At 66.5% G+C, this 114,675-nt stretch carries 109 protein-coding genes, 4 tRNA genes, 1 other RNA gene and 1 pseudogene (2 of these 115 running past the window's edge); 65 read left to right on the top strand and 50 right to left on the bottom strand.

All coding sequences use genetic code 11. The features are described 5' to 3' along the window. On the bottom strand, positions 1–1,113 hold the start of the coding sequence (locus J6U32_RS01385; protein ID WP_244332473.1) for a DUF3376 domain-containing protein. Its footprint begins 2,334 nt before the window's first position; the window shows 1,113 of its 3,447 coding nt (coding positions 1–1,113); its start codon is at positions 1,111–1,113; its stop codon lies beyond the left edge, outside the window. Positions 1,114–1,343: 230 nt separating this feature from the next. After that, positions 1,344–1,913 carry a type 1 glutamine amidotransferase domain-containing protein gene (locus tag J6U32_RS01380; RefSeq protein WP_208793220.1) on the bottom strand — a complete coding sequence of 190 codons (570 nt, stop codon included), beginning with the start codon at positions 1,911–1,913 and terminating at the stop codon, positions 1,344–1,346. Between the two features lie 111 nt (positions 1,914–2,024). On the opposite strand from J6U32_RS01380, the gene J6U32_RS01375 reads away from it, so the two are divergent. After that, positions 2,025–3,134, top strand: coding sequence for an NAD(P)/FAD-dependent oxidoreductase (locus tag J6U32_RS01375; RefSeq protein ID WP_208793219.1), 1,110 nt, complete (start codon positions 2,025–2,027; stop codon positions 3,132–3,134). A gap of 20 nt (positions 3,135–3,154) precedes the next feature. Here J6U32_RS01375 and J6U32_RS01370 read toward each other — a convergent pair whose 3' ends face one another. Together J6U32_RS01370 and J6U32_RS01365 are read right to left on the bottom strand one after the other, a co-directional pair. Further along, positions 3,155–4,003 (bottom strand): ribokinase, encoded by an 849-nt coding sequence (locus J6U32_RS01370; protein ID WP_208793218.1) that lies wholly within the window; start codon positions 4,001–4,003, stop codon positions 3,155–3,157. 247 nt (positions 4,004–4,250) lie between these two features. Beyond that, positions 4,251–4,646, bottom strand: coding sequence for a hypothetical protein (locus tag J6U32_RS01365; RefSeq protein ID WP_244332471.1), 396 nt, complete (start codon positions 4,644–4,646; stop codon positions 4,251–4,253). Positions 4,647–4,769: 123 nt separating this feature from the next. On the opposite strand from J6U32_RS01365, the gene J6U32_RS01360 reads away from it, so the two are divergent. The 12 genes from J6U32_RS01360 (at position 4,770) to J6U32_RS01305 (ending at position 17,068) form a co-directional block, all read left to right on the top strand. Then, positions 4,770–5,579: an MlaE family ABC transporter permease gene (locus J6U32_RS01360; protein WP_006371735.1), complete on the top strand. Its 810-nt coding sequence runs from the start codon at positions 4,770–4,772 to the stop codon at positions 5,577–5,579. Next, complete coding sequence (locus tag J6U32_RS01355; RefSeq protein WP_208793216.1) at positions 5,580–6,440, top strand: MlaE family ABC transporter permease; 861 nt, start codon at positions 5,580–5,582, stop codon at positions 6,438–6,440. A gap of 1 nt (position 6,441) precedes the next feature. Further along, a complete protein-coding gene (locus J6U32_RS01350) occupies positions 6,442–7,773 on the top strand; it encodes an MCE family protein (protein WP_208793215.1) in 1,332 nt (443 codons plus the stop codon). Continuing rightward, positions 7,770–8,789 carry an MlaD family protein gene (locus J6U32_RS01345; protein ID WP_208793214.1) on the top strand — a complete coding sequence of 340 codons (1,020 nt, stop codon included), beginning with the start codon at positions 7,770–7,772 and terminating at the stop codon, positions 8,787–8,789. Before J6U32_RS01350 ends, J6U32_RS01345 begins: the two co-directional genes overlap by 4 nt. 6 nt (positions 8,790–8,795) lie before the next feature. Beyond that, positions 8,796–9,839, top strand: coding sequence for an MlaD family protein (locus J6U32_RS01340; protein WP_208793213.1), 1,044 nt, complete (start codon positions 8,796–8,798; stop codon positions 9,837–9,839). After that, positions 9,839–10,987, top strand: coding sequence for an MCE family protein (locus J6U32_RS01335; protein ID WP_208793212.1), 1,149 nt, complete (start codon positions 9,839–9,841; stop codon positions 10,985–10,987). The genes J6U32_RS01340 and J6U32_RS01335 overlap by 1 nt, the downstream gene beginning before the upstream one ends. Further along, positions 10,987–12,099, top strand: a complete 1,113-nt coding sequence (locus tag J6U32_RS01330) for an MCE family protein (protein ID WP_208793211.1) — start codon at positions 10,987–10,989, stop codon at positions 12,097–12,099. The genes J6U32_RS01335 and J6U32_RS01330 overlap by 1 nt, the downstream gene beginning before the upstream one ends. Before the next feature lies 1 nt (position 12,100). Beyond that, positions 12,101–13,351, top strand: coding sequence for an MlaD family protein (locus J6U32_RS01325; protein WP_208793210.1), 1,251 nt, complete (start codon positions 12,101–12,103; stop codon positions 13,349–13,351). Next, on the top strand, positions 13,341–14,111 hold the full coding sequence (locus J6U32_RS01320; protein ID WP_208793209.1) for a hypothetical protein: 771 nt from the start codon (positions 13,341–13,343) through the stop codon (positions 14,109–14,111). Before J6U32_RS01325 ends, J6U32_RS01320 begins: the two co-directional genes overlap by 11 nt. A gap of 47 nt (positions 14,112–14,158) precedes the next feature. Next, positions 14,159–15,073 carry an oxygenase MpaB family protein gene (locus J6U32_RS01315; protein ID WP_208793208.1) on the top strand — a complete coding sequence of 305 codons (915 nt, stop codon included), beginning with the start codon at positions 14,159–14,161 and terminating at the stop codon, positions 15,071–15,073. 190 nt (positions 15,074–15,263) lie between these two features. Beyond that, on the top strand, positions 15,264–15,974 hold the full coding sequence (locus J6U32_RS01310) for a GntR family transcriptional regulator (RefSeq protein WP_208793207.1): 711 nt from the start codon (positions 15,264–15,266) through the stop codon (positions 15,972–15,974). A 35-nt stretch (positions 15,975–16,009) separates the two neighbouring features. Further along, positions 16,010–17,068, top strand: coding sequence for an alpha/beta hydrolase (locus J6U32_RS01305; protein ID WP_208793206.1), 1,059 nt, complete (start codon positions 16,010–16,012; stop codon positions 17,066–17,068). A gap of 7 nt (positions 17,069–17,075) precedes the next feature. Here J6U32_RS01305 and J6U32_RS01300 read toward each other — a convergent pair whose 3' ends face one another. Next, a complete protein-coding gene (locus J6U32_RS01300) occupies positions 17,076–18,800 on the bottom strand; it encodes an FAD-dependent oxidoreductase (RefSeq protein WP_208795906.1) in 1,725 nt (574 codons plus the stop codon). A 497-nt stretch (positions 18,801–19,297) separates the two neighbouring features. Between J6U32_RS01300 and J6U32_RS01295 the strand changes: the two genes are divergently transcribed. Beyond that, positions 19,298–19,708 carry an ester cyclase gene (locus J6U32_RS01295; protein ID WP_208793205.1) on the top strand — a complete coding sequence of 137 codons (411 nt, stop codon included), beginning with the start codon at positions 19,298–19,300 and terminating at the stop codon, positions 19,706–19,708. Positions 19,709–19,815: 107 nt separating this feature from the next. Further along, a complete protein-coding gene (locus J6U32_RS01290) occupies positions 19,816–20,700 on the top strand; it encodes an alpha/beta hydrolase (RefSeq protein ID WP_244332469.1) in 885 nt (294 codons plus the stop codon). Between the two features lie 577 nt (positions 20,701–21,277). Here the strand turns inward: J6U32_RS01290 and J6U32_RS01285 are convergent. Next, positions 21,278–22,561, bottom strand: coding sequence for a glycosyltransferase (locus J6U32_RS01285; protein WP_208793203.1), 1,284 nt, complete (start codon positions 22,559–22,561; stop codon positions 21,278–21,280). Between the two features lie 182 nt (positions 22,562–22,743). Between J6U32_RS01285 and J6U32_RS01280 the strand changes: the two genes are divergently transcribed. The 5 genes from J6U32_RS01280 to J6U32_RS01260 all read left to right on the top strand — a co-directional run bounded on the left by J6U32_RS01280 (position 22,744) and on the right by J6U32_RS01260 (position 28,043). Further along, entirely contained in the window at positions 22,744–23,370 is a 627-nt protein-coding gene (locus tag J6U32_RS01280) for a TetR/AcrR family transcriptional regulator (protein WP_208793202.1), read from the top strand. Between the two features lie 468 nt (positions 23,371–23,838). Then, entirely contained in the window at positions 23,839–24,147 is a 309-nt protein-coding gene (locus J6U32_RS01275; RefSeq protein WP_208793201.1) for a hypothetical protein, read from the top strand. Positions 24,148–24,188: 41 nt separating this feature from the next. Next, positions 24,189–25,511 (top strand): NAD(P)/FAD-dependent oxidoreductase, encoded by a 1,323-nt coding sequence (locus J6U32_RS01270; RefSeq protein ID WP_208793200.1) that lies wholly within the window; start codon positions 24,189–24,191, stop codon positions 25,509–25,511. A gap of 63 nt (positions 25,512–25,574) precedes the next feature. Then, positions 25,575–26,801, top strand: a complete 1,227-nt coding sequence (locus J6U32_RS01265) for a DUF1214 domain-containing protein (protein ID WP_208793199.1) — start codon at positions 25,575–25,577, stop codon at positions 26,799–26,801. Positions 26,802–26,816: 15 nt separating this feature from the next. Then, complete coding sequence (locus J6U32_RS01260) at positions 26,817–28,043, top strand: sulfotransferase family protein (RefSeq protein ID WP_208793198.1); 1,227 nt, start codon at positions 26,817–26,819, stop codon at positions 28,041–28,043. 203 nt (positions 28,044–28,246) lie between these two features. Here the strand turns inward: J6U32_RS01260 and J6U32_RS27155 are convergent. The 3 genes and pseudogenes from J6U32_RS27155 to J6U32_RS01250 form a co-directional block, all read right to left on the bottom strand. Further along, a pseudogene (locus tag J6U32_RS27155) lies at positions 28,247–28,444 on the bottom strand (HNH endonuclease); the annotation flags it as partial. A gap of 500 nt (positions 28,445–28,944) precedes the next feature. Then, complete coding sequence (locus J6U32_RS01255) at positions 28,945–30,216, bottom strand: reverse transcriptase family protein (protein WP_208793197.1); 1,272 nt, start codon at positions 30,214–30,216, stop codon at positions 28,945–28,947. 246 nt (positions 30,217–30,462) lie between these two features. Beyond that, a complete protein-coding gene (locus tag J6U32_RS01250) occupies positions 30,463–31,554 on the bottom strand; it encodes a magnesium transporter CorA family protein (RefSeq protein WP_208793196.1) in 1,092 nt (363 codons plus the stop codon). 58 nt (positions 31,555–31,612) lie between these two features. On the opposite strand from J6U32_RS01250, the gene J6U32_RS01245 reads away from it, so the two are divergent. Then, on the top strand, positions 31,613–32,758 hold the full coding sequence (locus J6U32_RS01245; RefSeq protein ID WP_208793195.1) for an acyltransferase family protein: 1,146 nt from the start codon (positions 31,613–31,615) through the stop codon (positions 32,756–32,758). A 62-nt stretch (positions 32,759–32,820) separates the two neighbouring features. Continuing rightward, the gene (locus tag J6U32_RS01240) at positions 32,821–34,062 is read left to right on the top strand and encodes a hypothetical protein (protein ID WP_208793194.1); all 1,242 of its coding nucleotides are present in this window, start codon (positions 32,821–32,823) and stop codon (positions 34,060–34,062) included. Between the two features lie 23 nt (positions 34,063–34,085). Here J6U32_RS01240 and J6U32_RS01235 read toward each other — a convergent pair whose 3' ends face one another. Further along, positions 34,086–34,565, bottom strand: coding sequence for an acyl-CoA thioesterase (locus tag J6U32_RS01235; protein ID WP_244332467.1), 480 nt, complete (start codon positions 34,563–34,565; stop codon positions 34,086–34,088). 205 nt (positions 34,566–34,770) lie between these two features. Here J6U32_RS01235 and J6U32_RS01230 point away from each other — a divergent pair, with 205 nt between their 5' ends. Then, positions 34,771–35,745: an alpha/beta hydrolase gene (locus tag J6U32_RS01230; protein WP_244332465.1), complete on the top strand. Its 975-nt coding sequence runs from the start codon at positions 34,771–34,773 to the stop codon at positions 35,743–35,745. Positions 35,746–35,765: 20 nt separating this feature from the next. Here J6U32_RS01230 and hisC read toward each other — a convergent pair whose 3' ends face one another. Beyond that, positions 35,766–36,830 carry a histidinol-phosphate transaminase gene (hisC, locus tag J6U32_RS01225; RefSeq protein WP_208793193.1) on the bottom strand — a complete coding sequence of 355 codons (1,065 nt, stop codon included), beginning with the start codon at positions 36,828–36,830 and terminating at the stop codon, positions 35,766–35,768. A 131-nt stretch (positions 36,831–36,961) separates the two neighbouring features. On the opposite strand from hisC, the gene J6U32_RS01220 reads away from it, so the two are divergent. The 6 genes from J6U32_RS01220 (at position 36,962) to J6U32_RS01195 (ending at position 41,461) form a co-directional block, all read left to right on the top strand. Further along, a tRNA-Ser gene (locus tag J6U32_RS01220) sits at positions 36,962–37,050 on the top strand. A gap of 75 nt (positions 37,051–37,125) precedes the next feature. Next, a tRNA-Arg gene (locus J6U32_RS01215) sits at positions 37,126–37,198 on the top strand. A gap of 184 nt (positions 37,199–37,382) precedes the next feature. Continuing rightward, positions 37,383–38,159 carry an aquaporin Z gene (gene aqpZ, locus J6U32_RS01210; protein WP_208793192.1) on the top strand — a complete coding sequence of 259 codons (777 nt, stop codon included), beginning with the start codon at positions 37,383–37,385 and terminating at the stop codon, positions 38,157–38,159. A gap of 83 nt (positions 38,160–38,242) precedes the next feature. Continuing rightward, the gene (locus J6U32_RS01205; protein WP_208793191.1) at positions 38,243–39,940 is read left to right on the top strand and encodes a cation:proton antiporter; all 1,698 of its coding nucleotides are present in this window, start codon (positions 38,243–38,245) and stop codon (positions 39,938–39,940) included. A gap of 82 nt (positions 39,941–40,022) precedes the next feature. After that, positions 40,023–40,784 carry a hypothetical protein gene (locus J6U32_RS01200; RefSeq protein ID WP_244332463.1) on the top strand — a complete coding sequence of 254 codons (762 nt, stop codon included), beginning with the start codon at positions 40,023–40,025 and terminating at the stop codon, positions 40,782–40,784. A gap of 56 nt (positions 40,785–40,840) precedes the next feature. Continuing rightward, complete coding sequence (locus J6U32_RS01195) at positions 40,841–41,461, top strand: putative glycolipid-binding domain-containing protein (RefSeq protein ID WP_208793190.1); 621 nt, start codon at positions 40,841–40,843, stop codon at positions 41,459–41,461. Between the two features lie 9 nt (positions 41,462–41,470). Here J6U32_RS01195 and J6U32_RS01190 read toward each other — a convergent pair whose 3' ends face one another. Beyond that, positions 41,471–42,427, bottom strand: a complete 957-nt coding sequence (locus J6U32_RS01190; protein ID WP_208793189.1) for a prephenate dehydrogenase — start codon at positions 42,425–42,427, stop codon at positions 41,471–41,473. A 72-nt stretch (positions 42,428–42,499) separates the two neighbouring features. Here J6U32_RS01190 and J6U32_RS01185 point away from each other — a divergent pair, with 72 nt between their 5' ends. From J6U32_RS01185 to J6U32_RS01160, 6 genes are all read left to right on the top strand, one after another. Further along, a complete protein-coding gene (locus J6U32_RS01185) occupies positions 42,500–43,042 on the top strand; it encodes a tRNA adenosine deaminase-associated protein (protein ID WP_208793188.1) in 543 nt (180 codons plus the stop codon). 29 nt (positions 43,043–43,071) lie between these two features. Next, positions 43,072–43,530, top strand: a complete 459-nt coding sequence (locus J6U32_RS01180; protein ID WP_208795903.1) for a nucleoside deaminase — start codon at positions 43,072–43,074, stop codon at positions 43,528–43,530. A gap of 71 nt (positions 43,531–43,601) precedes the next feature. Beyond that, entirely contained in the window at positions 43,602–43,868 is a 267-nt protein-coding gene (locus J6U32_RS01175) for a hypothetical protein (protein ID WP_006371701.1), read from the top strand. A 137-nt stretch (positions 43,869–44,005) separates the two neighbouring features. Further along, positions 44,006–44,215 (top strand): CsbD family protein, encoded by a 210-nt coding sequence (locus J6U32_RS01170; RefSeq protein ID WP_006371700.1) that lies wholly within the window; start codon positions 44,006–44,008, stop codon positions 44,213–44,215. Positions 44,216–44,283: 68 nt separating this feature from the next. Beyond that, positions 44,284–44,371, top strand: a tRNA-Ser gene (locus J6U32_RS01165). Positions 44,372–44,556: 185 nt separating this feature from the next. Next, entirely contained in the window at positions 44,557–45,375 is an 819-nt protein-coding gene (locus tag J6U32_RS01160) for a DUF4234 domain-containing protein (protein ID WP_244332461.1), read from the top strand. Position 45,376: 1 nt separating this feature from the next. Here the strand turns inward: J6U32_RS01160 and nuoN are convergent, their stop codons facing one another. The 15 genes from nuoN to J6U32_RS01085 all read right to left on the bottom strand — a co-directional run bounded on the left by nuoN (position 45,377) and on the right by J6U32_RS01085 (position 63,017). Beyond that, positions 45,377–47,140: an NADH-quinone oxidoreductase subunit NuoN gene (gene nuoN / locus J6U32_RS01155; protein WP_208793186.1), complete on the bottom strand. Its 1,764-nt coding sequence runs from the start codon at positions 47,138–47,140 to the stop codon at positions 45,377–45,379. Next, the gene (locus tag J6U32_RS01150) at positions 47,137–48,747 is read right to left on the bottom strand and encodes an NADH-quinone oxidoreductase subunit M (RefSeq protein ID WP_208793185.1); all 1,611 of its coding nucleotides are present in this window, start codon (positions 48,745–48,747) and stop codon (positions 47,137–47,139) included. Before J6U32_RS01150 ends, nuoN begins: the two co-directional genes overlap by 4 nt. 3 nt (positions 48,748–48,750) lie before the next feature. Further along, positions 48,751–50,670 carry an NADH-quinone oxidoreductase subunit L gene (gene nuoL / locus J6U32_RS01145; RefSeq protein WP_208793184.1) on the bottom strand — a complete coding sequence of 640 codons (1,920 nt, stop codon included), beginning with the start codon at positions 50,668–50,670 and terminating at the stop codon, positions 48,751–48,753. Between the two features lie 27 nt (positions 50,671–50,697). Then, positions 50,698–50,997, bottom strand: coding sequence for an NADH-quinone oxidoreductase subunit NuoK (gene nuoK / locus J6U32_RS01140; protein WP_006371695.1), 300 nt, complete (start codon positions 50,995–50,997; stop codon positions 50,698–50,700). Further along, positions 50,994–51,773 (bottom strand): NADH-quinone oxidoreductase subunit J, encoded by a 780-nt coding sequence (locus J6U32_RS01135; RefSeq protein ID WP_208795902.1) that lies wholly within the window; start codon positions 51,771–51,773, stop codon positions 50,994–50,996. The genes nuoK and J6U32_RS01135 overlap by 4 nt, the downstream gene beginning before the upstream one ends. A gap of 14 nt (positions 51,774–51,787) precedes the next feature. After that, on the bottom strand, positions 51,788–52,426 hold the full coding sequence (gene nuoI / locus J6U32_RS01130; protein WP_208793183.1) for an NADH-quinone oxidoreductase subunit NuoI: 639 nt from the start codon (positions 52,424–52,426) through the stop codon (positions 51,788–51,790). Further along, positions 52,419–53,705 carry an NADH-quinone oxidoreductase subunit NuoH gene (nuoH, locus tag J6U32_RS01125; RefSeq protein WP_208793182.1) on the bottom strand — a complete coding sequence of 429 codons (1,287 nt, stop codon included), beginning with the start codon at positions 53,703–53,705 and terminating at the stop codon, positions 52,419–52,421. The genes nuoI and nuoH overlap by 8 nt, the downstream gene beginning before the upstream one ends. Further along, a complete protein-coding gene (locus J6U32_RS01120) occupies positions 53,702–56,104 on the bottom strand; it encodes an NADH-quinone oxidoreductase subunit G (RefSeq protein ID WP_208793181.1) in 2,403 nt (800 codons plus the stop codon). Before J6U32_RS01120 ends, nuoH begins: the two co-directional genes overlap by 4 nt. Then, positions 56,101–58,245 (bottom strand): NADH-quinone oxidoreductase subunit NuoF, encoded by a 2,145-nt coding sequence (gene nuoF, locus J6U32_RS01115; protein ID WP_208793180.1) that lies wholly within the window; start codon positions 58,243–58,245, stop codon positions 56,101–56,103. The genes J6U32_RS01120 and nuoF overlap by 4 nt, the downstream gene beginning before the upstream one ends. Continuing rightward, a complete protein-coding gene (locus J6U32_RS01110) occupies positions 58,242–59,582 on the bottom strand; it encodes an NADH-quinone oxidoreductase subunit D (RefSeq protein WP_208793179.1) in 1,341 nt (446 codons plus the stop codon). Before J6U32_RS01110 ends, nuoF begins: the two co-directional genes overlap by 4 nt. Further along, positions 59,579–60,265: an NADH-quinone oxidoreductase subunit C gene (locus J6U32_RS01105; RefSeq protein WP_208793178.1), complete on the bottom strand. Its 687-nt coding sequence runs from the start codon at positions 60,263–60,265 to the stop codon at positions 59,579–59,581. Before J6U32_RS01105 ends, J6U32_RS01110 begins: the two co-directional genes overlap by 4 nt. Then, on the bottom strand, positions 60,262–60,816 hold the full coding sequence (locus J6U32_RS01100; protein WP_006371687.1) for a NuoB/complex I 20 kDa subunit family protein: 555 nt from the start codon (positions 60,814–60,816) through the stop codon (positions 60,262–60,264). Before J6U32_RS01100 ends, J6U32_RS01105 begins: the two co-directional genes overlap by 4 nt. Before the next feature lie 100 nt (positions 60,817–60,916). Next, complete coding sequence (locus tag J6U32_RS01095; protein WP_208793177.1) at positions 60,917–61,309, bottom strand: NADH-quinone oxidoreductase subunit A; 393 nt, start codon at positions 61,307–61,309, stop codon at positions 60,917–60,919. A gap of 163 nt (positions 61,310–61,472) precedes the next feature. After that, the gene (locus tag J6U32_RS01090; protein ID WP_208793176.1) at positions 61,473–61,925 is read right to left on the bottom strand and encodes a hypothetical protein; all 453 of its coding nucleotides are present in this window, start codon (positions 61,923–61,925) and stop codon (positions 61,473–61,475) included. Between the two features lie 15 nt (positions 61,926–61,940). Then, entirely contained in the window at positions 61,941–63,017 is a 1,077-nt protein-coding gene (locus tag J6U32_RS01085; RefSeq protein ID WP_208793175.1) for a D-alanine--D-alanine ligase family protein, read from the bottom strand. A gap of 22 nt (positions 63,018–63,039) precedes the next feature. Here J6U32_RS01085 and J6U32_RS01080 point away from each other — a divergent pair, with 22 nt between their 5' ends. After that, entirely contained in the window at positions 63,040–64,359 is a 1,320-nt protein-coding gene (locus J6U32_RS01080) for a UDP-N-acetylmuramoyl-tripeptide--D-alanyl-D-alanine ligase (RefSeq protein ID WP_208793174.1), read from the top strand. Between the two features lie 18 nt (positions 64,360–64,377). On the opposite strand, the gene J6U32_RS01075 is transcribed toward J6U32_RS01080, so the two are convergent. Next, positions 64,378–65,160: a MerR family transcriptional regulator gene (locus tag J6U32_RS01075; protein WP_208793173.1), complete on the bottom strand. Its 783-nt coding sequence runs from the start codon at positions 65,158–65,160 to the stop codon at positions 64,378–64,380. Between the two features lie 68 nt (positions 65,161–65,228). After that, entirely contained in the window at positions 65,229–65,645 is a 417-nt protein-coding gene (locus tag J6U32_RS01070; RefSeq protein ID WP_208795901.1) for a hypothetical protein, read from the bottom strand. 123 nt (positions 65,646–65,768) lie between these two features. Between J6U32_RS01070 and tgt the strand changes: the two genes are divergently transcribed. From tgt to J6U32_RS01055, 3 genes are all read left to right on the top strand, one after another. Further along, positions 65,769–67,037, top strand: coding sequence for a tRNA guanosine(34) transglycosylase Tgt (tgt, locus tag J6U32_RS01065; RefSeq protein WP_208793172.1), 1,269 nt, complete (start codon positions 65,769–65,771; stop codon positions 67,035–67,037). Positions 67,038–67,273: 236 nt separating this feature from the next. Next, the gene (locus tag J6U32_RS01060; RefSeq protein ID WP_208793171.1) at positions 67,274–68,671 is read left to right on the top strand and encodes a hemolysin family protein; all 1,398 of its coding nucleotides are present in this window, start codon (positions 67,274–67,276) and stop codon (positions 68,669–68,671) included. Then, positions 68,668–69,669 carry a hemolysin family protein gene (locus J6U32_RS01055; RefSeq protein ID WP_208793170.1) on the top strand — a complete coding sequence of 334 codons (1,002 nt, stop codon included), beginning with the start codon at positions 68,668–68,670 and terminating at the stop codon, positions 69,667–69,669. The genes J6U32_RS01060 and J6U32_RS01055 overlap by 4 nt, the downstream gene beginning before the upstream one ends. A 31-nt stretch (positions 69,670–69,700) precedes the next feature. Here J6U32_RS01055 and gluQRS read toward each other — a convergent pair whose 3' ends face one another. Next, positions 69,701–70,558 carry a tRNA glutamyl-Q(34) synthetase GluQRS gene (gluQRS, locus tag J6U32_RS01050; protein ID WP_348273373.1) on the bottom strand — a complete coding sequence of 286 codons (858 nt, stop codon included), beginning with the start codon at positions 70,556–70,558 and terminating at the stop codon, positions 69,701–69,703. Between the two features lie 110 nt (positions 70,559–70,668). Here gluQRS and J6U32_RS01045 point away from each other — a divergent pair, with 110 nt between their 5' ends. Next, the gene (locus J6U32_RS01045; protein WP_208793168.1) at positions 70,669–71,721 is read left to right on the top strand and encodes an ATP-dependent DNA ligase; all 1,053 of its coding nucleotides are present in this window, start codon (positions 70,669–70,671) and stop codon (positions 71,719–71,721) included. A 1-nt stretch (position 71,722) separates the two neighbouring features. Further along, positions 71,723–72,799, top strand: coding sequence for a DNA polymerase domain-containing protein (locus J6U32_RS01040; RefSeq protein ID WP_208793167.1), 1,077 nt, complete (start codon positions 71,723–71,725; stop codon positions 72,797–72,799). 10 nt (positions 72,800–72,809) lie between these two features. On the opposite strand, the gene J6U32_RS01035 is transcribed toward J6U32_RS01040, so the two are convergent. Next, positions 72,810–73,685, bottom strand: a complete 876-nt coding sequence (locus J6U32_RS01035; protein WP_208793166.1) for an NmrA family NAD(P)-binding protein — start codon at positions 73,683–73,685, stop codon at positions 72,810–72,812. Positions 73,686–73,825: 140 nt separating this feature from the next. On the opposite strand from J6U32_RS01035, the gene J6U32_RS01030 reads away from it, so the two are divergent. The 9 genes from J6U32_RS01030 to J6U32_RS00995 all read left to right on the top strand — a co-directional run bounded on the left by J6U32_RS01030 (position 73,826) and on the right by J6U32_RS00995 (position 82,146). Further along, entirely contained in the window at positions 73,826–74,470 is a 645-nt protein-coding gene (locus tag J6U32_RS01030; protein ID WP_208793165.1) for a trypsin-like serine protease, read from the top strand. Between the two features lie 88 nt (positions 74,471–74,558). Further along, a tRNA-Ser gene (locus J6U32_RS01025) sits at positions 74,559–74,647 on the top strand. A gap of 941 nt (positions 74,648–75,588) precedes the next feature. Further along, a complete protein-coding gene (locus J6U32_RS27150) occupies positions 75,589–75,738 on the top strand; it encodes a hypothetical protein (RefSeq protein WP_244332457.1) in 150 nt (49 codons plus the stop codon). A 499-nt stretch (positions 75,739–76,237) separates the two neighbouring features. Next, entirely contained in the window at positions 76,238–76,744 is a 507-nt protein-coding gene (locus J6U32_RS01015; RefSeq protein ID WP_208793164.1) for a hypothetical protein, read from the top strand. 129 nt (positions 76,745–76,873) lie between these two features. After that, complete coding sequence (locus tag J6U32_RS01010; protein ID WP_208793163.1) at positions 76,874–78,010, top strand: hypothetical protein; 1,137 nt, start codon at positions 76,874–76,876, stop codon at positions 78,008–78,010. Between the two features lie 165 nt (positions 78,011–78,175). Then, entirely contained in the window at positions 78,176–78,298 is a 123-nt protein-coding gene (locus J6U32_RS27615) for a hypothetical protein (RefSeq protein WP_280118967.1), read from the top strand. A 133-nt stretch (positions 78,299–78,431) separates the two neighbouring features. Further along, positions 78,432–79,784 (top strand): Mu transposase domain-containing protein, encoded by a 1,353-nt coding sequence (locus J6U32_RS01005; protein ID WP_208793162.1) that lies wholly within the window; start codon positions 78,432–78,434, stop codon positions 79,782–79,784. Next, on the top strand, positions 79,781–80,623 hold the full coding sequence (gene istB, locus J6U32_RS01000) for an IS21-like element helper ATPase IstB (RefSeq protein WP_208793161.1): 843 nt from the start codon (positions 79,781–79,783) through the stop codon (positions 80,621–80,623). Before J6U32_RS01005 ends, istB begins: the two co-directional genes overlap by 4 nt. A 653-nt stretch (positions 80,624–81,276) precedes the next feature. Then, positions 81,277–82,146 carry an SGNH/GDSL hydrolase family protein gene (locus J6U32_RS00995; protein ID WP_244332455.1) on the top strand — a complete coding sequence of 290 codons (870 nt, stop codon included), beginning with the start codon at positions 81,277–81,279 and terminating at the stop codon, positions 82,144–82,146. 26 nt (positions 82,147–82,172) lie between these two features. On the opposite strand, the gene J6U32_RS00990 is transcribed toward J6U32_RS00995, so the two are convergent. Both J6U32_RS00990 and J6U32_RS00985 read right to left on the bottom strand, forming a co-directional pair. Next, the gene (locus J6U32_RS00990) at positions 82,173–82,601 is read right to left on the bottom strand and encodes a hypothetical protein (RefSeq protein WP_208793160.1); all 429 of its coding nucleotides are present in this window, start codon (positions 82,599–82,601) and stop codon (positions 82,173–82,175) included. Between the two features lie 64 nt (positions 82,602–82,665). Further along, on the bottom strand, positions 82,666–84,075 hold the full coding sequence (locus tag J6U32_RS00985) for an amino acid permease (RefSeq protein ID WP_208793159.1): 1,410 nt from the start codon (positions 84,073–84,075) through the stop codon (positions 82,666–82,668). A gap of 217 nt (positions 84,076–84,292) precedes the next feature. On the opposite strand from J6U32_RS00985, the gene ffs reads away from it, so the two are divergent. The 5 genes from ffs to J6U32_RS00960 all read left to right on the top strand — a co-directional run bounded on the left by ffs (position 84,293) and on the right by J6U32_RS00960 (position 91,151). Continuing rightward, positions 84,293–84,387: signal recognition particle sRNA small type (gene ffs / locus J6U32_RS00980), an RNA gene on the top strand. A gap of 45 nt (positions 84,388–84,432) precedes the next feature. After that, positions 84,433–85,710 (top strand): aminotransferase class I/II-fold pyridoxal phosphate-dependent enzyme, encoded by a 1,278-nt coding sequence (locus tag J6U32_RS00975; RefSeq protein ID WP_208793158.1) that lies wholly within the window; start codon positions 84,433–84,435, stop codon positions 85,708–85,710. Between the two features lie 69 nt (positions 85,711–85,779). Continuing rightward, entirely contained in the window at positions 85,780–87,060 is a 1,281-nt protein-coding gene (locus J6U32_RS00970; RefSeq protein ID WP_208795898.1) for a glycosyltransferase 87 family protein, read from the top strand. Positions 87,061–87,197: 137 nt separating this feature from the next. Beyond that, on the top strand, positions 87,198–88,751 hold the full coding sequence (locus tag J6U32_RS00965) for an acyl-CoA synthetase (RefSeq protein ID WP_208793157.1): 1,554 nt from the start codon (positions 87,198–87,200) through the stop codon (positions 88,749–88,751). Positions 88,752–88,814: 63 nt separating this feature from the next. Further along, positions 88,815–91,151, top strand: a complete 2,337-nt coding sequence (locus J6U32_RS00960; RefSeq protein WP_208793156.1) for a DNA polymerase III subunit gamma and tau — start codon at positions 88,815–88,817, stop codon at positions 91,149–91,151. 186 nt (positions 91,152–91,337) lie between these two features. Here the strand turns inward: J6U32_RS00960 and J6U32_RS00955 are convergent, their stop codons facing one another. Then, the gene (locus J6U32_RS00955; RefSeq protein ID WP_208793155.1) at positions 91,338–92,660 is read right to left on the bottom strand and encodes a class I SAM-dependent methyltransferase; all 1,323 of its coding nucleotides are present in this window, start codon (positions 92,658–92,660) and stop codon (positions 91,338–91,340) included. Further along, positions 92,657–94,063, bottom strand: coding sequence for an FAD-binding oxidoreductase (locus tag J6U32_RS00950; RefSeq protein WP_208795897.1), 1,407 nt, complete (start codon positions 94,061–94,063; stop codon positions 92,657–92,659). Before J6U32_RS00950 ends, J6U32_RS00955 begins: the two co-directional genes overlap by 4 nt. 84 nt (positions 94,064–94,147) lie before the next feature. Here J6U32_RS00950 and J6U32_RS00945 point away from each other — a divergent pair, with 84 nt between their 5' ends. The 7 genes from J6U32_RS00945 to J6U32_RS00915 are packed head-to-tail and all read left to right on the top strand — an operon-like array spanning position 94,148 to position 98,327. Continuing rightward, the gene (locus J6U32_RS00945) at positions 94,148–94,624 is read left to right on the top strand and encodes an SRPBCC family protein (protein ID WP_208793154.1); all 477 of its coding nucleotides are present in this window, start codon (positions 94,148–94,150) and stop codon (positions 94,622–94,624) included. 9 nt (positions 94,625–94,633) lie between these two features. Further along, positions 94,634–95,587, top strand: a complete 954-nt coding sequence (locus J6U32_RS00940; protein ID WP_208793153.1) for a pseudouridine synthase — start codon at positions 94,634–94,636, stop codon at positions 95,585–95,587. Between the two features lie 29 nt (positions 95,588–95,616). Then, a complete protein-coding gene (locus tag J6U32_RS00935) occupies positions 95,617–95,952 on the top strand; it encodes a hypothetical protein (protein WP_208793152.1) in 336 nt (111 codons plus the stop codon). A 55-nt stretch (positions 95,953–96,007) separates the two neighbouring features. Continuing rightward, positions 96,008–96,376, top strand: a complete 369-nt coding sequence (locus tag J6U32_RS00930; protein WP_006371650.1) for a YbaB/EbfC family nucleoid-associated protein — start codon at positions 96,008–96,010, stop codon at positions 96,374–96,376. A 14-nt stretch (positions 96,377–96,390) separates the two neighbouring features. Next, positions 96,391–97,002, top strand: a complete 612-nt coding sequence (gene recR, locus J6U32_RS00925; RefSeq protein WP_079928609.1) for a recombination mediator RecR — start codon at positions 96,391–96,393, stop codon at positions 97,000–97,002. Between the two features lie 2 nt (positions 97,003–97,004). Further along, positions 97,005–97,562: a uridine kinase family protein gene (locus J6U32_RS00920; protein ID WP_208795896.1), complete on the top strand. Its 558-nt coding sequence runs from the start codon at positions 97,005–97,007 to the stop codon at positions 97,560–97,562. Positions 97,563–97,583: 21 nt separating this feature from the next. Further along, complete coding sequence (locus tag J6U32_RS00915; RefSeq protein WP_208793151.1) at positions 97,584–98,327, top strand: uracil-DNA glycosylase; 744 nt, start codon at positions 97,584–97,586, stop codon at positions 98,325–98,327. 40 nt (positions 98,328–98,367) lie between these two features. On the opposite strand, the gene J6U32_RS00910 is transcribed toward J6U32_RS00915, so the two are convergent. The 3 genes from J6U32_RS00910 to J6U32_RS00900 all read right to left on the bottom strand — a co-directional run bounded on the left by J6U32_RS00910 (position 98,368) and on the right by J6U32_RS00900 (position 101,055). Then, a complete protein-coding gene (locus tag J6U32_RS00910; protein ID WP_244332453.1) occupies positions 98,368–98,817 on the bottom strand; it encodes a GNAT family N-acetyltransferase in 450 nt (149 codons plus the stop codon). Positions 98,818–99,046: 229 nt separating this feature from the next. Further along, positions 99,047–99,766 (bottom strand): type 1 glutamine amidotransferase, encoded by a 720-nt coding sequence (locus J6U32_RS00905; protein WP_208793149.1) that lies wholly within the window; start codon positions 99,764–99,766, stop codon positions 99,047–99,049. After that, positions 99,763–101,055, bottom strand: coding sequence for a Mur ligase family protein (locus J6U32_RS00900; protein ID WP_208793148.1), 1,293 nt, complete (start codon positions 101,053–101,055; stop codon positions 99,763–99,765). Before J6U32_RS00900 ends, J6U32_RS00905 begins: the two co-directional genes overlap by 4 nt. A gap of 65 nt (positions 101,056–101,120) precedes the next feature. Between J6U32_RS00900 and J6U32_RS00895 the strand changes: the two genes are divergently transcribed. After that, the gene (locus J6U32_RS00895) at positions 101,121–102,176 is read left to right on the top strand and encodes an alpha/beta hydrolase (RefSeq protein WP_208793147.1); all 1,056 of its coding nucleotides are present in this window, start codon (positions 101,121–101,123) and stop codon (positions 102,174–102,176) included. On the opposite strand, the gene J6U32_RS00890 is transcribed toward J6U32_RS00895, so the two are convergent. The 3 genes from J6U32_RS00890 to J6U32_RS00880 form a co-directional block, all read right to left on the bottom strand. Next, positions 102,115–103,092: an EamA family transporter gene (locus J6U32_RS00890; protein ID WP_208793146.1), complete on the bottom strand. Its 978-nt coding sequence runs from the start codon at positions 103,090–103,092 to the stop codon at positions 102,115–102,117. The genes J6U32_RS00895 and J6U32_RS00890 overlap by 62 nt on opposite strands. An 89-nt stretch (positions 103,093–103,181) precedes the next feature. Further along, entirely contained in the window at positions 103,182–104,204 is a 1,023-nt protein-coding gene (locus J6U32_RS00885; RefSeq protein ID WP_208793145.1) for an LLM class flavin-dependent oxidoreductase, read from the bottom strand. Positions 104,205–104,212: 8 nt separating this feature from the next. Further along, positions 104,213–104,620, bottom strand: a complete 408-nt coding sequence (locus J6U32_RS00880) for an SRPBCC family protein (protein WP_208793144.1) — start codon at positions 104,618–104,620, stop codon at positions 104,213–104,215. A 60-nt stretch (positions 104,621–104,680) separates the two neighbouring features. Here J6U32_RS00880 and J6U32_RS00875 point away from each other — a divergent pair, with 60 nt between their 5' ends. Further along, on the top strand, positions 104,681–105,565 hold the full coding sequence (locus J6U32_RS00875; RefSeq protein WP_208793143.1) for a LysR family transcriptional regulator: 885 nt from the start codon (positions 104,681–104,683) through the stop codon (positions 105,563–105,565). A 14-nt stretch (positions 105,566–105,579) separates the two neighbouring features. Here J6U32_RS00875 and J6U32_RS00870 read toward each other — a convergent pair whose 3' ends face one another. From J6U32_RS00870 to J6U32_RS00830, 9 genes are all read right to left on the bottom strand, one after another. After that, positions 105,580–106,311, bottom strand: coding sequence for a glycoside hydrolase family 25 protein (locus J6U32_RS00870; protein WP_208795895.1), 732 nt, complete (start codon positions 106,309–106,311; stop codon positions 105,580–105,582). Between the two features lie 314 nt (positions 106,312–106,625). Beyond that, positions 106,626–107,720 (bottom strand): MSMEG_0565 family glycosyltransferase, encoded by a 1,095-nt coding sequence (locus J6U32_RS00865; protein ID WP_208793142.1) that lies wholly within the window; start codon positions 107,718–107,720, stop codon positions 106,626–106,628. Between the two features lie 8 nt (positions 107,721–107,728). Beyond that, a complete protein-coding gene (locus tag J6U32_RS00860) occupies positions 107,729–108,580 on the bottom strand; it encodes a carbon-nitrogen hydrolase family protein (protein WP_208793141.1) in 852 nt (283 codons plus the stop codon). A 43-nt stretch (positions 108,581–108,623) separates the two neighbouring features. After that, on the bottom strand, positions 108,624–110,081 hold the full coding sequence (locus J6U32_RS00855) for an MSMEG_0567/sll0787 family protein (RefSeq protein ID WP_208795894.1): 1,458 nt from the start codon (positions 110,079–110,081) through the stop codon (positions 108,624–108,626). A 4-nt stretch (positions 110,082–110,085) separates the two neighbouring features. Then, positions 110,086–111,141 carry an MSMEG_0568 family radical SAM protein gene (locus J6U32_RS00850; protein ID WP_208793140.1) on the bottom strand — a complete coding sequence of 352 codons (1,056 nt, stop codon included), beginning with the start codon at positions 111,139–111,141 and terminating at the stop codon, positions 110,086–110,088. 35 nt (positions 111,142–111,176) lie between these two features. Next, positions 111,177–112,463, bottom strand: coding sequence for an MSMEG_0569 family flavin-dependent oxidoreductase (locus tag J6U32_RS00845; RefSeq protein WP_208793139.1), 1,287 nt, complete (start codon positions 112,461–112,463; stop codon positions 111,177–111,179). Between the two features lie 24 nt (positions 112,464–112,487). Beyond that, on the bottom strand, positions 112,488–112,784 hold the full coding sequence (locus J6U32_RS00840) for an MSMEG_0570 family nitrogen starvation response protein (RefSeq protein ID WP_208793138.1): 297 nt from the start codon (positions 112,782–112,784) through the stop codon (positions 112,488–112,490). Continuing rightward, positions 112,777–113,667, bottom strand: a complete 891-nt coding sequence (locus J6U32_RS00835) for a carbon-nitrogen hydrolase family protein (RefSeq protein WP_094601318.1) — start codon at positions 113,665–113,667, stop codon at positions 112,777–112,779. The genes J6U32_RS00840 and J6U32_RS00835 overlap by 8 nt, the downstream gene beginning before the upstream one ends. A 34-nt stretch (positions 113,668–113,701) precedes the next feature. Continuing rightward, positions 113,702–114,226 (bottom strand): MSMEG_0572/Sll0783 family nitrogen starvation response protein, encoded by a 525-nt coding sequence (locus tag J6U32_RS00830; RefSeq protein ID WP_006371625.1) that lies wholly within the window; start codon positions 114,224–114,226, stop codon positions 113,702–113,704. 339 nt (positions 114,227–114,565) lie between these two features. Here J6U32_RS00830 and J6U32_RS00825 point away from each other — a divergent pair, with 339 nt between their 5' ends. Further along, positions 114,566–114,675 carry the start of an enoyl-CoA hydratase/isomerase family protein gene (locus tag J6U32_RS00825; RefSeq protein WP_208793137.1) on the top strand. Its footprint extends 997 nt past the window's final position, so only the first 110 of its 1,107 coding nucleotides appear in the window; the start codon lies at positions 114,566–114,568; the stop codon falls past the right edge of the window.

Genomic DNA, 114,675 nt, shown 5'->3' with positions numbered 1-114,675 from the left:
CCCGCGCAGTGCGAGGACGCTGTCGTTGTGCTCGCGGATGTAGGTGATCTCGTCCTCGGCCGACTCCTGTCGACTCTTCATCGACATGCCGGAGCGAATGACGTTGAGCCAGCGCGACAACTGGGCGGTTTGCTTGGCGAGCACTCGTCGCTGCGCATTGTCCGTCGCCGGTATCGGGATGGGCTCGGGCTGCGCGGGCGGTTGTGGGTCGAGGTACATCAGCACGCGCTCGGTGGGCGCGGACGCAGGGGCGCGTTGGATGGCGCGGATCGCCCGGTCGATCGGGATGTTGTCGAAGACCCCACCGTCGATGACGAGAAAAGGTGCCTCACCGGGCGCGGTGGTGCTGCCTGCTGTGTCGTCACCCGTGGCAGCGCGAGCGAACGGAAACACTCTGTCCATGTTGGGTTTTCCGCCGGTGTTCGGCGCGATCTCCTCGGGTGAGTCGATCGAATACACCGTGGCTGGTTCGAAGGCACCCGGGAACGAGGACGTCGATCGGATGGCCAGTGCCATGGCCTGCCGAGCGATCTCGGCGGCGGCCTCGTCGTCGCCCAATCCGGGAATCGTTGAGTACTGCGAGCCGAGGCCACCGGGCCGGCGGGTGAAGGAGAACCCGCCGCGGGCGGTGGTCACCTGCTTGTCCGGGTCGGGGAGCAGGGTGGCGGCGAGTTCGACGCTCAGTGCTTGCGGTGGAGGTCGCTTCGACAGTCTCGGCGCGGCGGCGATCTTGTTCACCGCGCCGACGGCAAGCGTCAGGAATCGGCCGTCGCCGGACAACACGGAGTCGACGGCGCGAAAGCCGGACCATCGATCCGCAGCGGCATTGTCGGCGGGGCTGCGCAGCAGATCCCAGAGACCGCCGTCGTTCTCCCACGTCTTGCGGACGATGGAATCGGTGACCACCCCATAGCTTTGCGCCAGTGCGAACAGCACCGCATTGAGCCCACCCGCGCTGGCTCCGGCGAGGATGTCGAACTCCACACCCTTGTAGTGGGCTTCGCCGAGCAACTCACGATAGATCTTCGCGCGGCCCGACGTATCAGAGGTGTCATCGGTGGCCCGCCGCAACAGATCGAGCTCCGCGATCACCCCGCCGATCCATACCGCCATGCTCACTCCGCCACGCATGGCGAGCGCCACGCGCAGGGTGCGGGTAGGAGTCTGACTCGTGCTGGTGTCCGGTGACATCGTCGCGGTCTTCCGCCGGGGTCATCGCCCGACGCGACAACACTGATGCCTATTCAATCGCAGTCCGGACCGAATCGGACAGCATGGTGTTCCCCGGCGTCTGCGAATCGATATACGCGACGCCGCGGGCGCTACTCAGGCGTCGGCGGTGTTCAGGCGTCGGTGGTGCTGCGACCGAACTCCACGACGAGTGCGGAGTTGAAGGCGGCCAGATCGTCCGGTTTGCGGCTGGAGATGAGGGTGTTGGGCCCGTTGCGATCCACCACCACCTCCTGGTCCACCCAGTTACCGCCGGCATTGACGATGTCGGTCTTCACACTCGGCCACGAGGTGATCGAGCGACCCTGCACCACATCGGCTTCGACGAGAGTCCACGGTGCGTGGCAGATCGCGGCGACCGGCTTGCCCGCGTCGAAGAAGCCCTTGATGAAGTCGACCGCGGAGTCGACGGTGCGCAGGTAGTCCGGGTTGGCCACCCCACCCGGCAACACGAGCGCGTCGAAGTCGTCCGGGGTGACGGTGTCGGTGGTGGCGTCGACGCCGAAGGTGTCGGCCTTGTCGAGATGCTCGAATGCCTGCACCGTGCCGCTGTCGGTGGACACCAATTTCGGCGTGCCGCCGACCTCTTCGACCGCCCGCCACGGTTCGGTGAGCTCGACCTGCTCGATGCCCTCGGGTGCGACGAGAAATGCGACGGTGATTCCCTTGAGTTCGTCAGCCATGGTGCTGCTCCTTTCGTGTCTGTTCTCTCTCCCCGGATGTCTCGGTTACCCCAGAGCAGTCGCGTCCAAACCCTGTCGTGTCAGAAGCCGTGCGCTTGTACTGTCGGGCACATGACCACCACCTCGGACGTCGCCGTCATCGGCGCGGGCATCGTCGGACTGTCGGCGGCACACGCGTTACGTTCCCGTGGGTACTCGGTGACGGTCTTCGAGTCCGCAACGCCCGGTTCGGGACAGTCGGCGGGAGTGTCGCGAATCTTCCGGCACGCCCACGACGATCCGCGAATGGTGGCACTCGCGGTCCGCGCGCGACGACAGTGGCGCGACTGGGAGGACACCTTCGGTGTACGACTCGTCAGCGACGACGGCGCGCTCGCACTCGGACCGACCGCCGTGCGGCGGCTGGCCGTCCTCGAAGATCATCCCGACATCGGGGCGCGGCTCGTCGATCGTGACGAACTGGGCTCGCTGCTACCGATTCTCGGCCACTACGACGGCGGCGCGGTATTCGACCCGAAGGGCGGGTCGATCGATACCCGGACCGCGATTGCGCGCCTGGCGGACGAGGCCCGAGCGGAGTCGTCGGGTTCGGGGCTGGTCGCCGAGCAGGTGATCACTGTGCGCGACCGCCCGGACGGAGTCGAGATACGCACCCCGACAACGGTATCCACGCACGGTGCGGTGGTGGTGGCAGCCGGACGCGGTAGCGCGGCTCTGGCCCGCGCGCTCTCGGTGGCGATACCGGTCGAACTCGGTGCGCACGTCCGGGTGTCGTTCGCCCTGCGCGAGGTTGTCGACCGGCTGCCGACACTGCAGGACGGCAGCGGAGTATTTGGGGTGTCGGGCGTGTATGCCGCTGCCTATCCCGACCGCTCCGCTTTCGGGCTCGGTCTCTCCGATTCGGTTGTCGCGCATGATGACGGAGCCATCGACGACGTCGACGCCCTGGCCCACTCGGCCGACAACGCGATCGCCTACGCCTCGCGAGCGCTTCCCGGGCTCGTCCACGAACCGATCGGCATCGTGCACTGCTGGGTCACGCGTCTGCCCTGGGGCGACGACGGGGTGGCGATCTGGAAGTCGGTTAATGCGTACGTGATTGCCGGACACAATCTCTTCAAACACGCACCGGTCCTCGGCGAGTCGCTCGCCGAGTCGGTGGTCGCCGGGACGGTTGCCGAGCCGTTTCGGCCCGAGGATCGGCTGGGTGCCGCGGACTGAGGGGATCGATTGCGGGGTCGTCAGGTGCGTGGCCGGGACACGAAATCGGTTGCGGTGTCCGCGGCGAGCGCCGCCGCCTCCGGAAGCTCGACGCCGACGGCGAGGTGTGCGACCAGGGTTCCGGCAAAGACGTCACCGGCCCCGGTGGTGTCGACGGCGGTGACTCCGCGCACGTTGATGCGGGTGACCCGGCCGTCGTCGACGACGAGCACCCCCTCGGCGCCCAGGGTGATCACCGCCGACGTGCAGCATGAGCGAAGCCGTTGCGCCGCCAACTCGAGATCATCGGCTGTGCCGTAGTAGGCGGCCTCGATCGCGTTGACGACCAGCGGGTCGGCTAGTTCCAGGATCGAATCATCCAGTGCCGCCACGGGACTGGGATTGAGGACGAAGCGCCTCAGATGGGCTTGGCACCACCGCGCCGCGGCGTCGGTGACCTCGCGGGGTGACTCCAGCTGTGTGAGAACCACTTCTGGGTCAAGAGCGTCCAAGGACGCCGTGACGTGGTCGGCGGTCAGCTCGGCATTCGCACCGGAAAGCACGATGATCCGGTTGGTGCCGTCGGCGTCGACCTCGATGACCGCCCGCCCGCTGAGGCCGGTGACGCGACGAACGTGCTCGACGTCGACCCCCTGGGCGCGTTGATGTTCGAGCATCGTGGTGCCCGCGACGTCGTCACCGATCGCGGCGATCACCGACGTCGAGGTGATCGCCGCCGCTGCCGCGGCTTGATTGGCGCCCTTGCCGCCCGGTCGCTCCGTCTGGGACAGCCCGAGGACCGTCTCACCGTCGGCGGGTAGACGCTCGACGTGCACCACCTGGTCGAGATTGAGGGTGCCGACCACGGCGACACGCGACGAGGAGTTCATCGTGCCGATTATGCTGGTGAGGTGGTGGTGAAACCAGCGCCGTGGCAGGGGGTCTCGAGGCTCGGCGCACGCGCCTCGCACCTCGACCATCGATCAGAAGAGTTGCCGCCGGTGCCGTATCGGTCACCTCGACCACCGATGAAAGGCCCCACCCGATGGTCGAGGTGGGAGGCGCCCCTGGCGCCGACCCTCGAGACCGCCGTCAGCCGAGGCTGGTTCGACACGACCATCGGCCCACGGGAGACGTTCAGATCCCGAGCACCCCGGCGGTGGTGTTGGAGGCCCAGGTGCCGATGTCGTTGATCTGGCCGCGGGGCGCATAGATCCACAGTGTCGGGCTGGTGGCGGCGCCGCATCGCACGCGGACCGGATGCCGGCCGGGGCGGACTGCGGAGCCCGGCAGGGTCAGCGTGCGTTCGGTGCCGTCTCGCACGAGGGTGCGCGAATCGACGACGACGGTGCATCGGCCATCGGTGTGCGGGCCGGTTCCGGTGTCATAGGTGATCGTCCAATCGGCGGTGCCCGCGGCGGTGACCGCGAGGGTGGGGACCGCCGCGGCGGACGCCGGTCCGACACCCATAACACCGGCCATGGCAGCGGTGATGGCAACAAACGCCGTGGTCACGGCGATTCGGACAGACATCGGTCTCATGTCGGTGAGCTCCATTCGACGCAGAATCTTCGTGTTTCACATTTCATATATTAAGTATGTTAGCGTGTCGATCGACAGTTGAGATCTCGATCACATGCCACACCTGGGGGTCGTATGGCGTTCGAGCTGCCCGCATCCAAGGGGCCGCTACGTGATCTGGCCAATGAGGCCGGACACACATTGGGCTTTGCGCTACAAGCGATCGGTTCGCTCGTGGTCGCCATCTTCCGGTTCCGTCTCTCGATCACCGAAACGGTGAATCAGACGGTCTTCATCGGCCGGGTCAGTACCGGGCCGTCGTTGCTGCTGATGATCCCGGTCGGCGTGTTCATCGCGGTGTCGGTCGGCGAACTCGCCGGCCGCATCGGCGCCGGCGGCTATTCGGGCGCCGTCGTCGCCTTCATCATCGTCGGACAGGCCTCGGCCCTCGTCAGTGCGCTGATGATGGCCGGTGTCGCGGGCTCCGCGATCTGCACCGACCTGGGTTCCCGCAAGATCCGCGAAGAGGTCGATGCGATGGAGGTGATGGGCCTCAACGTGATCGAGCGGCTCGTGGCCCCGCGCATCGCCGCCGGGATCATCGTGTCGCTGGTGCTGTGCTCGCTGATCACCGTGACCGGTGTCGGTGCCTGCTACCTCTATCACGTCTACGTGCAACATCTTCCGGCCGGCGCGTTCATGGCGACGTTCAGCCAGTACGGCCGCACCTCGGACTTCGTGATGGCCTTGGTCAAGGCGGCGGTGTTCGCGTTGTTGTCGACGATCGTGGCCTGCTTCAAGGGGTTACATGCTCGCGGCGGTCCACGGGGAGTCGCCGATGCCGTCAACGAGGCGGTGGTGATCGCCTTCGCTCTGGTGTTCATCTTCAACACCGTTTTGTCACAGCTTTATTCGGTGATGGTGCCGGCAGTGGGGTCGTATTAGATGGTCAGCGCAGACATCGGTTATCGCATCCGGGTGCGCTCGACGCGCCGGCTCTCCGCATTCGTCGACGGCTTCGTCCGGCTCGGTGAGTACGTCACCTTCATCCTGCGCGCGATCGCCGCGGTGCCCTACACACTCGTGCACTACCGCAAGCACGTGCTGAACCAGATCGCCGAGGTGACCTTCGGTGGCAAGTCGCTGCTGTCCGGCGGTGGGACGATGGGCATCGTCCTGGCGATGTCGCTGGCCGCGGCCATGATGCTGGGCGTCGAAACCTATCGCGGACTGCAACTCGTCGGTATGACCACCTTGTCGGGCATGCTCTCGGCGATCGCCAACACCCGTGAACTCGCACCGGTCGTCGTCGCCATCGCGCTCGCGGCCAAGGTCGGCACCGGCTTCACCGCGCAGGTCGGTGCCATGCGGATCTCCGACGAGATCGCCGCGCTCGACGTGATGGCGATCCGCTCGATCCCGTTCCTCGCGACCACCCGCATGATCGCGGCGATGGTCTGCATCCTGCCGATCTACATGATCGGTCTGCTCGCCAGCTACATCGCGACCCGACTGGTGGTGGTCTGGTGCAACGGCGAATCGTCGGGCACCTACGAATACTTCTTCCACCTGGCACTGACGCCCGCCGACCTGCTCTACTCGGCGATCAAGGCGGTGGTCTTCGCCGCGATCGTCACGTTGGTGCACTGTTCCTACGGATATTTCGCCAGCGGCGGTCCCGAAGGCGTCGGGCAGGCGGCCGGACGCGCTCTGCGAACCTCGATCCTGGCCATCGGTATCTTCGACGTCATCTTCACATTCGGGCTGTGGGGGCTGGTGCCCCAGATCCCGGGAATGGGGATCTGACGTGACGGTCATGCTGCCGGGCAATCCGGTGTCACGCGGCGGATACATCGTGCGTGCGGTCATCGCGATGATCCTGGTCGGCGCCTTCGCATTCTGGATGGTCGCCCGCAGTACGCATCTGACCAACTCGGACCCCGTCATCCACGCCCAGGTACCGGTGCAGGCCGGGTTGATCACCACCGGTGCGCCGGTGCGCTATCACGGCGTCAAGGTCGGCGAGATCTCCTCGATCGACGCCGGCACCCAGTCCTCCGAGGTGAACCTGACGATCGAGGACTCGGTGATCGGGTCGATCCCGTCGAACGTGATGATGCGCGTGCTGCCGCGAACGTTCTTCGGCGACATCTACGTTCAGCTTGTCCCCGCCCCGCAACTCGAGCACAGCGCGCACTCGCTGTCCGACGGCGATGAGATCACCGTCGATTCGGGTCCCGACGCGATCAACCTCTACGACATCTTTACCAAGATGAGCGACCTCATCGCCGAGGTGCAACCGGAGAAGATGACCGTGGCCCTGGCGGCGGTGAACAAGGCCATCGGGGGTCGCGGCGCCGATCTGGGTTTGATGATCGACCAGTGGGCCAGCGCGTCGCAGCAACTCGAATCGGCGGTCGATGAGTTCATCGACGCCACACCGCAATTCCGGCGCGTCGTCGAATCCCTCAAGCGCGCCACCCCGGCGATCACCGAAACCCTCGCCTCGGTCACCCACATCTCCGAGGGCATCCTCGAGCACTCACAGAGCCTGGCGTCGTTCTTCGCCTCGGCCGCAGGCTATCTGGGAACGGCGGGTCCGTTCGTCGCCGCACAACGCCAGAACCTGATCACCGTGCTGACCTCGACGTCGACGATCCTGTCCACCGTCGCCGACAACCCGAACGGACTCTCTCGCACCCTGTCGGAGGCCGACAAGTTCGCCATCGCCGGAGCGCAGGTGTTCTCCACCGGAAAGTTCAACATCACCGCCGTGCCCACCTTCTCTCAACCGATGCCCTACACCGCGGCGGACTGCCCGACCTACGGCACCGTGCGCGGATCACAGTGCACCGGAACAGGGGCCGAGATCGGCGTCGGCCCGGTGCGCGCGCCCGGCCAGCCGAACGGCACCGTGCTCAACCCGCCGGTACGCACCCCGACCGCCCCGACCGCCACACCGTCGGCGTTCTCCGGAGACGTGACCATCGACGGCACCGGCGAACGCCCCGCCCTGCGCCGGCTCGAAGGCATGGTGGGCGTCGGGTCGTCGGCCGATGAGGCCGGGGGACAGCCGAATCCGGCCACCGTGGTCATGCTCGGGCCGATGGTCCGCGGAGCGCAGGTGAGCCCGTCATGACCACCCTGTCCCCGTGGACCCTGATCAAGGCGGTCTCGTTCGTGATCATCGGGATCGTGGCCGCCGTACTCGTCGTCAACACATTGCGGGTACCGGTGGGTGGGCCGACCGACGACTACGTCATCCACTTCGCCGACGCGGAAGGGCTCGTCACCGGCAACCCGGTCAAGATGGCCGGCGTGCGAATCGGTCGGGTCGATTCGATCGCGCTGGTGCCCGGTGCGAACGGGACCGCGCAGGCGTCGGTGACCGTGCAGGTCGAAAAGGACAAGGTCATCCCCGAACGCGTCCACGCCGCAGTGCGTTACGGCGACATGCTCGGCGCCCGCTACATCGCGCTGACCGCGGCCGGCGACGATCAGCCGGTCCGCACCGGCAACGAGATCCCGCTCGCCGCAACGACTCCGCCGATCAACCTGACCGCACTGATGAACGGGTTCCAGCCGCTGTTCAGTGCGCTGCAACCGCAGCAGGTCAACGAACTCGCCCGCGGCTTCGTCGACACCTTCGAGGGTCGGGCCGGTTCGGTGGAACTGCTGTTGCGGCAGATCGCGAGCATGGGGCAGAACCTGTCGGAGAACGGTGTCATCTTCACCCGGCTGGTCACCAACATGAACGTGCTGATGACGACGGTCGAGAAACGCAGCCCGCAGATGACCGAGCTGTTCACCGGCCTGAATCAGTTGACGTCGACGATCATCGGCGACAACGGGCAACTCGGCGCGCTGCTCGACAGCGGCGATCGCGCATTGTCGTCCCTGGCGCAGATGATGACCGCCGCCGACGGACAATTCGCGTCGACACTGACCGGGCTGCGCGACGTGACCTCGTCGTGGATTCCGCAGACCGAGCAGTTCACACGGTTCCTCGAGCAGTTCCCGGTGATGGCCGCGAAGATCAACGCCAGCGGACGCTACGGCGGATTCATGATGCTCTACCTGTGCAACTTCACGTTGAAGGCTTTCGATCTGGAGGCCAACATCTTCGGGCCCCAACATTCCTCGGTGTGTAGGTGATCACGAATGTTCCTGGTCAGATTGATCGATGTCTTCGTCGGCATCCTCGAGTTCGTCTTCAAGTCCGACAAGCGTTCTCAAGGAGCCTCGCCTGCGGTTCTCGGTACCGCGGGCATCATCACCCTGCTCGTCCTCGTCCTCGTGGCGATCGGTGTCCCGCAGCTGCGCTATGAGCTGCGGACCTCGCCATACGCCGCCGACCTCGCCAATGCCTCCGGTCTGACGACCGCCGACCCCGTTCTCGTCTCCGGGGTACCGGCCGGGCGGATCGAGAGCATCGACCTCGCCGGTGACCATGTGCGCGTGGGCTTTCGGCTCGACAACGGTCAGCCGCTGGGTGATCAGACCCGCGCCGGTGTCCGGTTGCGCACCGTACTCGGCAAGCGCTATCTGGAGATCGTCCCCGGTGGGCACGGACAGGTGGGCCCCGACAACACGATCCCGTTGTCCCGCACCGACAGTCCGTACAGTCTCGACGACATCTCGGCCGCCTCGGTGAACGCGTCCGCACAGATCGACCCCGACGTGCTGCGGGCGATGATGTCGACGATGAAGTCGATCATCCCGGATTCGACGACGCTCGACGCCTCACTGCGCGGGGCGGCCGGCGCCGCATCGGTCATCACCGGGACCGGCTCCCAACTCGACCAGCTGCTGTCGCTGTCCAAACGACTGGCCACCGTCACCGCGGCACAGACCGATTCGATCTCCGACGCGCTGTCGAGCGCGCAGGCGATCGTGCAGGCCCTCGTGGTCCGGCGTGTGGTGCTGACCCGGCTCGTCGACAACCTGCGCATCGTGCTCGGGCAGATGGCGGCCACCTTCCCGCAGGTACCGATGGGGCAATTGACCACCAACATCGAATCGGTGACGACGACCCTGAAAGACAATGTGGACCACATCAACGCGATCCTGCAACAACTGCCGCCGGCCATGCGCACCGTCACCGACGCCACCGGCAACGGCAACTGGGCCGACGTCGTCTCGCCGTCGGCGGTGATCCCCGACAACATGCTGTGTGTGCTCGGTGTGATGCAGGGGTGCCGCTGATGACTTTTCGTCAGGTTCGCGAGGTCCGGCACCGGAAACGTTACGGCGGGAAGATCTTCGCCGCACTGCTGGTGATCGCCGCGTTGGTCGCCGGGACGTGGTACGTCTTCGGCCGTACTCCCGACACCACCACCGTCAACGCCGATTTCGCTTTCGTCAACGGCCTGTACACCGGTTCCAAGGTGACGGTCCTCGGGGTGCCGGTCGGTCAGATCACGGCCGTCGATCCGCGCGGCGATCACGTCCGCGTGGAGATGACCATCGCCGGGGACGTCCGGCTGCCCGCCGACGTGCAGGCCTATGTGCTCAACCCGTCGGTGATCAGTGACCGTCACCTCGAACTCGGACCGGCCTACACCAAGGGACCCGAATTCGCCGACGGCGACACGATTCCCCAACAGCGGACGCACTCGCCGATCAGTTTCGACCAGTTGATGGGCAGCCTCGGCACGCTGACCAAGATCCTCGGCCCGTCGGCCGATCCGCAGTCGGCGGATGTGGGAACCCTGCTGGCCCGCACCGCGCAGTCCTGGGATGGCGGTGGGCCCGAATTCAACACGGCGATGAGCCAATTGGCATCGGCGAGCGGGATCGTCGGCGCCCACGCCGACGACATTCAGGATCTCATCGACTCACTCAACCAACTCATGCAGACCTTCCAGGCCAAACAGGTCTCCCTCGACGGGCTCATCGACTCGATGGGAGCGCTGAGCAACCAGTGGGCCTCGGCCAACCAGGACATCACCACCCCGATCAACGATCTCAAGGTGATCTTCGATCAGGTCAACGCCTTTGCCATGGCCCACGGCAACGATGTCGGCGTGGTCGCCGAAAACCTCAAGGCGCTCGGCGACACCCTGGCCGCCAACAAGTCGGGACTGGCCGAATTCATGGATCTCGCACCACTGATGATGCAGAACCTGTCGAGCACGATCGGCCCCGACCATCGCGGGCGAATCCGGCTGAACATCTCGACGACACTGGCACAGTTCAAGACCCTCAAACCGCTGTGCGACCGATTCCCGATGCCGCTGTGTGTCGGTGCGGGACTGACCAATCCGATCTCGTTCCCGATCAGCTCGTCGGACCCGCTGGGCATCGTCTCGGCGATCTCCGGTGGAGCCCTGCCCCCACAGGGAGGCCGCTGATGGCAGCCATGCGAGGTGTCCGTGGATGGCGGCGGCCGGCGCTCGGTGCCGCGGCCGCGCTGACAGTGGCCTGCGGTGTGAGCGGGTGCGCGACGGGACTGCAGGATCTGCCGTTGGCCGGTGCCCGCGGCACCTTCGACGTGACCGCCGAACTGAGCACCGCCGATGGTGTCGTCGACGGCTCCGACGTGCGCAGCGGTCAGCAGATCGTCGGCCGGGTCACCGACATCGCCCTCGGCGGTGGGCACGCACAACTGACGCTGTCCCTCGACGATCACACCGATCTCCCGGCCAATGTTCGTGCCTCGGTGGAACTCCCGTCGGCGCTGGGCACCCCGTTCATCCGGCTGACCCCACCGCAGAACCCGCAGGGCCATCTCGGCGGGGGTGCCCGCATCGGTCTCGACGCCACCAGCGTCGGTCCGCAGGTGGAAGGGACCCTCGCGGCCCTGGGCAACGTCCTCTCCGGCAGCGGTGTGAGCCAATTGCAGTCGGTGATGGCGAGCCTGAACGAGGCATTCGACCAACGCTCGGACAAGGTGGGAATGCTGATCGACACCCTGAACCGCCTGCTCGCCCGATCATCGCGCTACACCGACGATTTCAACGCGGCGATGTCGGCGGCCGCCGACGTCACCGACACGCTCGCCGGACAGCAGAATCTCGTCGAGGACTTCTTGTCGCAGACCCCTGCTGCGGTCAATGTGCTGGCCGCGCAACGTGATCAGCTGGCCACCCTGATGTCACAGACCACCTCGCTGGCCCGTAGCGCCGACGCGATCACCCGGGGCCGGCAACCACAATTGAATTCGCTGGTGACCGACGCGAACGCACTGGTGAGTTCGCTGGGCACCTTCAACGACAACGTGGGGCAGACGCTGACGCACATGAATCAGTTCATGGCCAACTTCACCCGGTCGATCCGCGGCGACTACCTGGTGTTCGACGGCGCCCTCGACATCCCCGGCGGCATCGACAAGATCCTCACCGGCGGGATGCTGCTGTCGGGACAGCCTCTGCCGACACCCGGCGATCTCACCGACGCCCTCACCGGCGGACTCCCCGGCGCCCACCGGTCGGGCCGCCCGACGCGACCGAACGGAGGTCGCTGACATGGCACTCACCCTGCGCGGCAAGCGATATGAGCTGCCGACCGGATCGATCCAGTTCGCGATCTTCCTGATCATCGCGGCGATCGTCATCCCCTACGGCATCAACTTCGTCGCCGGCCCGGAAGGCTTCGGCGACAAGCTCACCCTGCACGCCCGGATGGACAATGCCTTCGGCCTCACCGCGGGGACCGGTGTCACCCTGCGCGGGGTCGACATCGGCACCGTGCACGCGGTCACGCTCGACGGCTCCGGAGACGCCGCGAATGTCGAACTCGTCGTCCGCGGCAACACCCGCATCCCGAAGAACGCGTACATGCAGGTGACCATGGCGACGATGGCCGGCATCCAGAGCGTCGACATCATCCCGAGCTCCGACGACGGTCCCTATCTGCACAGCGGTGACACCATCGCCGCGCCCGCCGACAAGCAGCCGATGCAGATGGATGCCATCATCGCGCAGGCCGCCAAGGTGCTCGAGAGCATCGGCCCGGGCAACCTCGCGACCGTCGGCAACGAGATGTACCAGGCCTTCGGCGAGAACCCCGACTCGTTGAACACCCTGGTGTCCAACGGACTCCAACTGTCGGATCTCGTCAGCCGCAACGCACCGATCCTGCAGGGGCTCTTCGGTGACTGGCTCAACGTCCTGCACGCGATGAGTGACAACACCGCATCGTTCGAGACCGGGATGCGCTCGGTGGCCTCCTTCACCGACCAACTCGACTCCGAACAACCGGTGTTCGTCTACCTGCTCGATCACTCCCCGGCAGCGCTGAACCACGCACAACAACTGTTCGACAAGTACCGCGGGACCTTCGGTGGGGTACTGGCCAACCTGGCAACCGTGGAGCCGGTCATCAGCAACCGTTCGGCGGCCCTGCAGACCGGCCTGCAAACGATCCCGCAGGGTCTGATCGACCTGCGATCCATCGTCAAGAACGGCCGCGGCGACTTCGCGCTCATCGGGACCCAGGGGCCGGTGTGCATGTTCTACGACGAACCGCGGCGCACCGTCGGCGATCTCACGCCCTCGGACCCGAACCTCACCCGGTACTGCCCGCCCGGCAACGGACTCGAACAGCGGGGCGCGGTGAATGCGCCGCGTCCCGACGATCTCGGAACGTCCTCGTGGACGAGTCCCGGTGGGGTGTCGGGTCCACCGGCGGTCACCGACCCCCTCCTGATCCCCAACGGCGCCGAACTCCTGCAATGGTGGCGCGAACTCCTCGAAAGGGCACAACATGGCAACTGACATCACCGCGAGTGAGAAGACGGCACAACAGGATTCGTCACAACCGGATTCGGTCACCGAGACCGAGCCGACAGCGAAGGCGGCGGTGTCGGTGCCCAAGAACAGTCCGCTCGGCAAGAAGCGCACCAAGGCAGCGGCGGTCACGACGGTGGCCCAGTCGGCCGCCCAACCCGCGGACACAGAAACCAAGGACACCGAACCCGATGATCCACAACAGGACTCGGCGAGCGCACCTGCGGCGGGGCGCACACCGGCCTCGGAGCGGCGTCGGGTGCTGCCGTGGATCACCGGCGTGCTTGCGGTACTACTCGTCGCGGCGATCGCCCTCGCCGGATACTTCGGGTACGAGGCGTTCTCGGGCAACGACTCCGACGGTGCGGTGACCGCGCAGATGCGCACACAGGCCACCGACACCGCACGTGATTACGCGATCAAACTCTCCAGCTTCGACTATCGGGACCTCAACAAGAACCGTGATGCGATCGCGTCGATGTCGACGGAGAACTTCGCGGCCAAGTACAGCGAGATGGTGTCGGCATTGACCCAGATCGTCACCGACGGCAAGGGGGAGGCGACCGCCGAGGTCCCCCACGCCGCGGTGGAGAACATCGATGCCGGCACGGCGACGGTCCTGCTCTTCGTGAACCAGAAGGCCACCAACGTCGTCGCCCCCGACGGAAAGAACCAGCCGTACCGAATGCTGGTCACCCTCAAACGATCCGGCGACCACTGGCTCGTCGACAACGTCGAGACCATCTGAGGTCACGCCACCCACCCGAGTACCTCCCACCGACGAAAGGGGCCGTCATGGCGGCCAGCTATCTCCCTGATCTCGACCACACGGCGCCTGAACTCACCACCGCCAGAACACGTATCAAGATCACCACCCGCAAACGTCGCGCCACGAGCCTGCGTAAACCCGCCCGCATCCAGGAGGCCATCGACTTCTGGTCCTTCGCCGGCGGCGCGGCCAACGTCGTCATGCAGCTCGGCTGGCCCGAGGTCGCCTACGGCGTCATGGAGAGCAAGGTCGAATCGGGCTCACTGATGCACCACCCGTGGAAACGGGCCCGCACCACCGGCCAGTATCTCGCCGTCGCGATCCTCGGCACCGAGGAGGAGAAGGCGGCTTTCCGGGAGGCCGTCAACTCCGCGCATCGTCACGTCCGCTCCGACGACCAGAGCCCGGTGAAATACAACGCCTTCAACCGGGAACTGCAGATGTGGGTGGCGGCCTGTCTGTTCGTCGGCATCGAGGACATGCACATCCTGCTGCACGGGGTGATGAGCGAGGACGAAGCCGACGAGTTCTACCAATCGGGCAAGACACTCGGCACCACCCTGCAGGTGCCGGAGGACATGTGGCCGGCCACCCGCACAGAGTTCGACCACTACTGGAACGTGGCGTGCCAACGCATCGTGATCGACGACACGACATGCGAGTTCCTCAACGACCTCGTCGATCTGCGGATGATCAACCCGCTGATCCGGCTGCCGTTCGTGAATCTGCTGCGCTTTCTGACGATCGGCTCGCTGCCGCCGATCTACCGCGATCAGCTCGGCCTGGAATGGACCGACGACGACCGCAGACGCTTCGAGCACCTGTTCACGTTCGTCTCCGTGGTCAACAAGTTCCTGCCGAAGTCGATCAGATTCGGTGGCAGCCGCATGCTGATGCGGGATCTGCGCAGCCGGATGAAGCACGACAGGCCGATGGTGTGAGTGTGTCCGGTCACCGTCCACGTCTACGTGACAATCGCCCGATCCATCCGCTGGCGGGCGTGCGCGCCGTACGGTTGACTGATCGAATACCCCCCGCGGCCCTGCGACGGCCGAACGAGCGCCGCCACCGCGCCCGTCCGGCCTCGGTCATCGAGTCGTCGGGACGGGGATGAGGACAGGAGGACAGGCGATGGCTGCTGTGCGGCTGGGTCGTCGACAGCTCACCGACGAGGTGGCCGACCATCTGCGGACCCGGATCATGACCGGGGAGATCCGGCCGGGGGAGTTCATCCGGCTCGATGAGACCGCATCCGCGCTCGGTTGCAGCGTCACGCCGGTACGTGAGGCGCTGGTGACGCTGCGCGGGGAGGGACTGGTCCGCTCGTCACCGCATCGCGGCTTCATCGTGGAGAGTCTGGGACGCGGCGACATCGTCGACATCTTCTGGATGCAGGCCGAGTTGTCGGCGCGGCTGGCGACCCACGCCATCGCCGACCCGGACCTCACGAGAAGTCTCACCGAACTCGCCGAGGTCGTCGATGAGCTGGAGAGGGCGGTCAACGCGGGCAACGCCGACCGGGTCCTGGATCGCGAGTTCGCCTTTCACCGTCGGGTGAACCTGATGGCGCACAGCAAGAAGTTGGCGTGGTTCCTGTTCTCCGCCAACAAGTATTCGCCCGATGAGCTGTACGCCCAGGACTCCGAGTGGGGCAAGCAGGCGGTGGCCAGTCATCGTCGTCTCATCGGGTATCTGCGCGACGGTGACGAGCAGGCGATCCGCGAGGAGATCCATGCGCGATTCGCCGATGCCCGCGACCGACTGATCCGCAGCCTCGAGGCCGTCGGCTTCTGGGACGAGGACGCCGATTCCGCGGCCGACTCCCGCGAGCATGCCTCGTAGAGATCGCCGGCCGCCGGTCGCGTAGATTGCGGCGCATGTCGACACTCGATGGCGCTTTGCTGGTGCTGCGTCTGGCCGGTGGACATCAGATGGCCCCGGACATCGAAACCCCGCACACCGTCCTGTCTCCGGACACACACCGTGAGCTGCGACGATACGGTACCGACGAGCAGGTCGCCGCGGCCCGCGCCACCGGGCGCCCGCCGGTGTTGCTCGTACCGCCGCTCGCGGTGTCGGCGCGATGCTACGACCTCGGGCCCGGGCAGTCGGTGGTCGAACAGTTCCTCGAGATCGGTCGGGTGCCGTATGTGGTGGACTTCGGTGAGGTCGGTCGCGCCGAGCGGGACATGGGGTTCGAGGACTACTTCGACGACATCGTGCCGCAGGCCATCGGCCGGGTGCTCGACGACCACCCGGGCGCCGAGCAGGTGGATCTGGTGGCGTGGAGTATCGGCGGCACGATCAGCTTGTTGATGGCCGCCGCGCATCCGGACCTGCCGATCCGCTCGATCGCCGCCATCGGCACACCCCTGGATTACGACGCGGTGCCTCCGTATCCGCTGGTCAAGAAGGTGATGAAGCCGACCGGCGGCAAGGCCGTCACCGCGGCACTGCGGGCATTCGGTGGTATCCCCGCCCCGCTGGTGCGCATCGCCTACCGCGGGACCGCGTGGCAGCGGGAACTGAAGAAACCCGGCTACATCATGCGCAACGCCCACGACACCGAGGCGCTGGCACGCATGCAGGTCATTGATCGCTTCCAGAATTCGATGCCCGGATATGCGGGCAAGGTGTCGGAACAGATGTGGGAGAACTTCGTCTACCGCGGCGAACTCGCGTCGGGTGTGGTCGATTTCGGCGGCCGCCGCGTGGATCTCACCTCGATCGGATTGCCGATCGCGCTGTTCGGCAGTCACCGCGACGCCATCGCCAGCTGGCAGGCCGCACATCACGGGGTGGAGTTGTTCACCGACTCCCCGCAGGTGCAGTTCACGACCGTCGAGACCAGCCATCTCGGCCTGATCGCCGGTGAGGCGGCCACGAGCCAGACGTGGCCGCGGGTCGCGGAGTTCCATGCCGCGCTCGATGACTGAGCCGCTGTCAGCCGAGCGCTCTGGCCTCCACCCACTGGTGCACCAGCGGGACCACACCGGCACCCTCCCCGGACGCCGATGCGACCCGCTTCATCGACCCCGAACGGATGTCGCCGGCCGCGAACACGCCCGGTGCGCTGGTCGCCAGGTTCGCCGGCGGTAGCCCGTCACCCCAGCGATCCTTGGGAACATCACGCCCGGTGAGAACGAAACCGCGTGCGTCACGGGCGATGTCGTCGGGGATCCATTCGCAGTGCGGCTCCGCGCCGATGAGCAGGAACAGACCGCCGACGGCCCGCTCCTCGAGCGTGCCGGTGCTGCGGTGGCGCAGCGTGATCCGATCCAGCGTCGGCGATCCACCGCCGTCGACGACCTCGCACCCGCCGCAGACGCTGATCCGCGGGTGATAGGCGATCTCGCCGATCAGGTACTGCGACATCGTCGAGGTGAGGTCGGCGCGCCGGACGACAATCGTCACCGATCGCGCAAATCGGGCGAGGTGGATCGCGGCCTGCCCGGCGGAGTTGCCGCCGCCGACGACGATGACGTCGCGGCCCTCCATCTCGCGTGCCGCTGACATCGCCGCCCCGTAGAACACCCCGAGCCCGACGAGTGCCTCGAGGGAGTCGACGCCGAGCCGGCGGTAGGCGACCCCGCTGGCGATGAGTACCGCGTGTGCGCGCACGTCGCCACCGTCGGTGATCAGGCAATGCGGCCGGTTCTCGACGCCGACTTCGAGTCGTTCGACGGCCCAACCCGAATAGAACCGCGCGCCGAAGCGCACCGCCTGGGTGCGGGCGCGCTGGGCCAGCCGCATGCCGGAGATGCCGCGCGGGAAGCCGAGGTAGTTGCGGATCATCGAACTCGTGCCGGCCTGGCCGCCGATCGCCGAGGACTCGATGACCACCGTCGACAACCCCTCGCTGGCGGCGTAGACCGCGGCGGCCAGGCCGGCCGGGCCGGCTCCGGCGATCGCGAGATCCACCACGGAGTCCTCGGCCACATCCGACGGGCGCCCGTACATCATCACCGACACGTCGCGCGCCGAGCGCGGCGCGATCACCGTGCGGTGGGACTTGCTGACCATCGACTGGACCAGGGGGAACCTCGGGCCGTCGGTGCCGTCGATTGCGCTGTGGTCGAAGGCCGCCTGCGCCTCGCGTCCGGCGGGGCTGTCGGGCGTGTGGGTGCGGTGCGGCATGCCCATGCGGTCGAGGAGGTCGCGGATCTCCAGTGTCAGTGGGCTTTCCGTGTCGGCGATGATGCGAATCGATTCGACGACGGGCGCGGCGATCGTGGCGCCCCAATCCGAGAGCATCTCGGTGATCGCGTAGTGGAACTCCTCGTCCCGGGCTCCGCGCGGCATGAGTAGGAATGTGTCGAACTTGCCCTTGCGCAGCGGAATCCGCAGTGTCTCCGACGTCGCGGCGAAGCGGTCCCAGTGGATGACGACGACCCGTCGGGCGGTGGGGACGATGCTGCGGAAGGTGCCGAGTGCCTCGAGGATTGGCATGTCCGGTAGTTCGGATTCGGCGACGATGAGCGCGATGGGCTCACCCTGCGAGGACAGTTGCCCGAGGGTGGTGATGGCCTCGATCGACGAGGACACGCAGCGTACGTGGTAATCGCGTCGGTACCGGCCGAACTCGTCGGACAGGGCATCGGCGTGGTTGCCGGACACCAGAAGGATGGTCGGCGTGGGTGTTTCGGGGCCGGCAGCCGTGCCGGGCATCGGTTCGGTCACGGGGTGGGGTTCGCAGACAGGGGGGCCATGCAGTCCAGTGTGACAGCAGGCCTCGACGAGGGGCGTCGATACGTTTTCGCCGAAACGTCCCACCGGGGATCCTGATGGGGGTCCACATCGCTTGCCGAAAGAGTCAAGCCGGTACTCGCCGGAACCTCGATCGCGAACCTGTTCATCGGCGATGACCACGTCAGCACCGACATCGATCTGGCAACCATGTGGAGGTGCCAACGAGTTCAGGCGTCGGTGACCAGTGCGCTCCTCGACGCCGCAGACAGGTCGGCGGTGTAGTGCGGCCCGATAAGCACTACCTCCACCACTGGCCGATGCTTGCCGCATGGACGAGCGTATTTTCGCGCCATTCGACGGCAGCAACGGTTCGATCCCGACTCACTGCTCGTCGGTGAATACCTGATACCTCGGGGGTGTCCCGCCTATTCCATTTCGGTGTAGTCTGACCGTATTCAAAGTAGAGGAGGACGGCGATGACCGAGACCCGAGCAGTGATCGACCGGCACATTGAGTCGTTCAACGCCCGCACTCCGGACGATGAGCCGTGGTCTGAAAATGCCGAGTTGATCGGTCCGGGAGGAACATTCAACGGGCGCGATGGCGTGCTGGAGTTCCTGTCCGTATTTCAAGCGGCCTTCTCCGACGGTCGGCTGACCGTCCACTCGGCGATCGTCGATGGCGCTGATGCCTCTGTCGAGGGCGTGTTCGACGGTGTGCACGACGGGATTCTGAACAGTCCATCGGGTCCGGTACCGGCGACCGGGAAGTCCGTGTCGTTTCGCTGGAGTGCCACGTACCGCGTCCACGATGCCGAGCTGATCTCGGAACACCTCTACTTCGACCAGCTCGATCTTCTCGACCAACTCGGTCTTCTCGCCGGATGAACTGTCGTGTCAGTGCGTCGGCTTCGGGCCTGTGCCTATGGGTGTGCGTATTCGTGGCCGTGGGCATCGGTGTGGCCTCGACACCGGGTGCGGTTTCGGCTGCACCGATGGTCGCTACGGTGGTGGAACACCGCGCGATCGGGCTGCAGCGTGATGACTTGCTGATCTCCTCGCCGGCGATGGGTCGTACGGTGCCGATCAGCGTCTTGCACCCGCAGGGCAGTCGGTCGCGTGGCACCGTGTACCTCCTCGACGGGGGAGGCCGTAAGGGTGAGGTCAGCGACTGGATCAACGAGGCCGGCGCCGACCGATTCTTCGCCGACAAGTTTGTCAATGTGGTGCTGCCCGCCGGGCAGGGTGCGTTCTACACCGATTGGCAGCGATCGGATCCGGTGTTCGGCCGTCCGCGGTGGGAGAGGTTTCTGGCTGTCGAGTTGCCTCCACTCATCGACCGCCTCTATCGAGGCAACGGCCGTAACGCGATTGCCGGCGTGTCCATGGGTGGTCAGGCCGCGTTCACACTGGCGACTCGACGCCCGAGGACGTACACGGGTGTGGGGTCGATCAGCGGTTGTCCGCCTACCACAGGTATCGACAACGAGAGCCAGATTCGCGCTGTCCTCGCCCGCGACGGTGGCAACGCCACGAATATGTGGGGTGACTGGGGCGCACCGGGGTGGTCTGATCATGATCCCGGCCGACGCCTTGACTCGCTGCGCGGCAAGCAGGTCGTCATCACTGCGGGATCCGGTGTCCCGAGTCCCCTGGACAGGAAGACGCGACTCGACCCGGGCCGCAATCGACTCGAGAAGGTCGCGACCGGAGCCGTGCTCGAAGCAGGCGTGAACGCGTGCAGCCGAGACTTTGCGGCGCGAATGCGGGCTGTGGGACTCACCCCCACCGAGCACTTCCGGGACGTCGGAACCCATGCCTGGCCCTACTGGTCCGCTGATCTGGCACTCGTGTACCGAGAGCTTGCGCGTGGACTCTGACGACGATCGAGCAGAAGTGTTTGTCGAATCCTGGCCGGATTCACTGATCCAACGAATCTCGATGGAACGGGTGTTGACGCCGCACCACGACCAGAACGCGTCTGCGCAGGGATCGGTGCGGCGATGGCGACCGACTCGCCGCCGAGTCGTTGGCTCAGTACCGAGAACAGAAACCAGGGTGCCAGACCGAGGACAAAACCCAGGGGCATGTGATCTCCGATTGTACTGTGGTGCAGTGACAGTCGTGGTTGCGAATCATCGCAGAACGTGGGATGCCTTGGAGTTCGGCCCGTAACGGTCGATGCGAGCAGTGTTGATCTGCCGGTTGGATGCTCCCGTGTTGTTGATCTGCCGGTTGGATGCTCCCGTGTTGCCGAGTGTGGTGAAACCCAGGGCTCACGGAGTCAACCAGTCGATGCCGTCGCTACTGATGGTAACCGGCATACGCCATCAGTGCGATCAGGGTCAAGAGTTCAGGAACGGTTATTGGGCAACATCTTTCAAGTCAGGGCGAGGGCCACACTGTGAGTGGTCTGTTGTTCGCGGTTCCCGCTGGATGTGCTCGTCGGGCTGCGCGTCATCTGGCCAGGTCGAGTTCATCGTGCAGAGCGTTCGCAATCGTGCTGAGGGGGGCATACGTGGCGATTGCCTCTGCCATGGCAAGACACGACCGTTTGACGCTGTCATTGGCCAGGACCCGGATCGTCGCGTCGGCAATCGACGACGCCTGCGGTCGGCGCGTCCTGAGATCGATTCCGACGCCGAAGTGCTGTACCCGGACGGCCACCTCGGGTTTGTCCTCTGCACCGGGTGCCACGATCACCGGTACCGCATGGCGCAACGCGAGCAGCACTCCGCCGTAGCCGCCGTTCGTGACCATCACCGCGGTGCGGGGGAGCAGTGCGTCGTAGTCGAGGAATCGCGCGATCCGAGTGTTGGATGCCAGGCGGATGCCGTCGGGATCGGCGCCGCCGGTGGTGACGACCACCTGAACATCGGCGTCTCCGAGTCCCTCGATGGCGGGTTCGATCAGCTGGGAGAAATCATGGTTGTCCAGAGTGCCCTGGGTGACGTGGACGATCGGGCGTTGGTCGGCGAGAAGCTCCGGCCACCATTGAGGTTGTGTCACTTGTCGGTCCGCGCCTCCGACTGGTCCGACAAACACCGTGTTCTCTGCGAGATCAGAACGTGTGTACTCGAATTCGGCCGGTCCGAGTTGGAAGAACCGATCGAATGCACTCGACAGATCCAGGATGAAGTGATCGAGCCGGCCGCCGGCAGCGCCGACGAGGCCGGCCGCGTAGCGTTGGGTCGAGGCGAACATTCCACGACGTACGACCTGATGGGCGATCCGGTTGCGAGTGGTGCCCACCAGGCCCGGCATCGGCCGAAGTCCGCTGTTGAACGGGGCAACGTCACGGCTGGTCTGTGCCAACGGCATTGTGCCGAGACCCATCACGGGCGGCCGTTGATCGCGGGACCGAGATAATAGCGGGACGATTCCGGCGAAGGTTCCGTCGCACAACACCGCGCCGATGTCGCCGGTGTCGATGACTTCGTTGACGGCGGCTGCTTGATCGAGCAGCGGACGGACAAAGGTGTTCTCGACCTGATAACGCGACAACGCGAGCCCTCGGTGATGGTCCCGGTCCGGGAGGAAGCTGTCCGGATCGCGTTCGTCGAAGTCGGCGATTCCGGCCAGCGGGTGCATCGTGAGGCCGGCGTCGGTGACGTGATTTGCGAATCGCGAGCCGGTCACCATGATCACCTCGTGGCCGCGTTCGACCATGCCGTGCCCGACGGCGGTCATCGGGCCGACATGGCCGGCCAATGGGGTGCTGCACAGCAGTATGCGCGCCACCGCGCTACCTCCTCACTTTTCAATAAGTTCAGACTCTACCGAAAATAGAACGCGTATGCGGCCGAATGATCAACTTCGTTGTCGTGCTTGTTCGACGGAGTGGTCCCCGTTCGTGAATCGTGGCGATGTCAGGTCCGGTCGGTATGATTGGTGTGGTTCCAACCTCAATGAAGGGATCGACGATGACAAAGCGGCAGTACACCGCGCGTAAGCGGGCGGTCACTGCTGCACAGACACGTGCACGCATTCTCGATGCCGCTCAGGTGTTGTTCGTGACGCACGGGTATTCGCGCACCACGCTGCAGCAGATCTCTGAGCACGCCGGGGTGTCGGTGGGCTCGGTGTATCAGGCGGGCTCCAAGGCTGAGCTGATGATGGCGGTACTCGAGCGCAGCTTCACTGGCGATGAGAAGTTCGTGTCACTGCTCGAGCGGCCAGAGTTCGTGGCGATCATGTCCGACGACGACGCCGATCGCGCTATTCGCCGCTACGTCGATTACGTGACCGAGGCCAACAGTCGGATCGCCGATCTGTGGCATGCCGCCACACTTGCGGCCGACACCGATCCCGCCATCGGCGAGCAACTCGAACGGTCTGAACTGCGCCGACTTGACGACATCCACACCGGCTGTCACTGGTTTGTTCATCGAGAGCTGATCTCCGACAATCAGGTCGACGAGTTCGCTGACATCCTCAGCTACGTCACCAGCCCGACGACCTATCGGTACTTCACTGTCGAACGTAACTGGACCGCGACACGTTTGAAGGGGTGGATTCGTGCAAGTATCTCTGTGGCACTGACGAATTGACCGTCATCGACGGAGCCGAACCGGTAACGAGAGGAACTTGAGGTCGGACGAACAGCTGTGGATTTGTCGGAGGTTCTTGTTCTCTAACGGTGTTGCGAGCCTCAATACCAGAATCGGTTATCGGAGGGAAGCTCCAGTGAGAGGTGGCAGGTAGTTCCGACCAGTGGTTCGTTTCTGAAACTGGTTGACTATTGGTCCCTTTGAGGTCGGTGACGCCGGTGAAGATTTCTCGGCGTATTGCTTGTCGGTCGATGATTGCACACCACACCCCGACGAGGTTGAGTCGGGAGCCTGAGGTTGGCGTGAAGTGGTGATGAGTCTCTGGCCAGCCCCTCGATATCGACTGGCCCGACCATCCGGTGGAGTGGGTATCGCAGGCGACCGAGGTGGGGGCGACGTCTCACAGCTCTTCGTCGCGGATGCAGCGCAAGTACCTGCTGGGTGAGTGACGTGCGTAGGCTGACGCGCATGGCATTCGATCCCACTGTTGCTGGTGTCGCCGTCGGCCTGGTCGGCGGCTTCGGCGCTTTTCGTGCGACGGGCCGTCGCGAACTCGGCGGTGTCGTCGTCACCTCGGCCGGCGCCTACTGCACTCGCGAATGGCTGCGGCGCGGACCCGCGGTCGCGGGCGGGCTGCTCGGCAGCTACGTTGCCGCCTTCGCCATCTCGCATCCACTGGCGAAGAAGGTCGGTGCCTGGCCGTCGGTCTTCGCGGCGACCGCTGCAGCGGCGGCGGTGACCGTCGCGGTGACCTCGGCGGTACCGGCGAAGAGCTGAGGGGCGCTCGCGGCGCCGAACTTTCTGCCACAATCGGCGAGGTGAATGCGTCCCAACCCCGCCGGGACACCCGGCCGCACGTGGTCATCATCGGTGCCGGTTTCGCCGGTATGCACGCGGCGCGCAGCCTCCGGCGCGCGAACGCGAAGGTGACCGTCATCGATCGCGGTACGAGTCACCTGTTCCAGCCGTTGCTCTATCAGTGCGCGACGGGCCTGCTGTCGGAGGGCTCGATCAGCAGCCCCATCCGGCACCTGCTGCGCAGACAACGCAACGCCGACGTCTACTGCGCCGAGGCAACCGACATCGATCCCGCGGCACGCACGGTCACCGTCACCCGGCTCGACTCGTCGGTCGAGCAAGTCGGGTACGACTACCTCGTCGTCGCGGTCGGCATGCGCACCGCCTACCACGGCAACGATCACCTGATGGAGCACACCATCGGGATGAAGACCCTCGACGACGCACTTGCCATCCGCCGCAAGGTGATGGGCGCATTCGAGGTCGCCGAGACCCTGCCCGATCCCGAACAGCGCAAGCCGTGGCTGACCTTCGCGATCGCCGGCGGCGGGCCCACGGGTGTCGAACTGGCAGGCCAGATCCGGGAATTGGCGCACAACGCGTTGGAGCGGGAGTTCCGCAGCATCGACCCGGACGAGGCGCGGGTGATCCTGTTCCAGGGGGCCGACCGACTGTTGCCGTCGTTCAGTCCGTCGCTGTCGACGAGTGCGTTGCGCACCCTCGAACGCCTGGGCGTGGAAACACATTTCGGGGTGCACGTCACCGACGTTGGTGCCGATACCGTCGAGATCACCGAGAAGAAGTCCGGGGAGGTGCACACCTTTGGTGCTCGTACCACGCTGTGGACGACCGGCGTCGAGGCGGTGCCGTTCGTGAAGGCGCTCGCCAACGCAGTCGGGGTGAAACAGGATCACAGCGGCACCATTCCGGTCGGGGACGACCTGTCGGTTCCGGGCCATCCGGACATCTTCGTCGTCGGCGACATCAGCTCGTACAAAGAGTTGCCCGGAGTCGCGGAGGTGGCGATGCAGGGCGGCAGGCACGCCGGAGAGGTGATCGCCGGGCTCCTCGCCGGAGGCTCCGAGCGACCCGCTTTTCGGTACCGGGACTTCGGTAGCGCCGCCTATATCTCCCGGAAGAACGCGATCCTGGAGACCGGTCCGCTGCGCCTGTCGGGTCGGGTGGGCTGGCTGGCCTGGGGTGCGATCCACATCGCCTTCCTCGCCGGCGTCCGCAATCGTACCGGGACCCTGGTGACCTGGGCGGCGACACTGCTCACCGACACCCGGCGCGAACGTGCCATCACCTACGGCGATCCGAAGACTGCGCGCAAGTCGTTTTGAGCGGGCCCGTCGAATCGTAATGTGAACACCGAATGATTCACGCGGCATGAACGGAGATCGGGCATGAACGGCCGAACGCTGGCGACCTCGGCACTCGACGGATTCCGGCGGGCCCGCGTGGCCTGGCTGAAGGTTCGCGGCAAGACCCCCGACGACGTCGCCGAGGCCCGGGTGGCCACCGGCAAGGCGTGGGAAGAGTTCTGCGACACTCTGAAATCGGCAGGCGCATCGATCATGTACCCGGGGACGCCGACCGATCCGCTGACCCAGGCCGAGGGTTACCGATATCTGTCGCGGCTCACCCGCGCCGGACTCGAAGCGTTCGTCGAATACGCAGACCCGCGAGCTCCCGTGCTGCGCAGGATGATTCATGAGACCGCCAAGATGGGCTCGGACAATCCCGACAATTACTACCAAAACGCGACGATAGACGGGACGCTCACCTACCGCATCAGCGGAACGCGCGGCACCGTCGACTATCTCGGTTTCGGGACGCAGGAGGGCAATTACGGTCAGGGCGGTCAGATGCCGACGACCGGATACGTCGAGGCCTCAGACCTGCAGATCGCCGACGATGGCACCTTCGAGTTGATCGTCAGTGCGAGCCGCCCCTGGCCTGAGGGGCAGGACGGCAACTGGTTGCCGATGACCGCTGATACCGGGCTGCTGATCGTGCGCCAGACCTTCGCCGACCGCAGCACCGAGGTGCCCGCCGATCTGCACATCGCGCTCTACGATCCGGCTGTCGTAGCCGGCAACGATCAGGCGCCACCGCCACCCGAGCCGCTCACCGCCGCACAGCTCGATGCCGGGCTCCGAAAGGCGAGTCTGCTTGTGGCCGGGGCGTCGATGCTGTTCGCCAAGTGGGCGCACGACTTCGCCGAGCACACCAACGAACTCCCCATGTTCGATCCGGAGAAGTCGACGAAGGCCGGTGGAGACCCGAATATCATCTACTACCACAGCTATTGGCGTCTGCGTTCCGACGAGGCGATGGTGATCGACGCGGAGATCCCCGAGTGTGAGGCCTGGAACTTCCAACTCGACAACCACTGGCTCGAGTCGCTGGATTACCGGTATTCGACGATCCACGTCAACAAGCACACCGCCAAGTATCGGCCCGACGGGAGCGTGCGAATCGTCGTCGCGCACACCGATCCCGGCGTGCCGAATTGGCTACACACCACCGGACATGACTGTGGCGGAATGACTTTCCGTTGGATTCGGGCACAAGACCATCCGCAACCACGGACTCGGGTGGTGCCGGTCGCTCGGGTTCGCGAACTCTGACGCCCGGGTCTCCCGATGTCTGACGGATTCGAGCCGTTTCGGCGACGCGGTATCCGAGTGCTCAATCATGTTGGTGCCGAGCTGGTTCGACGCGGTCTCGGGCCGGATCTGTCCGCCGACGCGTTGCGGCGGCGTGCTGAGAAGTCGGCGAGGCGGGCATGGGAAGCCGACGCGCTGACCGACGAAGCTCTCGATGTGTTGACCCGTTCGATTGTCGACGAGGCGAACCTCAACTATTTCGGGGCGCTGGTGATTCGCGCACGCCTGCACGGTCTGCTCACGACGCGTCTGCGGGTGGCCGCACTGCTGGAGGCCGAGCCCGAAATACTCGACGAGCCGATCACCCCACCGATCGTGATCGCCGGCCTTCAGCGCAGTGGAACCACCATGTTGCACAGGCTGATCGGCGCCGATCCGAGGATGCGCGCGGTGCAATCGTGGGAAGTGGTACACCTGCTGCCAAGCCGATGGGAGCGGGCAGATGCACGGCCACGGGTGCGGATCGCACAAACCAAGCTCGCCGAACTCGCCCTGCGATACCTGAACCCGCAGTTCTTCGCTATCCACGCCGTCGAGGCCGACGGTCCGGAGGAAGATGTTCTGCTGCAGGAGTATTCACTGTTATCCCAGGTGCCGGAGGCGATGCTGAACGTACCTGCGTATGCCGAGTGGTTGGCGCGCCAGGACGCCCGACCGTCGTACGAGTATCTGAAGGTGCTGTTGCAGGTACTCGCGCAGCAGGACCGACGACTGCACTGGGTGCTCAAGACGCCCGCACATCTGGAGCATCTCGACACGCTGCTCGACGTGTTTCCCGACGCGGTCATCGTCAACACTCACCGCGACCCGGTGCGCACCACAGCCTCGTTCTCGAGCATGCTCGCTCACGGCCATTCGATGTTCTCCGACTCCGTCGATGCCGCTGCCGTCGCGCGACATTGGTTGCGCCGCAACGTCGACATGACCGAACGGGCGCTCGTTGTACGCCAACACCATCCGGATCGATTCGTCGACGTGCGGTACGACGACCTCATTGCCGACCCGATGGCGCAGATCGACCGGATCTACTGCGCCGCCGGCCTGGAACTCGACGGCCCGACCCGTGCCGCCATGCATCGGCACCGACAATCCCATCAACAGAATGCCCATGGCGTGCACCGCTATTCCCTCGAAGAGTTCGGTCTCACCGAAGACGAGGTGGCCGGTGCATACGCCCACTATCGCGAAGTGATGGGGATCTGACGCCTCGGTGGTCGAGGACCCTCCCCCTCCAGATGGTCGAGAACCCTTCCCCCATGGTCAAGGACTTTCCCCCCGATGGTCGAGGTGCCGTTTCCTGGTGGTCGAGGTGCATTTTCATGGTGGTCGAGGTGCGACGAGCGCTAGCGAGGAGCCTCGAGACCTGGTGAGCCACATCTGGTTCCACCCCACGAACATAGAGACCGTCACCGCGGATACGTAACAATCACCTGCCCCGTCCGCCGGCTCCGCCACTGCACCCGCCGATCCAGAAGGAGCGTCGGCACCCATTCGGCAAGATGCTTGCGTTGGTGATCAGCCCGACACAGCGGGATCAGATCACCGAGCACCGTCCACCCACCGGCCTCGGGGTCGGCGTGGTTGAACGGTCGCCAATGGTCACGGCTCGAGAAATCTGTGGACAACTCGTCGAGTGGGTAGTGGATGTGGTTGCGATGCTTGTCATCTCACCAGGGTCTCGAGGCTCGCCGCACGCGGCTCGCACCTCGACCATCGGGGGAAATGTTCGAATGATGCTCCGGGCCTTCCCATCCGATGGTCGAGGTGCACGGCGCCCCAGGCGCCGGGCCTCGAGACCCCGCTCGCCGACAGGCATCCGCTCCACCCGTCGATCTGGAACCAGCGTCGCTGCAGGCGGTCTCGAGGCTCGCCGCACGCGGCTCGCACCTCGACCATCGGGGGAAGGAGCCGTTCTACTCCGATGGTCGAGGTGCCGAGGAGCGCCAGCGACGAAGCCTCGAGACCCCTCTCGCCGAGAGGCATCCGCACCACCCGGTGATCCCGAACCAGCGTCACTGCAAGCGGTCTCGAGGCTCGCCGCACGCGACTCGCACCTCGACCATCGGGGGGAAGGGGCAAGCATCGGGGGAGGTGGCGAGCGGCGTCAGGAGTCCCAGTCGACGGCGTCGGCCATCTGTAGGAGACGTTGGCGGCGCGTGGGATTGGTGGCACCGATCCAAGAGATCAGTCCGAGCACGTGTGCGCGGAAGTCGGGATGGTTGGTGTGATTCTGCGACTGCGCGCCGTGCACCGCGGCGTTGTGCAGCAGTGCGCGCAGGTTGTCGTAGGAGGCGCGTGAGACCTGGGGTCGGTCGTTGACCACCAACCCCGCAAGGCGTTGCTGTTGGTGCTGGTACATGACGCGGACCTTGTCGGGGTGTGCTGTGAAACCCTCGGCCTCAATGATCTTCAGGACCACCCACAACGTGCGATCGGCGTCCATGGAGTCTCCCGAGAGGGCGAGATCGTCGCCGTATCGGGTATAGCGCAGCCCATTGGCACGGGCGTACCCGTCCAGCCGGCGATCGAGCCCGCGCATCACGAGGTTCGCCAGATGCGGTGACGTCGGAGCGCCCTGCGGGAGGTGGCGATCGCGCAGCAGCGCACGATGAGCCAGATCGATGCCACCGAGTTCATCGATGGGTGTTGCAGTGGTACAGAGTTCGGCAAGGATTCGGGCGATGTGTGCCGGGTAGCCGACATCATGGAACACCCTGCACACCCGGGCAGTGGTGATGGTTTCGAAGCAATGTCGGAGGTCGGCGCGCAGTACGACGGGTCGATCGGAGTGGGGCCACGCGAAAGCGGTGGTCGACGATCCGGCCACGAAACCGCGCGCGCAGGGATGCGCCGGGATGTGTTCCACGAGGCGCCGCAGCAGGCGGCGCTGGGTTTCGCGCATCCGCGGCTTTGGCGCTTCGATCACCCGAAAGCCGTCCCGCTTGCTCCGACGCCAGATTCGATAGTGGCGTAAAGGCGGTCGCGAAGTCCGTAGCCAACCGCCGCGATCGGCAAACCACTCGAGTTCTGGCACGGTGAAATCCAGCCAGTGCGCCAACTGTGTCACGTCGTAGAGATCGGGAAGTCCTTCCCGCACAGTCCCACTCGATCGGGGCTCCTGTGGCCGGAGGATGAGGGGCGGCTCCGGCGGCGGCAACGTCCACGGTGCGAGGGCCTCGACGAGCACAGCTTCGGGATGGCGAGGTTCGGTCGGGGAGAGCTCGAACAGGCGGGGTGCCACCGCATCCGCCAGATCCCGGGCGAGTACTGCTCGCAAGGCGCGGAGCACCTCCGGCCAGGTCCATCCGGTGTAGATCCGCGAGAACTCGGCGGCGAGCTCGCGGACTTGATCGAAAGCCAGAGTGGCGTCGGTCATCGAGTGATCCGGCAGCATCGAACACAGCGAGCACGGGCGTCCAGAAGATGCACGACGGGCGTGGTGACCATAACCATGGTGCGGCGCCGTGGTGCACGCGCAGCGTGCCGGCCGGCGTCGGACGCAGGGCCCAACTGTGAACTGCACCCAGGGGTTACCCCTGAGACGGATCGAACCGATCCTCTCTCACCACACCCGTCGCCCATCACAAGCCATCGTGCCACGGGCGGCGTGCATAGTGGCGGACTACAACCAGTCTCGCCGCTTGAACGTGGTGTACAGGGCGATCACGGTGACCACGATCAACACCGAGCTGACCACGAAACCGGTGGTGGTCTGGAAGAACGGGAACGAGACGTTCTGGCCGTAGAAACCGGTGATGGCGGTGGGTACGGCGATGATCGCGGCCCACCCCGTCAGCTTCTTCATCACGGTGTTCAGGCGCGCGTCGGCCAACGACAGGTTGGTCTCGAACACCGTGGTGACCATGTCGCGCAACGATTCTGTCCACTCCGCCGCCCGCAGCGCGTGATCGTAGAGGTCGGAGAAGTGGGGGTCGAGTTCCGGTGGCGCCTCGTTCTCGTAGCGGTGACGCTGGATCGCCGCGATGACCTCGCGCATGGGCACCACGACTCGACGCAGAAGCACGAGATCCTTACGGAGATCGTAGGTTCGGCGCTGCAATGTTCGGGCGGCGACGGACTCGTCGAAGAGCAGGGCCTCGAGATCCTCGATGTCGTTGTCGAGGCGTTGGACCGCGTCGAAATGTCCGTCGACGACCACGTCGAGCAGACCGTGAAGCAACGCGCCGATGCCGTACTGTTCGCCGCCGATCTCCTCCCACCGCTGGGTCACGACGGAGATGTCGAATCCCGGTGTCATCCGCACCGTGATTAACGCGTTCTGCTTGACGAAGATCGAAACACGATGCAGAACAAACGACTTGGCGCGTTGCGCATACGGGGAGTGCTGATCCGGACGCGCTGCGTAGCCGGTCGTCGGGTTCTCGTCGCCCGCAGACGGGTTCGCGTCGTCACCGGTCGGGGCGGCGGTGATCGCATAGACGGTCATGAATGTGTAGTCGCGGTAGTTCACGGTCTTGACGCGTTCGGCGGCGGCGATCGTGTCCTCGATCGCGAAGCTGTTGAGGTCGAGTTCTTGTGCCAGCGCTGTCAGATCGTCGTGAGATGGGCAGTCGAGATCGGCCCAGATGAGCGTGTCGGCGCAGTCGAGATGATCGGAGATGCCGTCGATCGAGAAGCCGTCGACCTTCTGGCCCTTCTTCCAGATCTGGCCGCGAATGCGTGTTCCGCGATCCGGATCCGATGTGCCCACCATGGCATCATCGTGCCACCACCTGCGCGGTGGGCGGCGGTGCGGCTGGCAGGATCGGCGCATGGCCTCGCGCGTTCCCTCACTCACCGGCGTGCGCACGATCGCCGCGCTGTCGGTGTGCCTGACCCACGCCGCGTTCTGGACCGGGCACTACACAGACGACTACGTCGGCCGACTGTTCGCGCGCTTCGAGATCGGGGTCGCGATCTTCTTCGTGCTCTCGGGGTACCTGTTGTTCACGCCATGGGTGCGGGCGGCGCGCGAGACCACCCGCGACACGCAACTGCCAGGCGTCGGACGCTACTTCTGGCACCGGGCACGACGCATCCTGCCCGCGTACTGGATCACCGTGGTCGGCGTCTATCTGCTGTACGCGATCGCCCCGCCCGGCGGCGAGGCGTCACCGACCGGCACCGGCTGGTCGGGCTTCCTGCGCAACATGACGCTGACGCAGGTGTACGGGTTCGGGCACCTGCACTCCGGGCTGACACAGATGTGGAGCCTAGCCGCCGAAGTCGTGTTCTACCTCGTCCTGCCGCTGATCGGCTGGGTCGTCGTGGTCGGTGTGATGCGTGTGTCGGGCAGGCGCGGCGGGTGGCGACCGGATCTTCTCATCGCGGCGCTGGTGCCGTTGTTGCTGGTCAGCCCGGTGTGGTCGGTCATCGTCGCAGGCAGTGCGGGGGTGAATCCGACAGCACGACTGTGGGCGCCGGCATTCTTCGGCTGGTTCGTCGGCGGCATGTTGCTCGCGGCCTGCGCACCGCTGATCCGCCGGTGGAACACCACCGCGTGGGTGGGCATCGCGATCGCCGCGTTTCTGGTGTCCGGGGGCTCGATCGCGGGCGAACCGACGATCACCCCGACGACGGGGTCGGCGACGATCGTCAAGCACGTGCTGTATCTGGTGATCGCCGTCGGTCTCGTCGGCCCGCTCACCGGCGCCGATCAGCGGTCCTGGTGGGCGCGGGTGTGTGCCAGCCGACCGATGGTGTTCCTCGGTGAGATCTCCTACGAGCTGTTCTGTGTGCACGTCATCGTCCTCGAGGTGGTCATGGCCGCGCTCGGCTACCACGTGTTCAGCGGAAACGTGCTGATCGCGTTCGGTCTCACCGCGGTCATCAGCGTCGTGCTTGCGTGGGCGCTGCACCGTGTGACGTCGCCGCTGTGGCGTGCGCGGACACCCGGGACCGTCGGTTCCCGCAGGTAGCATGGGTGAGCAAGACGGCGCAGAGGCAGCATGGCCGACAAGCAGGGTCACGAGGCGGGAACATGATCGACGACGGCGGAATGCGGGGAGCGGCACGGATCAGCGGTCCGAGCAGCGGCGAGATCCGGCAGTGGTGTGACCGGTCGGCGATGCCCGGTGAACGGCCGGAACTGTCCGATGTGGCCGCGATCCTGGTCGCCTCGGGTTATCTCACGCCGACGGGCCGGGCGATCGTGATCCGCCGCGTGTCCACAGGTCTGCCGTTGCCAATCGTGCCGGGTGGCTTCGGCGAGATGCGACGTCTGCAGCGAGCGATCATCCAGCTCGAGGCGCAGCAGTCGGGGCCGATGGTGCCCGGTGTGATCGCCGCGGTGATGCGTAACCGGCTCAACGGTCTGGTCCGACGACGCGAGGACGCACACAAGGCGTTCGTCACCGGCAAGGGCGTCTTCGCCGGCAGCACGCGCGCCGTCCGCCGCGAACGCCGCGAGAACGTGTATCTCGAACTCGACGAGCGCGAACGGCTCTTCGCCGGCCTGCTGTGCACGCCGACCCCCAACGTGGGCACGATGCGCGCCGTGCGCCGAGCCGGCACTGTTGCGGTTGAGCGCATCGCCGGTGTCGTCGGGCAGGTTGCGGCGCGGTCCGGGAATCGTCAGGTCGAGCAGTGGGCCGAACAGGTCACCGCGGCCACCGACCGCGACACCCAGGCGCCCGCGGTGCCCGGGTCGGCGAACTTCGTCGACGGATACGAGACGTTGCTGTTCATCGCCGGCCACTACTACGACCGGATCATGACCAATCCCGCTTGGCGCTCAGACCATTTCGCGGTGCAGCGCACGCAGGTGAACCTGCACTCCGAACTCGCCGAGATCGCCGCCGACGTCATCGCCTTGCGTGCGGTGCGCGTCGACCTGGACCGGGCCAAACGCAATGGTGGCTTCGACCGGGCCTTCGCCGAACAGATCGACCGCCGCGAAACCACGCTAAGGCCGGTGTGGTCCGAGCTGATCGATCGGGTGCAGGCGTTGTCCGACGTGGCCCACGTCGTCGAGTCCGCGGCAACGGAATTGCGGATTCTGGCCGAATACAACAAAGCCGCGACCATCGACGATCGGATCGACGCTCTGGTCGCCCGGTCCGGTGATCGCGAGATCTCCATGGACAACGCCAAACGACTGTCCGAACAGGTCCGCAGTGGTGAGGAGCAGCTACGGATCTATCGGGATGTCTTGCAGGGAAACATCTCTCGTCTCTCACCAGCGGTTCCCAGGGAACTCCCCGCACGGTACGAACCGTCCTGACCCCCGCGGTCGCTCAACCGCGGTCACCGTGACCAGGTGCGTAAGTAACCCTTCTCGGTATCGGTGAGTCGACGCAAACTGTGCGCCTCGACGTCGACGACGGCCATCTGAGTGCTCGCAACACACGCCGGTTTGCTCATCGGATCGGCATGCGCACCCCGGATCTCATAGCCGATGGTGAAGTCGACGGACCGAAAACCCTTGATCCACATGCCGATGCGCAACGGCGAGTCGTCGTGGCGGAGCTGGCTCTGATATCGGATCTCGACGTGCACGATCATCGCGCTCTTGATCAGCGGGGTGTACTCCTCGCCCGCGGAGAGCAGCCACGCGATCCGGGCTTCCTCCATGAGCGTGACCATCCGGGCGTGGTTGATGTGACCAAAAGCATCCATGTCCGACCAGCGCACGCCGACCTCCGCGGTGAACGCGAATTCGTGTGCGCCCAAACCGCTCTCACCTGCGGTGTTTACTGAGTTGCGGCCGGTGTTTGCGGTACTCACTGACCCACGCTCCTGAATGCCGGCTGTGAAAACACGTTCGGGTCTTCACGCTTTTGTTACCCGCTAGTAGTCTTCCATCCGCGCGGCGTCCCCGATAATGGGGGCGGTGTACCTGCGAAGTGCGGTACCGCAATGCGTTCGTGGGCTACCGCCGTCGGCGGGTGGGATGAGGTTATTGATGATGGGCACAAGGCGAGTGGCCGCAATGGTGGCGACCATACTCGGCGTCGGCGTCCTGGGTGCGGGTTTGTTCGGTCCAGCAGTGGCGGAAGCGGCGCCACGCGTCGAGGCACGCATCGTCACCACCAAGCCGATGAGCGATTTGCGCACCGACGTCTGGGTGGATTCCCCGTCGATGAAACAGCGCATCAAGGTCAGCGTGCTGACCCCGGCGTACTCCAGTGGCCCGCGCCCGACGGTCTACATGCTCGATGGCGCCGGTGCCGACGGCGACGTCAGCGACTGGATCACCAAGGGCCACGCCGGCGCGTTCTTCGCGAACAAGAATGTCAACGTCGTCCTACCGGTCGGTGGAGCGGGCACGTTCTACACCGACTGGCAGCATGCCGACCCCAAGCTGGGTAAGCCGATGTGGGAGACCTTCCTCACCAAAGAACTTCCCCCGCTGATCAATTCGCGGTTCAACGGCAACGGCCGCAATGCGGTGATCGGGTTGTCGATGGGCGGACAGGCGTCGTTCGCGCTGGCCATCCGTCATCCCGAGCTGTATTCGGGTCTCGCGTCGCTCAGTGGGTGCCCGCCGGTGTCCGGAGCGGCCAACGAGGCCTACGTGCGCACCACCGTCGGTCGCGACGGCGGCGACGCCACCAACATGTGGGGCCCGTTCGGGTCCGTCGGCTGGCAGGCGCATGACCCGAGCCTGCATCTGAACGCGTTGCGCGGTAAGGACATCTTCATCTCCGCCGGCTCCGGTGCCATCGGCCCACTGGACATCACGCGTCGCATCGAGCCCGACGAAGGTCCGCCAGTAGCGGTCACCGCGTCGTCCTCGGCGCTGGAGGCCGGTGCCTACCGATGCTCATTGGAGTTCGCGTGGGATCTGCGCACCCACAACGTGCCCTACACCGACGGCTTCCGCCTGATCGGGACGCACACCTGGGCCTACTGGGAGCAGGATCTGCCCGCCGCCTGGGGAACGGTCTCGCGGCACCTGTACTGAGCCGCCTGCCGCAACAGACCTCAGTCGGCGCGGATCCACCGCTCGGCGAAGGCCAGGAAGCTGTCGTTCTCGTCGAGATGGGTGACGGTGACCCGCACGCCGTCGTCGGCGAATGGCCGCACCACGACCCCGGCGTCGATCGCCGCGCGCGCGAACTCTGACGACCTCTCGGCCAGGTCGAGCCACACGAAATTCGCCTGCGAGTCGGGTACCCGGTAACCGGCGGCGCGGAGCCGCTCGGTGACCCGCCGACGTTCGGCGACCACCGCATCGGTGCGCTCGAGTAGTTCGTCGCCGGCCTCCAGGCAGGCCAGAGCTGCGGCCTGCGCGACGCTGTTGACCGAGAACGGCACATGCGCCTTACCCAGGCTGGTGATGATCTCCGGATCGCCGATCGCGTACCCGACGCGCAGGCCGGCGAGCCCGTACGCCTTGGAGAACGTGCGTAACGCGACCAGGTTCGGGAACTCGCGGCGCAACTCGAGGGCGTCGTAGGCGTGGTCGTCGTCGAGGCGGGTGTACTCGAGGTACGCCTCGTCGAGGGCGACGACGATGTCCGACGGCACCGACTGCAGGAAGGCGCGCAGATCGTCGGCGGTGACCACGGTCCCGGTCGGGTTGTTGGGGTTGCAGACGAAGATCAGGCGGGTGCGATCGGTGATCGCGTCGGCCATGGCCGCAAGATCATGCACGTCGTCGCCGGTGAGAGGCACCTGAACCGGCATCGCCCCGACGAGCCGCGTCGCGAGGGGATAGGTCTCGAAGGAGCGCCAGCCGAAGACGACCTCGTCGCCGGGGCGGCAGGTGATCAGGATCAGGTTCTGGCAGAGGATCACCGATCCGCACCCGACCTGGATTTCCTCAGGACTGACGCCGAGGTTCTTGGCCAACGCGTCGGTCAACTCGACCATCCCGTTGTCGGGGTATCGGTTCACGCCGGCCGCGGCATGTGAGATCGCTTGCAGAACCGAGGGGAGCGGACCGAAGGTGACCTCGTTGCTGGCAAGCTTCACCGCGTCCGGGAACGTCTTGCCGGGGACGTAGACGGGCAGGTCGGCGAGGTCGGGACGGATGCGAAAGGTCACCGTCCAACTGTAGGTCCACGGTCGTGGCGGACGGTGCCCGGACCCGGCGATCCGGCTCTGACCGCGCGGTTTGCTTCTGCCGCCGGGCGGTGTGTAATCTTTCGCTTCGGCAGTTCGAAAGGACTCCGCTAGGAGGCGTGCCAGAGCGGCCGAATGGGACTCACTGCTAATGAGTTGTCTCGCTAAAACGGGACCGGAGGTTCAAATCCTCTCGCCTCCGCCGACCGCAGTCGCGCCGACCGCGGTGACAACTGAACAGCACGACAGCTGAACAGCATGACAACTTAATATTCACGCGCCCGTAGCTCAACGGATAGAGCATCTGACTACGGATCAGAAGGTTTGGGGTTCGAATCCCTACGGGCGCACTCTCAAGACCCCGCCACCAGCGACAACGGTGGCGGGGTTTTTGTCTCCCACATCACCGTCGGATGTCAGCCTGGTCACCGTTTCGCCGCCTTTGGGTGGAAAAGGTCGTAAATGGTGTGCACTGAAGTTGCTCAAGTTCTGCCAGTGACGTGTGTGCTCACCCAACCACCTCGAGAGGCTGTCATGATTTCTGCTCCGTTCACCAAATACGCGGCCGAATTGTTCGGTACATTCTGGCTTGTCCTCGGAGGTTGCGGAACCGCGGTCTTCGCTGCCAAGCAAGTCGCCGAGGGGGACGACAAGGGGACGCTCATCCAGGTGGGTGTCGGCTATCTGGGCGTCGCGCTGGCGTTCGGACTGACCGTGGTCACCATGGCCTACGCCCTCGCCCACATCTCCGGGGCGCATTTCAATCCGGCGATCTCGCTCGGCGCTGCGGTGAGCGGGCGACTCGAATGGAAGGATCTGCCCGGCTACTGGATCGCTCAGGTCGCCGGTGGTCTGCTCGCCGGTCTCGCGATCTATGGGATAGCGCAGGGCAGACCCGGCTGGACGGCCACCGGCAACATGGCTGCCAACGGATACGGCGACCACAGTCCGGGCCATTACACGCTCGCCGCGGTCCTGATCGCCGAGATCCTGCTGACCGCGTTCTTCCTCATCGTCATCCTCGGCGCGACCGATGGCCGGGCGCCGAAGGGATTCGGGCCGTTGGCAATCGGCTTCACCCTCACACTCATCCACCTGGTGTCCATCCCGATCTCCAACACCTCGGTGAACCCGGCACGCTCGACGGCGGTGGCGTTCTTCAACGGCGACGGCGCGCCCGGCCAACTGTGGGCGTTCTGGGTCGCCCCACTCATCGGGGGCATCGTCGGCGGACTGATCTATCCGTTGCTCTTCGAGGACGGCAAGTTCAAGTACGGTGCGTCGGCGCGTGAGGAGACACCGGTCGCCTGACCGCGTCGGCCGCGGCGAACGCGGGCAGTTGACGAAACTCCGCAACCGGCGAAATCGGACAGCCGCTGCGAGAATCACTGCCCATGGAACTGTTGATCCTGGTGCTCGTGGGTGCCGTCATCATCACCGCGATCGCCGACCGGCGCGGCATGCAACCCGCGTTGATCATCGTGGTGGTCGCGCTGGCGGTCTCCTTCGTCCCGGGCATGCCGCATGTGGAACTCGAATCCGAGATCCTGCTGACGGTCGTGCTGCCACCGCTGCTGTACTCCGCAGCGCTGGGCTTCTCGGTGCCGAGCTTCGTGCGCAACATCAAGCCGATCCTGGGGCTCGGGGTGGCGATGGTCGTCATCACCGCCTTCGCCGTCGGGTGGATCGCGTCGTTACTGATCCCCGAGTTCACCTTCGCGCTGGCGTTGCTGCTCGGGGCGATCGTCGCACCGCCCGACGCGGTCACCGCGGTGGCCATCGGACGCAAGCTCGGACTGCCGAAGCGGTTGATGGCCATTCTCACCGGCGAGAGTCTCGTCAACGACGCCGCGGCGCTGTCGCTGTTCGCCATCGCGATCTCCCAGATCGCGTCCACCCACGCGTTCATCGACAATCCGCTGGCGCTCTTCGGCTACAACGCGATTCTCGGTCCCATCGTCGGCGCCGTCCTCGGCTACCTCACCCTCTGGATTCGAAGCCACCTGCGCAACCCCGCACTGGAGACGGTGCAGGGCTTCGTCGTTCCGTTCGCGGCGTTCCTCGCCGCCGAACACATGCACGCCTCCGGGGTGCTCGCGGTGGTGATCGCCGGCTTCGTGGTCGGGTCGGGGTCGGTGCACGCCGGCTATCAGACGCGGCTGCAGGAACGCTATGTGTGGAACTCGGTCGACGTGTTGCTCGAGGCATTTGTGTTCGCCTACATCGGGTTACAGATGAGGTTCATCATCGAGGATCTGCGCGAGGCGCGAGAATCGTTGCTACAGATCACCATTGCCTCACTCCTCGTGCTGGCTGTGGTGCTCGTCATCCGTCCGCTGTGCGTGTTCGCGATGTTCGGTCGTGGCGTCGTCAGCCGCCACCTCGACGCCACGGTCGCGGTGGAGATCCAGCCCACCCCGCGCCGCGGCGCCGCCGGCCGCCGCGACCCCGCGCAGGCGCCGGAGTGGTGGCGGCGCCTGCGCGAACGCATCGACAACCGGCCGCTGACCTGGCAGGAGTCGACGGTGGTCGCCTGGACCGGCATGCGCGGCGTGGTCTCCCTCGCGGCCGCCTCCGGCATCCCGCTGACCGTCGCCGACGGCAGTGCGTTCCCCGAGCGTTCGGCCATCCAGGCAATCGCGTTCGTCGTGGCCGTCGGGACCATCCTCATTCAGGGCCCGACCCTGCCCTGGCTCATCAACCGGCTGCAGCTGCGCAACGAGGACGAGGAACGCTACGACCACGAGCAGACCGCCCGCGCCGAGGCCATCGTGCACGGCGCGGCCGACGAGGTCATCGCGGGCTTCGTCGACAACCCGCCCACCGACCTCGACGAGGTGACCGTCGACTTCATCAAGGAGACCGTCGCTCGACAGTCCCGCGACGCCGAGGAGATGCCCGACCCCGACGCGCACACCGCGCGTACCGACGCCTTCGCAGCCCTGTACCGCAGCGTGCTCTCGGCCCAACGCGACGCTCTCGTCGCGGGCAGAGAGAACGGGCATCTCGAGGACGAGGCCGTCCGCGCCATGCTCGATCGCCTGGACCTGCAGGAAGCAGGCCTCACCGCCCGACTCGAGAGCCGCCTCTGAGAAGTCGTCAGTAAGGTCGAAGGTGCACATGGTGGATACGGGTGCGCCGGCTCGGCGACCCGCGGTGATCGGGAGTGGCGACATGGGACAGCCCACCGGGCAACGGCCCGACGGCGCCGACGATTACCGCATCCCGCTGTTGCCGGGCAACTATCCGCCGCTCGGCTACTCCGACCGTGGACTCCCTCGCTACACCGCCGCCGACCTCGCCGCCCGCGGCGCACCGCAACCCGGTCCCCGCCACGACGTCGCGCAGGTGCCGTCGTCGGACGGCCGGGGTGGGGTCGGCATGAGTGCGGCCAATACAGACGCCGAGCCACCGCATTCTCCGCAGCGTCCGCGCCGCTCCGGGGAAGAGCGTGAGGTCGGCGCCACCGTCGTCATCTTCGCCGTCGTCGGCCTGGTGATCGTGGGACTTGTCGTCTTCGGCGTCCGCTCGCTGCACCAACAACAGAACCCGACCATCACCCTGCCGACCGCCGACCCCACCGACACCTACTCGCTACCGGTGTTGCCCACCCGGCCCGGCCTGCCCTCGCAGCCCGGCGGCGACCAGCCCGGCGGTGGTTCGGGTACGACGCCGGGCGCTCAGGTCACCTACACCGTCACCATCAACGGCGTCGGGACCATCCTCTACGTCGACGACGTCGGCGTCCGGACCGACTTCACCCCGCCGGCGAACTGGACGGTCACCTTCGCCGCGAGCCGCAACCCGCTGCGACTGTTGGTCGTGGCCGGCGACGGATCCTCGGCGCACTGCACGATCACCGTCGCCGGCCGACCGGTCGCCGACGACAGTGTCGAGGCCTCCTCGACCCGGCGAACGGCCACGTGCATCGCCTGACCCGCGGGTCATATCGGGGTCCTCGGCGTGTGTCGGCGGCCCGAGGTCGCTACCGTATGTGTGTGAGTTCCCCGCAAGCAGCCCCGCAGGCGTCGGCGAGCGACGCCACCGAGTTCAAGACCATGATCACGTGGCGCGGTGTCGACACCGAGCGCCTCGAACAGGTCCGCCTCAACGTCCAAGGCGCTCGGGTCAAGGCGTACGGCCGCATCATCGCCGCGGCGACCGCCGACCACGACGCGTTCTCCGCGTCATACGAGCTGGTCACCAACGATGCCGGCGTCACCAAGCGGCTGTCGATCCACCTCGTACAGGCCGGCGGTGAGACGCAGCTCGGAATGGCTCGCGACGAGGAGAACACCTGGCTCGTGCAGACCGGGGGCGAGACCGTCCGCAAGGATTTCGGTGGCGCCGAGGACGTCGACCTCGCTCTGTCGCCGATGTTCAACGCCCTGCCCATCCGCCGCCTGCATCTCACCGCGGCCGACGCATCCGACACCGTCGAGGTCCCTGTCGTCTACGTCTATCTGCCGACGGCGGTCGTCGAACCGGCCACCCTGCGCTACACCCCCGGCCCCGCCGGGATCGGCGTGTCCTCGCCGGTCGCCACCTCGACACTGACCGTCGACGACAACGGCTTCGTCATCGACTACCCGGGACTGGCCAGCCGCGTCTGACCGGGGCGATCAGCCCAGCCACACTCTCCCGCGGTGCGCCTGGCGGCGCATCTCCGCCTGCCAGCCCGCGGCGCCCGGCTCGACGTCGGTGATCGCCACCCGCGGCGCATTCGCCATCGCCTCGTAGGCGTGCCGGGCGCGGTAGCCGTCGTCGATCAGCACCTGCGTGGTGCCATGATCGCGGAGTTCGTCGCGCGCCGCGGTCAGCCGGTCGATCACCTCGCTGAGCGCGTTGAGTACCGCGATGCCATTCGCCTCGATCATCGCCCGCTGCAACTGCGGAGCGGTCCCGGCAACACGGGTGCCGTCGCGGAAACTGCCCGCGGCCAGCCGGATCGCCAACTCGCTCTCCGCAGCACCGACCGCCGCCGTCGCAGCAGCCGTCAGATGCGGCACATGCGAGATCGCAGCCACCGCGCGGTCGTGCGCGTCGTTGGCGGCGGGCACCACCGCGGCACCCAGCGCGCGCGCCAGCCCGGCGACGAGCCGCCAGTCGTCGGCGTCGGTGGTGTCCTCGGTGGTCACCATCCACATCGCGTCGGTGAACAGGTCGGGATCGGTGGCCTCCCAGCCCGAGTGACTCGAGCCGGCCATCGGATGCCCGCCGACATACCGGGCGTCGGGGAACAGGCGCCGAAAGATCTCGGCGACGGGGGTTTTCACGCTGATGACGTCGGTGATGAGGCAGCCCGCCGCATTCTCGGCGATCGCCGACACGATCGGTTCGATCGTGGTGACCGGGGTCGCGAGCACGATGGCGGCGTCGGTGTCGGCGGCGCGGCGCAGCGTCGCCACGAGATCGGTGGATGCGTCGTGGCCGTCGGCGCGGGCCTGCTCGACGGTCGTCGACGAGCGGTTGTAGCCGAAGGTGGAGGCGCCCGACGCATCGAGTGCCCGCATCATCGACCCGCCGATGAGGCCGAGACCGAGAATGCAGACCGGGGTGGAGCGGATGTCTGTCACCATCCCAGATTTCCACATCGCCGTGGCGCGGGTAGGACTTGGGGAGTATGCCCCCGACGGGCTACCGTGACCTGCATGGCAGGTGCCGGCGCGGGAGTATCGGGTTCCAACAGCAACGACGTCGTCGACGGCGTGGAAGGTTTCGCTGTCGCGGTGGTGCGCGAGGATGCCGCCTGGAAGGTCACCGCCCTCAAACCGGACGCCCTCACCGACCTCGATGCCGCCGAACGGCAACTGCGTGATCTGCGGTCGGCGGGCGCGGTGTTCGGTCTGCTCGACGTCGACGAGGAGTTCTTCATCGTCATCCGGCCGGCACCCGGAGGTGCGCGGATGCTCATCTCCGACGCCACCGCCGGCATCGACTACGACGTGGCCGCCGATGTGCTCGACGCCCTGAACATCGACGTCCCCGACATCGACCCCGACGAACTCGACGACGTCGACCCGTGGGAAGAGGGTGACCTCGGCATCCTGTCCGATCTGGGCCTGCCCGACGCCGTCATGGGCGTCATCGTCGGCGACACCGACCTCTACGCCGACGAGCAGATCGGGATGATCGCCGCGCGGCTCGGCTTCGCCGACGAACTGTCCCGCGTGCTCGACTCACTGGGGCATTGAGCTCCGCGACTCCCGCCGGCGCCGCGCAGATGCGGGTGTGGGAGTCGATGATGAACGCCGCCCTCGACGCGGCGACCCTCTCCGGTGACGACGACGTGCCGATCGGCGCCGTCGTCTTCGACCCCGCGGGTGTGGAGCTCGCCCGCGCAGCCAACCGGCGAGAGGCCGACTCGGACCCGACCGCGCACGCCGAGATCCTGGCGTTGCGTGCGGCGGCCGCGGCCTTCGGAGACGGATGGCGACTGCCCGGATGCACCATCGCCGTCACCGTCGAACCGTGCACGATGTGCGCCGGAGCCATCGGCCTCGCCCGCCTCGACACCCTGATCTTCGGGGCGTGGGAGCCGAAAACCGGTGCGGTGAGCTCACTCTGGGACGTGGTTCGTGATCCGCGGCTGACCCATCGACCACAGGTACGCGGCGGCATCCTCGAACAACGGTGCCGAACGCTGATGGTCGACTTCTTCACCACCCGCCGTGGCCTGTGACTCTGTGGCAGATTTGACGGTGCACGACATCGGACGAATCCGTATTCCACCCCGAACCGCAGGAGGACGGCATGGCCGACGCAAGCGACAAGGTGAACGAGGTCATCGGTACGGCCAAGGAGAAGCTCGGTGAACTCGCCGACAACCCCAAGGTCGCCGAGGCCCTCGGCACGGCGAAAGAGAAGATCGGCGAACTCGCGGAGAACCCGAAGGTCAACGAAGCCCTCGACACCGCGAAGGAAAAGCTCGGTGAGCTTGCCGGAAACGAGAAGGTGCAGGGCGCGCTGGGCACCGCCAAGGAGAAATTCGACGAGCTGAGGGGCAAGTTGGGTAACTGACGCCACCGGTTGCCGGTCGGTACGGTGGAAGGCGGGGCAACCCCCCTCCCATGCGGCCCGTCGAGACCAGGCGTGGACGCATCATCCGATCGCCTCGACGTGCGCGCCGTGCGCGCACCCGGCAGAGGAGGCTCACCATGGCACTATCCGATGACGCCAAGAACAAGGCCGAAGAGCTCAAGGGACGCGGGAAGGAAGCCGCAGGCAGCCTGACCGATGACCAGGACCTCAAGAACGAGGGCAAGGGCGACCAGGCCGTCGCCCAGGGCAAGCAGAAGATCGCCGACGCGGCCGACGCCGTCAAGGGCAAGGTCGACGACATCAAGGACAAGCTCAGCGGCAACTGACACCCGCCGTGTGCCCGTCTGACCAGCCGATTTAAGGCCGGACACGGGCCTGCGGTACAGTCTTCGGCGGTGGCGTGTCCGAGCGGCCGAAGGTGCAGCACTCGAAATGCTGTGTGCGGTAACCCCGTACCGAGGGTTCAAATCCCTCCGCCACCGCCGGCAATGGCCCCCTATCCTCGCAGGTAGGGGGCCATTCTGCTGTCCGGGGAGGCTTGTGCCGTATTCATGGGTCACCAGGTGACCTCAAAGTACGGCACACCGCTTATGGCGGCCGTGTCTCTCGTCGATCGTTCGTGTGAATCCCATGGACCTGGGCCGATGACTGGTCGATGATCAACAGCATGAGCACTCCGCAGCAGCCGGGTAACGACCACAACCAGCCCGGACCGTCGAACGCGCCGACGACCCACTATCAGAAGCAGAGCCCGGTTCCGCAGAGCCCGGCGCTGCAGGGTAGGGCGCAGCAGGGTCAGGCAGCGCCGGGTCCGGACGGGCAGCGGACCACCGCGTACCAACGTCCGCCGGCGCCGAGGCCGACCGAGGCGCCGACGCGGGTGCACGCACGGCCACAGGTAGCGCAGCCGGCCGGTCCGCCGCGCCATATCGCACCGACCGCCCAGCCCGGCATGGGGCAGCAGCCGGCGACGGGGCAGCCGGGTATGGGGCAGTCGCAGGTACCGCCCGGCCGGCCGGGCCCGCCGGCACGGTCGGACGCGCAACCTCCGGCACCGGGCGGACAAGTACCGACCGGCCGCCCCGTCGCCGACGGCGCGGCGATGAAGAAGCGCAACCCGATTGCGGTGTGGATCGGCCTGCCGCTGATCACCCTGGGGATCTATTCGCTGGTCTGGTACTACAAGATCAACAAGGAGATGGCCGCCTTCGATCGGCGCAAGGAGATTTCGGCGGTCGGGCCACTGTTGGTGATCATCTTTCTCAGTTGGACGGTCATCGCCCCGATCATCAGCTTCCACAACACCGGCAAGCGCATCCGTGAAGCCCAGCGCTGCGCCGGACTGCCCGAGACGTGTAATCCGTTGCTGTGCTGCGTACTCGGCTTCGTCTTCGGTCTGCACACCTTCTACATGCAGAGCGAACTGAACAAGATCGTCGACCGCTACGGAGCCGAACCGGGCACGACGGTTCCGCTGTTCGCCTGACTCACAGAAACGATCCGGCTCCACCGACGAGGTCGAGGAGTGGTTGTGGGAAGAAGCCGAGCACGATCGTGACCGCCGTGCACAAGGCGATGGACGTGGTCGTCAATGCGCTGGGCCGCACCACATGCGGGGCGTCGACGGTGACGTCGGAGAAGAACATCGCCACGATGATGCGGATGTAGAAGTAGGCTGCGATGGCGCTGCTGATCACACCGATCACCACCAGAACCGAGCCGCCGCTACCCGAGACCGCGGCGAACACATCGAATTTCGCGATGAAGCCACTCGTCAACGGAATGCCGGCGAACGCCAGCAGGAACATCGAGAACATCGCTCCGACAAGCGGATAGCGCCTTCCGAGACCGGCCCACTGGTCGATGCCGGTGGCCTCACGCCCGGACAGGTGCGCTCCGGTGGCCCCGCCGATGCGCGCCGACCCGGTGAACGTCGTCGGCTCGCGAACCACCGAGACCGTGGCGAACGCACCGAACGTCGAGAAGGCGTACGCGGCCAGATAGAACAGGGTGGCGCTGACGCCCGCTTCGTCAAAGGCGATGAGCCCCAACAGGATAAATCCGGTGTGTGTCACCGAGGAGTAGGCGAGTAGGCGTTTGACGTCGGACTGGGTCACGGCCATCACCGCGCCGCCGAGCATGGTGACGATCGCCACCGCCCACAACACCGGTTTCCACTCGTCGGCGAGCGCACCGAAGCTTGTGTAGAAGACCCGCAACAGCGCGCCGAACGCGGCGATCTTGGTGGCCGCGGCCATGAACGCGGTCACCGGCGTGGGTGCGCCCTGGTAGACGTCGGGGACCCACGAGTGGAACGGCACCGCGCCGATCTTGAACAGCAACCCCACCGAGAGCAGCGCCAACCCGATCAGCGGGAGCAGTACCTCACCCGACGTTCCGGCGGCGGCGCGATCGACGCTGGTCCCGATGACGGTCAGGTCGAGCGAGCCGGTGCCGCCGTAGACGAAGGCGGCACCGAAGAGGAAGAACGCCGACGAGAAGGCGCCCAGCAGAAAGTATTTGAGGGATGCCTCCTGGGAGAGCAAACGGCGCCGCCGGGCCAGGGCGCACAACAGGTACAGCGGCAGCGAGAACACCTCGAGCGCGATGAACATGGTGAGTAGATCACCGCACGCGACGAACAGCATCATCCCGCCGACCGCGAGCAGGGTCAGCGGGAACACCTCGGTGGTCACGCCACCGGCGCGGGTCGCCTCGAACTCGTCGTCGGAATTCGGGGTACTCGCCCCCGACGGCGTGAACATGTCGGCGCGACCGCCGGCCAGCGTGGCCTGCGCAGCCGCACCCGGCCCGTCACTGACCCGGCGTCGTGCGGCTGGGTGTCTCGCCGAACGTGTCGACGGCGCCACGACCCGCTCGAGTCCCCGTTCGGCCATGAACGCCACGGCCAGCACGGAGATCACCAGCAACAGGCCCTGCAAGAACAGGGCGGGCCGATCGAGCACCACCGCCCCGGACACCGCGGTCCGCCCCTGACCGCCGTCGGCGGTGAGATGAACTGCCAACACGATGACCGCGATCAGCGCGGCCACCAGCCCCGCCATCGACAGCACCAGTTGGGCGCGCCACCGGCCGGCCCGTGGCGCGAACGCCTCGACCAGCACCCCGATGACGCCGACGCCGAAGACGATCAACATCGGTGACAGCAGAGAGTATTCGACGTCGGGCGGGGTGATGGCGGCCAGCGCTGTCGTGATTTCGTGCGCAGTGGTCACGTGTGCCGTGGTCACTTGCCACCTCCGGTGCTCGGGACCACCACGGCCGGTGCCGGGTCGTCGCGTCCCACGGTGGTCAGCGTGTGCGAGACCGTGGGAGTGATCAGATTCAGCAGCGGCTGCGGAAAGAACCCGAAGACGAGTAGCAGGGCGAGCAGTGGCGCCACGACGAGACGTTCGCGGCCGTGTAGATCAGGCATCGTCCGGCGGGCGGCGCCGGGACCCTCCACCGGTGTCGGTGGGCCACCCATCACGCGCTGATAGAGCCAGAGAATGTAGATGGCGGACAGGACCAGCGCGCTCGACGCCGCGATCGCGGCGACCGGGTACCGGGTGAAAGTGCCGATGAAAACCAGGAATTCGCTGATGAACGGCGACAGGCCGGGTAGCGACAGCGTGGCCAGCCCGGCGACGAGGAAGGTGCCGGCGAGGACCGGCGCGACCTTCGCGACGCCACCGTAGTCGGCGATCAGGCGGCTACCACGCCGCGAGACGAGGAACCCGGCGATCAAGAACAGTGCCGCCGTGGAGATCCCGTGATTGACCATGTACAGGGTGGCACCGCTCTGCGACTCGCTGGTCATCGCGAACACCCCGAGGATGATGAACCCGAAATGCGAGATCGAGGTGTAGGCGATCAACCGCATCATGTCGGTTTGTGCGATGGCCAGGATCGCGCCGTAGACGATACCGATCACCGACAACGCGATGATCAGTGGGGCAAAGGTTTTCGACGCCTCGGGGAACAGCTGCAGACAAAATCGCAGCATCGCGAAGGTGCCGACCTTGTCGACGACGGCCATCATCAGCACCGCCGACGCCGGGGTGGCCGCCACCGCCGAATCGGGCAGCCACGAGTGGAACGGCCACAGCGGGGCCTTGATCGCGAAGGCGATCATGAAACCGCCGAACAGCAATGCCAGTACCCCGGCGCTCGCGTCGAGGCGTCCGCCGGCCACCGCGTCGGAGATCGCCGGGAGACTGAAGGTGCCGCGACCGTCGGCGCCGATCCCCGAGCGCGCGGTCACCACGTACAGCCCGATCACCGCCGCGAGCATCAGCAGCCCACCGAACAGGTTGTACAACAAGAACTTCACCGCGGCGGCGGCCTGCATGCCACCGCTGCCGAAACCGCCGATGAGGAAGTACATCGGGATCAGCATGGCCTCGAACACGATGTAGAACAGCAGGACGTCGGTGGCGACGAAGCTCATCAGCACCATCGCCTCGACCGCCAGCATCAACGCGAAGTAGGTGTGCGGGCCCTTCTGCCGACGTCCACCCGAATGATCCAGGGAGCCTGCATGATCGGCGTCACGCCAGCCGGCCAGTACGAGGATCGGCATGAGCACGGTGGTGAGCAGGATCAGGACCAGCCCGATACCGTCGAGACCCAGTTCGTAGCGCGCGCCGAACGACGGGATCCACCGCACGTTCGTGACGAACTGATAGCGGGGGCCACCGGGATCGAAAGCGATCGCGAGCCCGACCGACACCACCAGCGCGGCTGCCGTGCCGAGTAGACCCGCCCACTTCGCGAGATCGGGACGCTGCGCCGGGATCGCGAGCACACCGACGGCGACCACCGCCGGTATCAGCCACAGGATCGTCAACCAGCCCATCGTCTACACCCCCCTGACCAGCATCAGCGCGGCCACCACGACGGTCGCCCCGGCCAGCATCGACAGCGCATACGATCGGACGAAACCGCTCTGCCACAGGCGTATTCGATTCGACGATGCGGTGACCAAGGTGCCGACGCCGACCCCGGCGCCGTCGACCCCCTCGGATTCGAGGACGTCGAGACCACGGGCGAGTGCCTGACCGGGCCGCATCAACACGCGCTCGTTGAACGCGTCGCCGTAGAGGTCGCGACGTGCCGCGACCGTCACCGCGGTGAGCTCGCGTGGCGCCGTCAGCGGGATTGGGGCGCGCCCGTATCGCGCCCACGCGACACCGATACCCGCCGCGACCACCACCAGGATGCCCACCGTCACCACCCAGCTGGGCACGGGCAGCTCGCTGTGATGCTCGCCGACGACGGGTGTCAGCCAGTGCACCAGCGCGTCGCCGCTGACCAGCAACCCACCCGCGGCGACCGATCCGAGTGCGAGCAGGATCATCGGGCCGGTCATCGAGGCCGGTGCCTCGTGCGGGTGTGCCTCAGGTGCCCAACGCTTTTCGCCGAAGAAGGTCATCAGCATGATGCGGGTCATGTAGAAGGCGGTGATGCCGGCTCCGAGCAGCGCGGCCCCACCGAGGAGGATCCCGCGCGCACCGCCGGCACCGAAGGCCGCCTCGATGATCGGGTCCTTGGAGAAGAACCCCGAGAACGGAGGTACCCCGATCAATGCCAGATACCCGAGCCCGAAGGTGACGAAGGTGATCGGCATGAGCGTGCGCAGCCCGCCGAACCGGCGCATGTCGGTCTCGTCGTTCATCGCATGCATCACCGAGCCCGCCCCGAGGAACAACCCGGCCTTGAAGAGCCCATGGGTGAGCAGATGCATGATCGCGAATGCGTAACCGGCCGGCCCCAATCCGGCGGCCAGCACCATGTAACCGATCTGGCTCATCGTGGAGGCGGCCAGTGCCTTCTTGATGTCGTCCTTGGCGCAACCGATGATCGCGCCGAACAGCAGTGTCACCGCACCGACGACCGCCACGGCCAGACGGGCGTCGGGGGCGATGTCGAAGATCGCGTGCGAGCGGGCGATCAGATAGACGCCTGCGGTCACCATGGTCGCCGCATGGATGAGCGCCGACACGGGCGTCGGGCCCTCCATCGCGTCACCGAGCCACGATTGCAACGGCACCTGGGCGGATTTGCCGCACGCGGCGAGCAACAGCAGGAAACCCAGTGCGGTCATGGTGGCGTATCCGGCGGCGTCGGCGCCGGCGAACACGGTGGTGAACGAGACCGATCCGAAGGTCGCGAACATGACCATCAGCGCGACCGCCAACCCGATGTCGCCGACGCGATTCACCACGAACGCCTTCTTCGCGGCGGTCGCCGCCGAGGGCCGCTGCTGCCAGAATCCGATCAGCAGATAGGACGCGAGACCGACTCCCTCCCAACCGAGATAGAGGCCGAGGTAGGAGTCGGCGAGCACCAGCACGAGCATCGCGGCCAGAAACAGGTTGAGGTAGGCGAAGAATCGGCGACGATCGGGATCCGAGGTCATGTAGCCGATCGAATAGATGTGGATCAGGGTGCCGACGCCGGTGATCAACAGGACGAAACACATCGACAGCTGATCGAGATAGAGCCCCATGTCGACGCTCAAGCCGCCGCTGCCGGCGCCGGCCGGGGTGATGTGCAGCCACGTGAACAGCACCTGGTGCACGGGACGGTCGGTGGTGGACCGGCCGAGCATTCCGACGAACAGCGCGATGCCGACGCAGAACGACGCGCCGGCCAGCACGCATGCGAGGTAATGCCCCCAGCGGTCGGTTCGCCTGCCCGCCAACAGCAGGACGGCCGCACCCAGTAGCGGCAGCGCGGGAACCACCCAGAGGATGCTCGCCGATGTGTCGGTGCTCATGCCGCCCTCCTCATCTCCCGGCCGTCCCTATCTCCGCAGCAGGGCGGCGTCATCGACCGAGGCGCTGCGCCGGGATCGGAAGATCATCATGATGATCGCGAGTCCGACGACCACCTCGGCGGCCGCGACCACCATCGTGAAGAACGCGATCACCTGCCCGTCGACGCTGCTCTGCATGCGCGCGAAGGTCACGAACGACAGGTTCGCCGCGTTGAGCATCAGCTCGACACACATGAACACGACGATCGCGTTGCGCCGCAACAACACCCCCGCCGCACCGATGGCGAACAGCAGGGCCGAGAGATACAGGTAGTTCTCGGGATTCACTTCGCCGTCCCCCGATCCGGTTGCCGGGCGCGCAATCGTGCGTTGACCGACAACTCCGACGGCGTGCCGTCGGGCAGCAGGGCAGGGATGTCGACGGCGTTGTGCCGGGCGAAGACTCCCGGACTCGGCAGCGGCGTGACATCGATGCCCTTGCGGAACCGCTCGACCGAGATCTCCCGCTGGGTCCGCTTCGGCCCGAAGCGTTCTCGGTGCGCGAGCACCATAGCGCCCAGCGTTGCGGTGATGAGAAGGGCGCCGGTGAGTTCGAACGCCCACAGGTAGCGCACGAAGATCAGTTCGGCGATGGCCTCGACGGCTCCGTTGCTCCCCGGTGGTCGCGCAGCCACCGCACCCGGCGGTGCGGTGATCGCGACGGTCGCCGTACCGATACCGCCACACAGCAACGCGCCGAACCCGATTCCCAACACCACCGCGGCAACCCGTTGTCCGCGTAGGGTTTCGACCAGTGAATCCGAGGAGTCCACGCCGATCAGCATGAGCACGAACAAGAACAACATCATCACCGCGCCGGTGTAGACCACCACCTGCACGACTCCGAGGAACAGGGCGCCCTGCGCGACGTAGAAGACGGCGAGCACGATCATCGTGGTGGCCAGGAACATCGCCGAATACACGGCCTTGGTGGCGAAGACCACCCCCAACGCGCCGGCGACGGCCACGACGCCGAGAATCCAGAACTGCACCGCCTCACCGGTGGAGGTGCGGGCGGCATCGGCGAGCACCGCATCGGTCAGTGCCGCACCCGAGTGCGCCAGGATCGTCGAGGCACTCACGGCCCGACCCCGGCGCTGGTGGTCACGGTGCTGGTGGTCCCGGCGGCGGTGGTCTCGGCGGCGGTGGTCTCGGCACCGGCGGACCGGCCGGTCACGGTGCCGTCGGCGCCCACGCGTCCCAGGTAGTAGTCGGCCTCTCGTGGTGCGGTCCCGGCTGCGGCCGCAGCGCTGACATCGTGCGGTGTCGGCTCGGTGCCCGCCGGTAGCGGCGCGAGCAACTGCTGCTTCTCGTAGATGAGGTCGGCGCGGTTGTCGTCGGCGAGCTCGTAGTCGTTGGTCATCGTCAATGCCCGGGTGGGGCAGGCTTCGATGCACAGGCCGCAGCCGATGCACCGGAGGTAGTTGATCTGGTAGACACGGCCGTAGCGTTCACCCGGCGAATAGCGCTGCTCGTCGGTGTTGTCGGCGCCCTCGACGAAGATGGCGTCGGCCGGGCAGGCCCATGCGCAGAGTTCGCAGCCCACGCACTTCTCGAGACCGTCGGGGTGCCGATTGAGTTGGTGCCGACCGTGATAGCGCGGCGCGGTGGGTTTCTTCTCCTCGGGGTACTGCTCGGTGACCGTCGGCGCGAACATCGACGAGAACGTCACCCCCATGCCGCTCAAGGGTTTGGGGGGCTTGAGGAAGTCAGGCATCGGTGGTCTCCTTCGCGGGGAGTTGGCCGGGTAGGGGCGGCACCGGGAAGCCGCCGGCCATCGGGTCGAACGGGATCTCGCCTCGGGACGCGGGGGTGTCGGGTACCGGGACGTGCGGTGGCGCGGGGCGGACGACGCGACGAACGAGCCAGAGCAACAGTAGGGTCACCACCAGCCCGACGGCCGCCGACACCAATGCCCGTGGCACCGTGTCGCTCGCGGAACCGAACGCGGCGCGGATTAGCGCGACGATCATCACCCAGGTCAACGACACCGGGATGAGGACCTTCCAGCCGAGGTTCATGAACTGGTCGTAGCGCAGACGCGGCAGGCTGGTGCGCAACCAGATGAAGACGAACATGAACACCCAGACCTTGAGGGTGAACCACAGGATCGGCCACCAGCCGGAATTGGCTCCGTCCCACAGACTCAGCGGCCACGGCGCCTGCCAGCCGCCGAGGAACAGGGTGGTGGCCAGTGCCGACACGGTCACCATGTTGATGTATTCGGCGAGCATGAACATCGCGAACTTCAGTGAGGAGTACTCGGTGTGGAAGCCGCCGACGAGTTCGCCCTCGGCCTCGGGGAGATCGAAGGGCGCGCGGTTGGTTTCGCCGACCATCGACACCGCGTAGATGACGAAGGACGGGAGCAACACGAGGCCGTACCAGTAGTTGTGTTGCCCGGCAACGATCTCCGAGGTCGACATGGTGCCCGAGTCGAGGAATACCGCGGCGAAGGTCAGGCCCATCGCGATCTCGTAGGAGATGACCTGTGCGGTCGACCGCAGACCGCCGAGCAGGGGATAGGTGGACCCGGAAGACCACCCGGCCAACACGATTCCGTAGACCCCGATCGACGCCATCGCCAGGATGAACAGCACCCCGACGGGCAGGTCGGTCAGTTGCAGCGGGGTGTGGTGGCCGAACACCGACACCATCGGGCCGAACGGGATCACCGCGAACGCCATGATGGCCGGGACCACGGCGATGACGGGCGCGATCAGGTAGAGGACCTTGTCGACACCGAACGGTGTGATGCCCTCTTTCAGTGCGAGTTTCACGCCGTCGGCCATGCTCTGCAGCATCCCGTGCGGCCCGACCCGGTTGGGCCCGAGTCGGGCTTGCATGCGGGCCATGATCTTTCGTTCGGCGAGGATCGCGACGAGCGGATTGGCCACCAGAAAGGCGAAGACCGCCACCGCCTTGATGAGCACGAGCCACCACGGATCGTGGCCGAAGTCGCCGAGATCGGGATAGTCGGTGGCTGCCAGGTTCACGACTGCCCTTCCGCCGGACGGATGGCGACGACGTCGCCGGATTCTGCATGGAGCTGCGAACGGACATGCGAGGACGCCGAATTGGTGGGCACCCACACCACGCCGTCGACCATGTCGGTGATCAGCAGCGGAAGCCGCAGTGTGCCCGAGTCGGTACCCAGCTCGACGTCGTCTCCGTCGGTGAGTCCGGCGGCGTTCGCCGTGGCCGCCGAGCATCGCGCGACCGACGGGTGCGCGGTGCCAGCGAGATACGGCTCGCCGTCTTGGAGTCGGCCGTCGTCGAGCAGCAGATGCCAGGTCGACAGAACCGACTCGCCGGGGCCGGGTGTGCGGGCAGCCGACTCCGGGGGTACCGGTATCTCCGGTCGAGAGCCCGTCCACGGGCCGAGGCGGCCCAATTGTGCTCGAATATCGGTGATCTCGCGGCAGTCCAGCGAGACACCCGCCGCCTGCGCCAGCGCGTCGAGGACCCGATGATCCGACAGCCGCCCGGTGTCGGCGAGGGCGGCGGGGAACGGGCGTGCCCGGCCTTCCCAGTCGAGGAACATCCCCGCCTTCTCCGTGGCCGCCGCGACCGGCAGCACCACGTCGGCGCGTTCGGTCACCGCTGATGTCTGGATCTCCAGGCTCACCAGGAATCCCACCGCGTCGAGGGCGGCGATCGCCGCGGCGGGGTCGGGGAGATCGGCCGGATCGACACCGCCTACGAGCAGCGCGTCGAGGCGTCCGGTCGTTGCGGCGGAGAGGATCTCACCGCTGTCGCGCCCAGGGATGGACGGGAGATCGCGCGCCTGCCAGAGTCCGGCGACCTGGAGTCGTGCGGTGGTATCGGTGACCGGCCGGCCGCCGGGCAGCAGGGTCGGCAGCGCGCCGACCTCCACCGCTCCGCGATCGCCGGCCCGACGCGGAATCCACACCAGCCGTGCGCCGGTCTTTTCGGCGAGCCGTACCGCCGCCGAGAGGGCGCCCGGTGCGCTCGCGAGGCGTTCGCCGACGATGATCACCGATCCCGAGTCCCCGAGCAACGCCGCGGTGGAGTCGTCATCGAGTACCGCGGCCTCGGCGCCCGGAACAACGGGCAGTACTGTGCCGCTGAGCTTTTCGATGCCTGGGCTGCGCCACGGTGCGATGGTGTGGACCCGCGTGCCCGTGGTGCGCACCGCGCGACGCAGTCGCAGGAAGACGATCGGCGACTCCTCCTCCGGCTCGAATCCGGCGAGCAGCACGTTCGGCGCCGCGACCAGGGCGTCGTAGGTGAGGTCGTCGGCGCGGGCGGCGACGTGCCGAGTGAGGAATGCGGTCTCCTCGGCGCTGTGTGGCCGGGAGCGGAAGTCGATGTCGTTGGTGTCGAGAACGGTTCGCGCGAACCGGACGTAGGCGTAGGCGTCCTCGGCGGTGATCCGGCCACCGGTCAGGACTCCGGCACGACCCTGGGCGGCCTGCAATCCGTCGGCGGCGGCGCGCAACGCCTGCGCCCACGACACCTCCCGCAGCTGTCCGTGACGGTCCCGGACCAGCGGTGTGGTGAGTCGATCGGCGTTGGCGGTGTAGGCGAACGCCCAGCGTCCCTTGTCGCAGTTCCACTCCTCGTTGACGGCGGGGTCGTCGGCGGCCAGGCGCCGCAACACCTTTCCCCGCCGATGGTCGGTGCGCTGGGCGCAGCCGCTCGCACAATGTTCGCAGGTGCTCGGGGTGGATACCAGATCGAAAGGCCGCGCGCGGAATCGGTAGGCGGTGCCGGTCAACGCACCGACGGGACAGATCTGCACGGTATTACCGGAGAAGTACGAGTCGAACGGGGTCCCGTCAGCGGTGCTGACCTGTTGCAGCGCACCGCGATCGGCGAGGTCGATCAGTGGGTCGCCGGCGATCTGGTCGGCGAAGCGGGTGCAGCGGGCGCACAGCACGCACCGCTCCCGGTCGAGCAGCACCGCCGAGGACAGCGGAACCGGTTTGGTGTAGGTGCGTTTGGGTCCGGTGAACCGCGAGTGTGGCCGCCCCGCGGTCATCGCCTGGTTCTGCAGCGGGCATTCACCGCCCTTGTCGCAGATCGGGCAGTCCAGCGGATGGTTGATGAGGAGCAGTTCCATCACCCCGCGCTGGGCCTTCTCGGCGATCTCCGAGCCGAGTTGGGTGCGGACCTCCATGCCCTCGGTGACCGTCGTGGTGCACGAGGCGAGCGGTTTGCGTTGCCCCTCGACCTCGACGAGACACTGCCGGCACGCACCGACCGGGGCGAGCAGCGGGTGATCGCAGAACCGGGGGATCTGGATGCCGGCACGTTCGGCAGCCCGGATCACCAAGGTGCCGGGCGGTACCCGCACCTCGGTGCCGTCGATGGTCGCGGTGACGAGTTCGACGGGTTCGGCGGACGAGGGCCGATCGGACAGTGCGGTCATCGGCTCGCTCCCGGGACGTACGGCGTGCGGTGGTCGGTGAAGACGGTCGACGCGGCGGGATCGAACGGGCAGCGCCCGCGCGCCTCCGGACCCGACCCGGTACGGGTGTGGGCGAGGAACTCGTCCCGGAAGTACTTGAGCGCCGACACGATCGGGCTTCCGGCGCCGTCACCGAGTGCGCAGAACGACTTCCCGACGATGCTGTTGGTGACGTCGGAGAGGACCTCGAGTGCCGCGGACATCTCGTCGGCGTCGAGGTCGCCGGACTCGATGGCACGCAACTGCTGCACCAGCCAGTAGGTGCCCTCCCGGCACGGTGTGCACTTACCGCACGACTCGTGTGCGTAGAACTCGGTCCAGCGCAGCACCGCCCGCACCACGCAGGTGGTCTCGTCGAAGATCTGTAAGGCCTTGGTACCCAACATCGATCCGGCCTCGGCGACGCCCTCGTAGTCGAGCGGGACGTCGAGATGATCGGCGGTGAGCATCGGCGTCGACGATCCGCCCGGCGTCCAGAACTTGAGGTGGTGCCCGTCGCGGACGCCCCCGGCCCGGTCGAGCAACTGCCGCAACGTGATACCGAGGGGAGCCTCGTACTGGCCGGGATGGTTGACGTGTCCCGACAGCGAGTACAGGGTGAATCCCGGCGACTTCTCGGTGCCCATCGCCCGAAACCAGTCGATGCCGTTGCGCAGGATCGCCGGGACGCTGGCGATCGATTCGACGTTGTTGACCACCGTCGGACTCGCGTAGAGACCGGCGACCGCGGGGAACGGCGGCCGCAGTCGGGGCTGGCCGCGACGACCCTCGAGCGAGTCGAGCAAGGCCGTTTCCTCACCGCAGATGTACGCGCCCGCGCCGGCGTGTACCACGAGGTCGACGTCGATCCCCGATCCGAGGATGTCACGCCCCAGATAGCCTGCGGCGTAGGCCTCGTCGACGGCCTGACGCAGGCGACGCAGCACCCCGACGACCTCACCGCGCAGGTAGATGAAGGCGTGGCGCGCCCGGATCGCGTAGGCCGCGATGATCGCCCCCTCCACGAGGGAGTGCGGAGATGCGAGCATCAGCGGCATGTCCTTGCAGGTGCCCGGCTCGGACTCGTCGGCGTTGACCACCAGATAGTGCGGTGGCGCATCCGGATTCGGGGCGTCCCCCTTGTCCTGCGGGATGAACGACCACTTCAGTCCCACCGGGAAACCCGCCCCGCCGCGCCCGCGCAATCCCGCCGACTTGACCGCCTCGATGACGGCGTCGGGAGCCATGTCCAGCGCGGCGCGCAGGCCCCGGTACCCGTTGTGGCGCCGATAGTTGTCCAGGGTCCACGACTCCGGCTCGGCCCAATGCCGCGACAGGACCGGCGGCGCTGCCGGCTCGGCTTCGATCGGATACTCGGTGGGCCCGGCATCACCTGCTGCAGTATCACCTGCGGTGGGCGACGCGACCTCTCCGACTCCGGCCAATACGGCTGCGGTGTCCCGGAATCCGGCCACCGCCCGGTCACTGCGACTGGGCGTGACCTCGACCCCGGCCCGCAGGTCCTCGACGAGTTCGACCACCGACTCCGGGGTCTGCTGGTCGAAGAACTCCCAGTTGACCATCACCACCGGGGCGAGATCGCAGGCCGCGTTGCATTCGAGGTGCTCGACGGTGATCCGGTGATCCTCGGTGGTCTCACCGGGTGCGACACCGAGGTGTTCACACACCGTGCGCAGGATCTCGTCACCACCGAGAACCCCACAGAGGGTGTTGGTGCACACACCGATCAGATACTCGCCGGTGGGCGTGCGGCGGAACATCGAGTAGAAGGTGGCCACCGCGGCGACCTGGGCGTCGGTGAGGTCGAGGATCTCGGCGCACAGTGCGATACCGGCGCGGGTGAGGTGTCCGTCCTGGGACTGCATCAGGTGCAGCAGGGGTAGCAGCGCCGATCGGGATTGCGGGTAGCGCGCGACGATCGGGGCAGCCGCCTGTCGCAGACGATCGGCGACGCCGTCGGGATAGGTTGCCGGGCCGTCGAACTCGATCGGTCCGTGCGGGCGTGCGACGCACGCTGCGGGTTCGGCCTGCGCACTACTGGTCGGGGTGGGTTCGGGTGGCGGTCCGTCGATTCCCAGCTCGAGGTACACCGGTTCGCTCATCGGTCCACGCCTCCCATCACCGGGTCGATGCTGGCCACCGCGGTGATCACGTCGGCGACCATGCCGCCCTCGCACATCGCCGCCACGGCCTGCAGGTTGGTGAACGACGGATCGCGGAAATGCACTCGGTAGGGCCGGGTTCCGCCGTCGGAGACCATGTGGACACCGAGCTCACCGCGCGGCGATTCGATCGCGACATAGCACTGGCCCGGTGGCACCCGCATACCCTCGGTGACGAGTTTGAAGTGGTGGATCAACGACTCCATGGATTCGCCCATGATCTCGGCGATGTGGGCCGGGGAGTTGCCGAGTCCGTCGGGTCCGAGCGCGAGATCGGCGGGCCAGGCGATGTTGGCGTCGGTCACCATCACCGGTCCGGGGCGCAGCCGTGCCAAGCACTGTTCGACGATCCGCACCGATTCACTCATCTCACGTACGCGAATCATGTAGCGCCCGTAGGAGTCGCAGGTGGTCTCGGTGATCACCTCGAACTCGTAGTCCTCGTACCCACAGTAGGGTTCGGTCTTGCGCACGTCGTGCGGCAGGCCGGTGGATCGCAGGACGGGGCCAGTGATGCCCAGCGCCATGCACCCGGTGAGGTCGAGGAAGCCGACGTCACAGGTGCGTGCCTTCCAGATGTAGTTGTCGGTCAACAGGTCCGAGAGTTTGGCCAGTTGCTCGGGCAGGGCGGCGACGATCGCGGCGATCTGCTCCACGGCGCCGTCGGGGAGGTCGGTGGCCACTCCGCCCGGCCGGATGAAGGCGTGGTTCATCCGCAGGCCGGTGACGAGCTCGAAGATGTCGAGGATCTGTTCGCGGATACCGAAACCGGAGAACATCGCGGTCACCGCACCGAGTTCCATACCACCGGTGGCCAGGGCGACCAGGTGGGAGGTGATCCGATTGAGCTCCATGAGCATCACCCGGATGACCGAGGCGCGCTCCGGGATCATCTCGGTGATACCCAGGAGCTTCTCCACCGCCAGGCAGTACGCCGTTTCGTTGAAGAACGGCGAGAGATAGTCCATGCGGGTGACGAAGGTGACGCCCTGAATCCAGTTGCGGTACTCCAGGTTCTTCTCGATCCCGGTGTGCAGGTAGCCGATTCCGCACCGTGCCTCGGTGACCGTCTCGCCCTCGATCTCCAGGATCAACCGCAGAACCCCGTGCGTGGACGGGTGCTGCGGACCCATGTTCACCACGATCCGTTCCTCACCGGAGTTCGCGGCGGCGCGCGCCGACACCTCGGAGACGATCTCGTCCCAATCCTGGCCGGAGACGGTGTAGGTGTGTTCGGGGCGTGCGGCGTGACTTGGCCGCGGGTCGAGATCGGTCATGAGTACGACCTCCGGCGATCGGGTGGTGCAACCTGGGTTCCCTTGTACTCCACCGGAACCCCGCCCAGCGGGTAGTCCTTGCGCTGGGGATGACCCACCCAGTCGTCGGGCATCGAGATACGGGTGAGCGCGCGGTGGCCGTCGAAGACGATGCCGAAGAAGTCGAAGGTCTCGCGTTCGTGCCAGTCGTTGGTCGGGTAGATCTCGCACAGGCTCGGGATGCGCGGGTCGGCGTCGGGGACCGCCACCTCCAGTCGCAGCCGCCGATTGTGGGTGATCGACGCCAGCGGATACACCGCGTGGAGTTCGCGGCCGGTGTCGTCGGGATAGTGAACCCCGTTGACGCCCAGGCACAATTCGAATCGCAGTGCCTCGTGGTTGCGCAGCGTCAGCGCGACGACGGCCAGATGTCGGGCGACGACGTACATCGTCATTTCCCCGGCGTGGATCTCCACCTTCTCGATGGCCTCGTCGAAACCCGGCCCCCCGCCCGCGTCGAGTGCGGCGGAGAGCGTGTCGGCGATGTGGTCGAAGTATCCGCCGTAGGGCCGGGTCGCCGCGGGCAAGGTGACCGTCTGGACCAGCCCGCCGTATCCGGACGTGTCGCCGCTGCCGTGCACCCCGAACAGGCCGTGGCGCACCGCGATCACCTCGTCGGGTGCGGTCGTCTCGTCGTCGGTCATCGCAGCAGGCCCTTCAGCTCGATCGTCGGAGTGGCCTGCAGGGCCGCCTGTTCGGCGGCCCAGATGGCCTCCTCGCGATTGACGCCCAGTGGCATCTCGCCGATCTTGCGGTGCAGGGCGAGGATGGCGTTGAGCAACATCTCCGGACGTGGCGGACAGCCGGGGAGATAAATGTCGACGGGCACCACGTGGTCGACGCCCTGCACGATGGCGTAGTTGTTGAACATGCCGCCCGAGCTGGCGCAAACACCCATCGCCAGAACCCATTTGGGCTCGGTCATCTGGTCGTAGATCTGGCGCAGCACTGGGGCCATCTTCTGACTGACCCGTCCGGCGACGATCATCAGGTCGGCCTGGCGTGGCGAGGCGCGAAACGCTTCCATCCCGAACCGCGCCAGATCGTAGCGACCGGAGGTGCTCGCCATCATCTCGATGGCGCAACACGCGAGGCCGAAGGTCGCGGGCCACAGCGAGCCCTTGCGCATGAATCCCGCCAGGTCCTCCACAGTGCTCAGCAGGAATCCACTGGGCAGTCTCTCTTCGAGGCCCATCGCCTACCTCCTCGCCGCGCCGGACGGGTCACGGGCACATGTGTGCCGAACTCGCTATCGGTGCGCTCCCTTGTGCTCGACTCGTGCCCGATCAGTCACGTCAGTCCCACCCCAAGCCGCCGCGGCGCCATTCGTAGGCGTAGGCGACGGACACGTTCACGATGAACAGGGCCATCGCCGCCAGACCGAACCAGCCGAGCCCGTCGAAGGCCACCGCCCATGGGTAGAGGAAGACGATCTCGATGTCGAAGATGATGAACAGCATCGCGGTCAGGTAGTACTTGACCGGAATTCTCTGCACCACAGTCTGTCTCACGTCCGAGAGGGTGGACGTCCCCGCTCCGCCGCCGATGGGCTCGATACCGCACTCATAGGCATCGAGTTTGGCGCGGTTGGCCCGGCGCGGCCCCACCGCCGAGGCGATGACGACCGAGAACACCGCGAAGCCGAGCGCGATCGCGCCGAGAACGAGGATCGGAACATAGGCGTTCATCGCCGATCGACTCCCTCCGTGCGCTCGCTCAATGGGTGTGAGCTGCTGGGTAGTAGCGGGGCTGATGTGAGCTACAACACAACCTTACAAGCGCACGACGTCGTGTCGAGACATTTGGGAGAGTTTTCGGACGGTCGTCCCGACCAGGAGTCGAAATGCCTGTTCAGGACCGTTGCTGCGAGAGCTTTCCGCGCAACATGTCGCCCAGGGCTGCCGGCAATTCGATCGGATCGACCGGAAGCGTCGCGGCGGCGTCGGCCCGCGACCAGTCGGCCAGCCACCGGTCGGCGGCGCGACCGATCAGCACGAGCGTCGGCGGACGCGGATCGTATTCGTCGCTCATCTGCTTGGCGATGCCCAGCCCACCCTCGGGCGAGGCCTCACCGTCGAGGATGGCGACGTCGACGTTGCCGGCATCGAGTTGGGTGAAGACCATCGGTCCGGTCGCCACTTCCAAGAAGCTCAACTCCGGCAGATCGGGCACGGGCCGGGTGCCCAGCGCGCCGATGACCTGGCGACGGGTGTCGGCGTCGTCGGAGTACACCAACACCCGCAACACCGAAGGTCGCTGGGGCAAAGCATCATCGGTGCTGGTCACGTCGTCGGTGCCGCTCACGGGATTGATGCTACGTCAGTGTTCGGTGGAGAACCCGGTACGACGACGATGCGATTCGAGGGCGAGCGTGACCAGGCGGTCGATGAGGTCGGGGTAGGGCAGTCCGGTGGCATCCCAGAGTTTCGGATACATCGAGCCCGGGGTGAAACCGGGAATGGTGTTGACCTCGTTGAGGAGCCAGCCGCGGCCGAACTCCTCGTAGAAGAAGTCCACGCGCGCCATGCCGGCGCAACGCATCGCCGTGAACACCTTCGCCGCGAGTTCGCGGACGTCGGCGGTGGCCTCCTTCGACAACGGTGCCGGGATCACCAGTTTCGCGGCGCCGGTGATGTATTTGTCCTCGTAGTCGTAGAATTCACTGCCCGGCATGATCTCCCCGGGCACCGAGGTCTCCGGTAGCGCATTGCCGAGCACGGCCACCTCGATCTCACGTCCGTCGACCATTTCCTCGATGACGACGACGTCGTCGTAGCGCAGCGCGAGATTGATCGCGGCGTCGAGTTCGGCGGCGTCGTGGGCCTTGGTGATCCCCACCGACGAGCCCATGTTCGCGGGCTTGACGAACAGCGGAAGCCCCATCTCCTCGATCGCCCGGAAGGCGATGGTGCGCGGATCGTCGACGCCATCGCGGAACTCCAGCCACCGGCACTGCGGAATACCGGCTTGCGCGGCAACCACCTTGGCCATCGCCTTGTCCATGCACACCGCGGAGCCGAGCACCCCGGCGCCGACATAGGGCAGCCCGAACAGCTCCAACATGCCCTGGATCGTGCCGTCCTCACCGTGCGGTCCGTGCAGCAGCGGCAACACCACGCCGATGGCGTCGTCGGACTGCCGGCGCAACTCGGCGAGCGGATCAACGGCCGTACCGGCGATCTCGAGTTCACCGGGCAGCTCGGTGCCCTCGGCGAGCGCGGCGATCACCTTGTCGTTGCGCACCCAGGTGCCGTCCTTGGCGATGCCGATCGGCCTCACCTCATACTTCGCGGGGTCGGCGGCGGCGATCACGTGCGCCGCGGTGACCCGGGAGACATCGTGCTCGGCGGACACACCGCCGTAGAGCACGATCAGACGCAGCAGGGGAGAGGCCATGGGGTCACGATAGCGTTAGGGCGTGCACATCCAGGTAAGTGAGATCGCCGACGCCGTCGGCGGAGAGCTGACCAACGGCGAGGACGTGACGGTCGACGGTGCGACCATCGATTCGCGTGCCGTCGCCGCCGGGCAACTGTTCGTCCCGATCGTCGCCGCCCGCGACGGACACGATTTCATCGGTTCGGCCGTCGCCGCGGGCGCCACGGCGTACCTCACCTCGCAGCCCCCGCGCACCGACGTCGCCGCCGCCGCGATCACCTGCGCCGACACCGCGGCCGCGCTCGCCGACGTCGGACGACTGGTGCGTCGCCGGCTGCCCGAACGGGTCGTCGGGGTGACGGGGTCGGTCGGCAAGACCTCCACCAAGGACCTGCTCGCCGGGGTGCTCGCGACGACCTTCGTCACTGCCGCCAGCGAGAAATCGTTCAACAACGAACTGGGCCTGCCACTGACGCTGGCGAACGCCCCCGACGACACCGAGGCCGTGGTCGTCGAGATGGGCGCGCGCGGCGTCGGACACATCGCCGAGTTGTGCTCCATCGCCCGCCCGACCGTCGGGATCGTCACCCGCGTCGAGGGCGTCCACCTGGAATTGTTCGGCGACATCGACGCCGTCGGCCGGGCAAAGGGCGAACTCGTCGAGTCGCTGCCCGCCGACGGCATCGCCGTCCTCAACGCCGACCACGAGCGCGTGATCGCGATGGCCGAGCGCACCTCGGCGCAGGTGCTGAGCTACGGGCTGACCCCGTCGGCCGACGTCAGCGCCACCGACATCACCGTCGACGCGGCCCTGCGTGCGTCGTTCCGGCTGCACACGCCGTGGGGGTCGACGCAGGTCAGTCTGGGTGCGCGCGGCGAACACCAGGTGTCCAACGCGCTGGCCGCGGCCGCGGCCGCCGGCGGGCTGGGGGTGCCCGTCGAGGTCATGGCCGACGGCCTGCTCGGTGCGGCGCTGTCGGGGTTGCGGATGGAACTGCACACCACCGACGCCGGTGTCACGATCCTCAACGACGCCTACAACGCCAACCCGACGTCGATGGCCGCGGCGCTGCGGTCGCTGGCCGCGCTCGACGGTCGCCGTCGGATCGCGGTGCTCGGCACGATGGCCGAACTCGGGGCAGACGCACCGGCCGCGCACGAGCAGATCGCGCAGCAGGCGCAGTCACTCGGCGTCGAGGTGATCGCCGTCGGCGAACCGTCCTACGGAACGGTGGCCCGGCACGTCGGCGACGTCGAGGCCGCCGTCGCCGCCCTCGACGACCTCACCGAGGGTGATGTGGTGCTGGTCAAGGGCAGTCGGGTGGCCGCGCTCGAGCGGGTCGCCGACGCGCTGGGGTGATACCGCTGCGAGAAACAGCTACGTCGTCTGCTTCTTCGCGGCGTTGGCCCGGATGATCTCGCGCAGGTAGGTCGCCAGGCCCGTCGCGACACCGTCGTAATGCTCGGTGAATCGCGGGTCGGCGACGTACATGTCGGCCAGGCACACCTGCATCTCGTAGCCGCAGTCGTAGAACTTCTCGATCGCGGCCCGATGCTGTTCGGCCAGGGCGTCGGCCTCCGCCGACCCGGGGCTCACACCGCGGCCCATCGCATCGGCCACGCCTGCCTCGAAGGCGTCGGTCTCCTTCTTGATCCGCCGCCAATCGTCCTTCGAGTATCCGGCGGTGCGCTGTTGGCTCTGCTGCCACGCAGCGGTGTCACCCCAACGTTCCTGTGCCTCGTCGGCGTACTCGTCGCCGAGCCAGTCGTCGCCGAAGATCTCGGCCTGCTCGGCCGCCGTCAGCGCGATACCGGTCTTCTTCGCAGTCATCATGTCCTCCACAGCCGCGACCATTCGGGTGAGGCGAGCGATACGGTCGTGCAGCAGATCACGCTGGGTGGAGAGGTGTTCCAGCGCGTCGGCCGACGGATCGTCGAGCAGGGTCGCTATCTGTTCGAGAGGAAATCCCAGCTCCCGGTAGGTCAGTACCTGATGGAGCCGTTCGACGTCGGCGTCGTCGTAGACGCGGTAGCCGGCATGGGTGCGCGCCGACGGCGTCACCAGGCCGATCTCGTCATAGTGGTGCAACGTTCGCACGCTGACGCCGACGAGCCGCGCCGTGGCGCCGACCGTCAGCACTTCGGGATGTCCTTCGCTCACTCCCCACACCTTCGGGTCTGACGTCACGTGAGGGTCAAGTCGCGCCGGTGGGCTCGGGACGCGGTTGGTCAGGGCGTGAAGCCAAGGACCTTGTCACCCGATTGGCAGGCGGCGAGGATGCCGCGGACCTCCGACGGGCCGCACGTCCAACCGGAGACCTTCTGCTGTTGGCCGGTCGCGATCTTCGGGCTGTACTCGGTGCCGATTTTCTTCGCGGTCTCGCAGTCGACGTCGCCGGCGAGCACGAGCACGCGCAATGCGCCGTCGGGGCCGGCCACGCTGCCGCAGGTCTTGCTCGTCGACGAGGTCGAGGCCGACTCGGCGCCCGAGGTCGCCTCGGTGGTGCGCGACTGCGGGCTCGGGCCCGCGACGACCGGCACGCTGGTGCTCGGTGTGGTGACCGAGGGGGCGGCGGAGGAGTCCTGCGCACCGGACTGCTGTTCGTCACCGCATGCGGCCAGCGACACCGTGGCCAGCGCGGCCATACCGCCGACCGCCAACGACCGGGCCGACCAGCGGGTCAAAGTGGGATGCGACATGGTCTTCACCGTAGCGAACCCGCCCCGGAGAACGAACAGACGACAACCGTCGGTTTGAGCTGCACGCTCATGGCCTGCGAAGATGCTCCGGTGAGTTCGCACGACACCTTCCGGATCGGCACCCGACTCCCCGGCACATTGGGGCGCACCGGTGTCATCACGACGCCGCATGGGGAGATCGCCACGCCTGCGTTCGTGCCGGTCGGGACCAAGGCGACGGTCAAGACCGTGCTGCCGGAGTCGGTGGCCGCGCTCGGGGCACAAGCGGTGCTGGCCAACGCCTATCACCTGTATCTGCAGCCGGGGCCGGAGATCATCGACGCGGCCGGCGGGCTGGGTGCGTTCATGAACTGGCGGGGCCCCACCTACACCGACAGCGGCGGCTTCCAGGTGATGTCGCTGGGCGCCGGGTTCAAGAAGGTCATCTCGATGGACGTGACCGGCGAGCAGGACGATCACAAGATCGCCGAAGGGCGCGAACGACTTTCCCACGTCGACGACGACGGCGTCACCTTCAAGTCGCACCTCGACGGCTCGTTTCACCGCTTCACCCCCGAGGTGTCGATGCAGATCCAGCATCAGCTCGGCGCCGACATCATCTTCGCCTTCGACGAGCTCACCACCCTGATGAACACCCGTGGCTATCAGGAGAATTCGCTCGAGCGGACCCGGCTCTGGGCGATTCGTTGTCTCGCCGAACACAATCGGCTCTCGGTCGAACGCAGCCACCGCCCGCAGCAGGCGCTGTGGGGCGTGTTGCAGGGCGCGCAGTACGAGGATCTACGACGCAAGGCCGCGCGGGATCTGACCGAACTGTCCCGCATCGACCGCGAGAACGGCGGAAAAGGCTTCGGCGGCTACGGGATCGGCGGTGCGTTGGAGAAGGACAACCTCGGCACCATCGTCGGCTGGGTCAACACCGAACTCCCGGAGAACGCACCCAAACATCTCCTCGGCATCAGTGAGCCCGACGACATCTTCACCGCCATCGAGAACGGCGCGGACACCTTCGACTGCGTCTCGCCGACGCGGGTCGCGCGCAACGGTGCCGTCTACACCCGCGATGGCCGGGTCAACATCACCAACGCGCGCTACCGCAAGGACTTCGGGCCGATCGACCCCGAGATCGCCAATTACACCTCGCAATACACCCGCGCCTACCTGCATCACCTGTTCAAGGCCAAGGAAGGGCTCGCGGCGACGCTGGCAACCCTGCACAACGTCTCCTTCGTCATCGACATGGTCGACGGGGCCCGCCGTGCCATCGAGAACGGCGACTACGAGGCGTACCGCGACGACTTCCTCGGCCGCTACTACGCCGGTCGCGCCGCGCGCTGACGGCGCTCTATCCTGACGCCGACAGCGCCCTTCCTGACGCCGACAGCGCCCTCGGGAACTCCGAGAGCGCCCGACCCGTTGGCTTTGCGTATCCTGTGAATCACCCCCGACCCGAGACCGAAAGCTCCGATGACCCGCGCGAAGCGCAAACGCAAGAAACCCCGACGATCCGGCCCCCATCCGGGGGCACCGTTTTCTGACCGAGCCGCGGTCATGTCCCCCGAGAGCGGGGCATCATGCTGCTGACATTGCTCGGGATCCTCATCGGCATCCTGGTGGTCTTTGCGATCACGGCGCTGACCGGCTACTTCGTCGCCCAGGAATTCGCCTACATGGCCGTCGACCGGTCCCGCCTCAAGGCACGTGCCGAGGCAGGTGACACCGCCGCAACCCGTGCGCTCGCGGTGACCCGACGCACGTCATTCATGCTGTCCGGCGCTCAGCTCGGCATCACCGTCACCGGTCTGCTCGTCGGCTACGTCGCCGAACCGCTCATCGGCAGCGGCTTCGGTGACCTGCTCGGCGACGTCGGGGTCCCGGTGTCGGTCGGCGTGGCCATCGGCACGATCCTCGCGGTGCTGTTCTCGACGGTGATCCAGATGGTCTTCGGCGAGCTGTTCCCCAAGAACCTCGCCATCGCCCGGCCCGAACCGGTTGCGCGTCGACTCGCGTTGTCGACCCGCACCTACCTCAAGATCTTCGGTCCGTTGATCACGGTGTTCGACGCGGCGTCCAACCTGCTGCTCAAGGCGCTGCGCATCGAACCGGTGCACGACGTCGAGCATTCGGCGACGCCCCGCGACCTCGAACACATCGTCGCGGAGTCGGCGCAGGCCGGGGAGATTCCCGCGGAACTCTCCCAGCTTCTCGATCGCGTTCTCGAATTCCCCACTCGCGCCGCCGATCACGCGATGATCCCGCGTCCGCGCGTGGACACCGTGCCCGCCGACCTCGATCTCGCCGCGGTCCGTAGCCGCATGGCGACCGGCCACACACGCTATCCCGTGATCGATGCGGGCACCGACGACGTCGTCGGGGTGGTCCACCTCGCCGACATCCTGGAATGGTCGGCGACCCCGGCACCGACTGCAAGGACCGCCCGCGACCTCGCACGCCCCGCGGTGATCGTCCCGACGACGCTGCCGCTGCCGCAGGTACTCGACGACGTCACCGCCGCCGGTGACGAGATGGCGGTCGTCATCGATGAATACGGCGGATTTGCCGGCATCGTCACCACCGAGGACATGGCCGAGGAACTCGTTGGTGAGATCGACGACGAGCACGATCCCGCCGACACCGGACCCATCGCGGTGCTCGCCGACGGCTGGGCGATCCGCGGTGACGCACACCTCGACGAGGTGTCCCGCACGCTGGGATACGGACTCCCCGAAGGGGATTACGAAACGCTGAGCGGTCTGGTCATCGCCACCGCGGGGGAACTGCCCGAGGTCGGCGACAGCGTGGTGTTGCCGATCGAACCCGACCCGGCGGGCCTCGTCGACGACGAACCGGCGCTCCCGCCGCGACTGATCGCCACTGTCGTCGAGATCGCCCACCGAGTACCCGCCATGGTGCACGTGACGCGCGAGACCGTCCCGGCCGCCGACGAATCACCGAAGGAGAGTCAGCGATGAGCAACCCCTGGGTCGTTCTCGCCGTGACGGTCGCGTTGATCGCGGCCAGCGCCTTCTTCGTCGCCGTGGAGTTCGCGCTGATCGCCGCGCGCAGGCACCGCCTCGAAGACGCCGCGGCGACCAGCCGTTCCGCGCGTGCCGCCCTGCGCAGCGCGTCGGAGCTGTCCGTACTGCTCGCCGGTTCGCAGTTGGGGATCACCGTGTGCACGTTGGCGCTCGGTGCGGTCACCAAGCCGGCCGTCCATCACTGGCTGACGCCGGCGTTCGAGAACATCGGCGCGCCACTGTGGTTGGCCGACATCGCCGGATTCGTCCTGGCGCTGATCATCGTGACGTTCCTGCACCTGGTGGTCGGTGAGATGGCGCCGAAGTCGTGGGCGATCGCCCACCCGGAACGGTCGGCGGTGTTGTTGGCCATCCCGATGCGGGTGTTCATGTGGTTCACCCGCCCGGTGATCGTCCAACTCAACAGGCTGGCCAACCGGGTGTTGCGGATGGTCGGTGTGGAGGCCGTCGACCAGGTCGCTTCCGGGCAGGATCCGGAGACGTTGCGCCAGCTCGTCGAGCATTCGGCGACCGTCGGTACGCTCGAGGCCCGCTATCACGAACACCTCTCGAGCGCACTGGATCTCGCGTCACTGACGGTGGCGGACGTGGCGACGGTGGTCGATCCCGATGGGGTCGATCACGATGCGAGGGCGGCCGTCATCGAGGCACGGGCCAGGGACAGCGGGCATCTGCGTCTCGTGGTCCGCGACGGGCCGCGGGTCAGCGGTGTCGTCCACGTCCGGGACTGTCTCGAGGCCGCCCCCGACGCGAGCGCCGCAGACCTCATGCGGCCGGTGCTGGAAATGACGCCTGCACTTCCGGTCTACGACGCCCTGAGCCGAATGCGGCAGTACCGCAATCACATCGCGGTCGTCGTCGACGGCGGGCGGGTCATCGGGGTGCTGTCCATCGACGACGTCCTGACCCGACTGCTCGCCACCGCGAGCTGAGCGCAGCCGCGGCCGGTTGCGCCAAGAGCGGTCAGCGCCACTCGAGATCGGAGACGATCCACGGCGAGTGCGGCAGCACAGCGGGATCGAATCTCGCTGCCAGCGTGGCGATGTCGATGCGCTCGCCCGCCGCGGCGAGACCCAGTGACACGGCGATGTGATCGAGGACGATGCCGGCATCGATGCCGGTGGCCGCGAGGTCGGCGAGGGTGACTGCGCCGTCGCGCTTGCTGAGCCGGACGCCGTCGGTGTTGAGCACCATGGGGACATGGGCGTAGGTCGGCGGCGAATATCCCAGCAGCGTGGCCAGATACGCTTGTCGCGGCGCCGACGACAACAGGTCGTCGCCGCGGCAGACCTGGTCGATGCCCTGCTCCGCGTCGTCGACGACCACGGCCAGGTTGTAGGCCGGGGTGCCGTCACCGCGTTGGATGACGAAATCGTCGACCGCACCGGTGTAGCGGCCGTGGAGTACGTCGTCGACGGTGAACGTGCTGCGGTCGGCGATGATCCGGATCGCCGGTGGCCGGCCGGCCGCACGCTTGGCCTCGCGTTGCGCGGCGGTCAGGGTGCGGCAGGTTCCCGGGTACGCGCCCGGCGGTGTGTGCGGTGCGCTGGGTGCCTCGAGGATCTCGCGACGTGTGCAAAAGCACTCGAAGGTCCGTCCGGTCGCGGTGAGGTCGTCGATGACCTGCCGGTAGCGCGGCAGCCGATCGGTTTGGTAGCGCACCGGCTCCTCCCAGGAGAGGCCGAGTGCGTGCAGGTCGGCGATCTGTCGGGCGTCCGAGCCGACGGCTGTGCGGTCCAGATTCTCCATGCGCAGCAAGAACCTCCGGTCCGTCGTGTTGGCGAACAGCCACGCCAACACGGCGGTACGCAGGTTGCCCACATGGAGGTCTCCGGAGGGCGACGGGGCGAACCGTCCCGCCGGGCCGGCCGCGGAAACGCCAGGGTGTGCGGTCATTGCCCTAGAGGCTACAAGTGGGTGACGATGGTGAGGTGGATCTCCCCGTCACTCCTCCGGTCGCGCCGATGCTCGCCAAAGCGGCGAGCGCGGTTCCGGCCCAACCCGCCGACAATCCGGAATGGTCCTACGAACCGAAGTGGGACGGATTCCGCGCGTTGATCTTTCGTGACGGCGACGAGGTCGTCATCGGCTCTCGCGGTGGCAAGGACCTCGCACGTTACTTTCCCGAGATCGTTGCCGCCGCCCGCGCGGAGTTGCCCCTGAAAGTGGTGCTCGACGGGGAGATCGGTGTGCCCTCGCTCATCGGCGACACCCATCGACTCGACTGGGACTCGCTGGCCCAGCGCATCCATCCGGCGGCCTCGCGGGTCGCGATGCTCGCCGAGACCACACCGGCGATCTTCATCGGCTTCGACGCCCTCGCGCTCGGGAACGTCGGTGTCATCGACGAGTCTTTCGTTACCAGGCGCGAGGCGCTCGTGGAGGCCATCGGTCCGGGCGGGCGTGATCGCCGATTCCATGTCAGTCGGGTGACCGCCGATCCGGCCGTCGCCGAGGACTGGTTCTCGGCGTTCGAGGGCGCCGGACTCGACGGCGTCGTCGCCAAACGCCTTGCCGGTCACTACCTGGAGAACAAGCGCGAGATGATCAAGGTCAAGCACAAGCGAACTGCCGACTGTGTGGTGATCGGCTACCGCGTGCACAAGAGCGGTACCGGTCTGGGGTCGATGCTGCTGGGGCTGTTCTACGACGGCGAGCTGCGAATGGTCGGTGGGGCAGGTGCTTTCACCGATGCCAAGCGCGTCGAGCTGCAGCAGATGTTCGAGCCGATGCGTCTCGACCCGGACAAACCCTCTGCCGGGGAACCGACGCGGTGGCGTTCGGAGAAGTCGGGGGAGTGGATTCCGATCCGGCCCGAACTCGTCGCCGAGGTTGCCTATGACCAGATGGAGAACGGCCGCTTCCGGCACACCGTCAAGTTCCTACGATGGCGTCCCGACCGCGAGCCCGACAGCTGTGGATACGAGCAGCTCGACGTGCCGCTGACCTACGACCTGCACGATGTGCTGGAAGGGCAGGACTGACATGGCTTCTCGCTCGCCCGCCGAAGAACTCGACGTCGGTGGTATCGCCGTACGCATGAGCAACCCCGACAAGATCTACTTCCCCGAACTCGGTGAAAATGGTGGCCGCAAACGCGATCTCGTCGGCTACTACCGGCAGATGGCCCTGCTCGACGACGGCGGCGACGGCCCGATCATGACAGCGCTGCGCGATCGGCCCACCTTCCTGCAGCGCTTCCCCGACGGTATCGAGGGCGACGAGATCTACCAGAAGCACATCGCCAAGAAACGTCCCGAGCACGTTCCGTCCACCCGGATCACATTCCCCTCCGGACGTACCGGAGATGCGTTGTGCCCCAAAGCACCTGCCGACATCGTGTGGGGGGCGAATCTCGGTACCGTCACCTTTCACAGTTGGCCCACCCATGATGGTGACAACGATCATCCCGACCAGTTGCGCATCGATCTCGATCCACAGCCGGGTACCGATTTCGACGATGTGCGTCGGGTGGCGATCGATGTGCTCGCCCCATTGCTCGACGAACTCGGATACACCGGATTCCCCAAGACCTCGGGCGGGCGCGGTATTCATGTGTTCGTGCCGATCGAGCCGCAGTGGGACTTCATCGCCACCCGCCGTGCGGTGATCGCGATCGCGCGCGAGATGGAGCGTCGTGATCCCGACACGGTGACCACCTCCTGGTGGAAAGAGGAACGCGGAGAACGGATCTTCATCGACTTCAACCAGAATGCGCGGGACCGCACGATGGCCTCGCCGTACTCGGTGCGCCGCAGCGCCAACGCCCGGGTATCGACGCCGGTGACGTGGGCCGAACTCGCCGAGATACATCCCGACGACGCGACCATGGCCACCGTCCCCGACCTGGTTGCCCGACGCCGGGATCCGATGGCCGACATCGCCGAGCACCGCGTCGGCCTCGAACCGCTGTTGGAGATGGTGCAGCGCGACGACGCCAACGGGCTGCACGACATGCCGTACCCGCCGAGCTACCCCAAGATGCCCGGCGAGCCGCCACGTGTCCAACCGAGCAAAAAGGTTGCCGCACACTGGGATGAACACGGCAACCGGGTGGAGTAACCCGGTCTTCCTAGGGCGTGTCGACGCCCTGGCCGAACGCGCCGGCCGCCCATTCGGCGAACGACTGCCACCCGACCTGGGGGTACTGCTGATGCAGTTGGGTGATGTTGACGCTGTAGCCCGTTGTCGAGAGGAAACCGAACATCGCACGCATGTCCGGTGATGAGATACGTTCGGGATCATAGGATTCCGCGTGAACATCGTTGCCGGTGACCGACGACAGGACGGCGGCCATCTGGCCCGGTGTCACCGAATCGGAGGCGATGTCGATGCGCTCACCGGCATGGGCAGAGGGATCGGCGAAGAGGTTCGCGACGAATGATCCCAGGTCCGCACGCGAGAGTTGCTGCAGCGGCATCTCGGTCGGCATCGCCATCAGGAGTAACCCGGCCGCGAGTGCATCACGATCGCCGAAGATGTTGTCGTAGAAGTACGTCGGTCCGACGACGGTGTGGGCGATGTCGGTCGCCGCGAGGCGCTGCTCGACTTGGTACTTCGAATCGAAGTGAGGGACCCCGGTATTCAGGTCGGCGCTGGCGACCGAGGAGAACACGAGATATGGCAGCGCTGATGCACGCGCCGCGGCGATGATCGCATCCCCCTGGGTGAGCTCGGCGTCGACACCCGACTCGAACGGCGTGGTGAGCGCGAACGCTCCGGCGACTCCGGCAAACGCCTCGGCCAGGCCGTCGCCACCCATCAGGTCGGCGACGGCCAGCTCGACACCGCGGTCGGCAAGTGCCTGCGCGCGCGAGGACTCCGGCGACCGGACGACGGCCCGAACGCTTCGTCCGACGTCGAGGAGTGCATCGACAACGGCGCCGCCCTGACCTCCGGTGGCGCCGAGGACCGCGATCGGACCGGTGGGAGTGGAAGCAGTGGACATGTGGGTTCCCTTCGACGACGGCGCCACGAGTCTACGGACGTTCCACTTAAATGGGGACAAACCGGCAATCGATGATTTGCTATCTCGAATATGCCTGATAGATTGCCCTCAGTTCGCCAACCAGACGAAAGACGGAACACATGCGTATCAAATTGATGGCCGCCGCGTTCGTGCTCAGCGCTGCGGGACTCGTCGCAGCCCCGATGGCCTCCGCTCAGGCGGCTGTCCCGACGGTGCGGTCGGGTATGGAGATCAACGTCGACGAGACGATCATCACGGCCACCTCCTGCACACTCGGTGCCGTCGTCTCCCCGACCAAAGCCCTCACCGCCGGTCACTGCGGACACATCGGCCAGGAGGTGTATGACGAGCACGGCGACACGATCGGCCGCATCACCGCCAACCGGATCACCAAGGGTCTGGACATCGCGGTCATCAGCCTCGGGCGCAACACCCACGCGCAGGTCGACTCGATCGCCTGGAGCGCTCCGATCGTCAAGGGCGAACGGGTCACCAAGAACGGCGTGACCACGCGGTTCAGTGCCGGCACCATCACCGACCCCAAGCCGACCATGCGCACCGCATACGGATACTCCTTCGCCCCGCCCTTCCTGCTGCAGAACACGACGACCAGCGTCCGCGCGCTCTTGCGCTCGGCCGAAGGCGACAGCGGATCGGGCATCCGGGATGCACAAGGCAACGTCATCGGCATCCTGTCGGCCGGTAGCTCCGACACCGACACCCTCATCGCGCCGGTCTCGCTGCTGCCCGCAAACCTGCGCTAGGAGAGGCCCGGTCGGGCGGGTTCGGAGGTCGGTGATGACGGTGCAGTTTGGGTTGGACGCCCGCTCCCGGCTATGATCGACCGTCGTTGGAGGATTCGCCTAGTGGCCTATGGCGCTCGCCTGGAACGCGGGTTGGGTTAACAGCCCTCAGGAGTTCGAATCTCCTATCCTCCGCCAAGTCATGAGCCGCGACATCGTAGACATACGGTGTCGCGGCTCATTGCTTTTCTGCGTCGAGGTGGATGGGTGGCTGTCTAGATGATCGGAGACTGGCTGGCTGCGTTAGCCGCTGGGTCATCTGTCCCCATTCTTGGGGATTGTTTCCGGTCCGGAATTCTCGCTTATCGCTGCGACCAGCACACTTGCCGAATCAAAGAAGCCGATGCCGATCTTTAGGTTGCCGAATCCCGGGTGCCGTGCTTGAGTATCCGAGGGCAGTTCAGAATCTGGCATCACAATTTTGTTGTGATGCACTGAGTGGTGGGGGTGGCGTCATGGTGAGCGATGACAGTCGGGTGCGGAGACGATCAGGGCTGACAGTGGTGTGCGCGGCGCTGGCGGTGACCGCGTCGGTGATCGGGGCGGGTGCATCTGGTGCTGCACCGAGTTCGTTTGCTGATCGGTAGGCCACCAAACGCACGGGTGACGGGTGGGTCGAGTCGGCGATCAAGTCCCATGAGCAGGTGCGTGGCGGGTGCGGCGGCGAATCCATGCGTGCGGGCCTCTTCGTGGACGTGCGGGTGGCAATACGAGTGCGTCGACTTCGTATGTCGAGGAAGCCGTGAAGAACATCGGCTATGAATCGAAGTATCCAAATTACTTCGGGTTAGGAGCCGTCGAACTATACCGTGGCAGCACTGAAGTAAGTAACAGATTTGACTACGCTATGACGTACATCTTCAAGCAGATGAAAGGAAATGTAAATTCGGAAACAGTCCAGTGTATTAGGAATCATCTCGGTAAAGGTCGCGTCAATACATCCGCTGCTTTAGCTTTGTGGCGTTTCGAACATTTACTGTGGATACGTTGGCGGGGCGGCAGGACTTACGCGCGACCGATTGTACGCCGGAGCGAATCTGAACGAGAAGGCGACTGGGGTTAGTGATGCTGGTGATGACATGTCGATGAAGTTGGGTATGGATTTATGGGATACGTACGGCGCGGACCTCACCTACCCCGAGTTCTACGGCGCGGTGATTCAGCTAGTGAACAACATGGCAGCAGCGCTGGCGCGGGGAGAGAATGTTCCTCGGATTCGGCCGAAGTGAGTTGGAAATTTCCCGCCTTGCGGACGATTGCCACTCCCGTTCTAGGCGCTTCGGTACTGATGTTGGTGAGTGTGTGCGCGGTCTTTAATCAGTGGGCATCTTGCGACGTAAATCAGCCGGCTATCGTCGCACAGTTCATTATCATGAAGTACATACTTCTAACATTCGGATTTGGTCTGGTGGTCCTGTTCATTGTTTCCGTGTGCCTGGTTAAGGCTGGCCGGAAGGCCTATTTAGCGGTAATGCTCGTAGTGTCCTTCGCAACCTTATGGGTAATCCTCTTCTATTGTTTCAATCAATATGATACTTATCCGGGGCCGGCGGGAGATACCTGCCCCACTGGCCTGCCGTACTGGTGGCCAAGCTTTGTACCGATGCCGGTCACCTCAAACTCGACACGATCAACGTGTACGGCACACCACGCTATTTGTGACTCGTATTCATGGTAAGACGATGAAGGGCTGCCACATCAGGGAGATTGATACGTGTGAGACTTAGGATGAAACGTCCGGAACCGGAGGCCGTAGGCGGAGAGGAGTACGAGGGTTGCATCTATTTGATAGATGCTGCTGGTAGTGACATAACAACACTGCTCCGTGGAGTTTGGGATTACGACAAGCTGCGCGACTGGTTCTTGGAAAATGAGTATTACATCATCGGTGATGGAGCGCCGTTTGTTCAGTGTCAAGGCGAGTCGCTTGCGGAGAGCTTCTGGCGTGCTTGGGACTCCCTCCCGGAGTGGGAATTGCTCCCTGACACAAAGGACCCAGACGATCCACGGCGTGCGGTACTCTTCGACTACAGAACTCGTCATAGGTCGACCTTCCCGACCGAAGGGATTATTCTGCCTGAGCTGTTCTTTGGCGTAGGATTAAACGGCCCTGAAGTGTCCAGTGTGGGGGCGCCGGGGGCGATTCATAGAGACAAGTTCATGGGCGCGGAATGGGAGTGGGAGTACTTTCCGGTCGATTACCCCGAATTCTACTCCTGGCTCCGGTCCTCATGATGTCACAAAGGGGGCGACAAGAAAGGTTGGCTATGGGCTTGGGGCAAATCTGGGCGGTGGTGGACACTGGGATTTCGCAGACCCTAAGACTGGTAAGAATGTTTATGTATTCAGGAACGGGCACACACGATGGCATCTGATAGTCGGAGCCGTGATTCAGGGTTTGATCTACCCGGTTGGGCCGATTCTCGGCTGGTGGTGCGAGTTGCCGGATACGGTGACGAGCCCTTCGTGATCAGCGGTAACCCACACACTTTCCGAGGGCTGGTGAGCGTCTTCAGCCTCCGTGACCGTGTGGGGCAATCTGCACATCCTCGCGACATCATCGTGCAGTCGGAGTACGCGCGCGGGTACTTGTCAGGTTATCTGTCGGGAAACGAACCAGCTCCTCCATCCGCGGGGTTACTCGAAGGAGACCGGTGGAACCGTGAGCGCGGCTTTTTTCACGCCTTCGAGCGTGAACTGCCGGTGGAGCGAGGTGGGCTGTTCGCGGTGAACGCCGCGTCTGCAGCCGACCCTACAGCCGACCCATTCGACCTTCTGGGCAGCATGTTCGAAGCGCTCGAGAGCACGGCGGGGTTCTGGGCGTCGGCACGATGGGTACCCGTCAGTGCTGACCATGTGCCAGAGATGCCTCTTCGTACGTCGGAGGACGTCCGGACTATCGACGCGTGGTTAACGCCATCGATGGCGCTGGATGCGTGGGTTCCCCAGCACGAAATCCGTGTGGTCAATGCGGATACCACCGCGGTGCCCGGTGCCGCGGTAGAGCTGGTCATCCATATCGCGACCGGGGACGGCCAATCACTGGACAGTGTCGCAGTGACCATCAATATCGAACGACCTGAGATGTTGCATGGCGCTGTCAGTAGTCAGGGGTCGCCTGACGAGACACCGTTGAGGGCCGTGTTCAACGGTGTCGTCGACGGACTTCGCCCCGACGTAGCCTCGGTGTCCGGTGGCGCAGCACTTCGTGCATGTAATGGCTTCGGGCTCGATCCTGCTGGCGATGGTGCGCTGATCATAGGTATTCCTGGGTGGCTTACGTACCTGGGACCGCGCGTTCTCCACCATATCGACGATGCGACACTAGACCCGGGAAAGTTCAGCGCGACTCCATCGGGCGCAGGGCTGCTTATTGAGTACGTCGATGGGTTGTCCGCACTCGGTGTCGACGACGCAAACCAGATAGCCGCAGCGATTGACGCCGATGTCGACTTGCGGCCTCAGTCGCTCGCTGGTCTTTCGAGGTGTCACCTCGCGTAGATGCGCCACCAGACGATCAGCTTGTCAGCCTCGGCGGGAAAGTTCGACAGCTGTCCCGGTAGCTCCGCCAAGTCATGAGTCGCGACATCGTTGACATACGGTTCTGTGTGTCCCCGTTTTTGGGGATTGTTTTGCCGGGTCGTGCGGTGTGAAGGGATGAGAGCTGTGAGTGAAGTTCAATCACTGCCGCTGGCCGGCGACATCGTCGTCGATATTGCGAGCGGCTACACCATTATCCTCAAAACGGACAACGGAAATTTCCTCACCCTTGAGGATCCGATGGTGTGACGGCGCTCATTGAAACTGCCCAGTCTGGCTAACTGAAACTGCTCACTTGTGTGGCACCGCCAATAGGGCGGGCCTTCCTCGATGCTGATGGTCTCTGACCACTCATCTGCCTTCGAGGGAGGCCCGCTCGTTCATGCTCACACAAGGAGAATCCGTGGAAGCACATGCCCTGCGAAAGCAGGGGTGGACGATCTCGGCGATTGCCCGGCATTTGGGCCGCAACCGCCGCACGATCCGCAACTATCTCAACGAGACGACCACACCGGGCCAGCGTAAGAAGCGCGAGGTGGATCCGTTCGACCGGTTCGTCGACTACGTGGCCACCAGACTGGCCGACGACCCGCATCTGTGGGCGCGCACGTTGTGCGATGAACTCGAAGACCTCGGCTACACCCAGTCGTATCAGACGTTGACTCGCCAGATCCGGGTGCGGGGGTTGCGGCCGGTGTGTATGCAGTGCGCAACGGCCACCGACCGGCCCAACGCGGTGATCCCTCACCTGCCGGGTGAGGAAACTCAATGGGATTGGGTCGAGTTGCCTGATCCGCCCGCCGAATGGGGTTGGGGCAAAACCGCATACCTGCTTGTCGGGTCGCTGGCGCATTCGGGGAAATGGCGCGGCTATCTGGCCCCGGATATGACCCGTCCACAGGTGATCGCGGGCATTGACCGGATCACCCGTCAGTTGGGTGGGGTGAGCAAGACGTGGCGATTCGATCGCATGGCCACGGTGTGTCATCCCGCCACCGGGGACGTGACTGCCGAGTTCGCCGCGGTAGCCAAGTACTACGGCGTCTCGGTAGCAGTGTGCCCGCCACGGCGCGGCAATCGAAAAGGTGTGGTCGAAAAGTCCAATCACACAGCTGCGCAACGCTGGTGGCGTACCGTGCCCGATGACACGACCGCCGAGCAAGCCCAAACAAGCGTGGACACGTTCTGCCGCACCCGCTCCGATATTCGGCTACGCCCCACCCGCGACGGGCGGGCCTCGGTGATCACCATCGCCAAACGTGAACCGCTACGCCGGCCACCAGCGGCACCCTATCCCGCGATGCTCACCGAATCGCGCCAGGTCTCCCGGCAAGCGTTGGTGTCGTGGAAAGGCAACCAGTACTCGGTGCCACCGGAAGTCGCGATGAGCGAGGTCACCGTCACCGAGAAACTCGGCGACGGCCATATCGACATCGCCACCACCGCAGGCATCGTGATCGCCCGCCACCAGCTGGCCAGCCCGGGCTCCGGCGCCCAGATCCGCGACCACGGCCACGTCGTCGCGCTGGAAACCCTGGTGAAAGGCCACGCCTCCACGGGCGGGCGCCCACACCGCCGCAAAGAACGCATCCCACCCAGCCCCGCCGCTCGTGCCGCCGCACAAGCATTGCGGGACAACACCTCTGAACACAACATAGCCACCGATGCTGCAGCATCGGTGACCGACCTCACCGTCTACGAACGCGCCGCACAGAATAGGAACACCTTGTCATGACCACCACCAATACCCACCCGACCGCCAACAACGAGCCGCAGTCGCAGGCGGCGGTCTCGCTGTATCAGAAGCTGCGCGGACATCTGGCCACCCTCAAACTCGACGCGGCCGCCCAAGCACTTCCTGGGGTGCTGCACACCGCCACCGACGAAGCGTGGACGCTCACCCACACCCTCGAGCACCTGCTGGCGATCGAGGTCGACGCCACCGACGCCCGCCGCCTGGCCGGCCGACTGCGATTCGCGTGCCTGCCCACCCCAGCGACACTGGACTCCTTCGACTACGACGCCGCCCCCGGCGTGGATGCGGCCCTGATCCGCGAACTCGGCACCTGCGCCTACCTGGAATCGGCGACCAACGTGCTGCTCGTCGGGCCGCCCGGTACCGGCAAAACTCACCTCGCGGTCGGATTGGCCCACGCCGCGGTCCACGCCGGCTACCGCACCTACGTCACCACCGCCGCCGATCTCGCCGCCCGCTGCCACAAAGCCGCGATCGAGGGCCGCTGGTCGACCACCATGCGATTCTTCGCCGGCCCCACCCTGCTCGTGATCGACGAACTCGGCTACCTCCCGCTACCCGCAGAAGCAGCCTCAGCCCTGTTTCAGGTTGTGGCACAACGATATTTGAAAACATCGATCGTGATCACCACCAACCGGTCCGTCGCCGAATGGGGCGACGTCCTCGGCGACACCACCGTCGCCGCCGCCATGCTCGACCGGCTCCTACACCGCTCCGTCGTGATCAAACTCGACGGCGACTCCTACCGCCTACGCGACCACCACGCCCGATCCCAAAACCAACGCACCGCCACCAACACCCGCCGACCGCTACAGTAGAAACCGCTCACAAGTGAGCAGATTCAACGAGCAACACTGAGCACTTTCGATGAGCCCCGTCAGGTGTGCGTCACGAATTCGGGAGAGAGGTTTGTTGTGGATCCCCGGAACGGGACTCCGCGTGTCGACCTGCTTACGCCTCTGAAAGAGAGCCCGATAACCTCGGCGATATACACGAAGGAGTATGACCTAACCGTCCTACTCGATAGCGGATTCTCCTTCTCTATCGATCCCAACCACGATGGATACGAGTCGTGGAATTCCAGGTGGGATGATCAACTGCTGGTGGCGATGTGGTCGGAAGATCTCAGCTAGCGGCGAAAGGGCGATAGTGTGACCCGAGCGTTTCTTATCATTGTTCAATACGTTTCAGCAGTCTTGGCGCTGCTCTTCGGCCTGGCATTTGTCTTCGCACTGGTCGCCATTGGTGCCGTGCTGTGGTGGCAGCCGGTGTCGTTCGTCTTCTTCGGTGGGCTTGCATACGGGAGCCGCTGGATGAGGCAACGTGTGGTGGAGCGGTCCACGGTGTCTGCTCGTCGAGAGGAGTAGGCCGCCGGGCAGAAATCCGTGGCTCGTCCTTCGATTGACGTCAGGGTCGAACGGTCTCCCGTGTCAACTTGCCACTGATGCCGCCATGCGGCACCTTGCTTCTCATGCCAGATATGCCCGGTGCCGCAACGCTGCGGCGAATCGTGATCGTGATCGTCGCTCTCCTCGCCTCGATACTCGGCGCGGTCGTCGAGAGCCCCTCGGCTCACGCTTTGCCGTCGGGCTTGAACTATGTCGCGCTCGGCGACTCCCGCGCCTCCGGCAACATGCCTGGTCTGCAACCGTCCGACGGTTGTTGGCGGAGTTCCACGTCGTATCCCAGTGTGCTCGCTCGGATCGCGCACGTGCGCAGCTTCGTCGACCGTTCGTGCGCGGGTGCGTGGGCGGCCAACGTGACCCATCTGCCGGAGAACGGGCCGTTCGGGCCGATCCCACCCCAGATCCGAGGCGTCAGCAAGACCACCAACCTCGTCACCATCTCCATCGGCGGAAACGACCTCAACTGGGGAGCCATCGCCGAGCGGTGCCAAGTCCCACTATCCGGCAACGACGCGCGCTGTCGATTCAACGTCGGGCACATCGCTGCGGCGCATCGCATGCTCGCCTACATGGAAGGCCAGGTCGACGGCGTGATGCGCGCGGTGCGCGAGAAGGCCGCACCCAACGCCCGCATCGTGCTCGTCGGCCACGGTGGTCAGGTCGGCAGACGGGGATGCTGGCCGTTCGTCCCCGCATCCGATGGCGACGCCGCCTGGATGAATGACTTTCTCGCACAGTTCAATGCGACTCAGGCGCGGATCGCGGCACGATACGGCGCAGCGTTCGTCGACGTCGGAGCACGCTCGGCCGGACATGACCCGTGCTCGGCTCAGCCATGGTTCGAGGGAGCCGTCCCGCGCGAGATCGCGGTCTCCGGTCACCCCAATCAGATCGGCGCGGCGATGATCGCGGAATGGATCCGTGAGGTCGCCTGAGGGCGGGTGACCTTCGTCGGCCGGCGTCAGGGCACCGCGACCGTGGCGAACCCCGGCGTGTACACACCGCCGGGAAGCAAGGTCAGTGCGACCTGTCCCGGACCGGTGCGCAGATCGGCGTGCGCCGGTATGTCGTTGAGTCCGTTGCTGAGTCGGGCAGCGCCGGTGGCGCCGGTCGACAGGTTGATCCACCGCACCTCGGAGTTCGGTGGGCAGAACCACCGCGCCCACTTCTCGGCGGTGATGGTGACCTCGCCGCGGTGGCGGCCGACCTCGGCGAAACACCGGGCGGGTGTGGAGTCGAGGCTGCCGGTCGGCATCCCGTACGGCGCGGGATTGATCTGGAACCCGATGGCCGTGACCGACGCCGACGCGTCGGCGGGTTGTGCGAGAACGAGTGCCCCCAGGGCCACGCCTGCGGCGGCGAAAGAGCGGATCAGAGTGTGAATCGTCATGAGTGACCTCCTCAGCTGCTCTATCGCCACCGCGGCGGGAAATGCGACAGTTCCGACGAAAGTGCTACTGCTGCGCGGGGGTGACCGGATGCGGATCGGTGCTGCGCTTCTGGACGATCACCCCGGCCGCGACGATGATCAGCGCGGAGATCGCGGAGAAGATGATCGCCTGCCGCTGTCCTGCGTCGAACACCATGAGCACCAGTACCGCGACGATGAACACCATCACCGCACCGGTCAGGTAGGGGAACAACCACATCGTCACCGCGGGCCGATGCCCTTCTTGACGCAGCGTGCGGCCGAGTTTCAGCTGGCTGGCGGCGATGGTCAGATAGACGAACAGCGCGATTGCGCCGCTCGTGGCCAGCAGCCACGCAAAGATCTTGTCCGGCAACACATAGTTGCCGATCACCGCCAGGAATCCGATGACCATCGACAACAGCACCGACACCCACGGCACGCCGTTGCGGGTCAGCCGTCGCACGGCCCACGGTGCGTCGTGCCGGGTGCCGAGCGAGAACAGCATGCGGGAGGCGGTGTAGAGCGCGGAGTTCAGGCACGAGGCGACGGCGGTCAGGATGACGATGTCCATGATCAGCGCGGCGTGCGGGATGCCGATCGCCTCGAGCACCGACTGGTAGGAGCCGTCGGGCAGCTTGTTGTAGGGCAGCAGGGACACGACGACGAAGATCGAGCCGAGATAGAACAGCGAGATCCGCCAGATCACCGAGTTGACCGCCTTGGTGATGCCCTTCTCCGGGTTGGGTGATTCGGCTGCGGCGATGGTAACGATCTCGGTGCCCATGAACGAGAACATCGTGATGAGCATGCCGGCGATGACCGCGCCGAAACCGTTGGGCATGAAGCCGTCCGGCTGCCACAGATGATGGATGCCGCTGACCTCCGAACTCGGAATCCAGCCGAGCATCGCCGCGACACCGACGATGATGAACAACACGATCGCGACGACCTTGATCAACGCGAACCAGAACTCGAACTCGCCGTAGTTGCCGACGCTGATCAGGTTGGTGACGGTCAACAGCATCGTGACCGCCAGCGCCCAGATCCATTGCGCGCCACCGATGAGATCGGTGAGGATCGACGCCGCGGCCGTCGCCTCGACGGGGATCACGAGCACCCAGAACCACCAGTACAGCCAGCCGACGGAGAAGCCGGCCCAGCGGCCGAGGGCGCGGTCAGCGTACACCGAGAACGAGCCGGTGTCGGGGTTGGCGGTCGCCATCTCGCCGAGCATGCGCATCACCAGCACGACCAGAGCGCCTGCCATTGCGTAGGAGATCAATACCGCCGGTCCGGCCTTCTCGATGGCGTTCGCCGAACCGACGAACAGACCGGCACCGATGACGCCGGCGATGGAGATCATGGTGATGTGTCGGGGCTTGAGGCTCGACCCGAGTGAACCGTGCCCGGCCGCGGCGGTCGATTCGGAGGATTGTCTGTCGACAGAGGTCATGGGTTGCGTCTCCTACGGTGGTGAGAGTTCACACAGAATTCAGCCCCTTGTGGGGGCGCGGTGACCGAATCTACGGCGGGTGCGGCTGACTCGCAGCGAATGCGAACTTTGTCCGATTCGAAGGAGCCTTCGAGTAGCTGCCATCGCGGATCGCCGCTGGTGGGGACCGTCGCACGGACCGATTGCAGAACGCGCCGACCCACTCGCTACACTTGACGACGGATCCCGCGCGGCGTGCATCCTGTGAACTCCCCCAGGGCCGGAAGGCAGCAAGGGTCAACGGGCTCTCTCGGGTGCGCGGGGTCCCCATACATCTCACGCCGATGCACATCTCAGTCCGATACATGAGGTCCCCCGTTGAACTATCACTCCAAGAGTGCCGACGAGCTTCGCGCCACCCAGGAGGACCTCCGAAAGCTCTACGACGCGCTGTGCGCGGCAGGGCTGACCCTCGATCTCACCCGCGGCAAGCCCGCGCCCGAGCAACTTGATCTGTCCAACGAGTTGCTGTCACTGCCCGGCGCCGATTTCCGTGCCGCGGACGGCACCGACACCCGCAACTACGGCGGCCTGCGTGGTTTGCCGGAGCTGCGGGAGATCTTCAGCGAGATCTTCGCGGTCGATCCCGCGAATCTGATCGCCTACGGCAACGCGAGTCTCGAGATCATGCATCACCTGACGACGTTCGGGTTGCTGCGTGGCACCGTGGATTCGGCGCAACCATGGTCGTCGGGTCCGGTGAAATTCCTGTGCCCGGTTCCCGGATACGACCGCCACTTCGCGATCACCGAGCAGTACGGCATCGAGATGGTGCCGGTGCCGATGAACCCCGACGGCCCCGACGTCGACGCGTGCGCGGCACTGACTGCCGCCGACCCGTCGATCAAGGGCATGTGGGCGGTACCCACCTACTCCAACCCGACCGGCGTCACCTTCTCCGCGGAGGTCACCGAGGGCCTGCTGTCGATGCCGGCCGCCGACGACTTCCGTATCTACTGGGACAACGCCTACGCGGTGCACACCCTCGTCGACGAGGCGCCGACGCCGCTGCCGGTGATCGAGATGGCCGCTGCCGCAGGCAATCCCAATCGCGTCTACGTGCTCGGCTCGACATCGAAAATCACTTTCGCCGGTGCCGGGGTCTCGTTCTTCGGATCGTCGAAGGCCAACGTCGACTGGTTCGTCGAGAACATCGGCTTCGCGACCATCGGTCCCGACAAGGTGAACCAGCTGCGCCACGCGCGGTTCTTCGGTGACGCCGCCGGGGTGCGTGCCCACATGGCCCGCCATCGCGACATCCTCGCCCCCAAGTTCGCGACCGTGCTCGGCATCCTCGAGGATCGGCTCGCGGAGTCGAAGGTCGCGTCGTGGTCCGAGCCCGAGGGCGGCTATTTCATCAATCTCGACGTGCCCGACGGCGCGGCGAGCCGGACCATCGCGTTGGCCAAGGACGCGGGTATCGCGCTGACACCGGCGGGTTCGACGTTCCCGTACAAGAACGACCCGCACGACCGCAACATCCGGTTGGCGCCGACCTTCCCGAGCATCGACGACCTGCAGGTCGCGATGGACGGTGTCGCCACCTGCGTGCTGCTCGCCGCGACGGAGACGCTGCTCTCCGCGCACGGTTCCTGAAAGGCGCCGATCTTCGGTGGGCGTGCCGGGTGACCGATCGTGACAGGTGGCCGCGGGCGCCGATTCGCCTTGTGTGTGGCTGCGCTCGCGATCGCCGCACTCGCCCTGTGGTGCCAGCACCTGATCCTGCCGTTTTCCACCCCGTTCTGGGGTTTGTTCGACTATCAACTCGACCTCGACGTCTACCGCGCCGGCGCACTGACGGTGTGGGACGGCGGCAGCCTCTACGACGCAAAACTGCTCGGCCAGATGGACTACACCTACGCGCCGGTGTCGGTCATCGTGTTGATGCCGTTCGCCTGGATGTCGTTCGAGGCCGCCCGGATCGTGTGGAGCGTCGGTATCCTCATCGCGCTCTATCTGGTGATCGTCCTGTGCTTCCGGGCCCTCGGAAGAGAAGTGAACTGGCCGTTGCGATGTCTGGCGATCGCCCTTGTCGCCGTCTCGATGCTCCTGGAACCGGTGCGCACCACCATCTGGTACGGCCAGATCAACGTGTTCCTCCTGTTGATCATCCTCGCCGACCTCGTCCGACCCGACGGCTCACGGCTCAAGGGCGTCGGCACCGGCATCGCCGCGGGCATCAAATTGACGCCGCTGATCTTCGTCCTCTACTTCGCGCTGCTACGGCGCTGGCGTGCGACGGCCGGGGTACTCGGCGGATTCCTACTGACCGTCGTCGTCGGATTCGTTTTGTTGCCCAAGGAATCCTGGTCGTACTGGACCGACAAGATCTTCGACTCCAATCGCGTGGGCGCGCCGCAGACTCTCGGTAATCAGTCGTTGCGCGGGCTCATCGCCAATCTGATGCACACCGACGCCCCCAACACCGCGGTGTGGATGGTCCTCGTGCTCATCGCGCTGGGCCTGGGGATGGGCTCGGCGGTCCTCGCCCATCGGCGCGGCCATGAGTTGCTCGCGATCTCGATCGTCGGTATGACCTCGTGTGCGGTGTCGCCGATGGCCTGGGGGCATCACTGGGTGTGGTTCGTGCCGATCGTCGTGATCTGCGTGAACCTGTTGCTGCGCACCGATTTGTCGGCGATGCGCCGCGTGTCCGCCGGGATCGGACTCGTTGCGCTGATCCTGACGGCATTCGCCTGGCGCACGCACTTCGCCTATCCGATGTGGTTCGTGAACCGCACCGTGCCCGACGCGTACTTCACCGGGTTGTTCTTCAAGGCGCAGACGGGACCGGCGTGGGCACAGGCTTTCCTGGTCTATCCGTACAACGCGATCTTCCTCGGTACGACGATCGGGACCCTCGTCGTGCTCGGACTGCTCGACCGCCCCGCGCGCCCGACCGAGGAGAACACGGACCCGACGGACACCGCTGCGCTGCCCAGCTGATTTCGGGGCTACCCGGCTGGTTCCCGGTTAGTCGAAATTCACCGAATCGGACATGGCGTCGTGTGCCGCGATCTACGCTGACGCCATCGTCGCCGACCACCGCTGGATCAGTCGGCCCGCGTATGAGGAGAACTGCCATGCCCAGTATCAGTACCCCGGAATCGATGGACCTCGGATCGTGGATCGCGCGCCGGGCCGCCATCGGCCCCAACCGCCCGGCCATCACCTTCGACGACACGACGATGAACTTCCGGGAGTTCTCCGACCGCATCGACCGGTTGGCCGCAGCTCTGCGCGCCGGAGGCGTCGGCGTCGGTGACCGCGTCGCCTATCTCGGCCTGAACCATCCGATGTTCCTGGTCGCCTTGTTCGCCTCGGCGCGTGCCGGAGCGACGTTCGTGCCGTTGAACTTTCGGCTCACCGGAGCCGAGCTCGCCTACATCATCAACGACGCCGGCGCGCACACCCTGATCGCCGACCCCGCGCTCGCGGCCGTCGTCGACGAGGTGGCCGATCAACTCACGCTACAGCGGCGCATCGCCGTCGGTGAGCACGCCGGCTGGGAATCCGCCGAAGCCGTCATCGCCGACGCCGAGCCGATCGCCGACCCGGCCCGTCCGTCGCCGGACGCCATCGCGGTCATCATGTACACCTCGGGAACCACCGGCCGCCCCAAGGGGGCGATGCTCACCCACGGAAACCTGTTCTGGAACAACATGAACTCGCTGCTGTGTCTGGACGTCGAGACCTCCGACATCAGCTACTGCGCCGCACCGCTGTTCCACATCGGGGGACTCAACGTCACGACACTGGTCACCCTGCAGAAGGGTGGGCACATCGTGCTGGCGCCGTCGTTCGATCCGGCCGCGGCGCTCGCCTCCATTGAAAAGCATCGTGTGACAACGATGTTCGGTGTGCCGGCGATGTTCCTGTTCATGACCCAGGTGCCGCCGTTCGAGACCGCGGACCTGTCCAGCTTGCGCTACCTCATCTGCGGTGGCGCGCCGGTGCCCGAACCGTTGATGCGTCGCTACGCCGAGCGCGGGCTGGCCTTCGCCCAGGGTTACGGACTCACCGAAACCGCCCCGCTCGCGCTCGTGATGGGACTCGACGAGTCGGCGGCCAAGATCGGCGCCGCAGGCAACAAGGTGGTGCCGCTGTCGGATGTGCGACTCGTCGATGCCACCAATTCGCCTGTTCCGGTGGGCACCCCGGGTGAGGTGTGTGTCCGCGGCCCACAGGTGATGGTCGGGTACTGGCGCAACCAGGCGGCCACGGACGCCGTCATCGACGACGAGGGCTGGTTCCACACCGGCGACATCGGCCGCGAGGACGACGACGGCTACATCTACGTCGTCGACCGCGTCAAGGACATGGTGATCACCGGCGGCGAGAACGTGTACCCGGCCGAGGTCGAGAGCGTCCTCTACAGCCATCCCGCGGTCGCCGAGATCGCGATCCTCGGGCTGCCCGACGTGAAGTGGGGAGAGGCGGTCACCGCCGTCATCGCCACCGCCCCCGGCCACGAGGTCACCCTCGAGGAGCTGCGTGACTTCGCCAAGGACCAACTCGCCCGCTACAAGCTGCCGTTGCGTCTGGAGTTCGTCGACGCCCTGCCACGCAACCCCTCGGGCAAGGTGCTCAAGTACCAGCTTCGTGAGCAGTTCTCCACTCCTGTCCCCCAGGCGTGATCGACCGGTCCGACCTGTGGGGGAGCGGGTCGGACTGTCGGGGTTCGCCGGTACTCTCGACGCGTGGCCCTGTATCGCACCTACCGTCCGGCGACGTTCGCCCAAGTCGTGGGCCAGGAGCACGTCACCGACCCCTTGAGCCGCGCACTCGACAGCGGACGGATCAATCACGCCTACTTGTTCTCCGGTCCGCGCGGCTGCGGCAAGACGTCGTCCGCGCGCATCCTCGCCCGTTCGCTCAACTGTGTGCAGGGCCCCACGTCGACGCCGTGCGGGGAGTGCTCGTCGTGTGTGGCGCTCGCGCCGGGCGGGCCGGGCAACCTCGACGTCATCGAACTCGACGCGGCCAGCCACGGTGGTGTCGACGACACCCGTGAGCTCCGGGATCGCGCGTTCTACGCCCCGTCCGAGTCGCGCTATCGCGTGTTCATCGTCGACGAGGCGCACATGGTCACCAACGCCGGGTTCAACGCCCTGTTGAAGATCGTCGAGGAGCCGCCGGAGCATCTGATCTTCGTGTTCGCGACCACCGAGCCGGAGAAGGTGCTGCCGACGATCCGCTCGCGCACCCATCACTATCCGTTCCGGCTGCTCGCCCCGCCGGTGATGCGCGGGCTCCTCGAGGACATCTGCGCCAAGGAGCACGTGCAGGTGGCTGCCGACGTCTACCCGCTGGTGATCCGCGCCGGTGGCGGTTCGCCGCGCGACTCGCTGTCGATCCTCGACCAGCTCCTCGCCGGGGCCGGCGAGGAGGGGGTCACCTACGAGCGGGCGCTCGCCCTGCTCGGCGTCACCGACATCGCCCTGATCGACTCCGCCGTGGACGCTCTCGCCGTCGCCGACGGGGCCGCGTTGTTCACCGTGGTGGAGCAGGTCGTCGACGCCGGCCACGATCCTCGCCGCTTTGCCGTCGATCTACTCGAGCGCCTTCGGGATCTGATTCTGCTGCAAGCGGTTCCGGATGCCGCCGACCGCGGTCTGGTGGAGGCGCCGGGTGATCAGCTGGCGCGGATGCGCAGTCAGATCGATCGCCTCGGCCCCGGCGGGCTGACGCGTTTCGCCGAGATCGTCCACAACGCGCTCGGCGAGATGCGCGGCACCACCTCACCACGGCTACTGCTGGAGGTGATGTGCGCGCGAATGCTGTTGCCCACCACCTCAGCCGACGACGCGGCACTCCTGCAACGCCTCGAGCGGATCGAGTCCGGGGTGGTCGTGGCCGCACCCGCGGCGTCGGCAACCCCGGCCCCGGCGGCATCGACAGCGTCTGCCCCGGCGGCTCCGGCGCCCCCCGCGGACGGGCCACCACCGAAGTATGTGCGCCCTTCCCAGCGCAAGGCCACCGAAGATCATGTGGGACAACAGGACACGTCGCCATCGGCTGATGCCACGGATGAGACGGAGCGTGCGGCGGCCGAGAAGGCGGCAGCCGAGCGCGCGGCGGCAGAGAAGGCGGTAGCGGAGAAGGCTGCGGCGGAAAGGGCTGCGGCAGATCGTGAGGCCGAGCAGGCTGCTGCCGCGAAGGCCGCAGCCGAGCGCGCGGCAGCGGAGAAGGCGGCAGCGGAGAAGGCTGCTGCAGAAAAGGAGGCCGCAGAAAGGGCAGTGGCCGACAAGGTGGCGGCCCAGGCGCCGGTCGCGGATCCGACTGCCCCCCAACCGCCGTCACGGACCCGGCCGGAACCCGAGCCGGAACCCGAACCCGAGCCGATCGCGGAGGTCGCCGGCTTCGACGACGAGATCCCGCTTCCCGACGAGCCGTTCGACGAGTACGAAGCACCACCGGACGAACCGGTCCCGGCGGCGCCCCGCAGCGCACCGGAACCCGAACCCACACCGGAGCCGCAGACGGGTCTCGACCCCGATACGCTGCGCAAACGGTTCCAGGAAGTGCGCACCGCTGTTCGCACACGCTCGAAGAGCCTCGAACCGATGCTGTCGGCGGCGGTCGTCGACGATCTCGACGGCACCACCGTCGTCCTCGCTCACCCGATCGACGTGTTGGTGGGCAGATTGTCTGCACCGCATGCGGTCTCGATCATTCGTGAGGCGTTACAGGAGGTGTTCGGCACCGATCTCGACGTTCGCACCGTCCACCGAGACACCTCGACGCCGGGGCCTGTGGCCGCGCGGCCGCAGGCTGCTGCCGCACCCAAACGGCAGACGTTCTCGCGGCCGAGTCGGACGCGCGCGGACTCGGCGGAGGGAAGTTCTCCCGCGCCCGAACCCGATCCGGAACCCGAGGAACCCGAACCGCCACGCTCCGACGAGGAGATCAGTGACGACGAGCGTGCGGAGATGGTCGCCGACGCGCACAACGCCACCCCCGACGCGCGGATCGACCCCGACAAACTCGCCCTGGATCTACTGCAGACCGAGTTGGGGGCACGGCCGCTCGAGTAGCGATCCAGCTGTGGCGCAAGGGGTCTCGATGCTCCGCGCTGGCGCGCCTGCGCACCTCGACCAGCGGGGTGGAGGGCGGCCGGTGGTCAAGGTGGTCGGCCGGCGGGCCTTACAGCCGATGGTCGAGGTGCGACGAGCCGCAAGGCGAGGAGCCTCGAGACCCGGTGCGCTGCAGGTGTACTCGCCCTACGCGTCCCACCACGGTCGCAGCGGCAGCTCGTGACGACCCTTGTCGTCGAGCTTGACGCCCAGAACGTGATGTAGCTGAACGATGTTGCGTTCGAAGCCGATGCGGCAGCCGGCCATGTAGAGGCCCCACAGGCGCGCGGTGCCCTCACCGACCTCCTCGACGGCCTCGTCCCAGTGCTCGACAAGATTGCGATTCCAGTCACGCAGCGTCATCGCATAGTGGTAACGGAAGTCCTCCTCGTGCAGCACCTCGACGCCGCCGATGTCCTGCAGTTTGGAGATGATCTTGCCCGACCCGGTCAGCTCGCCGTCGGGGAAGACGTAGCGGTCGATGAACGACCCGGCCCGCGAACTCTTGGCGTTATCGGGACGGGTGATGCAGTGGTTCAACAACATTCCGCCGTCGCGCAGCTTGTCGCGCATGAAAGAGAAGTACGACGGGTAGTTGTGGACGCCGATGTGCTCGGTCAAACCGATCGAGGACACCGCATCGAATCCCGACTCGGTGACGTCGCGGTAGTCGCTGTGGCGGACCTCGGCGAACTCGGACAGCCCCTCGTCGATGATGGCCTGCTGCGCCCACTGTGCCTGCTCGGCCGAGAGGGTCACGCCGAGTACATGGACCCCGCGTCGGGCGGCGTAGCGGACCATTCCGCCCCAGCCGCAACCGATGTCGAGGAGCCGGTCGCCGGCCTTGAGCCGCAGCTTGTCGAAGATCAGCCGGTACTTGTTCTCCTGGGCGGCTTCCAGCGATGCGTCGAGGTCGGGGTACACCGCGCACGTGTAGGTCATCGACGGTCCGAGTACCCACTCGTAGAAGGTGTTCGACACGTCGTAGTGGTGGTGGATGACCTCGGCGTCACGGGCCTTGCTGTGCCGCAACCCCTCGGCGAACCGACGCCAGCGCGGCAGCGCCTCCTGAGGGGGCGGTGCGATCGGCTTGAAGTGTTCGATACCGAGCGACCGCGCGACCTGCGCCAGCACCAGCGGTGAGGGGCGTTTGAACTCGAGGTCGGCGGCCAGGGCCTGCAGGGCGCCGTACGGGTCGCCGGGGTGGGCGCCGATCAGCTCCAGATCGCCGGACACGTACGCGCGGGCCAGGCCGAGATCACCAGGGGCGGTCACCAGGTAGGTGGTGCCGCGCGGCGTCACCAGGTTCAGGCCGAACTCGGCGTCCTCGGGACCGGCAGAACTGCCGTCGTAGGCGGTGACGCGGATGTTGAGATTGCCGCCCACGATGGACTCGAACACCTGGGCCAGGGTCATCTTGGCATGCTGCGCATCGTTTTTCGACGGTGCGCTGTCCTTGTAGGTCGTCATTGCCGTTTCACCGCTTTCGCATAGAGATCGAGCAGTCGGCCACGTGGGTCGTACCGCTTCTTGAGCAGTCGGTAGTGCTCGCCTCCGTAGAGTTCATCGAATTCCTCAGGGCTGTAGAAGGATTCCGAATACAGAGACTTGTGGCCATCGAGCTCGGCCACCTTGCGTTCGATCAATTTGTTGGTGTGCCCCGGATCGCCGGGCGTCACCGGAACCGCCGACCAGAACCCGACGTTGACATAGGTGCGGTCGGGTTGCAGCGGGTACAGCGGCCAGGGGCGCAGCGGGTTCGCATCGGGTGCGCTGCCGCCGACCTTTTCACGAAGGCGCAACGGGCACAACCAGATCGGCTCGATCGGCACGCTGGTCAAGAACCAGTCGAGATAGTCGGTGGTGTGCTCGATCGGCACCTCGATGTCCTGCACGACACGCTCGTTGGCAGGTAGGCCCTTGCGCTTGTTGAGGCGATCGGCGATGTCGAAGCGCTGGTCGTAGCCGATCAGCTTCCAATAGAAACTGCTGCGCAGCAAACGTTTCGGCCACAGGCGGCGGATGCGGGGCTCCTGCGCGCCGAACGCCCGTGAACACCAGAACCAGTCGGTGTCCCACCGCCACAGATAGTCGTGGATGGTCAACCGATCACGCTGGGGTGTGCGCGTCGAATCGTGCTGAATGGACCGGTAATAGATGTCCATCCCGGTGTAATCGCTGACCGGTCCGGCTTCATCGGTCTGCCGCCCCAGCGTCAGATAGGCCTCGTCGACGCTGAACACGGTTCCGTCGAGATAGTCGACCGGCTCGCCGTCGTAGGACCTGTCGGTGACGATCGCATCCATCGTCGCCTGCAACTCCGACAGATCGGTGAACCGCACATGCCGCAGCGCGACGTACGGGGCGACCTCTTCCAACTCGATTCGCAGCCGCACCGAATAGCCGAGCGTCCCATACGAATTGGGGAATCCGTAGAACAGATCCGCATAGTCGTTGGTCGGGGTCGCGGTGATGATCTCGCCGTCGCCGGTGAGGATGTCGATCTCGAGGACCGACTCGTGGGGCAGACCGTTGCGGAACGAGGTGCTCTCGATACCCAGGCCGGTCACGGCGCCGCCGAGGGTGATCGTCTTGAGCTGCGGAACGACCTTGGGAGCCAGCCCGTACGGCAGCGTCGCGGCGACGAGGTTCTCGTAGGTACACATCCCCGCGACATCTGCGGTCCTGGCGGCTGCGTCGACCGAGATCACCCGGTCGAGGCCGGAGACGTCGAGGCCGGGGTGCGGGTTCTTGGCCCGGGCCCGGAAGAGGTTGGAGGTCTTCTTCGCCAGACGGACCGTGGCCTGCGGCCCGATGGCGCGGTAGCTGGCCAGGAGGGTGGCCACACCCTCGTCGAATGCCGCTGCCCCCATCTCCATCTGTGCCGAGCTCACTTGGCTAGCCTAGGACGTGAGCAGCACGCCCGCCAATCAGCACATCGTGAAGGAGTTGGGTCAGTGGGTCAGATTTCCGCCAGTCAAACGACAGAGGTGGCCGCGTCCCCGGATGCCGTGATCGGCGCGCTCGCCGACTACGCCGACACCCGCCCGGCGATCCTGCCCGAGCAGTACCGCGACTACCAGGTGATCAGCGGTGGCAACGGCGACGGCACCGTCGTGCACTGGATTCTGCAGGCGACCTCCAAGCGTCAGCGTGACGTCAAGGCCACCGTCTCCGTGACACCCGGCGCCGGGAGCGCAGCGAGCGGGCCGAACGCCGCAGCCACGATCACCGAGAAAGACGAGAACTCGTCGATGGTGACCACTTATCAGGTCTCGCCGTCCGGCTCGGGCAGCAAGGTCACCACCACGACCACCTGGAACAGCAACGCCAGCGGCATCGGCGGCTTCTTCGAGAAGACCTTCGCGCCCAAGGGACTCGCCCGCATCCAGGCCGCCCTGCTCGCGAATCTCAAGACGCGGCTGGAGAAGTAGCCCACCGCGGTGGGTCGCCGGACCGGGAAACAGCGCGGTCGCGCACGGCCGTCACCGCTGCCGCCGCGCGACGGTGTCGACGCCACCCGGGTCGTGTTGCGGTCGGGGCCGGAGTCGACCGTCGGGGAGTGTCTGCGGGCCACGCCGTCGTTGCAGGAGCTGACCGACGCCGACCTCGCCGATCGCGCGCAGCGGGGAGAGATCGTCGACGCCGACGGTCGGCCGCTGACGCTCGAGCAGCCCGCGTGTGTCAACACGTCGGTCTACCTCTACCGCGACCTGCCCGACGAGATCACGATTCCCTTCGATCTGCCGATCCTGTACCGCGACGAGAACATCGTCGTCGTCGACAAACCGCACTTCCTCGCGACGATGCCGCGCGGACAGCACGTCACCCAGACCGCGCTGGTGCGGTTGCGCCGCGCGCTCGGCACCGACCTCGTCGCCCCCGCGCATCGGCTCGACCGCCTCACCGCAGGGGTGCTGCTGTTCACGCTGCGACCCGAGGTGCGTTCGGCCTACCAGAATCTGTTCGCGCAGCGCAGGGCGGAAAAGGAGTATCGGGCGCTCGCCCCGGCAGCGGGGGTCGCCGACACGCGGGTGGTCCGCAATCGGATCGAGAAAACTGCCGGTGACCTGCGGGCACGCGTCGTCGACGGCCCGGTGAACGCGATCAGTGAGATCACCGAGATCGAGCAGACCGCGAGCGGGTCGGTATATCGGCTGGTCCCGCATACCGGCCGCACCCATCAACTGCGCCTGCACATGGCGCTGCTCGACGTGCCGATCGTCGGCGACCCGCTCTACCCCGAGGTCCGGCCCGACGTGGCCGGGCGCCCCGAGCACGGGGACTTCTCCGAGCCACTGCGACTCGTCGCGCACAGCCTGTCGTTCGTCGATCCGTTGACCGGGCAGCACCGTCGATTCGACACCCGGCACACCCTCAGCGACGGTCACCACTGACCACCGCGGGAACTGGTTACGCTGTCCCCGTGACCATCCTCGCCTCCTACGAACGCCACCCCGACCTGGGTTGCGAGGCCGTGGTGTTCATCGACGACGAATCGATGGCGTGCTTTCAGATCCAACGCGAACTCGTCGGCGGAGACCGTGCGGCCGACCGGTACTGCATCTCCACCGGTGCCAGCGCCCCGATCTACGATGCGATCCGGCAATGGCGTCGCGTCGAGCACAATCGCCTCGAGTTCGCCCTCACCCCTCGCGCGAGCCGGCTCTTCGGCGACGAGGAGCTGTCCTTCGAGATCACCCCGGTCGGCGACGACACCGTCGACGACATCGCGGCCCACGTCGAGCGCCTGTTGCGCTGATCCGGTCCGGCCCGGCACGCGCGCCCCGTCGGCACCGCCGACTACCCTGGGGCCCGTGAATCAACCTTTCGATCCCAGCGCACTCTTCGGCGGCGGAGCCGGCGGCGACAACCCGATGGCCGGGTTGCTGCAGCAGGCCCAGCAGATGCAGGCCAAGCTGCTCGAAGCACAGAACGAGATCGCGGCGACCGAGGTCACCGGCACCGCGGGCAACGGTCTGGTGACCGTGACCGGCAACGGGACCGGTGAGATCACCGCGGTCACCATCGACCCCAAGGTCGTCGACCCCGACGACGTCGAGACCCTGCAGGATCTGCTGCTCGGCGCACTCGCCGACCTCTCGAACAAGCGCGAGGAACTCGCCGGCGAGAAGATGGGACCGCTCGCCGGAGGCCTCGGCGGCGGACTACCCGGCCTGGGCTGAGGTACGACGCACCGATGTACGAGGGCCCCATCCAGGATCTGATCGACGAGCTCGCCAAACAACCCGGGCTCGGCCCGAAGGGTGCCCAGCGCATCGCGTTCGCGCTGCTGGCCGGCGAGAAGAAGGAGATCGATCGACTTGTCGCGGCCCTCATCCAGGTCCGCGACAACGTCACCTTCTGCGCCGAGTGCGGCAACGTCTCGGCCAACAATCTCTGCCGGATCTGCTCGGATGCCCGACGTGACGCGACCAAGATCTGCGTCGTCGAGGAGCCCAAAGACGTCCACGCGATCGAGCGCACCAAGGAGTTCCACGGCCGCTACCACGTGCTCGGCGGCGCGCTCGACCCGCTGTCGGGGATCGGCCCCGACCAGTTGCGTATCCGCGAGTTGCTGCGACGGCTGGCCACCACCGACGACGGCACCGAGGTCACCGAGATCATCGTGGCCACCGACCCCAACACCGAGGGCGAGGCCACCGCGACGTACCTGCTGCGGATGCTCAAGGACTTCCCGGGGCTGTCGGTGACGCGTCTGGCGTCGGGGCTGCCGATGGGCGGCGACCTGGAGTTCGCCGACGAACTCACCCTCGGCCGTGCGCTGTCGGGCCGCCGCATCTTGGCATGACGATGACGGCGCCCACCCTGTCCACCGATCTCGACGCCCGGCTCGACGACCTTGCCGCGGAGATGATCTCCGGGATCGTCGCCATCGACGGCCCGTCCGGCGCGGGCAAGTCGACCGTCGCCGACGCCCTCGTCGCCCGCTTACGGGCCCGCGGCACCGGGGTGGTACTCGTCCGCACCGACGACTTCGCCACGTGGGACAACCCGGTCGCGTGGTGGCCGGAGCTGGAAACCGATGTGCTGCATGCCTTTGTGCGTCGGCACGATTACCGCTATCGGCCACGGGAGTGGGTCGACGGTGTGCCGCAGCTCGGTGGCCGGGTGTGGGTGCGGTGGGAGCCGCTACTGGTGATCGAGGGGGTGTCGTCGGCGCGGCGTCGTATCGCCGACCGGCTCAGCCACGCGCTGTGGCTCGACGGCGGTGACGCCGACGCGCGGCTCGAACGCGCCGTCGCCCGCGACGGTGAATCCTCGCGCCCCCTGCTGCAACGATGGCAGCAGTTCGAGCGCGGCTGGTTTGCCGTCGATCGCACCCGCGAACGATGCAAGGTCCTCGACTGAGCTCGGCTCGGTGAGCACCGCATGGCCCGACGACGATCCCGATACCGTGATCTCGCCGATCTCGATGCCGCGCTGATCGACTGCCGCGCCTGCCCTCGTCTGGTGGCGTGGCGCGAGAAGGTGGCGCGGGAGAAACGTGCCGCCTTCGCCGACTGGGACTATTGGGGACGGCCCGTCCCGGGGTTCGGGCCCGTCGACTCCCGCATGCTCATCCTCGGGCTCGCGCCGGCCGCGCACGGCGCCAATCGCACCGGCCGCATGTTCACCGGCGACCAGAGTGGTGACGTGCTGTTCCGCGCGCTCTACGACATCGGACTCGCCTCGCAACCGACCGTCGTCTCCGCCGATGACGGGATGGAGTTGTTCGGGGTGCGCATGACTGCCCCGGTGCATTGCGCTCCGCCGCAGAACAAGCCGACCACCACCGAGCGCGACCGGTGCGCCCACTGGTTACGCGCCGAGCTGGACCTCCTGGCGCCCACGGTGCGCTCGGTGATGGTGCTCGGCGGCTTCGGATGGCAGGTGGGTTTGCGGACGTTCGAGGAACTCGGCTGGCAGATCGACCGTCCCCGACCGAAATTCGGTCACGGCGCGCGTACGGTCATCCGACGTGACGACGGCGCCGAGCTGACGGTCTTCGCCAGCTATCACGTCAGCCAGCACAACACCTTCACCGGGCGGCTCACCCCGGCGATGCTGCGGGCGGTGATCGTCGAGGCCGCCCGGCACGCCGGATTACCCGCGCGCGACCGCACTCTCGGGTGAGCCGGCCGTCGGCTGAGCCGTCGATCACGTGGGCTGTCGATCAGTGGGTGTCGAGATCGATCTCGTAGTGCACGAATCCGGTGTCGGTGGCGACGGCGTCGTAAAGTCTTCGCGCAGTGGCATTCTGCTGTTGGGTCAGCCAGTAGACCTTGGTGAGTCCGGCGTCGCGTGCCGCCTCGCAGACGTGGTCGATCAGGGCACGCCCGACGCCGGACCCGCGACTGTCGGGGGCGACGAACAGATCCTCGAGATAGCAGTAGCCGGTGCGGCTCCAGGTCGACGGATGGGCGAGCCAGTGGACCAGACCGATGGCGCGCCGCTGGTCGTTGCGTGCGATCGCACCGTGGATACCGTCACCGGAGACGATGCGCCGGAACGTGATTGCGGTGATCTCGGGATCGAGGTCGGTCTCGTAGAAGCGCAGATAACCGTCCCAGAGCGGCAGCCAGTCGTCGTGATCGTCGGCGCTGCAGGGCGAGATCGTGGTCATGGCGACACAGTACGTCGGGCTGCGGATTCCCGACAGCCGACGTCGTCGTGCGGCGTAAGGTGAGGCCATGTCCCAGCGTGGTGATCAGGTGTGCCGGTGCGGCCATCCGCGGTCGGCGCACGCCCATCTGCGTGCGGGCACCGACTGTGCCCTGTGCGGGGCGTCGGGCTGCTCGCGGTACCGCCGGTCCCGCTTCTGGCATCGGGGCGGGCCGGGTGCGGCCGACGGCTCAGCGTCGGGCGGCGGCGAGTCGCTCGGAGCGCAGCCGGTCAACCTCTGGGAGGTCCAGCGGCGCAAGCGAATCGGTCCCGATCGCCCGGGCGAGGAGAAAATCGGCTAGCTCCGGGTTGCGGGCCAGCGCCGGGCCGTGCAGGTAGGTGCCGATCACCGAGCCGGCGACCACACCCTCGGTGCCGTCGCCCACGCCGTTGCCGACGCCGTGACGCACCCGCCCGAGCGGGGTGGCATCGTCCCCGAGAGTACTTCCGCCCCTATGGTTTTCGAATCCCGACAACGGCTGGGTGAGTCCGGGCAGCACCGGGTCGGTGACGAGCTCGCCGATGCTGCGGGTCTGTTGCGGTGCGGTGGTGAGGTTGAACAGCGAGATGCCGTCCACGCGTTCGCCCGCCGACGTCTCGTACCAGTGGCCGAGGACCTGGATGGCCGCGCAGATCGCCAGCACCGGACGGCCCGCGGCCGCCGCACGCTGCAGCCCCGGATAGCGGGTGAGGTGCCGGGTGGCCAGCCGCTGCGCGTAATCCTCGGCGCCACCGAGGGTGTAGACGTCGAGTGAGTCGGGGACCTCGTCGTCGAGGGTGATCGAGATGATCTCGGCGTCGATGCCCCGCATCCGGGCCCGCTGCCGCAGCACCAGGGCGTTCCCGCCGTCACCGTAGGTGCCCATCACGTCGGGGAGCACCAGCCCTATACGCAGCGTCGAGTCGCTCATTTGCGTTCCTCCCGTACGCGTTCCATCGCGGTGCCGAGATCGCGGAAGGCGGTGTAGTTCGCCAGGACCTCGACGCGTCCCGGCGGACATGATGCGATGGCCTTCATCGGGTCGGGGATGGTGGTGTGTTCGGCGCCCGCGTAGAGCAACCGCACCGACAGGTCGGCGGCGCGTTCGCCTGCGGCGACCACCGCCATCGTCTCGAACGCCTCGAACCGCACGTCCCACAGCCAGGAGAGATCCTCACCGTCGGGGACCTGCCCGTTAACGGCGATGACCAGTCCGTCGGCATCGTGGTCGATCATCGACAACGCTTCCTGCCAGCCGGCCGGATTCTTGGCCAGCAGTGTGCGCACCGAGTGGTTGCCGACCTGATGGATGCCGTAGCGTCCGGCAACCTCGCCGACGGTCTGCACCGCCGCCACCGCCTTGGCCGGGTCGGCGCCCATCGCGACGGCCGCGGCCACGGCCTGCGCAGCATTGCCGCGGTTGGCGCGGCCCGGCACGGCGAGAGCCATCGGCGCGACGAAGCCATCGGGGCCGTAGATGTTGTCGTCGTCGACCCACCAGTCCGGGCTGGGGCGCCGGAAGTTCTCGTCACCGGTCGAATACCAGTCGATACCGCCGGGTGGTATCGACGGTCCGCTGCCGGAGTCGGCGGTCGCACGCGCGATGGGTTCGCCGGTGCGCGGACAGCTCACCGAATCCCCGACCCAGCTCGACCCGGCCGCCACCCACACCACCTTCGGCGCATCGAAGGCAGCGGAGGTGACCAGGACGTCGTCGCAGTTGGCGACGACGATCGTGTCGGGGTGGCGGCCGACGCCGGCGCGCAGGGCGCGTTCGATCATGTTGATCTCGCCCACCCGGTCGAGTTGATCGCGCGAGAGATTCAGCATCACCACCACCTCGGGATCGGTGGCGTCGGCGACGTGCGGGACGTGTAATTCGTCGACCTCGAGTGCGCAGATCGGCGCCGAACGTTGCAGGCTGAGCGTGGCGATGATGCCGGCGTCCATGTTGGCGCCGTCGGCCTGGGTGGCGACCTCGCCGAGTTCGGCGAGCGCCGCCGCGGTCATCCGCGTCGTCGTCGACTTGCCGTTGGTGCCGGTGATCAGCGCCGTACGCTTGCCGGCCGCGAGGCGGGCCATGATCTGCGGGTCGATCTTCTCGGCGACCAGCCCGCCGATCATCGAGCCCTTCCCGCGTCCGGCGGTACGGGAGGCCCAGCGGGCGGACGCGGCGGCGGCCAGGGCCAGCGAGGTGCGCAGCGGAACTCGGTCGGACATGGGGACGAGTCTGGCACAGGGGCGCCGACGGTGCCGCCGGACCTCGGCGGGGTACCCTCGCGGCCGTGAGTAGGGCCACAACGCTGACGATTCCGCTTCCGTTCCGCGCCGTCCGTTCGGTGATGCGTCTCGGCGGACACCTGCCGCCGGGTGCGCTGGGCGTCGTCTCCCGGATCTGCCCGGTGAACTCCGACGGCGAGCACATCGCCCCGGAGATGTTGGTCGCCGGCGTCGCCACGCGACTCATGCCCGGTGGCGACATGAGCGGCGCGACCGTCGAGCGCGCCCGCCACAACCTCGAGGTGAACTCGGCGATCTCCGCCGAGCGGACCCCGCCCCTGGCGGTCGTCGAGGATCTGCTGATCGACGGGCCGGGCGGCGACCTGCCGGCCACCCGATACCGCGCCGAGGTCTCCTCGACGGGGCTGGTGCTGTTCTTCCACGGTGGCGGGTTCTCGCTGGGCAGTCGGGCCACCCACGACGCCTACTGTCGGCGGCTGGCCCTCGACACCGGTGCCGACGTCCTGTCCGTCGAGTACCGGCTCGCCCCCGAGCATCCGTTCCCGGCGGCCGTCGACGACGCCCTGGCCGCGTGGCGCTTCGCGGTGAGTGCGGCCCCGCGCTGGGGTGTCGACACCGATCGCCTCATCGTCGCCGGCGACAGCGCAGGCGGGAATCTCGCCGCGGTGCTGTCCCAACTCGTGCGCGGCGAGGAGGTGACTCCGCGTCTGCAGCTGCTGCTGTATCCGGTCACCGACATGACGCGATCCGGCGGTTCGCGGCAGGAGTTCGCCACCGGCTACTTCCTCACCGCCGAGCGCATCGAGTGGTTCACCGAGCGCTACATCCCGGCCGGCGTGCCGCGCAGTGATCCGCGGATCTCCCCGCTGCTCGCCGACGACCTCACCGGACTGCCGCCCGCCCACGTGGTGGTCGCCGGCTTCGATCCGTTGCGCGACGAGGGCATCGCCTACGCCGACGCCCTCTCCGGTGCCGGCGTACGCACCTCGCTGCAACGCGAATCGGGCATGATCCACGGCTTCGTCAACATGCTCGGCTTCAGTCCCGCTGCCCGACAAGCGGTCTCGGGGATGCACGACGTGGTGCGCGGCGTGCTCTGACAGAGGTTTCACCCGCACCGGCCCGCACCCTCGACCGTGGCGCGGCCAGCACCCCGGCGGCGCATCCGGCGATGACCAGAGCGGCACCGGCGATCTCGATACCGCTCGGCACCTCGCCGAGCAGTAGCCAGGCCGCGCTGATCCCGACCACGGGTACCAGCAACGACAGCGGCGCCACCCGGCTGGCCTCGTACCGCTTCATCAGCATCGTCCAGAGTCCGGACCCGGCGATCGTGCCCAGCAGCACCACGTAGGCCAGGCCGACCAGCGCGATCAGCCCGGACGACGAACCCAACGTTGTCAACGATGTCAGGTCGGCGCGAGGGCCTTCGGTGGCAAAGCTCAACGCCAGGAACGGGATCGGCGGTACCACCGACATCCACAGCGTCATCCGCAGGGCGTCGTCGGGTTGGGCCAGGCGGCTGCCGATGTTGCCGAACGCCCAGGACAGGCCGGCCAGCACGGTCAGCACCATAGGGACGATGATGCCCACACCGATCGACGAATGCCCGGCGCGGTCGACGCCGATGACCACGATCCCGGCGACGGCGATCGCGATGCCGAGGATCTGCGCGGGCACCAACCGCTCGCGAAGGAAGAACACGCCCAGCAGCACGGTGAACGGCGCCGAGGTCTGCAGGACCAACGAGGCCAGCCCGGTGGGCATCCCGAGGTTCATGGCGAGGAACAGGAATGCGAACTGCCCGAACCCGAAGCCCACTGCGTACAGCAGGAACCATCGCATCTGCACGCGAGGGAACTTCACGAACAGCACCACCGGGACGGCCATCACCGCGAACCGCAGAGCCGCGAAGAAGAACGGCGGGAAGTGGTCGAGACCAACGCGGATCGCGATGAAGTTGAGGCCCCAGAGGACGACGACGGTGAGGCCGAGCAGGCGATCGCGGGTGGTCATGAGTCCATCGTCGACCCGGCGTCGATGAAGAACAATCGAATTCTTTTGCAGTAACCGTTCGTTATTGCTTCATCTTTGCTTGCCGAGCGCTACCGCCACCCGAGCGCAGGTGCCACGTCCTTCAGGATCGCCTCGATGACGTGCGCGTTGTAGTCGACGCCGAGCTGGTTGGGCACGGTCAGCAGCAGGGTGTCGGCGGCGGCGATGGCCTCGTCATCCCGGAGCTGCTCGATGAGCTTGTCGGGTTCTTCGGCGTAGGACTTGCCGAACCGTGCGATACCGCCGTCGATGTGACCGACCTGGTCGGAGCTGTGCCGGTCCCGGCCGAAGTAGGCCCGGTCCATGTCGTTGACCAACGGGAAGATACTGCGGCTCACCGATACTCGTGGCTCACGCTCGTGTCCGGCGAGCTTCCAGGCGTCGCGGAACCGCTGGATCTGTTCGGCTTGGAGTTGGTGGAACGGCACACCGGTGTCCTCGGTGAGCAGCGTCGACGACATCAGGTTCATGCCCTTCTCCGCGGTCCACTCGGCTGTCGCGCGAGTCCCCGCACCCCACCAGATGCGATCACGCAGGCCCGGTGACTGGGGTTCGATGCCCAGCGGTCCCGGCGGGTTGGGGAACATCGGCGACGGATTCGGCTCGGCGAAGCGCGCACCCTCGATGACCTGGAGGAACACGTCGGTGTGCGAGCGCGCCATGTCGGCGTCGGTCTCGCCGTCTGCGGGAACATAGCCGAAGTACTTGTAACCCTCGATCACCTGCTCGGGGGACCCCCGGCTGATGCCGAGCTGGAGTCGTCCGCCGGAGATCAGATCGGCCGCGCCGGCGTCCTCGGCCATGTACATCGGATTCTCGTACCGCATGTCGATGACGCCGGTGCCGATCTCGATGGTCTCGGTCTTCGCGCCGATCGCGGCGAGCAGCGGAAACGGCGAACCGAGCTGCCGCGCGAAGTGGTGCACGCGGAAGTAGGCGCCGTCCGCGCCGAGGTCTTCGGCCGCGACCGCGAGGTCGATGGATTGCAGCAGAGTGTCCGCGGCCGAGCGGGTCTGCGAGCCGGCCGACGGGGACCAGTGTCCGAAGGAGAGGAAGCCAATCTTCTTGCTCATGACACCAGTTAACCGGACTTGGGTCCGCTTTGTTCCACCAGGTCGGCGAGGCGGGCAAGATCGGCCGCGACCGTCGCCGCGTCACGGTCGAACTCCTCGTCGGTGAGGTCGAGTTGGCGCAGGATGAAGACCACTTCCGAGCCGTCGGGGTGGGCCAGCACCCGCACCGGATTGGTGACCGTCGACCCCGACGGAAGGGTCACGTCGTGGTCGATGACGCCGAACTCGTTGTGCGGGACAAAGCGAACGGTGACGGTGCCCATCGGGGATTCGACGACGAGGTCGTCGCCACGGCGCGTGACCGGTGCCTGCGCCAGCCCCGACGCCCAGAGCGCCAGGTTGCCCGGGTCCGACGCGAACTCGTAGACGTGCTCCGGCGCGGCGGCGATGACGTGACTCACGTGGCGACTACGCATTCATCCATCATGCGTGCCGGGTCCGACATGCGTGGTGGGTGGAGGTCATAGGATCGCGCCATGGAGGTTCGTCGACTGCGGTTGCTGCGCGAGTTCGCCGACCGCGGCTCGATCGGCGCGGTCGCCGACGCGCTGCACATGACGCCGTCGGCGGTGTCGCAACAACTCAAGGTGCTCGCCGAAGAGGCCGGTGTGGCGCTGCTCGAACCGGACGGTCGACGCATCCGTCTGACCGGTGCGGGCCACGCGCTGGTGCTGCGCGCCGACGACGTCATCGCCGCGGTGGAGCGGGCGCAGGAAGAGATGGCGTCGTACCGATCCGGTCACGCCTCGGTCCGTCTGGCGATGTTCCCGTCGGGGGCGACGCTGCTGCTGCCCGATGTGCTGACGCGGGCCGCTGAAGCGGGGATCGACGTGCACGCCTTCCACCTCGACGTCGGATACCCCGAGGCCGCACCGGCGTTGACCGATTTCGACATCGTCGTCACCCACCGCGACGAGCGGATGCCCACGCTGACCGATCCGCGGGTCACCGTCACCGAGCTGATGCGCGAACCGCTGGACGTGATCGTCGCGCGCACCTCGGACCTCGCGGATCATCGGCGGGTCGCGGGCTCCGAACTCGCCGACCGCGACTGGATCAGCGTGGAGGGAGGGTTCCCGGTCGACGATGTGCTGCAATCGATCTCGGCGCTCACCGGAGTGGCACCCCGGGTGATCCAGCGAATGCTGGACTTCACGACGATCGAGGCGCTCGTCGCCGCCGATCACGGGATCGCCCTGATGCCGCGTCATGCGGCCCGGCATCCCGACGTGGTCGCGTTGGAGCTCAAGGGAGTTCGCGCTGCGCGGGTGTACGAGGCGTTCACCCGGCCCCATCCGCGTGCGGCGATCGCGGCAGTCGTCGATGGCCTACGTCGGGTTGCCGACGCCGTCGCCCGCTGAACTACTCGCCCTGCTCAGCTGCCGGGGATGCCGGTCGTACCCGTTCCGGTGGCGTTGCCCATTGTCTGCAATTGCGGTGTGGTGCCGTTGAATCGGTTGAGATCGACCGGCGTCGGAATGCCGGGGAGCTGTCCGGAATCCGTGTACTGCCAGAACGTCCACGTGCTCCAGCCTCCGTGGGGCATCTCCGGTGCGGCCTGGCCGTTGTAGGACGCGATCCATAGCGGGTGGTCGGCAAATTCGGTGGTGCCGCCCATCGCGGTGTCCCAGAACTTCGGATAGGTGTACAGGATCGTCTTGCGGCCGGTCAGCGACTCCAGGGTGGCAAAGAACTCCCGCACCCACGCGGCGAGGTCCGTCGGATTGAGCCCGCCGGAGTTCTCCAGATCGAGAACCGGTGGGAGATCGAGCATTCCGTTCTGCCCGAGCACGACCCCGGCGTAGAAAAGTGCTTGCGCGGCAGCTGATTGCGAGGGGTCGGCGTAGTGATAGGTGCCGCGGATGAGGCCGGCGGCACGCATGGTGAGGCTGTCGGGAACGAAGTACGGATTCACATAGGTGAGGGATTCGGTCGCCTTCACCATGGCGATCTGCTGGCCGGCGGCGCGCACCGCGAACCAGTTGATCAGCGACACGTTCGGATGCTGGTAACTCGACACATCCGGCCCGACCGACGGGGCCGCGGCAGCCGGCGTAACGGTCAGCGAGCCGGCGACACCCACCACCGTCGCGACGGTGGCGGACATGACAAGACGACGGCGCATCATGCGCCCCAGGATAGGTCTGTACGCCTCGGTTGACACCTCATCCGTCACTTCTGTAACACACTCGTGGCCGGATGCTCCCGTAACGGTCAAGTCCGGCAGGGGTTTTGACCGCGTTTGGTGGATATGGGGGTCTCGAGGCCTCGTCGCTGGCGCTTCCTCGGCACCTCGACCATCGGGGAACGGCGACCGTTGTCGGGGAGCATCGCGGCTTTCCCCACCGATGGTCGAGGTGTGAGGCGCGTGCGCCGAGCCTCGAGACCGCTTGCCACGGTGCTGGTTCCAGCCCACGCGCACTACCAGGTCGGATGCTCGCGATAGAAATCCAGGTGCGCCCTCGCGGCGGATTCCCAGGTGAGGGATCGGGTCAGGGCGTGACCGGCGTCGACTCGCGAATCCGGATCGGCGAGGGCGGCGGCAAGGTGGTCGGCGAGGTCGGCAGGATCGGTGGCGTACCGCACGGTCTCACCGAACACCTCACGGAGGATCGGCAGATCGCGGGCGACGACGGGGCGGCCGGCGGCCAGTGCCTCCATGGCGGCCAGGCCGAATCCCTCCTTGGTCGACGGGAAGGCGAAGACGTCACACGCGGCGACCAGCGACGGCAGTACCTCGTCGGCGACCGCCCCGAGCACAACGGGCTCGACCCCGAGATCGTGGGCGCGCCGGTCGAATTCCGCGCGATAGTCGCGGTAGTCGAAGAGGGTCTCACCGCCGGCGAAGACGAGTGACAGGTCCGGGATGCGAGCCCGCAGCAACGCGAAGGCCTCGACGAGATCGATACTGCCCTTGCGGGGTTCGATACCACCGACCGCCAACACGAAGGGGCCCAACCGATTCTGCCATTGCTGTCGATCGGTGGCGGCCGAAGGCTCCGGGCCCGCCGCGACCGAGAATCGAGTGTGGTCGACCCCGTTGGGAATCACCGTGGGGTGCAGTCCCCATCCGGCTCGAACCTCCTCGGCGACCGATCGTGACACGCAGATCCGCGCATACGGGTTGACGACGGCCTTCTCGTGGCAATCGACGAGGATCGGGGTGGTGAATTGGTCGAGATGGTGGATCGTGCGGATGCAACGTCCGACGGCGTTGGCACTGATGCAGTCCTGGGCGTGCACGATGTCGGTGGCGGTGGCGTCGAACTGTTCACGCATCGTGGTGATCGACCGCATGATCCGGTCGGTGATGGACTCGTTCTCACGATCGGGAAACGGGATGAGGCGCACCGCGACCGATGGATTCACGGTTCGGAAGAATCCCTCGTCGCCTCCTCGCGCCAACGACCACACCGTCACCTCGGCGCCCTGATCGGCCAGTGCCTCGGCGAGATTGAGGGTGTGGACCACCCCGCCACGCGGTTTGGTCGAATACGTCAGGAGTGCAATGCGCATGGAGTTCGTCATCTCCTGATCTCGGTATCGCTCGGCAACCGGTAGGCGTCGGTGCGCAACTCGGCCAGGTGGTCCAGAACCCTACGGGCCCGGCCGATCTCGTGCTCGACGTCGACGGTGACCTTGGCCAGCCCACCCTTGGAACGGGTGGTCGTCAGGATGTCACCGCCGGGGCCGACGACCTTGGCCTGACCCAGGAATCGCAGCGACCCGGTGATGCCGGTCAGATTCGACGACACCACGAACACCTGGTTTTCCGCGGCGCGGGCACTGTCGTAGAGGTCGAACAGGCGCGACTGGCGGTCGGCGGGTAGCCGTGCAGCACGGTCGGTGACGCTGGCCGGCCAGGCCGAGAGCGCGGCGATGGTCGTCGCCCCGTCGAGAGCCAGAGTGCGCGCCGACTCCGGAAAGGTCTTGTCGTAGTCGATCAGCATGCCGAGCCGGCCGATCGGGGTGTCGAACGCCTCGAACCGATCACCGGCCGTGTACGCGAGGGACTCGCCGGCGGGCTGGTGCACCTTGCGATGTGTTCCGAGCACACCGTCACCGTTGACACAGACCGCCGAGTTGTACCGAACCCCATCGGCTGCCTCGGCATAACCGATGCACACCACCATCTTTCCCGCGGCGGTGGCGATGGCAGCCAATTCGGGTCCGTCACGGTCGAGGGTGGGTGGCAGGTCGTCGACGTCGGGCGCGCGAAGATCGCCGATGTACCCGCCGAGTGCCGCGTCGGGAAACACCAGCAGGTCCACACCCTCGCGTGCGGCGGCCTCGATGATGCCCAGCGCCTTGGACACTGCGCGCTCGACGTCGCGGCCGAAGTGCGCGGCGAGAGCTCCGAGTGTCACGGTTGTCATGGACGCCCAGCCTACCGAGCGAGCTGGTCGTTCGAGGGGTAACTCATGCCGCCCCGAGTCCGGTCACACCGCAGGCCACGGCGACGGTACTGACCCCGTCCGGCCAGCGCAGCCGCACCCCGGCGCCCGCCACCAGACGTCCACATGCTGCCGAGGTCACGGGTGCGGCCGGCCCGGGATCGGCGGGTCGGGTGTCGGCGAGGAGCATGCCGTACCCCGGAAAACAGGTGAGCCAGTCACCCATCGCGGCCTCGGCAGGTCGCGGCACCGCGGCGACATCGAGTTCGGCGCCGGTCCCCGACGCTTCCGCGAGCATTCCCAACGTGCCGACCACCCCGGCCATGCTGACATCTTTCGCGGCGCGCGGGCGCAACCGCGCAGGCAACCCCGTCATCCGTCGCAGCTCGTCGGGCCGGCGGGAACTGGTGCTGTCCCATTGCCTTCCGTGATATCCGGGTCGCCATCCGCCGGTGGTGTCGGCGAGCAGGGACACGACGTCGCCGACGCGCCCGGCGCCCGCGGCGATCGGATGGTCGGTGCGGCCCAGCGCGGTCACCGACAGCGCCGACGGCGCCCCGAACTGCGTGTGGCCACCGAGAACCGCTGTGCCCCAGGCATTGGCGGCCTCGGCGATACCGCGGACCACGCGTTCGACGTGTGCTCGGGTCGGGCCGCCGACCGCGTCGAGCAGACCGACCGGCGTCGCGCCCATCGCGGCAAGGTCGTTGAGGTTGACCAGTACCGAGCACCACCCGGCCCACTCGGGATCCCGCTCGACCATGGACGGAACGATCGCGTCGCACGCCGCGATCAGATCGGTACCCGGGACCGGCGCGCCGTCGTCACCGCGAAATCCCGCCGGACCCAACCCCATCGGTTGGGACTGGAACGGCGTGAGAACCTGCGCCAGAGGTGCTTTGGTGGCGTCGGCGGCTCGCTGGATGCGACCGATCGGCCACCGCATCCGGCGATGAGCCCGGCCGCGCACGGTGACGTCGGCGCCGCAGTCCTCCCAGCCGAGTCCGGTGAACAACCCGGCGAAACGGTCCTGGACGCATGCGTCGAACCGTAGTGCGCCCGCGGTCTCCACGTAGGCGCACGCGGCCCGGATCAATGCCGCGCCCACACCGCGGATCGGACGGTCGGGGTCGACGACGAGTCGGCTGCCCGCCCAATATCCGATGTCGGGGTCCAGACAGGGAGCCACCCGCACCCCGCCGACCACGGCACCGTCATCGGTGACCGCGATCAACGCCACCATGCGTGGATCGTCGTCGACGTCGTCGGCATCGCTTCCGTCGAAAAGTCCCTGCCGGACCACGAACTCGGCGCGCCGCAGAGCCCGATACGCTTCCATCTCGGCGGGGGAGTCGGCGATGCGGATCAGGTGGGTGGTGTCGTTGCCGGGCTGTCGACGATGCGGGGTGCCCGCGAGGATCGAGAGGTCACCCCGAGCGGGAGCGGGTGGTGCGGCGTGGGGGAGGGTCCGGTGGTCGAGCATGTTCTCACCCAACGACATTCGCCAGCACGCTGCACGCCCCGCACGCGGCGCATCCGGCGCGTTGGTCGCTGCCGGCCATGTCGATGAGCTGCAGGTGTGACGCGACCTCGCGGCTGATCTTCTCCACCGTCGCCGCGTCGGGGCCGGTGGCGCCATCCACATCGACAGCCAGGGTGCCCTGTTGCGGGCGGAACGGCACGATGAACGGGTAGACCCCCATGTCGGCGAGTTCCTTGGCGCCGGAGATCATCTCGTCGGCATCCTCGCCCAATCCGACGAGGAGGTAGGTGGAGACCTGGTTGCGGCCGAACACGCGGACGGCCTCGGCCCAGGCCGCCCGGTATTCGGCGAGCGGTACCGTCGACTTCCCCGGCATCCACCGGCGTCGGACCTCGTCGTCGAGGGATTCGACGTGGATGCCGATCGCATCGGCACCGGCGTCGCGCAGGTCGCCCAGGACCGAGAGATCGGCGGGCGGCTCGCACTGCACCTGGATGGGGAGGTCGGGGGCGGCGTCCTTCACCGCGCGGACGCATCGTGCGAGATGCCGTGCGCCCCGGTCATGTCCGGCCGACGTCCCGGTCGTCATCACCATCTGGGTCACACCGTCGAGGTCGACGGCGGCACGCGCGACCTCGGCGAGTTCGTGGGGTCGCTTGACCGCGGTCGTGGAACCGGCTCGCAGCGACTCCTCGATGGAGCAGAACCGGCAGCGTTGATCCTCGGCGTAGCGGATGCAGGTCTGAACGACGGTGGTGGCCAAGACGTTCTGACCGTGCAGCCTCGCGATCTGCTCGTACGGAACTCCGTCGGTGGTGGCGAGATCGTAGAATCTCGGCCGGCCGATCGGGCTGATCTGCACGCCGACGTCCTCTCCGTCGAGGAGGACGCGATCACCGTCGAAGATGAAGGGGCTGTTGTCGTTCCGGGGGATTGCGGCGTGCAGTCCGTCGATGACGAGGTGACCGTCATCGCTCGGACCGGCACCGCCGGTGCGATGGACCGGTGGCGTGCCCCGGATGCCCAGCAGTGCGAGGTCGACGCGGGTGGAGACGCTCATGATCGTCCTCCGATCGGTGGGGTGAGGGAGCAGGGTTATTGACTCGCGGCGAGGCGTAACGGTGAGCGGGTGGTGCCCTCGCAGATCGTTTCCGCGATGTGGCGAGCGTCGCGGTCGATGCCGAGGAATCGTCCGGAGCCCCAGGTGTGCATCCACGGCAGACCGACAAAACTCAGACCGGGTACCTCGGTGATGCCGCGGGTCTGCATCGGACGGCCCGACCCGTCGAAGGCGCTGGCCTCGATCCACCGGTAGTCGGGTCGGTAGCCGATCGCCCAGACGATGGAGGTGATGCCGGCGTCGGCCAGATCGAGGGACTCGGGTTGCGAATCGGGTTGCCACACCGGGGTGTATCGGGTCGGTGGAGGTGCGTCGATGCCGTTGGCCTCGATGTGGCGGTCGATGTCGGCGCAGATGGAGTTGTACACCGTATCGGCGTTGTCGAGGGCCGCGGTCAGCGTCGGCGCGAATCGTAGGCCGCTGTCTTTCCCGTCGATGAGGGTGCCGTACAACCGCATCCCCTCGAGCGCGAAACGCCGCAGGTCGATGTCACGGCCGCCGTCACGCCCGGTGACATAGTGGTTGGTCTTCTCTCGGGCGGCCTTTCCGCCGGGATACTCCTGCGCCGGGGTGTCGTAGAGGCCCATCTCGGCCAGCCACGTCATGCAGTCGCGTCCACGGTAGGTGCGCGCGACGCGGGGAGCGTTGCCGATCGCGAGATGTACCTCGCGGCCGGCGAGATGGAGATCCTCGGCGATCTGCGCCCCCGACTGACCGGACCCGACGACGAGCACCGCCCCCTCGGGCAGTTGGTCGGCGTTGCGGTACTGCTCGGAATGGATCTGTGTGACAGCGGGATCGAGCGAGGAGGCGAATGCTGGGACGACGGGCAGTGGGTAGCCGCCGGTGGCGATGACCACCTGATCGCAGGTGAGTACTTCCTCGCCGGCGTCGCCGCTCACGGTCAGCTCGAATCGGTCGTCGGCGATTCGGGACAGGCGCGTCACGGTGGTGTGGGTGCGCAGCGGCGGCTCGAAGGTCTCCAGCCAGCCCGCGAGCCAGGTGACCACCTCGTCGCGGGTCATGAACCCGTCGGGATCGGCGCCGTCGTAGGAGCAGCCGGGCAGCCGGCAATGCCAGTTGGGGGTGACGAGGGTGAAGTTGTCCCAACGGGTGTCGGCCCAGGCGTGCATGGGTGTGTCGCTCTCGATGACCACGTGATCGATGTGCGCCTTGCCGAGATACCAACTGACCGACAGGCCGGCCTGGCCGCCGCCGACGATGACGACGGGGATGTGCGGGGGATGGGCGGAAGTGCTCATGGGAGCTCCGAACGATGTGGGGATTCAGGGGGGGGGGAGGGGCGGGTGCATGCTCAGGACTTCGACGACGGCGTCGTCGGCGAAATCGGTTGCGGTGACGGTGATCGCTTCGGCTGTCACCGCCGCCGAGGTGCAGGCGAAACCGAACTTCGCGCGGACGCGCTCGGCTGCCTCACCGAGTGCGACGAGGCTGCGGGCGCGGAACTCGGCGACCGTGTAGTGATGGCCGCTGCTCAGATGATCGTGGACGACCAGCGACGGCGAATAGCATTCCTGCACACGCCCGTCCGGCCAGCGCACCGCGAAGGTCATCTCAGGCATGAGCGGGTTCCCGCCACGCCGCTGCCTCGGTGTCGGTGATGAGTCCGTAGGCATCGGGCCGTCGGTCGCGCAGATGGAACATGCCGGCGCGCATGGCGGTGAAGGTGGCGTCGATATCGACCTCGGCGACGGCCATCCCGCTGCCGAGGAGCGTCGAATCCAGGACGTTGCCGCCGGGATCGACGATCTTGGCGTTGCCGACGTACCGCAGCGAACCGAAGGTTCCGGACTGGTTGGCGGCGATCCAGAAGACCTGATTATCCAGTGCGCGTGCGGTATCGAAGAGATTGAAGCGGTAGGTCCAGCGGTCTTCCTGCAGGTTCTCCGCCGTTGCGGTGCGGGCGGCCGGCCACGCCGAGAGGCTCGCGATGATCTCGGCTCCCTGCAGCGCCATGATGCGTGCGGCTTCGGGAAAGGCCTTGTCGTAACAGATCTGCAGGCCGACACGCCCGACCGGAGTATCGAAGACCCCGTACTCGGTGCCCGCGGAATAGGACATGTTCTCGCCCAACGGTTGATGCACCTTGCGGTAGCTGCCGTAGATCCGATCCCCATCGAGAACGGCTGCGGCGTTGTACCGCGTGACCCCGTCCTCGGCGAGTTCACAGAAGCCGATCGCGATGAGCATGTCGCCCGCGATCGCCTGAACGCGCGCGATCTCCGGCCCGTCAAGCGAAATCGCCGGTGGCAGTGAGCGGCTGGTGGTCGCGACGGTGTCGCCGTGATTGCCCAGTGAGGAGAGGTAGCCGCCGATGGCGGCCTCGGGGAAGACGAGGAAATCGACTCCCGCTGCTCGGGCCCGTTCGACGTGGTCGGCGATCACCCGGTAGTTGTCCTCGAGGTCGCGGGTGAAGTTGGCCGCGACGGCGGCAAGTGTCGTCATGAGCTGATCCTGTTGGTGGGCATGGGAACTCGGCTCACACCATGTAGGTGGAGTTGATGATCGCGCCCTTGCGGGCGTAGTGGATGAGAGCGTCTTGCACGTCGAGCGGATGTGCCGGGATCACGCCCTCGATCAGGTCCTCTTCGCGGCCGCCGTGCAGGGCGAGCCCGAATCGGCAGCAGAAGACCGTTCCGCCCTCGGAGATGAAGGTTGCCAAGGAGTCGTTGATGTTCTGTTCGCCGGGGAAGCCCGAATCTCCGGTTGTCGGGAAGCCGCGTGTGGCAAGGCAATTGATGGCGCCGGGTCCGTAGAAGTAGATCGCCGACTCGAATCCCTTGCGCAGTGCCCGGGTGGCCTGCAGGACGGCGACGAACGAGACCGATGACTCGTGGGCGATGCCGTGGACGAGGGTGAAGTACGATTCGCCGTTCTCCGCCTGGTAATCGGGGAAGATCTTGGTTCCGCCATAGATGTTGGAGCCCTTGGGAAGTGACGGATGGGGGATCTCGGCGAGGGAGGCGGCGATGTTCTCGGTGATGGTCTCGTCGAATGCGGGCATGGCTTCTCCTGTGGAGACGGCGCGTGGATGTGCGCGGCGAATGAGGGGGTGGGCGACGTTGCCCGGGATGTGAACGGGGATCGGAGTCGGCGTGGGCCGGTCGGTCACCTGCCACCAATTTCAGACCTCGAGTATTGCGTGGTGGTTACCGGCGGAATAAGGGATCGCCGGATTCGTGTAACACAGCCCTCGGCGTACCCGGAGCGCCACCGACGCCTGTTCCCCATGGTAGGCCGACCTGTGCGCCTGGACCTTGTGCGCGTGGAGAAACTAGGATATGCAACTATTGCAGACAGGCGAGCGCCGCCGAGCATGTGACAGCGTGAGGGAAGGAAACCGATGGCCGACGATGCGTCGATCCGCACGGAACGCCGGGGGCGGGTGGCCCACCTGGTGCTCAATCGCCCGAAGTCGATCAACGCGCTCGACCACGAGATGGCGCTGACCAT

The organism is Gordonia polyisoprenivorans, assembly GCF_017654315.1.
GTDB lineage: Bacteria > Actinomycetota > Actinomycetes > Mycobacteriales > Mycobacteriaceae > Gordonia > Gordonia polyisoprenivorans_A.
The sequence above is the reverse complement of the archived record's forward strand: the minus strand, read 5'-3'. Positions and strand labels throughout refer to the sequence as shown.

Excerpts from the sequence above, each read along its gene's own strand:
- J6U32_RS01380 (WP_208793220.1), bottom strand. The coding sequence starts at position 1,913 with ATGGCTGACGAACTCAAGGGAATCACCGTCGCATTTCTCGTCGCACCC.
- J6U32_RS01375 (WP_208793219.1), top strand. The coding sequence starts at position 2,025 with ATGACCACCACCTCGGACGTCGCCGTCATCGGCGCGGGCATCGTCGGA.
- J6U32_RS01370 (WP_208793218.1), bottom strand. The coding sequence starts at position 4,003 with ATGAACTCCTCGTCGCGTGTCGCCGTGGTCGGCACCCTCAATCTCGAC.
- J6U32_RS01365 (WP_244332471.1), bottom strand. The coding sequence starts at position 4,646 with ATGTCTGTCCGAATCGCCGTGACCACGGCGTTTGTTGCCATCACCGCT.
- J6U32_RS01360 (WP_006371735.1), top strand. The coding sequence starts at position 4,770 with ATGGCGTTCGAGCTGCCCGCATCCAAGGGGCCGCTACGTGATCTGGCC.
- J6U32_RS01355 (WP_208793216.1), top strand. The coding sequence starts at position 5,580 with ATGGTCAGCGCAGACATCGGTTATCGCATCCGGGTGCGCTCGACGCGC.
- J6U32_RS01345 (WP_208793214.1), top strand. The coding sequence starts at position 7,770 with ATGACCACCCTGTCCCCGTGGACCCTGATCAAGGCGGTCTCGTTCGTG.
- J6U32_RS01340 (WP_208793213.1), top strand. The coding sequence starts at position 8,796 with ATGTTCCTGGTCAGATTGATCGATGTCTTCGTCGGCATCCTCGAGTTC.
- J6U32_RS01335 (WP_208793212.1), top strand. The coding sequence starts at position 9,839 with ATGACTTTTCGTCAGGTTCGCGAGGTCCGGCACCGGAAACGTTACGGC.
- J6U32_RS01330 (WP_208793211.1), top strand. The coding sequence starts at position 10,987 with ATGGCAGCCATGCGAGGTGTCCGTGGATGGCGGCGGCCGGCGCTCGGT.
- J6U32_RS01325 (WP_208793210.1), top strand. The coding sequence starts at position 12,101 with ATGGCACTCACCCTGCGCGGCAAGCGATATGAGCTGCCGACCGGATCG.
- J6U32_RS01320 (WP_208793209.1), top strand. The coding sequence starts at position 13,341 with ATGGCAACTGACATCACCGCGAGTGAGAAGACGGCACAACAGGATTCG.
- J6U32_RS01315 (WP_208793208.1), top strand. The coding sequence starts at position 14,159 with ATGGCGGCCAGCTATCTCCCTGATCTCGACCACACGGCGCCTGAACTC.
- J6U32_RS01310 (WP_208793207.1), top strand. The coding sequence starts at position 15,264 with ATGGCTGCTGTGCGGCTGGGTCGTCGACAGCTCACCGACGAGGTGGCC.
- J6U32_RS01305 (WP_208793206.1), top strand. The coding sequence starts at position 16,010 with ATGTCGACACTCGATGGCGCTTTGCTGGTGCTGCGTCTGGCCGGTGGA.
- J6U32_RS01300 (WP_208795906.1), bottom strand. The coding sequence starts at position 18,800 with ATGCCCGGCACGGCTGCCGGCCCCGAAACACCCACGCCGACCATCCTT.
- J6U32_RS01295 (WP_208793205.1), top strand. The coding sequence starts at position 19,298 with ATGACCGAGACCCGAGCAGTGATCGACCGGCACATTGAGTCGTTCAAC.
- J6U32_RS01290 (WP_244332469.1), top strand. The coding sequence starts at position 19,816 with ATGGTCGCTACGGTGGTGGAACACCGCGCGATCGGGCTGCAGCGTGAT.
- J6U32_RS01280 (WP_208793202.1), top strand. The coding sequence starts at position 22,744 with ATGACAAAGCGGCAGTACACCGCGCGTAAGCGGGCGGTCACTGCTGCA.
- J6U32_RS01275 (WP_208793201.1), top strand. The coding sequence starts at position 23,839 with ATGGCATTCGATCCCACTGTTGCTGGTGTCGCCGTCGGCCTGGTCGGC.
- J6U32_RS01265 (WP_208793199.1), top strand. The coding sequence starts at position 25,575 with ATGAACGGCCGAACGCTGGCGACCTCGGCACTCGACGGATTCCGGCGG.
- J6U32_RS01260 (WP_208793198.1), top strand. The coding sequence starts at position 26,817 with ATGTCTGACGGATTCGAGCCGTTTCGGCGACGCGGTATCCGAGTGCTC.
- J6U32_RS01255 (WP_208793197.1), bottom strand. The coding sequence starts at position 30,216 with ATGACCGACGCCACTCTGGCTTTCGATCAAGTCCGCGAGCTCGCCGCC.
- J6U32_RS01250 (WP_208793196.1), bottom strand. The coding sequence starts at position 31,554 with ATGGTGGGCACATCGGATCCGGATCGCGGAACACGCATTCGCGGCCAG.
- J6U32_RS01245 (WP_208793195.1), top strand. The coding sequence starts at position 31,613 with ATGGCCTCGCGCGTTCCCTCACTCACCGGCGTGCGCACGATCGCCGCG.
- J6U32_RS01240 (WP_208793194.1), top strand. The coding sequence starts at position 32,821 with ATGATCGACGACGGCGGAATGCGGGGAGCGGCACGGATCAGCGGTCCG.
- J6U32_RS01230 (WP_244332465.1), top strand. The coding sequence starts at position 34,771 with ATGGTGGCGACCATACTCGGCGTCGGCGTCCTGGGTGCGGGTTTGTTC.
- aqpZ (WP_208793192.1), top strand. The coding sequence starts at position 37,383 with ATGATTTCTGCTCCGTTCACCAAATACGCGGCCGAATTGTTCGGTACA.
- J6U32_RS01205 (WP_208793191.1), top strand. The coding sequence starts at position 38,243 with ATGGAACTGTTGATCCTGGTGCTCGTGGGTGCCGTCATCATCACCGCG.
- J6U32_RS01200 (WP_244332463.1), top strand. The coding sequence starts at position 40,023 with ATGGGACAGCCCACCGGGCAACGGCCCGACGGCGCCGACGATTACCGC.
- J6U32_RS01195 (WP_208793190.1), top strand. The coding sequence starts at position 40,841 with ATGTGTGTGAGTTCCCCGCAAGCAGCCCCGCAGGCGTCGGCGAGCGAC.
- J6U32_RS01190 (WP_208793189.1), bottom strand. The coding sequence starts at position 42,427 with ATGGTGACAGACATCCGCTCCACCCCGGTCTGCATTCTCGGTCTCGGC.
- J6U32_RS01185 (WP_208793188.1), top strand. The coding sequence starts at position 42,500 with ATGGCAGGTGCCGGCGCGGGAGTATCGGGTTCCAACAGCAACGACGTC.
- J6U32_RS01180 (WP_208795903.1), top strand. The coding sequence starts at position 43,072 with ATGCGGGTGTGGGAGTCGATGATGAACGCCGCCCTCGACGCGGCGACC.
- J6U32_RS01175 (WP_006371701.1), top strand. The coding sequence starts at position 43,602 with ATGGCCGACGCAAGCGACAAGGTGAACGAGGTCATCGGTACGGCCAAG.
- J6U32_RS01170 (WP_006371700.1), top strand. The coding sequence starts at position 44,006 with ATGGCACTATCCGATGACGCCAAGAACAAGGCCGAAGAGCTCAAGGGA.
- J6U32_RS01160 (WP_244332461.1), top strand. The coding sequence starts at position 44,557 with ATGAGCACTCCGCAGCAGCCGGGTAACGACCACAACCAGCCCGGACCG.
- J6U32_RS01150 (WP_208793185.1), bottom strand. The coding sequence starts at position 48,747 with ATGGGCTGGTTGACGATCCTGTGGCTGATACCGGCGGTGGTCGCCGTC.
- nuoL (WP_208793184.1), bottom strand. The coding sequence starts at position 50,670 with ATGAGCACCGACACATCGGCGAGCATCCTCTGGGTGGTTCCCGCGCTG.
- nuoI (WP_208793183.1), bottom strand. The coding sequence starts at position 52,426 with ATGCCTGACTTCCTCAAGCCCCCCAAACCCTTGAGCGGCATGGGGGTG.
- J6U32_RS01120 (WP_208793181.1), bottom strand. The coding sequence starts at position 56,104 with ATGACCGCACTGTCCGATCGGCCCTCGTCCGCCGAACCCGTCGAACTC.
- nuoF (WP_208793180.1), bottom strand. The coding sequence starts at position 58,245 with ATGAGCGAACCGGTGTACCTCGAGCTGGGAATCGACGGACCGCCACCC.
- J6U32_RS01110 (WP_208793179.1), bottom strand. The coding sequence starts at position 59,582 with ATGACCGATCTCGACCCGCGGCCAAGTCACGCCGCACGCCCCGAACAC.
- J6U32_RS01105 (WP_208793178.1), bottom strand. The coding sequence starts at position 60,265 with ATGACCGACGACGAGACGACCGCACCCGACGAGGTGATCGCGGTGCGC.
- J6U32_RS01100 (WP_006371687.1), bottom strand. The coding sequence starts at position 60,816 with ATGGGCCTCGAAGAGAGACTGCCCAGTGGATTCCTGCTGAGCACTGTG.
- J6U32_RS01095 (WP_208793177.1), bottom strand. The coding sequence starts at position 61,309 with ATGAACGCCTATGTTCCGATCCTCGTTCTCGGCGCGATCGCGCTCGGC.
- J6U32_RS01085 (WP_208793175.1), bottom strand. The coding sequence starts at position 63,017 with ATGGCCTCTCCCCTGCTGCGTCTGATCGTGCTCTACGGCGGTGTGTCC.
- J6U32_RS01070 (WP_208795901.1), bottom strand. The coding sequence starts at position 65,645 with ATGGCCGCGCTGGCCACGGTGTCGCTGGCCGCATGCGGTGACGAACAG.
- tgt (WP_208793172.1), top strand. The coding sequence starts at position 65,769 with ATGGCCTGCGAAGATGCTCCGGTGAGTTCGCACGACACCTTCCGGATC.
- J6U32_RS01060 (WP_208793171.1), top strand. The coding sequence starts at position 67,274 with ATGCTGCTGACATTGCTCGGGATCCTCATCGGCATCCTGGTGGTCTTT.
- J6U32_RS01055 (WP_208793170.1), top strand. The coding sequence starts at position 68,668 with ATGAGCAACCCCTGGGTCGTTCTCGCCGTGACGGTCGCGTTGATCGCG.
- J6U32_RS01040 (WP_208793167.1), top strand. The coding sequence starts at position 71,723 with ATGGCTTCTCGCTCGCCCGCCGAAGAACTCGACGTCGGTGGTATCGCC.
- J6U32_RS01035 (WP_208793166.1), bottom strand. The coding sequence starts at position 73,685 with ATGTCCACTGCTTCCACTCCCACCGGTCCGATCGCGGTCCTCGGCGCC.
- J6U32_RS01030 (WP_208793165.1), top strand. The coding sequence starts at position 73,826 with ATGCGTATCAAATTGATGGCCGCCGCGTTCGTGCTCAGCGCTGCGGGA.
- J6U32_RS27150 (WP_244332457.1), top strand. The coding sequence starts at position 75,589 with ATGTCGATGAAGTTGGGTATGGATTTATGGGATACGTACGGCGCGGAC.
- J6U32_RS01015 (WP_208793164.1), top strand. The coding sequence starts at position 76,238 with ATGAAACGTCCGGAACCGGAGGCCGTAGGCGGAGAGGAGTACGAGGGT.
- J6U32_RS01010 (WP_208793163.1), top strand. The coding sequence starts at position 76,874 with ATGGCATCTGATAGTCGGAGCCGTGATTCAGGGTTTGATCTACCCGGT.
- J6U32_RS01005 (WP_208793162.1), top strand. The coding sequence starts at position 78,432 with ATGCTCACACAAGGAGAATCCGTGGAAGCACATGCCCTGCGAAAGCAG.
- istB (WP_208793161.1), top strand. The coding sequence starts at position 79,781 with ATGACCACCACCAATACCCACCCGACCGCCAACAACGAGCCGCAGTCG.
- J6U32_RS00995 (WP_244332455.1), top strand. The coding sequence starts at position 81,277 with ATGCCAGATATGCCCGGTGCCGCAACGCTGCGGCGAATCGTGATCGTG.
- J6U32_RS00990 (WP_208793160.1), bottom strand. The coding sequence starts at position 82,601 with ATGACGATTCACACTCTGATCCGCTCTTTCGCCGCCGCAGGCGTGGCC.
- J6U32_RS00985 (WP_208793159.1), bottom strand. The coding sequence starts at position 84,075 with ATGACCTCTGTCGACAGACAATCCTCCGAATCGACCGCCGCGGCCGGG.
- J6U32_RS00965 (WP_208793157.1), top strand. The coding sequence starts at position 87,198 with ATGCCCAGTATCAGTACCCCGGAATCGATGGACCTCGGATCGTGGATC.
- J6U32_RS00955 (WP_208793155.1), bottom strand. The coding sequence starts at position 92,660 with ATGACGACCTACAAGGACAGCGCACCGTCGAAAAACGATGCGCAGCAT.
- J6U32_RS00950 (WP_208795897.1), bottom strand. The coding sequence starts at position 94,063 with ATGGGGGCAGCGGCATTCGACGAGGGTGTGGCCACCCTCCTGGCCAGC.
- recR (WP_079928609.1), top strand. The coding sequence starts at position 96,391 with ATGTACGAGGGCCCCATCCAGGATCTGATCGACGAGCTCGCCAAACAA.
- J6U32_RS00920 (WP_208795896.1), top strand. The coding sequence starts at position 97,005 with ATGACGGCGCCCACCCTGTCCACCGATCTCGACGCCCGGCTCGACGAC.
- J6U32_RS00915 (WP_208793151.1), top strand. The coding sequence starts at position 97,584 with ATGGCCCGACGACGATCCCGATACCGTGATCTCGCCGATCTCGATGCC.
- J6U32_RS00910 (WP_244332453.1), bottom strand. The coding sequence starts at position 98,817 with ATGACCACGATCTCGCCCTGCAGCGCCGACGATCACGACGACTGGCTG.
- J6U32_RS00905 (WP_208793149.1), bottom strand. The coding sequence starts at position 99,766 with ATGAGCGACTCGACGCTGCGTATAGGGCTGGTGCTCCCCGACGTGATG.
- J6U32_RS00900 (WP_208793148.1), bottom strand. The coding sequence starts at position 101,055 with ATGTCCGACCGAGTTCCGCTGCGCACCTCGCTGGCCCTGGCCGCCGCC.
- J6U32_RS00890 (WP_208793146.1), bottom strand. The coding sequence starts at position 103,092 with ATGACCACCCGCGATCGCCTGCTCGGCCTCACCGTCGTCGTCCTCTGG.
- J6U32_RS00885 (WP_208793145.1), bottom strand. The coding sequence starts at position 104,204 with ATGAGCAAGAAGATTGGCTTCCTCTCCTTCGGACACTGGTCCCCGTCG.
- J6U32_RS00880 (WP_208793144.1), bottom strand. The coding sequence starts at position 104,620 with ATGCGTAGTCGCCACGTGAGTCACGTCATCGCCGCCGCGCCGGAGCAC.
- J6U32_RS00875 (WP_208793143.1), top strand. The coding sequence starts at position 104,681 with ATGGAGGTTCGTCGACTGCGGTTGCTGCGCGAGTTCGCCGACCGCGGC.
- J6U32_RS00870 (WP_208795895.1), bottom strand. The coding sequence starts at position 106,311 with ATGTCCGCCACCGTCGCGACGGTGGTGGGTGTCGCCGGCTCGCTGACC.
- J6U32_RS00865 (WP_208793142.1), bottom strand. The coding sequence starts at position 107,720 with ATGCGCATTGCACTCCTGACGTATTCGACCAAACCGCGTGGCGGGGTG.
- J6U32_RS00860 (WP_208793141.1), bottom strand. The coding sequence starts at position 108,580 with ATGACAACCGTGACACTCGGAGCTCTCGCCGCGCACTTCGGCCGCGAC.
- J6U32_RS00855 (WP_208795894.1), bottom strand. The coding sequence starts at position 110,081 with ATGCTCGACCACCGGACCCTCCCCCACGCCGCACCACCCGCTCCCGCT.
- J6U32_RS00850 (WP_208793140.1), bottom strand. The coding sequence starts at position 111,141 with ATGAGCGTCTCCACCCGCGTCGACCTCGCACTGCTGGGCATCCGGGGC.
- J6U32_RS00845 (WP_208793139.1), bottom strand. The coding sequence starts at position 112,463 with ATGAGCACTTCCGCCCATCCCCCGCACATCCCCGTCGTCATCGTCGGC.
- J6U32_RS00840 (WP_208793138.1), bottom strand. The coding sequence starts at position 112,784 with ATGCCTGAGATGACCTTCGCGGTGCGCTGGCCGGACGGGCGTGTGCAG.
- J6U32_RS00835 (WP_094601318.1), bottom strand. The coding sequence starts at position 113,667 with ATGACGACACTTGCCGCCGTCGCGGCCAACTTCACCCGCGACCTCGAG.
- J6U32_RS00830 (WP_006371625.1), bottom strand. The coding sequence starts at position 114,226 with ATGCCCGCATTCGACGAGACCATCACCGAGAACATCGCCGCCTCCCTC.